The organism is Candidatus Eremiobacteraceae bacterium, from assembly GCA_035710745.1.
GTDB lineage: Bacteria > Vulcanimicrobiota > Vulcanimicrobiia > Eremiobacterales > Eremiobacteraceae > JANWLL01.
Genome location: DASTCX010000004.1, coordinates 115,344 through 230,686, shown reverse-complemented (window position 1 = coordinate 230,686; position 115,343 = coordinate 115,344). Strand labels below are relative to the sequence as shown.

The window sequence follows — 115,343 nt, the reverse complement described above, 5'->3', positions numbered from 1 at the left end:
GCGCGCGCTTGCGATCGTAGACGCATGCTTCGAGCCATCGCATCCCGGACGTTGGCGAGGGTCGCTCATGCGGCGCGGTTGGGTTCGCGATCCGCGCTCGGGATCGCGCATCGATGACGCTTTGGCCGTCGCCTTTCCAGCGCCGAATTCGTACACGGGCGAAGACGTCGTCGAATTGCACGTCCATGGCGGGGCCGGCGTCGTCGGCTCCGTTCTTCTAGCGCTCTACACGAGCGGTGCACGCGCCGCAGAAGCGGGCGAGTTCACGCGCCGAGCGTTCGTCAACGGACGACTCGATCTTGCGCAGGCCGAAGCCGTCGCCGATCTCATCGGTGCCGAGAGCCGGCTCGCGGCGAAGGCGGCAGCAATGCGGCTCGAAGGCGCGGTCGGTCGCCGGCTTCGAGAACTGCGCGATCGACTGCTCGCCGTGCTCGTCGAGATCGAAGCGCACGTCGACTATCCGGACGAAGTCGAAGCGCCCGATGCCGCGCGAATCGACTCGACGTTGCGCGCGCAGCGCGCGCTCGTCGGAGAATTGCTCGCCGGCGCCGGGGCCGCGCAGGCGCTGCGCGACGGTCTCGATTGCGTCATCGCGGGTCCGCCGAACGCGGGCAAATCGTCGCTGCTCAACGCGCTGCTCGAAGCGGAACGGGCGATCGTCTCGGACATCCCCGGCACGACCCGCGACGTGATCGAGGACCGCGTCGCAGTCGATGGCGTCGTCTTGCGTTTGCGCGACACGGCCGGCCTGCGCGCGACGATGGACGTCATCGAAGGGCTCGGCGTCGAACGCGCTCGAGCCGCGATCGCAAGAGCGGAGCTCGTGCTTCTCGTCATCGATGGTTCGCGACCGCTCGGGCAAGATGAACGCGCCGCACTGGAAGCGACGAGTGCGCCGCCGCGCATCGTGCTGGCGAACAAGGCGGATCTCGGCGATGCCGGCGCGCGCGAATTGCGGACGTTGCTGGCGAGCTCGCAAGACGCGGACGACGACCTCATCGCCGGCAGCGTGCGCGATGCGGCCTGCGTCGCGCGCGTTCGTGCGGCGATCGCTCGCGTCGGTTGGGGCGGCGGCGTCATCGACGGGAATGCGGCGCTTGTTGCGAGTTTGCGGCAAGCGGAGGCGCTTGCGCGCGCGTCGGCATCGCTCGGACACGCGCTGGAGACGATCGACGGCGGCTATCCGGTCGATCTGCTCGCTGCCGATCTACGTGCTGCCGTCGGCGCCTACGGCGAAGTGACGGGCGAGACGGTGACGGCCGACGTGCTCGACGGCATCTTCTCGCGCTTTTGCGTCGGCAAGTAGCGCATCGAGCATGACGCGCCGCGCGCTCGCGCGAACGAGCGCGGGTGCGAAGCGATTTCGGCGTCATCGTCATCGGCGGAGGCCACTCGGGCTGCGAGGCGGCTTTGGCATCCGCGCGTATCGGCGTGCCGACGCTGCTCGTCACCGGCAATCTCGACACCATCGGCCACATGCCGTGCAACCCGTCGATCGGCGGACCCGCGAAAGGGCAGCTCGTCCGCGAAATCGATGCGCTCGGCGGCGAGATGGGCGTCTGCATCGACCACACGTATCTCCACACGCGCTGGCTGAACGAGAGCCGCGGGCCTGCTGTTCGAGCGCTCAGGTCGCAGGCCGATAAGCGTGCGTACTCGGTGCGGATGCGCAGCGCGGTCGAGGCGCAACGCGGTCTGACGGTCATCGAGGACCTGGTTTTCGAGCTGATCGCGGATAGCAGCGGAATAGCCGGCGTTGGTTTGCAGAGCGGGACAAAGATCGCTGCCAGGCAAGTTGTCGTCAATTCCGGGACGTTTATGGGCGGAAAGCTCTTCGCGGGCGAGTCGGTGACACCCGGAGGCCGGCTGGGCGAAGCGCCGACGATCGGTCTTTCCGCGAGCTTGCGGCGCCTCGGCTTTACGACCGGGCGATTGAAGACAGGAACGCCGCCGCGCGCCGATCGGCGTAGCATCGATTGGTCGCGAGTCGAAGAGCAAAAGCCGAGCGCCGTGCCACTCTCCTTCTCCTATCGAACGACGCGCGCGTTCCCCGGTCCGCAGCTGTCGTGCCACATCACGCACACGAATACGCGCACGCACGAGCTAATCCGCGAGAACCTTCATCGCTCGCCGATGTACGGGCTAGGCGTCATCGAGGGCACCGGTCCCCGATATTGTCCGTCCATCGAAGACAAAGTCATGAAGTTCTCGCACAACCCGAGCCATCAGATCTTTCTCGAGCCTGAGGGGTGGGAGACGGAGTCGATTTATGTCGGCGGCTTCTCGACGTCGCTGCCGGCGGAAGTGCAGCTCGACATGTTGCATTCGCTGTCGGGCCTCGAATCGGCGGAGATGTTGCGCGCAGGATATGCCGTCGAGTACGACTTCGTCGACCCGCGCGAGCTGCGCGCGACGCTTGAAACGCGCAGAATTCCAGGCCTTTTCCACGCCGGTCAGGTGAACGGCACGTCGGGCTACGAAGAAGCGGCGGCGCAAGGGATCGTCGCTGGGATGAACGCGGCGCGCCGCGCGCAAGGCAAGGATCCGGTCATCTTCGACCGCTCGACGTCGTATATCGGCACGCTCGTCGACGACCTCATCACGCAGGGCGCGGCGGAGCCGTATCGGATGCTGACCTCGCGCGCCGAGCATCGACTGCTCCTGCGCCACGACAATGCGGACGAGCGATTGACGCCGGTCGGACGTGCCGCCGGGCTCGTTGACGACGAGTCGTACGAGAGGTTTTGTGCGCGGATGGATGCGCTCGGGCGGCGACGCGACCATCTCGCATCGACGCGAGCGACGCGCGATGAGTGCGGGCGCCTTACCGCACAAAACGGCGCGACGTACGCCGATCTGCTCCGGCGACCCGAGATAGAATACCGCGACCTTTTCCCGGGAGATGATGACGCGGACTCGATCGGCGAGCGCGCCGCGATTGAGATCAAGTACGACGGCTATATCAGACGACAGGCCGTCGAGGTCGAGCGGCTCTCGAAGGCGGAGCACGTCGCGATACCGGACGGATTCGACTACGACTCGTGTCGGGGGCTCTCACGCGAAGCGCGCGAGAAGTGGTCGGCGCAACGGCCGTCGACACTCGGACAAGCCGGACGCATACCGGGCATCACGCCGGCCGATACGTCGGTTCTCGCCATATTTATCCACCAGGTGAAATCCGCAAAGCGGAAGGTTCCCGCAGCGGCGCATGACTGAGGCCGAATCAAACCTTCGCGACGGCCTCAAGATCCTCGGATTCGTCGACGAACTTCTTCCTCAGCGGCTACTCGACTTTGCGGGGCTCGTACTCGGGGCGAACGCCGAGACGAATCTGGTTGGTGCATCTTCGATCGTTGACCTCATTGCTACGCACTTACTCGATAGTCTCGCTCCGCTGGCTGGACGATCGATGAGCGGCCAGCTGATCGACATCGGCAGCGGCGCCGGCTTTCCTGCGGTTCCAATTGCGATGGCGTTCGCGTCGGTATCGACCACCATGCTCGAACCGCGGGCTAAGCGAGCTGACTTTCTCACGCGCATCATCGGCCGGCTCTCGCTAAAGGATGCGACCGCTCGCAAGGTGATGGCGGAAACTGCAGGGAGGTCAGATCTGCGCGAGTCGGCGGACATTGTCACCGTTCGCGCCGTTGCCGCGCCCGCGACCGCACTCGAACTTGCAATACCCTTGTTGAAGCGTCGCGGCAAGGTATTGCTTTATGTCGGGCGCCAGCAGGCACCTAATGAGCACGAGCTTGGGATCGCGGATCTGCTTGGCGGCGCACTCGTGGAGGCCAAAGCTGTCGAGGTTCCGTACTTGCAGAGCGTCCGCCACGGCTGGTGGTTTGAGAAGAAGAAGCCTACACCGAGCGACTACCCTCGTCGAGCAAAGGTGCCGTCGAAACAGCCCTTATGAGCATTGAATAGTTCCACGTGGAACGTGTCCCGCATAACGTCCCGCATGACGAAATAGACGCTGCCATTCTTCGGGTTTTGCCCGATGGCGGCGTCTTCGCGGTCGGTGGACGCGTGCGCGATGAGGTGCTCCGTGAACTCGGTCGTCCGAATCTCGACGACGAACCGAATCTCGACTATCTCATCACCGGTCTCTCGGTCGATGCCATCATCGCGGCGTTGAAACCGCTTGGTCCTGCAGACTTCGTCGGCGCATCGTTCGGCGTCATCAAGCTCGCGACGCACGGCGAGATCGTCGATATCGCGCTGCCGAGAAGCGAACGATCGACGGGCACGCATCATCGCGACTTCGATGTGAAGTTCGGGCCGGATATCGCGATCGAAGACGACCTCGCGCGCCGCGATTTTCGGATGAACATGATGGCGCGCGATTTGCGTACCGGCACGATCATCGATCCTTTCGGCGGCCGCGACGACCTCGTGAACGCGCGTCTCGACGCGCTGACGCGGGTCGCGTTCATCGAAGATCCGCTTCGCGTTCTGCGCGGCGCACAGCTCTCCGCGCGCTTCGGCGTGACCGCAACGCCGTCGACGCTCGACGCGATGCGTTCGGCGTCGGATCTGATCCCGACGGTCGCACCTGAACGCGTCGCCGACGAACTGACGAAATTGCTCGTAAAAGCGCCACGTCCGAGCATCGGATTCGAGCTGCTCCGCGAAGTGAGCGCGCTGCACCACATCTTGCCCGAGCTCATGGAAGGCTGGCAGATCGAACAGAACGAGTTCCACGCGCACACGGTATACTACCACAGCCTCGAATGCTGCGATTTCGCCGAACAAGACGCGCGGCCGCGCGATCTCGTGGTGCGGCTCGCCGCGCTGCTCCACGACGTCGGCAAACCGCGCACGAAAGAGGGTCCGCATTTCTACCGGCACGAGCAGGTCGGCGAGGAGATGGCGCGCACAGCGCTCTTGCGGCTGCGATTCGCGAGCGATGACGTCGACCGCGTCTGCCGGCTCATCGCGAACCACATGTATCCGACCGACGACAGCCTCACGGACGCCGCGATCCGGCGCTTCATCAGACGGATCCGTCCGGAGCTCGTCGACGATCAATTCAAGGTGCGCCACGCCGACGTCCGCGCGAGCGGTCTCGCGCCGCGCGATGCCGAGGAGCAGGCGCGCTTCGAGCGCCGCGTACGCGACGAGGTCGAGAGAAGGCCTCCGTTCGGCATCAAGGACCTCGCGATCGGCGGCGCGGACGTGATCGAGGTGATGAAGGAACTCGGGATCGTCGGCCCGGATTTCGCCGGCGATCAACGCGTCGGCAAAGCGCTCGCGCATTGCCTGGAGCAAGTCCTCGACGATCCGAGCCGCAACGAAGCGGCGACGCTGCGCGCGATCGTCCGCGATTACTTCAAGGCGGGTCCCAAATGACTGCGCAGCGACGCGTCATCGCGGTCGCGAATCAGAAAGGCGGCGTCGGCAAGACGACGACCGCAGTGAACTTAAGCGCGGCGCTCGCCGACATGGGCGAACGTGTCCTCCTCGTCGACGTCGACCCGCAGGGCAACGCGACGACCGGCGTCGGCATCGACAAACAGGCGGTCGAGCGCTGCATCTACGATGTGCTGCTCAAGTCGGCGACGATCGATGAGGTCGCGCAGCATACGGCGGTCGAGCGGCTTTGGGTCGCGCCCGCGACCCTCAATCTCGCCGGCGCGGAAGTCGAGCTCGTCGCGGCGCTCTCGCGCGAGCAGCGGTTGCGCGCCGCGCTCGAACCGGTCCGCGAGAAGTTCGACCGCATCGTCATCGACTGCCCGCCGTCGCTCGGCCTCTTGACGCTCAACGGTCTCGCCGCCGCGGATGCCCTCGTCATCCCGATCCAGGCCGAGTACTACGCGCTCGAGGGACTCGGCCAATTGACGCACGTCATCGACCTCGTGCGCACGCACCTCAATCCGGGCATCGCGATCCTCGGCGTCCTCATAACGATGTACGACGGCCGCACGAATCTCGCGGTCCAGGTCGTTGACGAGGTGATACGCTACTTCCCCGGACTCGTCTTCGACACGCGCATCCCGCGCAACGTCCGTCTTTCGGAAGCGCCATCGTTCGGCGCCCCGATCGCGCGGTTCGATCCGAAAAGCAAAGGCGCCGTGGCGTACGCCGCGCTCGCCGAGGAGGTTTCAAAACGGTGAGCAAGCAGCGAGGACTCGGCCGCGGCCTCGGCGCGTTTTTCCCGAACGCCGGCGCAGCGCAGACGCCGCAGGCGAAGACGGCTCCCGACGAGCGGCGCGTCGCGATGCTCGACGTCGAATCGATCGTCGCGAATCCGCACCAGCCGAGGCGCGCTTTCGACGAGACGGAGCTCGACGCGCTTTCGCAATCGATCCGCTCGAACGGCGTGCTGTCGCCGATACTCGTCCGCGCTAGCGGAGCCGAGCGTTACGAGATCATCGCCGGCGAACGGCGCTGGCGCGCGGGCAAGCTCGCCGGATTGCGCCAAATACCCGCGCTCGTCCGCGAAGCCGACGATCCGCAGGCGCTCGAGCTCGCCTTGCTGGAGAATCTTCAACGCGAAGATCTCAATCCGATCGAAGAGGCGAGCGGCTATCGACAGCTGCTCGACGATTACGGATTCACGCAAGACGCGCTCTGCACGCGCCTCGGCAAAGCTCGCCCGACGCTCACGAACGCGCTGCGCCTCCTGTCGCTCCCCGACGCGGTCCAGGCGATGGTGCGTGACGGACGGTTGAGCGCGGGTCACGCCAGGGCGCTCGCCGCGCTCCCTGCGGCTCGAGCGGAGGCGATCGCACGAACGGCGATCGGACAGGGCCTGAGCGTTCGCGAAGTCGAGCGGCTCGCAGCTGCGGCATCGCCTGCAAAGAAGAAAGCCACCGCTCGCGCGCCGGTCAGAGCCTCGCACGCAGAACTATCGCCAGAGCTCGCCGCCGTCGAAACGCGCCTGCGCTTCGCGCTCGCGACGCGCGTCGCGATCAAGCCGCGCGCCGGCGGCGGCACGATCGAGATCGAGTACGTCGGCGACGAGGATCTCACCCGGATCGTCGACGTCATGTGCCCGCAGGATATCTGAGATGAGGACCATGGCACTTGCGGCCGCCGGGTTTATCGCATGCCTTGCGTGCGCCTTCGGAGCAGCGCGAGCAGTGGCTGCCGCGCCGGCGCCGGACCCACGCGCCGTCGATGCGGTAAAGCGCTACGTCACCGCGCTCGAGAAACCCGATGCGGATACGGCCTATCGCCTTTTGACGCCGGCGCAGCAGCACTATTTCGGCAATTCGCGAAACTTCGCTTCGAACTACGCCGCGACGCGCTATCGCATCGTCTCGTTTTCGATCGCGAAAGTGACGATGCGCAGCTCCGCGATCGTCGAGGTCGACGTCGCGCAAACAGCGTCGTTCTACGACATCGCGAACGAGAAGACGTCGACGGCGCAAATCACCGAGCCGTATTTCGCGCTGCGCGCGAACGGCACGTGGGGCGTGAAAGAGATATATGTGCCGTGGAAGTCGTACGCACCAAGCGCGCAGGCGTCGGGCGGCGGCATCACCGTCGTCGTCGACCGTATCGAGTTCTTCGACCGCCGCATCCGCGTGTATTGCACGCTTCGCGATCTCGGCTCCAAGCCCGTACAAGTGTTGCCGCTCTCGCGCAGCACGATGACGATCGCAGGGAAGACGGTCGCGGCGATCAACACCGCGGACTTCCCGCTCAACGACGAGCAGTTCTTCGAGGGCGCCCGCGTGTATCCGATGCACCAGGGAGTCGGGTACATCAATTTCCCGTTGCCGTCGCGGACGGATACGGCCCTTAAGGCGACGATAATCATCGGACCGGTGGTCGCAGACGGGGCGTCACAGCCGGCGTTCGTCACGATCGGTCCGCTCGATCTGCGCTCGTGGTGATCGTGCGCAGAGACGCGTCCCGGAGGATTCGTTTTACGCCTCTACGAAGCCGCACGCGCCCCAAGACGCGCTTTGAAAGGCACATCGATGCAGGCATCGCGGCGCCGCTCCATCATCGTCGCAGTCGTCGGCGTGGCCGCGACTTCCATGGCGCTCGCCGCGTGTGGCGGTCTCGGCGTCAACCTCAAGTCCGGCACGACCAACCCGACGCAGGTCGCGATCACCGCGAGCAGCGGCGTGACCGTCAATCCGTATCCACTCCTCGTCGGCCATACCGTCCTCTTCGTCGCACATCCGTCGGCGGGCAACAGCACCAACTACAACGTCACCGTGCCGGTCAAGTGGGATTCGAGCAATCCGCAATCGGTCGTGCTGCTCGAACCGGATTGCGTCTTCACGCATCCGTACGCGGGCGAGCAGACGGCGACGATCTGCGTCTGGGCGAATACGCTCGGCAAGACGACGGCGAATATCGACGCGATCGCGAGCAACGGCGCGCTCGGCACGATCGGGGTTTCGGTCACGAACTGACCGCGACGCGTTATCATCAGGGCAACTCCGGGCCGGGCGACCGGTCCGTTTGCTTTCAGGAGACCCAAAAGACGTGATCTGCGCTCTAACAACAGCCGCCCTCATCGCCGCCGCGAAGCCCGCGCCGCCGGCGCCCGCGTCCGCTACGCCATCGCTGGCGATCGTTTTCCGCGTCGCTCCGCCCGCTTCTGACGACGAGTCGCTCGCCGCGGCTGACGTCGCGTTGCGAGCGCCGGAAGAGATCGGGGAGCCGATCCGCGCATTGCGCGGCCACCCGCACGCGCACCTGACGTTCGCCATCGAGCCTGCGTACTTGAGCGCACTCGATCGCGCGGCGGCGGGCGACACCGCGCTTTCCGGGTCGCCGAGCGGCGCAGCCGCATCGAGCGCAGCGCAGCCGATCGCGCTGCTCGTGATACTCGCACGTCACCGACCGCTCGAGTCCGCGATCGCGCGATCGCGCGCCGGATCGCAGTATCTGACGTTCGCCACCGCGGCCGCAAACGTCGCGCGAGGCGATCGGTCGGTCGCGTTTTCGGCGCAAGATCTTTCGAACTTCGCCGCGACCGACGCGGCCGTCGTCCTGTCGGAGACCGGCATGCCGCAGCCGGAGTCGTTTTCGCCGCCATCCGCGATCCTTCGAGCGCTCGCGGATGCGGACAAGGCCGTCGCGGATGAACTGCGCGCCGACGTCCGGTCGGGCGCCGTTGAGATCGCGGCGACTCCCGACGACGAACCCGTTCTGCCGCTCATCATCGACGCGGGCGGCACATCGGCCACCGACGCGCGCATCATCAACCTCGCGGCTGGGACCGATGCCGGAAAGGTGACGACCGGCGCGCTGCGCGCGGTGGCCGCATTCGCGCATCCCGCATCGGGTCTCGGCGTCGGGTTCTATTCGCCTTTCGGTGCGTACGATGATGCGACCGGTCCGATCATCAAGAGCGCCGGCGCCGCCTACGCGCTTTTCTCCGATCGGGTCGTGCGCGGTAGCGGCAGCGGTTCGCAAAGCGGTGTGGACGAGGCTGCTGCTTCATCGCTCCATGCGTACGCACTCACAGTCGATCGCAAGGTCACCCTGCCGGTGCTGTTCTGGAGCGAGGACGGAAGCGCGGCGGTTCAGACGGCGATCGGTTCGACCGGTGCGATGTCGCAACAGCTCATCGCCGTCGCGAGTCAAGCGGCGCAACACGCTCGCGGCGCCTCGGCAATCCTTGTCTTGCGGATCGATGCGGAGGGGCCGTGGTCGCAGCGCTCCGACGCGCGATCAGTCGTCGAGCGATTCGTCGGCACGATCGCTGCGGGCAGCGCGGGCGCACCGACGACGCCCGCGCAGTTCCTCCACGCGCATCCGGCGACGGCGAGCGCATACGGTTATCCGGCCGCAGCGGAGTCGGGGTCGCTCGGGCTATGGATGGGCTCGGTCGATCAGGCGTCGCTATGGCGCGCCCTTGCCGCGGCACGTACCGCTGCCGGCGGCGATTCGGCGATCGACAAACCGAAGGTCCGGCCACTGCTCGTCGCCGCGGAGTCGGGCGTCTGGTTCCAGTCGCTCGGCGATCCGATGGGCAGCGTCGTCGCCGGCCGGTTGGCGACATTTCGCGCGCTGATCGCCGGCATATATCGGGCAGTCGATGCGAAGGTGCCCGACAACATCGCTCCCGTCAAGGCCGAGACCGCCGGGCCGTCGCCCACTCCGGTCTCGACCGGGAGCCCCTCGCCGGGGTCCACCTCGCTGCCGATCCCGAAACCGAGCTCACAGCCGTAAGGGGGAGTTTTCCACAAGCCCTGTGGATATGTGGAGAACGCGCGTGCGAAAGGCGGCCGGAACCTGAAGCCCAGCGTGGTTTGCAGCATCGGTAGTACCGACCCCACCGCAGGGGCCGGCCTATTCCTCGACGCGGCGGTCTATTCTAGACTGAGGGCGGTTAGGGGCGTTTACGTCGTCGCGGGGATCACGGCACAGAACAGCAGACGGGTCGGAGGCGTGCTCAAAGCCCCGAGCGCTGCGATCGTATCCCAGCTCGATGTGATCCTGGAACAGGTGCGGCCAGACGCGATCCGCGTCGGCCTCATCCCCGGACGGCAAGCGTGTATCGCGGTCGCCGATCGGCTTCGCCGTTTGAAGAACCGGCCGCCCATCGTCATCGACCCAGTGATGGTCGCGTCGACGGGCGGGCGCCTTCAGAGCACACGCGCTCTCGAGGGTCTGCGCAAACTGCTTCGCGTCGCAGACATCGCGACTCCGAACGCTGCCGAGGCTGCGGCGCTCGCGTCGATGCGTGTCGTCGATGTCGCTGACGCGCAGCGCGCCGGAACGTTTCTGGCGAAGCGATACGGCTGTGCGGTGCTGGTAACAGGAGGCCACCTGCGCACCGGCGCGCGCATCGTCGACGTCCTCGCGCATCGCGACGGCAGCGTCGAGCGGTTCGCCGCGGCGCGACTTCGAGCCGACGCGCGCGGCACGGGGTGCATGCTCGCAGCGTCGCTCTCCGTCGCGCTCGCTCGCGGCGCAGATCTGCCGGACGCCGTCCGGTTCGCGCGGCGTTTCGTCCGTGCGGCTCTGGTTTCGGCGCGACCGCTCGGCCGCGGGCGGCGTCAGTTCGTCGCCGCGGGAGTCGGCCGCGCCGCAGTGTAAACCCAGCCGCGCGTTCATCGAAGGAGAGTTTGCACTTTGGTCGTCCAGCTCCGTGCGACGAAGACGGCGAAGAGGCGCCGCATCATGGCCGGCATGCGCCCGACGGGCCGCATGCACGTCGGCCATCTACTCGGTGCGCTCAATACGTTCATCGCTCTTTCGGAAGGCAACGACTGCTTCTACGAGATCGCCGATCTCCACGCGCTGACGACGAAATTCGAACGCAGCCGCGAGATCGCGGGCGACGTGCGCGAGATGGTCACCGACTGGCTCGCCGCCGGACTCGATCCCGGCAAGTGCACCATCTATCTGCAGTCCCACATCCCCGAGATAAGCGAGCTGGCGGTGCTGCTGTCGATGATCGTGCCCGTGTCGTGGCTCGAGCGGGTGCCGACGTACAAAGATCAGATCAATGCCCTCGGTCCGGAGATCGCGACGCACGGTTTTCTCGGCTATCCGGTGCTGCAGACGGTCGACATCGCCGCCTTCAAAGGCGAAGGCGTACCGGTGGGCCAGGACCAGCTGCCGCATCTCGAACTGTGCCGTGAGATCGTCCGCCGCTTCAATCATCTCTACGGGGCGGTGCTCGTCGAACCAGAAGCGATATTGTCCGAGACGCCGTACGTGCCTGGAACTGACGGCCGCAAGATGAGCAAGTCGTACGACAACGCGCTCATGCTCGCGGACGACGACGCGGCGACGATCGCGAAGGTCAAAGACATGTTCACGGATCCCGAAAAGGTCCGAAAGTCCGACCCCGGCCATCCGGAGACGTGTCCGGTGTTCTTCTTCCAGCAGATCGTCAACGGGCCGAACGCCGAATCGATCGCGCATCGCTGCCGCGCCGGACAGCTCGGATGCGTCGAGAACAAAGGCGATATGGCCGCGCACCTCAACCGCTTTCTCGCCCCGATCCGCGAGCGCCGTCGCGAGATCGAAGCGAGAGCCGGTTATGTCGACGAGATCATCGCCGAGGGGACGAAAAAAGCGCGCTCGATCGCGACCAGGACTCTCGCGGAGGTTCGATCAGCTATGGGTCTCGCATAAGCATCATGCCCACGCTCAAAGTCGGTCGTGCGCTCTTCACGTTCGGTCTGAGGGCACCGGCAAGAGACATCGTGACTGAGCGACGCGAGCTTGAATCGACCAGAGACGTGAAGATCACGATCGTCCGGACAGACGACGGCCTCGAAGTGCGCCGCATTTCACAGCCATCGGTGAGAATGTTGGAGTTCCACGCGTTCGTCGCGAGCTTGTCGGTTCTCATCGCCTACGAAGCGGTACGGCGATTCGGGCCCGACAGCGGACGCACGTTCGGCGTGGAAGTCACTTGCGCCGGCGCGTGCTTCACGTTCTTCGTGTGGTGGCTTAGGAGGATGCTCGTGCAGCCCGACACGATCGTTGTCGATCCGGCCGATCCCAACCGATATAGCTCAAGACGATTCGGAATGGTGCCGATCCGCGATCTGCGTCGACGAGCGTATAGCCGGCTGTAGCGCGAGGCCTACGACGCCTCGGTGTGGGCACGACGTACGAGATCGCGCGCCGCTTCCGGCCATGTCGGATACGTGAAGGTGAAACCGGATTCAAGCAGCCGCGTCGGGAGCACCCAGCGGCTCTTGAGGACGAGCTCGGTTTCGCTTCCCATTAGGAACGCTCCGACCCGAAGCATCGGCTCTGTCGCGGGTAGTCCGATCTTAACTCCCATTGCGTCGCGCAGTGCTCGCATGAAATCGCGGTTGGGCACGGGATTCGGCGAGCTGACATTGATGATGCCGTCGGTGTCCTCGCTAGCGATAAGGAATTCGATCGTGCGCGCAAGGTCGACATCGTGGACCCACGACACCCTCTGCGATCCGCTGCCATTCGCCCCGCCGAGGCCCTTGCGAACCAAGCCGCTCAGCAGCGCGAGGGTACTATGCGTGTAAGGCTCCATGACGATCGCCAACCGGAGGATGATCTTGCGGACACCAGGGGCGGCAGCGTCGACAAATGCGCGCTCCCACGCGGTCGCGACGTCGATGCTGAAGTTCCACTTCGCCGGTGCGCCTGGTTCATCGCCGCCAAGCTCGCCGGTCTTCTCGTCCTGCGGCCGGTCGAGCGCGTGGCGATAGATCGTCGCCGTGCTCGCGTTCATCCAAGTGCGTGGCCGCTTGTTCGCCGCGGCGATGGCTTGGCCGACGAGGCGAGTCGTCGTCGTTCGAGACTCGATGATGATGCGCCGATTCTCCGGCGTGTAGCGGCAGTTGACGCTGCGACCCGCGAGGTTGATGACGACGTCCGCGCCGTCGATTGCCTGCGCCCAATCGCCAAGCGTGCCACCATCCCATACGACCGTGCGCCACCGCGCGTTCCGAGCCGTCGATCGCGCGATAACAGTAACGTCATCGCCGGCCTCATGGAAGTGCTTAGCAAGCACCGTGCCTATAGAACCGGTGCCGCCTGGAATGACGACCTTGAGCCGAGAGCGTCCCATGTCGCCGAGCTTCGCTCGGCCTACTACACGGGCCGCGTGAAAGGCCGTGCGATAGGCCGCACGATCAGGCGCGGCGGTACGAAGCGAGCGCTTTGCGGATCCGCGACAGCGCTTCGCGCAAGTTCTCTTCCGAGTTCGCGTACGACAGGCGGATGAAGCCGCGACCGTTGGGGCCGAACGTCGAACCGCCGAGCACCGCCACGTTGCCTTCGTCGAGGATGTGCGCCGCAAGCCGGATATCGTCAGAGTCGACCGCCGAGAAATTCGGGAAGACGTAGAACGCGCCGCCCGGCAACTTGCACGTGACGCCCGGGATCTGATTGAGCCCTTCGACGAGCAAGTCGCGACGTCGCAAGAACTCGTCGCGCATCGCCTGCACCGGCTTGTCGTCGCCTGTCAGCGCCGCGATGCCGGCGTCCTGCACGAACGTCGCCGTGCACGACACCGTGTTGAGCATGAGCGCGCCGACCGCATCGGCGATGTATTTCGGGAAGACGCCAAAGCCGAGCCGCCAGCCTGTCATCGCCCACGCCTTCGAGAAGCCGTCGATGAGGATCGTCTGATCCGGAATGCCGCCGAGGCCGAAAAACGATGCGAACGGTGCGTCGTAACAGTGCCGGTTGTAGATCTCGTCGGTGATGACCAGCACGTCGTGACGTTTCGCGATCGCGGCGATGCCTGCGATGTCATCGGGCGTCAGGATGCCGCCGGTCGGATTATGCGGGGAATTGATGACGATGGCTTTCGTCCGTGGCGTGATCGCGGTTTCGAGCGCGTCGAGCTCGAGCCGGAAGTTCTTTCGCTCCAGAAGCGGCACCGACACCGGCACTGCGCTGACGTACGTGACGATCGACCGATACGCCGGATACGCGGGATCCGGGATGACGACTTCATCGCCCGGATTGAGCAGCGCCATCAGCGTCAGCGCGATGATCGGCTTCGCCCCCGGACTTACCACGACTTGATCCGCAGTCACGGGCACGCCGCGCGACTTCGTCACGTGCTTGGCGATCGCGTCGCGCAGCTCCATGATGCCGCTCGCGGGCGAGTAGTGCGTGCGGTTATGTTTGATCGAATCGATGCCCGCGTTCTTCACATGCTCGGGTGTGTCGAAGTCGGGTTCGCCGATCTCGAGGTGGATGATGTTGCGGCCCTGCGCTTCGAGCGCGCGGGCGCGCGCCAATACGACGAAGGCGCTCTCCGTACCCAAACGCCGCATCGAATCGGCGAGGGCGAACGTGGTGGTCGGCATCTTTGACGTCGGCTCCTAAAGCGTTTCCGGTGGGATAGTCTCAGGTTTTGGCGCACCTTCCGACGGGTCCTTGGCCACCCGTGACGGCGTGTGCAACGTCGCTCACACGTGCGGCCAAGAGCGTCGATAGGCACAATCAGGACGCGTGGCTTCGGTCGAGCTAAAGCTCGACCGCTACAAGGTCGACCGCTCCATCATCAATCGCGGATATCAGTCGCGGATGCCGGTGCCGTTCGGACCCGACGTCTTGAGATGGAAGTACGCCGTCACGATCGCCTGTGCGACCGGCGCCGCGTTCACCGCGCCGAAGCCGCCGCTCTGATCCATGAAGACGACGACCGCGATCTTCGGATGGTCATACGGCGCGAAGCAGACGAACCACGCGTGATTGCGGCCTTGCGGGTTGTCGACGGTCGGGAAGTTCTCAGCCGTTCCCGTCTTGCCGGCGTAATGGAAGCCCGGAATGTAGACGTTGTACGCGGTGCCGTAAGGGTCTTCGATCGCGCCGAGCATGCCCTCGCGGATGATCTGCAGATTCGATTCCGACACGCCGACATCGCCTTGCGGATGCGGACCGAAGCGCTTGACGATGCGGCCTTGCGGATCGCGCGCATCGGCGACGAGATACGGCGCATATAGCTCGCCGCCGTTCGCGACCGCGCCGACGACTCGGAGCATCTGCACCGGCGACGCTTCGAGATACCCTTGGCCGATCGACATATTTACCGTGTCGCCGGAGTACCAATCGTCCTTGACGACTTGTTTCTTCCACGCCGGCGTCGGCAACGTGCCGCTCGTCTCGCCCGGAATGTCGATGTTCGTCTTCTTGCCGATACCGTACGCCGCGGCGTACTTGTCGAGCCGCGAGATCCCAAGCTCGTTGCCGACCTGGAAGAAGAACACGTCGCACGAACGAGCGATCGCCGGCCGGATCGTCAACGTGCCGTGCCCGCCGCCGCGGTCGTCGTTGAAGATGAAGCCGTTGAGGTCGTACACGCCGCCGCAAAAGCGGGTCGATTCCTCGTCGAGCAGCCCGCTTTGCAGCGCGGCCGAGCTCGTGATGATCTTGAACGTCGACCCGGTCGGATACGCGCCGGATACGGCGCGGTTGAAAAGCGGCAGCAGCGGGTCGTTCAAATAGCCCGAATAACGCTTCCCGCTTATCCCCGCGGCGAAATCATCCGGATCGAAGTTCGGCTGGCTGACGAGTGCAAGCACCGCACCGGTATTCGGATCCTCGACGATCGCCGATCCGCCGACGCGATGGCCGATCTGCCCCTCGAGGGTTTTTATCTGCAGCGCCATTGCCGTTTCCGCCGCGCGCTGCAAGGGCCAGTCGAGCGTGAGGTCGAGATTGTCACCGGGGATAGCCGCGAAATCGCCGACGCTCGCGACCGCCTGCCCCGCCGAGTTGACCTTGATCTGCCTGCCGCCGGGCCTGCCGCGAAGCAGCGAATCGTACGTCATCTCGAGCCCGTCCTCGCCGATCGTGTCGCTCGGCGTGTAGCCTTTGCTCTTGAGCCGGTCGTATTGCGACTGCGAGATCTGCCCCACGTACCCGATCGCGTGACTCGCGAGCGTGCCGTACGGGTACTGCCGAACGGGCACGAGTTCGACGGACATGCCCGGCAAGTCATCGGCTCGCTCGGAAAAGCGGCCGACGGTCGCCGTGTTCAGATCGGCGGCGATCGTCACCGGTCCGAGCGGTATGGCAGCAGCGAGGTCGTCGAAGTTCTTGTAGGTGACGCCGTTCTGATGGAGCAGCCGCTGCCACAGCTGCGCTTCGGGAACCATGAGGATCGACGCCAGTTCGCGCATCTCCGCGTTCGGATCGTGGAGCTGCATCGGTACGACCTCGACGACGAACGACGGTCGGTTGCGCGCGATGACGATGCCGTTGCGGTCGTAGAGCAGACCGCGCGGCGCGGTCACCGGGATCGTCCGGAGCTGGTTGAGGTTTGCGAGATATTCGTAGTAAGCGCCATGTTGCAGCTGCGTGTCGGCGAGGCGCCACACAAGCACGATGAAGATGGCGGCGACCGCCAGGGCGAGCGCGACGATGCGCCGTTTCATCGCCGGCCGGTGCTCCGATGCGAGTACGCGCGAAGCGCGAGCAGGACGACGGTACCGACGGCCGCGTTGAGCAGGATGCTCCACACGAATTCGTGCGAGAGCGGGATGAACAATCCGCGTTCACCATCGATGAACTCGAAGAAGATGTAATTAGCGGCGTAGCGGATCGCCGTCGCGACGGCGAGCGCACTGAGGAAGACGGGCAGCGAATCCGAGAAGAAGCGGTTGGCGAGCAGTCCCGACCCGAATCCGGTCAGCGTCGCTGCGATCGTGTTCGCTCCGCCGCCGCCGAGCGCGTCTTCGAGCACGCCGAGAATGAGTCCGAGCCAACCGCCGGCGACGACGCCACAGCGAAGTCCCGTCCACACGATGAGGACGGTGACAAGGCTGAGATGCGCGCCGCGCAACGTGACGCTATGGAGCAGCGTGGACTGGAGAAGCAACGCGACGAGCCCGAGCACGAGCAGCACGGAAAAGCGCGGGGGGACCGACACCTCGGCGTCGACGGGAGCGCGGCGCGCGCGCGCCGGACCGCCGCGCAGCCGGAGAGAAGAGGAAGCGGAATCGTGCACGCTCACCTCAGCGGGAGCACGAGGACGTGCGTCAGCGAGGCGAAGTCGACGTCGGTGTCGAGGACGGCGCTCTGATAGAGCGCGCTGTCCTTGCGGTCGACCTCGCGGACGCGGCCGATCGAGATGCCGCCTGGATACACCTGGCCCTGGCCGGTGACGACCATGTCGCCGGCGATGACCTTCTTGTCTTGCCCGATGTACTTCATCTTGACGTGAAGCGACGTGCCGACGATGATCCCCCACGAGCGCGAACGCTGCAGGTACGCGGGCACCGAGCTTGTCGGATCGATGATGAGGAGGACGTGGGCTTCGTGCGAGCCCGCATCGATGACGTGCCCGACGAGACCCGCGCCGCCGACGACGACGCAATCGCGCTTGACGCCGTCGCGCCAGCCGCGGTCGATCGTGATCTCTTTACGCGACGCCTCCGGCGCATATCCGACGACGTCCGCTGCGACCGCGTTCGCGCCGTACGTCGAGCGTAAAGCGAGGAGCTTGCGCAAGTCGGCATTTTCGACCGCAGCCGCGTGGAGCGCGTCGTCATCGGCAGAGAGCTGATGGACCTTGTCGCGGAGCTGGGCGTTCTCCGAAGCGACTTTGCCGGCGTTCGAAAGGGCGAAGATCTCGCCCCCTATCGCATTGCCCGCTGCTGTGAGCGCAGCTTCGACCGGAGCGAAGACGGAACTCGTTATCTCATCGGCGATGGATTGCCGTCCGTTACGCGCGGCGTCGATCTCGAGCAGCGTCGCGACGGCGGCGAGGATGATCAGCGTGATGAATACGAAGAGCTTTCTCTCATCCCAGAACGAAGGAATCGCCACCACCTACCGATCATCGACTCGGGCGCCGGATAGAGCGCATCGAAAAGGCGCTGATCGCCGAGGATCGCGCCCGCACCCATCGCCACGCAGAGGAGCGGCGACTCGGCGATGCGCGTCGGGATCGACAAGACGACGCTCAGCGTCGCGGCGAACCCGGCGATCGCCGCACCGCCTCCGGCGAGCACGAGTCCGCGCTCCCCGATATCGCGCACCAATTCCGGGGGCGTCTGCTCGATGACAGCGCGCACCGCATCGACGATCTGACCGACAGGCTCTGCGATCGCGGCGCCGATGTCTTCCTCGCGAACTTGCAGCGTTCCCGGCCTGAGCCTGCGCAGGTCTTGTCCGGGTACGTTCGCCGGCGGACGACCGAGCGGTCTGCCGTAATATCCGTGCGAGATCTTGAGCGCTTCGGCGGTCCGTTCACCGATGAGAAAACCCCGGTTGGAGCGCAAGTACGTGACGATCGCTTCGTCGAGGCGATCGCCGCCAAGCTTGAGCGATCGACCGGTCACGAGGCCGCCGAGCGACAGCACCGCGATCTCCGTCGTGCCGCCGCCGATGTCGACGATCATGCTCGCGCCCGGTTCGAGGATCGGCAGCTCGGCGCCGACCGCCGCCGCGACCGCCTGCGGGATGAAGTAGACGCGGCCCGCACCCGCTCCCATGAGCGCCTCGCGCACGGCTTTGCGCTCGACCTCGGTCGCCGAGCCCGGCACGCCGACCATGACGCGCGGCGGGAAGAGCGGCCGGCCGCGCATCGCACGCTCCATGAGCTGGCGCACGAGCGCTTCGGTATACGCGAAGTTCGACACGACGCCGTTGCGCATCGGGCGGATGACTTGGATGTTGCGCGGCGTCCGGCCGAGCATCTGTTTGGCGCCCTCGCCGACCGTTATGACATCGCCCGTGTCGGAATTCACCGCGACGACGGTCGGCTCGACGAACCGAATACCATGTCCGCGGACGAAGACAGGCGTGTTCGCCGTGCCGAGATCGATGCCGATCTCAGGCGCGACCTTCGCATACAAGCGCTCGTACCATGAAGCCATCGCGTCAGTCGATCTCGTGGCCGAGCTCGCGCGCGGCGGCGTTGACGCGGGCGAGCGGCAGACCCATGACGGTGTAGAAATCGCCGTCGACGCGCTCGACGAGTAGCGCGCCTTTGCCTTGGATCCCATACGCGCCGGCTTTGTCGCGCGGCTCGCCGGTCGCGACGTATCGAGCGATCATCGCCTCGTCGAGCGCGGCGAACTTGACGCGTGACGACTCGACACCTGAAACGCTCTTCCCGCTCGCCCTGTCGACGAGCGTGAATCCGGTGTGGACGACGTGCCACCTGCCCGAGAGCGTGCGGAGCATGCGCTTCGCGTCTGCATCGTCGCGCGGCTTCGCGAGTCCCGTGCCGTCGACGTCGACGACCGTGTCTGCTGCGACGAGCAACGGGGGGCCGCCCGTAGCGGCTCCGGCGGCTTTGCCGAGCGCGTGACGCAGCGCGAGATCTGCGAGGCCGTCGGAAGCCATATCCTCGCGCTCTTCGTACGAGCTTCGGACGACGACGACTCGAAGACCGAGGCTTTCGAGAAGCTGGAGGCGCCGGGGCGACGCCGACGCGAGCGTCACCTCGCTCACGCGCTCACTCATACATGCGCCCGCCGACCATCACGAACCCGGCAGGGTGCCGGTTCGCGGGGTCGTGGTGCGTCCAATGGATGACCGGGCCGCTCGGGTCGACCTCGAGCACGCCCTTGACGACGACGTCGTCGCCTCTTTTCACGGGCGCTTGCGCGCCGACCGTGATGTTGTCCGCGACCAGGATGTCCTGTTCGGCCGCGCCTGAAGAGATGCGGATGTCGAAGTGCTCGTGCGCGCCGGTCTCCCCCCGCGACGTGTGCCCCACATGGGTCACGATGCCTTCGACGATGACTTCGTCGCCACTTCGGCCGCTTTGTATGTCGTCGAGCGCATTGGCATTGTCCGGGCGAACGCCCGAACCGCACGCGCCGGCGACGATCGCGACGGCGAATGCGATCGCTCGCAGCTGCAAGCGCATCACGCGTCCTCCGTGACGTCGAGGTCGAGCACGCGATCGAGCGATTCGCGCCGCGCTATGAGCCGCGCAGTTCCGCTCGCAGCGAGCACGACGGCGGGCCGGACGAAGCGGTTGTAGTTGCTCGCCATCGCGTACGTGTACGCGCCGGTGTCGGCGACGGCGAGCAGTTCGCCTTCGCGCGGATCCGGCAGCTCGACATCGGGGAAGAGCCGATCGGTCTCGCAGTGACGGCCGAAGATCGTGAACGTGCCTGTGGGCGGATCGGACGTTCTGCCGACGATCGAGACGCCGTAACGCGCGCCGTACAGTGCAGGCCGTGGATTGTCGCTCATGCCGCCGTCGACGATCACCGCATCGCGCCCGTCCGGCAGTCGCTTGCGGACGCCGATTCGATAGAGCGTCGTGCCCGCAGAAGCGACAAGCGAGCGTCCGGGTTCGACGTATAGACGCGGGCGGCAAAGCGGATAGTCGGCGAGGCGACGGTCGAGCGCGGCGAAAAGCGCATCCGCCCATGCCTCGGGCGTCGGCTCGGCGCTGCCGTCAGCGTCTCCGATCGCGAGACCGCCGCCGACGTCGACGATTTCGAACTGCACGCCGGTTTGGCGGTGCGCGATTTCGGAAAAATGGAACATGGCGTCGATCGCATCCGCGTAGGCCTGCAGATCGCGGATCTGAGAACCGAGATGGCAATGGATGCCCGACAAGCGCAATTCTTTTCGAGCCAGCGTCGCACGCACGGCGTCGATAGCCTGCGTGTCCGCGAGCGAGAAGCCGAACTTCGAAGCGGGCGCTGCGGTCTGGACGAATTCGTGCGTGCGCGCTGCGATCGAGGGATTAAGACGCAGAAGGACATCGACTCGCCGCGACGTGTCGCGCGCGAGATCGGCGAGCGCCGCGATCTCGCTCTCGTGATCGATGACGACATGACGGACACCGTGATAGACCGCGGCCGCGAGTTCGTCGCGCGTCTTGTAGCAACCATGCACGATGCAGCGGTCGGCCGGAACGCCGCCGCGAAGCGCGGTCTCGAGCTCGCCCAGCGAGCAGACGTCGACGTACAGCCCTTCCTCGTTCGCGAGGCGCGCGATCGCGGCGACGAGCAACGCTTTCCCCGCGTACGTGACGCACGCGTCCCGTCCTTCGCGCTCGAACGCCGCTCGAAAGCGCCGCATGCGTGCGCGAAGCCACACTTCATCGATCGCGAGCAGCGGCGTGCCGAATTCGGCGGCGAGCGTCGAAGCATCACAACCGCCCAACCGTTCGCCCACACGTTCGGAATTGTGGGTCGTCATACGTCCTTGTATAATGTGGGATGAGACTTCAAATGCTTGAGCGCCTCGTGCTCGTGCGAAAGGCCCCGTGAGTCCGATTCCAGACTTCTCGTCGCCGTCCGATTTCCTCAAAGCGCTGAACGCCGGCAGACATCAAGTGCGTGCCGCGGGCAACATCCGCGTGCTGTTGCTCGGCCTGGTCGGGCGCGCCGGCGCCCGCAAGCCGACGCGTCCCGTTGCGACGGGTACGTTCTCATTCCCCGCTTTGGGCACGAACTGAGCCGACGTCACCGATATAGCGAGCGATCCGCGATGTACCCGGCGACGACGTCGGGCACGAGATAGCGTATCGACCTTCCCGCTTTGACGAGCGCGCGGATCTCCGTCGATGACAGGTCCATGAGCGCGACGTCGACGATCTCGAAACGCGCGCGCAATTCCGGAGCGAGATCGCTGAGTATCGGCGCGAGTTCCGCGACGTCGACCCCCTCGCGCCGCGCGACGTAGAACTTCTCGAGCGTCTCCGCGACCTCGTCGAGCCGCCGCCATCGGCTGCGCGCGAGCGAGTCGATCCCGGCGATGAAGCAAAAGCGATCGTGCGGCCGCTTCTCGCGCAGCAGCGCGAGCGTATCCGCCGTGTACGCGGGCGCCGGCTGCTCGAGCGCCGTGCCGTCGAACTCGAAGCGCGTGTTGCGCGCGATCGCGAGCTGCGTCATCTCCTTACGGTCTTCCGCGGACGCGTGGGTCTCACGGTGCGCAGGCGAGCCGACCGGCATGAAGAGCACGGTGTCGAGCGCGGCGACGTCGGCGACGGCTTGGGCGAGGTGGAGATGGCCGATGTGGATCGGATCGAACGTGCCGCCGAGCAGACCTATGCGTTCGCCGCTCACGAGTGCGTGTACGCCCGATCGCCGACGCGTATCGTGTCGCCCGGCCTGGCGCCGAGCCGGTCGAGCTTCTTCCGAGCACCGCTGCGCGCGAGAACGCGATCGAAATACGCGCGCCCGTCGTCGGTCTCGAAGTCGGTCATCGCCGCGAGCCTTTCGATCTTCTCGCCGCTGATGCGGTAGCCATCGGGTTCTTTTTCGACGACGACGGTCGATGACGTCTTGGGTTCGGGCCGCAAGACCGGTCCGCGCGCCCGCTCTTCGGCCGCAGCTCTCGCGCGATCTTCGAGGATCGCTTCGTACGTCGCCGCCATGAGTTCGACGACGCCTTTTCGCGTCGCCGCCGAGATCCCGAACACCGGTTGATCGAGGGCGTCTTTCAGAGCGGCGAGCGTTTCGCGCGCGTCGGGCAAGTCTTGTTTCGAGACCGCGACGATTTTGCGCTTGCCCGCGAGGAGCGGGCTCCATGCCGATAGCTCGCGCTCGGTCGTCGCCAGCTGTGCGAGCGCCTCTTCGGGCATCAGCGCGCCGTCGACGAGGTGGATGAGAACGCGGCACCGCTCGACGTGCTTCAAGAAGCGATCGCCTAGCCCGACACCTTCGCTCGCGCCCTCGATGAGGCCGGGCACGTCGACAAGCACGAAGTTCGCGTCGATATCGACCCGGACGACGCCGAGTTGGGGCTCGAGCGTCGTGAACGGGTAGTCTGCGATCTTCGGCTTCGCAGATGACACCGCAGACAGCAGCGTCGACTTGCCGGCGTTCGGCGCTCCGACGATTCCGGCGTCGGCGAGCAGTTTGAGCTGGAGATCGAGCTTGCGCTCTTCTCCGGGCTCGCCTTTTTGCGCGAAGCGCGGTGTCTGGCGCGTCGAGGTCGCGAAATGCTGATTGCCGAGACCACCTCGTCCGCCGCGCGCGATGCAGACGCGCGCGCCCGCCTCGTCGAGATCTGCGACGAGCTCGTCATTCGAGAACACGAGCGTGCCGCACGGCACAGGGATGTCGATGTCGTCGCCATCCTTGCCGTGGCAGTTCGCGGACGCGCCATTCTCGCCGCGGCCCGCGTCGAAGCTGCGCTTGTGGCGGAATTCTATGAGGGTCGCGAGCTGCGGATCGGCCACGAGGTAGATCGATCCGCCGCGTCCGCCGTCGCCGCCGCTCGGGCCGCCGCGGGGGACGTACTTCTCTCGCCGGAACGCGACGACGCCGTCACCGCCATCACCGGCGTGGACTAATATGGAAGCTTCGTCGACGAACATTGGTGTCTAGCTACGAAATGTGGTATTCCGAGCGAAGCTCGGAAAAGAGATCGGCGCACGAAAAGACCCGCACGGTCATGCGGGCCTGCCGGATCTGACCTCGCTCGCGGACGTCGCCGGTCACGCCTCGACTGGCGCTGGCTCGACCGCGACGACTTGCTTGTCTTTGCCGCGTCGTGCGAACTTGACCGTGCCGCCGACCATCGCGAACAGCGTGTTGTCCTTGCCCATGCCGACGTTGGTGCCGGGGAAGAACCGCGTGCCGCGCTGGCGCAGGATGATATTGCCGGCCGCGACTGTCTCGCCGCCGAACTTCTTTAGGCCGAGCCGCTTCGAGTTCGAGTCCCGGCCGTTGCGCGACGAGCCGAGGCCCTTCTTGTGGGCGAAGCGCTGAAGATCGATTCTCATAAGGAAGGACACGATGTGAAACCCCAAGTCTGTGGGATGCGGGACGCATGTGAGTGCGCCGAGCGGTCGTAAAACGCCAACCGAGTATAGCAAAAGGCGGGACCGGGGTCAATTGACGCTGGCGCTTTGCCCACACTCGCACCGCTGTAGTTCGGCGCGAAATCGTGCGAATAGCGGGGCCGTGACCCCTTGCCTCACGGCTTACTTTGTGGTACAAAGTGAGCAGACCGAGAACTTTGTGAGGCAAAGTAAACGATGGCAGTGCGTCTCGTATGCATAACCGCGATCCTCATAGTCGCATGGATGTCGTGGGGTATCCTCGCCCAGGTCCTCGACAGTCGTACTCGACAAGCAGATTCCGAGCAGCAGACAGACCTCGGTGCCCTATGGGGTCCACAGCAGACGCAAAGCGCTCCGACCTTCACGGCCGCCGAAGGAAAGCGATTCGAGACGCTCCCGATCGACGCTACCGACATCAGCACGGACTTGGACCTCGAGCAGCGCCGAAAAGGTCTGCTTTGGCATAACACCTATCAAGTCGACTTCTCAGGTGATTACTCGGTCGTCGCTCCGGCGTCCGCTCGGAGCATAACGCTCGCGTTTCCGTTCCCTTCGCCCAATGCAATCTACGACGATGTCCGCGTCGTCGTCGATGGTCGCCTCGCAGCATTCACGACGACCACGGCGGCCGTCACGGCGGCGATCCGAGTCCGAGGCGATCAGCCCTTGACGGTGACGGTCGCCTATCGGTCGCGAGGCATCGGCAAGTGGGCTTATCAGTTCGGTGCGGGGATCGACGCGATCAAGAATTTCTCTTTGGCGATGACGACCAATTTCGATGCGATCGACTTCCCGTCGCAGTCGCTAGCCCCCACCCTCGAGACCAAAACCGCCAACGGGTGGCGCCTGAACTGGCGATATCAGGATCTGGTCTCGGGGTGGGGCATCGGCATGCAGATGCCCGAGCCCCTGCAGCCGGGTCCGGTCGCAGAACGGCTCTCGGCGTGGGCGCCGCTCTCACTCTTGTTCTACTTCTTCGTGATGATGATCTTGTGCACGACCAAGCGCATCGATCTGCATCCGATGCACTATTTCTTCCTCGCGGCGTCCTTCTTCGCGTTCCACCTGCTCTTCGCGTACACGGTCGACCGGATACCGCTCGGATGGGCATTCGCGCTCTGCGCGGCCGTTTCGATGTTCTTGACGATCACGTACCTGCGGATCGTCGTCGGCATGCGGTTCGCAGCGGTCGAAGCCGGGCTCGCCCAGTTCTTCTATCTCGTTCTGTTCTCGCTTGCGCTGTTCAACCCGGGGTACAGCGGGCTCGCGATCACGATCGGCTGCATCATCACGCTCTTCGCGACGATGCAGATGACGGCGCGGATCGACTGGAACCAGGTGTTCAGCAACGGCGGCGCCCGCCGAAGTCCAAATGCGTCGCCGGTTGCCTCAGGTCCGCAGTAGTCCACCCTGACCGACGGATCGAGCAACGTCCTACCGTCCATCCGCGTTTACGATTTGTTCAGGTAGTGCTACTATCATGGGGCCTATGAATCGAATCGCGCTTTTTGCCCTCGCGTCGGCGCTTGCCGTTTCCGGTTTGGCGTCGCCGGCACTAGCCTCAAAGCTCCCGCCGGCGCCGAAACACATCGTCATCGTCTTCGAGGAAAACCGCGATTACAACACGATCGTCAACGACAAGCGGCTCGCGGAGATGCAGGCGCTTCTCGGGCGCGGCACGCTTTTCACCGATTCCCACGCAGTCACGCACCCGAGCCTGCCGAACTACTTCGCGATCTTCACCGGGCAGACGAACACCGACGGCGATCACTGTTCCGACAAAGCCGACGCGGTGGGCGACCTGCCGGTCAACGCGGGGCTCAAAGCGCTCATGCCGACGATCGCGAGCGAGCTCATCGCTGCGCATCACACATTCGTCGGCTACTCGGAGGGACTGCCGAACGCCGGCTACGTCGGATGCTTCGGCCGCGGCGGACCGATCTTCGGCGCATACTACAAGCGCCACTCGCCGTGGGCGTTCTTCACGAAGGCGGGCCACCCAAGCCAGATCATCGCCGACACGCATGGGTATCTGCTCGACGACAGCCTTAATCAACCGTTCTCTGCATTTCCGAATCCCGATCACTATGCCGACCTCCCGACCCTGGCGATGGTGACGCCCAACGTGAGCGACGACATGCACGGCACGGGCCTCGGCGGGAGTTCGGAACGTCTCGCGATGGACGCCGACCAGTGGCTCGGCGTCAACATCCTGCCCCTCGTCGACTGGGCGGCCGACCCGAAGAACTCGACGCTCGTCATCTTGACCTGGGATGAGGGCGGGCATCACGCGCACGGCGACGCGAACCACATCCCTACGCTTTTTTTCGGCGCGATGACGAAGCAAGGCATCGATGCCGAGCACATCACGCACTACGACCTGCTCGCGACGATCGAACGATTCTACGGTTTGCCGCCGATGACGGCGAACGATAAGGCGGCGACGACGATCGCGGATTGCTGGCGTTGAAAAATCGCGAAAAACACTAGGAAAAGTGAACAAAATAGGGGCGCTGCACACCAGCGCCCCCTGCATCTTTACGGTTGACGAAATAACCTTACAGGTTACTTCTTTTTCTTTGCGGTCTTCTTCGCTGTCTTCTTCTTCGCGGCCATGATGTGAACGTCACCTCCCCACTGGTTTTCCGGGGCGCACGGGGCGTTACTGGACGCCTCTTTCTTCTTCCCGTCGTTTGCGGAGGACCGCCGGGTTTCGCGCGCTTCCGGGAGTACGGAGACTCCGAAAGGTCTACGAGCGGGAACCTTCTTTCCGTGAAGGATTCCCCCTTCTCAATTCATCGGCCGCTGTTTTTCAAACTTGAGCGCCGTCATCGGCTTGATCGATGCCGCGCATCGATAGCGACGTCGCGATGCGACGCATCGATCGCGCGCGACGACCGTTCGACGACGTCAAATGCGGCAGGAACCGCGCGCCGACAAACCTGATTACGAAGCATCATGCAGGCCCCCAGGCGCGTCGTCGTGACAGGACTCGGCGCCGTCACCCCGCTCGGCATCACCGTCGAAGAATTCTGGTCCAATGTCGCGGCTGGGCGCAGCGGCGTGGGACCGATCACGCTTTTCGACGCGAGCTCGCTGCCGACGAGATTCGCGGCCGAAGTGAAGGGCTTCGATCCGACGGCGCTCATCAACAAAAAAGACGCCCGCAAAATGGATCGCTTCACGCAGTTCGCTTTCGTCGCGGCGCAGCAGGCGCTCGTCGATTCGAAGCTCGAGATCACCGACGCGAACCGCGACGACATCGGCTGTATCATGGGCTCGGGCATCGGCGGCATCATCACGCTCGAATCCCAGCATAAAGTTCTGCTCGAACAAGGCGCCGACCGTCTGTCGCCGTTCTTCATCCCGATGATGATCGGGAACATGGCGCCGGGCATGATATCGATCGCGCTCAATATCCACGGGCCGACCATGACGACCGTGTCCGCTTGCGCGTCGTCGAACAACGCCATCGGCGACGCGTTCCGCGCCGTGCGGATGGGCGAAGCCGAAGCGATGATCTGCGGCGGGTCGGAGGCGCCGATCAGCCCGATCGCGGTCGGCGGTTTCTGCGCGATGCGCGCGCTCTCGACGCGCAACGACGATCCTGCGACGGCGAGCCGCCCGTTCGACGCCGAGCGCGACGGCTTCGTCATCTGCGAAGGCGGCGGCGCGCTCGTCCTCGAGGAGCGGACCGCGGCGATGAAGCGCGGCGCGCGGATCTACGCGGAGATGATCGGCTACGGCCAGTCGTCCGATGCCTACCATATGGTCGCGCCCGATCCGGACGCGCGCGGCGTCAAGCTCGCGATGATCCGCGGACTGCGCGACGCCGGCATCAAGCCCGACGAGGTCGGCTACATCAACGCGCACGCGACGTCGACCGGTCTCGGCGACGCGTCGGAGACCCAGGCGATCAAAGCCGTCTTCGGCGAGGGTGCGCAGAAACTGCCCGTGAGCGCGAACAAGTCGATGTTCGGTCATGCGCTTGGAGCGGCCGGTGCGCTCGAGGGCATCTGCACGGTACTCACCCTCGAACGCGGCATCATCCCGCCGACGATCAACTACCACACATTCGACCCCCAGTGCGACCTCGATTGCGTGCCGAACGTCGCGCGCAAGGCCGACGTCGACGTGGCGATCTCGAATTCGTTCGGCTTCGGCGGCCACAACGCCGTGCTCGTCTTCAAACGGCACGTTGACGCATAATCTTTCGCGGCGCCGGACGCTTCGATCGTTCGGCAAGCGCGCCGGCCTGCGCGAAGCGGCCAAAGGCGCCTGCGAACTGCTCGACATCGCGCTCACTCACGACTCGTACGCGCACGAACGCGCAAGGCCGGGAGCGGCGGCGATCTCGAACGAGCGGCTCGAATTCCTCGGCGACGCCGTGCTCGGGCACGTGGTCGCGCGCGATCTCTACGAGCGATTTCCAACCGAGCCGGAGGGCTCGCTCTCGCGCCGGCGCGCATCGCTCGTATCACGTGAAGCGCTCGCGCAAACCGCGCGCAGGCTCGACGTCGGTCCGCTGCTCTTGCTCGGAAAGGGCGAGGCGGCGGCGGGCGGCGAACGGCGGCCGAGGGTCCTCGCTGGGGTCTTCGAAGCGCTCGTCGGCGCCGTCTATCTCAGCGAGGGATTCGTCGCGGCCGAAGCTTTCGTCACGCGCGAGCATCTGGCGTACGCCCAAACGCCGGATGGGTCGGACCCGAAGACGGAGCTGCAAGAGTACGCACAGGCGCGTTTCAAACACGCGCCGGTGTACGCCGTGACCGGCGAAGCCGGACCCGCGCACGCGAAAGCGTTCACCGTCGAGGTCACGGTCGGCGGCAAGGTGATGGGAACCGGCACGGGAGCGACGAAGAAACAGGCGCAAGCGCGAGCCGCGGCGCAGGCCTTGAGTATGATCCCGAAGCGGATCCGGCGGCGACGGGGAACCGAGCTATCTACCTAAAGAGCATCGACCTCTTCGGCTTCAAGACGTTCGCCGAGCGGACGCGCCTGGTCTTCGAACCGGGCATCGCGGCGATCGTCGGCCCCAACGGCTCGGGCAAATCGAACTTCGTCGACGCCGCGCGCTGGGTGCTTGGCGAGCAGAGCGCCAAGCAGCTGCGCGGCGCCCGCATGGACGAGGTCATCTTCGCGGGGAACACGCACCGCCGGCCGCTCGGCATGGCCGAGGTGACGCTCACCTTCGACAACGCCGACGGCACGCTGCCGATGCCGTTCGCGGAGATCGCGGTCACGCGCCGCTGCTACCGGACGGGCGAGAGCGAGTACTTCCTCAACCGCACGCAGGTCAGGCTGCGCGACATCATGGACCTGCTGCTCGGCACCGGCCTCGGTCCGGATGCATCGGCGATCGTCTCGCAAGGTCAGATCGACTCGATCCTCTCGGCGAAGCCCGCCGAGCGGCGCGAGCTTTTCGAAGAGGCCGCGGGCACGAGCAAGTATCAGGCGCGCAAGCGCGAGGCGCAGCGTCGCCTCGAACAGACCGAAGCGAATGCACTGCGCGTCAACGACGTCCTCGCCGAGATCGAGCAGCAAGTGCCGGCCATCGAATCGCAGGTCCGGCGCGCGAAGCGATATCGTAAGGCGACGCAGCTGCTCCGCGACCTCGAGATCCTTTCTTACGTCCGAAAGACGGCCGCGCGCCGCGAAGAGCGCGCGAAGCTGACGGACATCCTCGCATCGGACGATGAGCGTCAAGCCGGTGAGAAGGCGCAGCGAGAACGCATCCAGACCGAACTCAACGAGACGCGCTACGAAGAGTATCAAGCGACGGTGGCGCTCGACGAGCGGACGGCGGCGTACTCCGAGACCGCCGCGCTCGTCCAATCGGCCGCGACCTCGCATGCGGCAGCGCAAGCCCGGGCCGAGGACGCGGAGCGCCGCTGTCTCGACCACGCGCGCGACGCCCGCGGCGCCGAGCTCGCGGTGCAGACCGCGACGCAGCGGATCGAAACGCTCGTCCGAGAGCTGGCCGCATCGCGCCAACGGCGCGACGACGCGCTCGCCGACGCCGAACGAGCCGCAGCTGCCGAACGTACGGGCTCCCAAGGGTGGGAGGCAGCGTATTCGGCGCTTCGCGCCGTCGAAGATCGGCGTGCCGCCGCGGCCGCCGACGCCGCGGAAAGCGACACCGCTTCGCAGGCTGCCGCCGCTCACTGCGAACGGCTCGTCGAAAACGTATCGCATCTCGACGGCGAGGCGCGGGCAGCCGACGCACATCGCGACAGCATCGCAAGCCGGACGTCGGAGCTGCGCGCGACGACCGACGAGCTCGGGCGCAGCATCGAGGCGCTGAGCAAGGGCGCCGTCGACGCCGCCGCACTGCGTGATGCGCGGGGAGTCGAGGTCGACAAAGAGCGCGCGTCGGTCGAAGCAGCGCGCGCGAAAGTCGTCGAGCTGAGCGCACGGCTCGCCGCACACAAAGAGTTCGAGGAAGCGGGCGCCGGCGTGCCGCCGGGCGTTCGCGCCGTCACCGCCGTGAGCGAGTCGACGCTGCACGGAGCCATCGGTACGATCGCCGACTTGATCGAGGTAGATGCGGCGTACGCGGCGGCGATCGACGTCGCGCTCGGCAGCAAAGCGCACGATGTTTTGACGAAGACGTCGGCCGACGCGAGGGCCGCGATCGACTATCTGAAGAGCAAGCGCGCCGGGCGCGCGACGTTCAGGCCGCTCGACCTCGCGCGACAGCGGCCGCTGCCGCTCGCGCCCGACGCATCGAAGGCGTCGGGGTTCGTCGGCAAAGCGATCGATCTCGTGCGTTGCCGCGCCGACGTCCGCGACGCGATAGACCACGCGCTCGGCGACGTCGTCATCGTGCGCACGCTCCCCGACGCGCTCGCGCTCGCGCAAAGCGCGCCCGACACCGCGGTCGTCACGCTCGACGGCGAGATCGTCCGCGGAGCCGCCATCACCGGCGGAACGGGGGATGGCGAAACAGGCCCGCTCGCGCGTCGCGTGTTGGCCGAAGAACTGCGCCGCGAGCGCGACGCCGCCGGCTCTCTCGTCGATGAAGCGGAAAAGCGGTTGGCCGCGGCGCGTGCGGCTGTGGCGCTGGCTGCCGCAGACGTCGAACGCGCAGCCGCCGCCCGCGTCGATGCCGAGCTGCAGCGCAGGGACGTGCGAAGCGCGCTCGATCACGCCGCCGAAGAGTCGGCCGAGATCGAAGCATGCCGTAACTCGCTCGCGAGCGCGATGGTCAAGGCGAAAGCCGATCTCGACGCGGCGCGAGCAGAGGCCAAGCGCTACGACGAGCGCTCTCGCGTCGCGCGAGAAGCGGCTGCGAAGCTCGAGTCGGATCGCGCCCGCGCCGCCGCCGATGCGGACAAGCTGCAATCGGCGCTCTCCGGCCTCCGCGATGCGCATCGCACGGCCGCCGCCGAAGCGGCCGCGCTCGTCGAGCGAGTCGCTCAGGCGGGCGACGACGTCGAGTCGGCTCGTGCCGATCTCGCCGCAAGCAAGATCGCACAAGAAGAGCGAGCTGCGGCGCTCGAGGGCGCGCGAGCCGAGCGCGATTCCATGCGCACCGATGCCGCAGACCTCTCGCGAAAGAAAGTCGAAGCCGAAGGTCAGCTGCAAGAAGTAGAAGCCCAGGTCCAAGCGCTGCGCGCGAAGCGCGACGAGCTCGGCGCACGGGCGAGGGCGGCCTCCGAAGCGGCCGACGCGGCACAGGCCCGCGAACGAGAACGTTCGCTCGAGGAGCAGAGGCATCGCATCCGCCTCGCGGAGATCGACGCGGAGCTGTCGCTCCTCCAAGAGACGTTCGCCCAGAATCCGGCGACCGACCAAGAGTGCACGGCCGTCGGGGAGCGGCACAAGAATTTCGAAGGCGAAGCCGATACGGAGATCCGCCGGCTGCGTGATGAAGTCGGGCGCCTCGGCAACGTCAACCTGAACGCTCTCGAAGACCAAGCCGCGCTGCTCGAGCGTCGCGAATTCCTCCGCGGCCAGCTCGCGGATCTGGAGAAGGCGCGCGAGAGCATCCTTTCGGTCATCGCCGAGATCGACGCCGAGTCGCTGCGCCAGTTCAACGAGACGTTCGACAAGGTCGCGGTCGCGTTTTCGGAGACGTTCGCGCGGCTGTTCACCGGCGGCGTCGGCAAGATCTGGCTCGCGGATTCGCTCGATCCCACCGAAGCGGGGATCGAGATCGCCGTGCAGCCGCCGGGCAAGAAGATGCAAAGCCTCAATCTGTTGTCGGGCGGCGAGCGTGCGATGACGGCGGTCGCGCTCATCTTCGCGATACTGCAAGTGCGGCCGAGCCCGTTCTACATCTTCGACGAGATCGACGCGGCGCTCGACGAGGCGAACATCGGCCGCTTCGGATCGCTGCTCCGCGAGCTCGCCGACCGCGCGCAGACGATTATCATCACGCACAACAAAGCGACGATGACGCTCGCGGACCGCATCTACGGCGTCACGATGGGCGAGCCGGGCGTCTCGAACATCCTGTCGCTCGCGCTGGAGCAGGCGAGCGCCTGACGTGCCCGTTTCCGCCGCACTGCTCTCCCTGTCGGACCGGCAGGGCCTTGACAAGCTCGCGGCCGCTCTTCGTTCGCGCGGCTTCAGGCTCGTCGCGACGAGCGGTACCGCTGCTGCGATCCGCGCCCTCGGCATCGAGTGCGATGACGTAGGCGATCTCACCGGATTTCCGCCGCTGCTCGGCGGTCGCGTCAAGACGCTCCACCCGAACGTCTTCGCCGGCATCCTCGCGTCGCGCGCAGACGAGTCGCACGTCGCGGAGCTCGAACGCTACGAGTTGCCCGCATTCTCCGTCGTCGCGGTGACGCTCTATCCGTTCGAACGCGTCGTCGCCGGCGGCGCGTCTGAGGCGGACGCGGTCGAGAACATCGACATCGGCGGCGTGACCCTGTTGCGTGCCGCGGCGAAGAACTACGCCGACGTCACCGTCCTTTCGGATCCGCGGCAGTACGACGACTTCATATCCGCGCTCGAAAGCGGCGGAGCGTCGACGGCCGCACGGCGCGCGCTTGCTGCTGCGGCTTTCGCGCGCTGCGAAGAGTACGACGCAGCGATAGCCCGATTCTTCGCTCCGTCCGACAGCGCGACGAACGAGCCCCCGGCGACGCTACGGCTATCGCTGCCGCGCGAGCTCGCGCTCCGCTACGGCGAAAATCCGTGGGCGCGAGCGGCATTCTACCTCGGCGCCGGCGCGCCGGCGCATCCCAAACAGCTGTCAGGCAAGACGCTTTCGTACAACAACCTGCTCGACGTCGACTCGTGTCTGCGGCTGCTCGCGCCGGTCGACGAACCTGGCGGATTTCCGGCGTCGGCTCGCAGCAATCGCAGGGTCCAGGCGGCGATCGTCAAGCACACCGTGCCGTGCGGCTATGCCGCGCGAGAGTCTTCGGCCGCGGCGCTCGACGCCGCGCTCGGGGCGGATCCGATATCCGCGTTCGGCGGCATCGTTGCGTGCTCGGGGCGCATAGACAAAGCGGCTGCGGAGCTGCTCCGCGCGAGATTCTTGGAGGTCGTCGCGGCACCCGGTTACGACGACGACGCACGCGCGCTCTTGGCCGCGAAGAAAAATCTGCGCCTGCTGGAGTTCGAAGCGCAGCTTCCCGCAGCGCTCCTGCGCTCGCCGAAGATACGCTCCGCGCTCGGCGGCGTGCTTTTCGAGTATCCGGATCCCGATGCGCCGCCGGACGTGTGGAAGGTCGTCACGCCGACCTCGCCCGAGCAGGCGCAATGGCGCGATCTGCTATTCGCGTTCGGTGCGGTGCGTCAGATCAAGTCGAACGCGGCGGTCGTCGTCAAGGACGAAGTGACGCTCGGCGTCTGCGGCGGTCAAACGAATCGGGTCGCGGCGGTCGAGCTCGCGTGCAAGCGAGCCGGCGACGCCGTGCGAGGCGCCGTCTTAGCGACAGACGGATTCTTTCCGTTCGCGGACGGGATCGAAGCGGCAGCCGCGGTAGGTATCGGCGCGGTCGTCGCGCCAAGCGGATCTATCCGCGACTCAGAGGTCGTCGCGGCAGCGGAACGTCTCGGCGTGCCGCTCGTGTTCGCGTCGCGGCGGTACTTCTTACACTAGAACAGATTGTGCCGCGGCATCCACACGAGCAAGACATACGCGAGACCGGCGGTCGCTGCTAGCGCCGCGAACCAAAAGCCAAGCGCGAGCATCTTAGATACTCGCGCGATGTGCTCGAGGTCTGCCTCGAACTCTCGCATCCTCCTTGATTGTGTTGTCGCGGGGAGTTTACCGCCGGACGTCCGCTTATTGGCGGTAATTATGGCATCAACGAGCATTTTTCGCCGCGTCTTCTAGGCTGCGCACTTGCGAATGTTCTAGAACGAACCGGATGTCGCCGTCGACCACTCGCTCTGCCACAGTTCCATCGACGCGTACCCAGGAGCCGGCTGCGACGCGAACATCACGCGAAAGCCGGACGTCGAATCCGACGTCGACCGCATCCGCAGCGCAGCAGCTGACGACTCGCCGCGATACGGTCGCGAGCGCATCGCGCGACGCGGGCGTCCACGTTCCGGTGACTGCGATCGTGCTGCCGAGCACCGCGCTCGGCGCAGAATCTAATCGATCGAGCGCCTCGAATAGATCGCCGCGCAAAGAAGTCGGTGCCGGACGCGTGCTGACCGTCCCCGGCGCCGGCGGCGGCGATGTCGGCAGACAAAGCGCTGCGCACACACCGCAGACGGCGAAGGCCAAGGATCGACCCCGATGCGCCGCGCCGGATAGGCCCCGAAGCGCGCACCATGCGAGCACCGATCCAGTGAGCAGCGTGGCCCACGCCGGCATCGAGGTGAGGACTTCACTCGCTCCGATCGTCGCACTTGCGACTGAAGCACCGGCGGCGAACGCTACGACCGAGCGCGCGTCGCTCACATCGCGCACAGAGCACCGACCGCGCAGCCGGCCGCGCCTGCAAGAGCTGCGAGCGCACAGCGGCGCGGGCCGAAGACACGCGCGAGCGTGACGAGTTGGCGGATGTCGATCGTCTGCGCTGCGAGGACGAATGCGATCTGCGACGGCGATCGATGGACGAGCACGCGCGCGATCACCGCGTCCGCCGTCGAGCAGGGCGACATGAGCGCACCGCCGGCGGCGGCGATCACGGGCGTCGACAACACGGCGTTATGACCGAAGACCATCAAGCCGACGGTCGCGATCGACGCGGACACCGCGAGCGCGACGAGCGCAGACGCAATGCGACCGCACGCCACTTCCGAAGCAGCATCGTGACGCGAGTGCTTCGCGTCTCGGTCTTCGGCGCGAGCGCCGCGAATGTCGAGACGCCACATCACAGCTGTCAGCGCCGCTGCGATGAAAGCGCCCGCTAGCCGCGCGAAGAGAAGATGCTCTCCGAGCGCACTGTACGTGCCCAGCAGCGCGGCGGGTCCGGCAGCGCAGCTCCACACGAGAACGAAGCCGGCGATCGCGGGCGCCTCGCGCGCGAACGCCGAGGCATAGCCGGCGCTCGCGCAGTCGCATCCGGGAGCGACCAGCGCGGCGATCACCATGATGCGTCTCCAGCGTTGCGATAACAGCTCTTGGATGGTTGCGAAAAGCGCGCCGAGCGTGACGTACGGAAGCGATGCGAGAACGATCGACGACCACCACGCGAGCGCGGTGCCGATACGTCCGACGGCGTCGCTAGCATCGACGTGAGATGCGCCCGGCAAAAGCGTGCCGGCGATGGCGGGTGCGGCCACGACGAGCGGAAAAGTAGTCGTTCGGAACGTCATTCGCGTCGCGGCCGGGCACAGCCCGGCCTTTTGAAACGGCATTGAAAAACTTTTCTGCTCCGCGCGGAACCTTCGATATCCTCCCCCCGGGCTCGAAGCGCTGGCAAGCCCTCGAGCGCCGGATCGACGATGTCTGCTCCCGCTTCGGCTACGGCGAGATCCGGACGCCGATGTTCGAGAGCACGGAGGTTTTCGTCCGCACGCTCGGCGAGACGACCGACGTCGTCGACAAAGAGATGTACACGTTCGTAGACCGCGGTGGAAGGAGCCTCACCTTGCGGCCCGAGTTGACGGCCCCCGCGGTGCGTGCGGTGCTCGAACACGATCTGCTGCGCACGCCGCCGGTGAAGCTCTACTACCGCGGCGCCTTCTTCCGCTACGAGCGTCCGCAGAAGGGCCGCTTCAGGCAAGCGCATCAGTTCGGCGTCGAGTGCTTCGGCGTCGAAGGGCCGGAGGCGGATGCGGAGGTCATCGCGCTCGCGTTGGAAATCATCCGCGCAAGCGGCATCGCCGAGGTGACGCTCGAGGTCAACTCGATGGGCTGCCCGACGTGTCGCGCCGATTACCGCAACGCGCTCGTCGCCTATCTCGATGCCCACCGCGACGCGCTGTCGGAGACGAGCCGCGACCGGCTCGCCCGCAACCCGTTGCGCATCCTCGATTCGAAAGATCCATCCGACAAGATGCTGGTCGCCGCCGGGCCGAAGATCGGCGACTACCTTTGCGATGCGTGCCGAGCGCACTTCGACGGCGTCCTCGCGCTTCTCGATGCCATGCACATCGCGTGGCGGCGAAACCCGCTCATCGTGCGAGGCTTCGACTATTACACGCGAACGGTTTTCGAGTTCAGCTCGGAGGCGCTCGGATCGCAAAACGCGATCTGCGGCGGCGGACGCTACGACGGGCTCGTCGAATCGATGGGCGGACCGCCGACGCCGGGCGTGGGATTCGGCATGGGCATGGACCGGCTGCTCATCGTCGCGCAGTCAAGCGAACGGGCGACCGACGGGCTTGCGTCGCGCAGCGGCATCGACGTCGCCTTCATCGCGCTCGACCCGGACTCGACGCTGCTGCTCGTGCCGCCGATGTACGCGCTCCGCAAGCGCGGCGTCGCCGTCGACATGGACTACACGCGACGCAAGTTGGAAAAGCAGCTGCGAGCGGCGGGCGATGCCGGCGCTCGCTTCGCGGCAATCGTCGGCGAAGATGAGCGAAAAGCAGGCGACGCGACCGTACAAGATCTTTCGACGCGCGAACGCGAACGCGTGAAGCTCGTCGATCTCGAAGCCGCGCTGTTGGGCCGGCTCGGAAAGTAAGCAGAGATGGAGCTCGACGCGAAAGTCTTGCGAGCGATCGTCGACGTCATGCAGCGATTCGGACTCGACCGCGTCCGCATCCGGCGCAACGGCGTCGATGTCGACGCGCGGATGTCCGCGCGCAGCGCACCGCTCGCCGCGCAACCGGCGCCTGCCGCGTCGAAGACGCGTGCTGCAGCGCGCGCGCCGGAAGCGCCGGCGAACGTCCGCAAAGTTCTCGCGCCGCTCGTCGGCGTGTTCTATCGCTCGCCCGCGCCGGGAGTGAAACCGTTCGTCGCGGTCGGCGACGCGGTGACCGGAGGGCAGGTCCTCTGCATCCTGGAAGCCATGAAATTGATGAACGAGATCGTCAGCGAGTTCGACGGCACGATCGCGAAGATCTGCGTCGAAGATGGTGCGCTCGTCTCGCTCGGCCAGGAACTCTTTTGGATCGAAGCCTGAACGCTCGCGACCGCTGGGTATCCGATCTTCTCGCACGGATGCGCGGCCGGCGCATAGCCGTCGTCGGCGATCTCATGCTCGACGAGTGGCTGTGGGGTCGCGTATCGCGCATCTCTCCGGAGGCTCCTGTACCGGTCGTCGAGGTCGACGACCACTCGTATACGCTCGGCGGCGCGGGAAACGTCGCGAACAATCTCGCCGCACTTGGCGCGAAGGTACGTACCATCGGCATCGTCGGTGACGATGAAGCCGGCGAGCGCGTCTTGGACATGCTTGCGCGCTTGCACGCCGATACGAGCGGCGTACAGCGGGTCGCGCGGCGTCCGACGACCCAGAAGACGCGCATCGTCGCGCACCACCAGCAGGTCGTCCGTGCCGATCGCGAGTCGACGGCACCCGTAAACGGCGCGCTTGCAGGGCGCCTGCGCAATTCGTTGCTCGAGCTCGACGGCGATGTCGACGGCATAATCATCTCGGACTACGGCAAGGGTCTCATCGGCTTGCCCGTCACCCAAGCCCTGCGCTCGTTCTCTCACCGTCCGGTCATCGCGGGCGACCCGAAGCCGCAGAACCTCGATGCGTTTGCTTCCATAGATTGCATCGCGCCGAACGCCGTCGAGGCCGCCGCCGCGGCCGGCCTGACGATCGCGTCCGATCGCGATCTCTCGCGCGCGGCCGCTGCGCTCATCAAACGGACCGGTTGCAAATACGTCCTCATCACCCGAGGTGAGCACGGCATGACGCTGTTCTCGAAGTCCGCGCGCGCGTTCACCGTGCCGGCGGTAGCGAGGCAAGTCTACGACGTAAGCGGTGCCGGCGACACCGTCATCTCGACCCTAACGCTCGCGCTCGCCGTCGGAGCGCCCATCGAACGAGCGGTCTCGCTCGCGACCCTCGCTGCCGGCGTCGTCGTGGAGAAGCTCGGCACGGCGACAGCGACGCCCGCGGAGATCGTCCGCTTCGCAGAACACGAAGGCGTCGCGAAGCCGGTGGCGTTCCCGCCGGCGCAAAAACGGCGGCCAGCCAAAGCGACGGCGCGACGTGCGCGCGGCTGATAAAGTGTTGACGCGCGAGGCGCTCGCGGAAGCCGTCGCGCAGCGGCGTGCGACGCACAGCCCTGTGGTCTTCACCAACGGCGTGTTCGACCTGCTTCATATCGGGCACGTGCGCTATCTCGAGTTCGCGCGCGGCCTCGGCAAGATGCTCGTCGTGGGCGTCAACTCCGACGAATCGGTCCGCTCGCTCGGCAAGGAAAAGGGAAGGCCGATAGTACCGGCTGCGGAGCGTGCGGAAGTCGTCGCGGCGCTCGCGAGCGTCGACTTCGTGTGCATCTTCGACGAGCAGCGGCCCGATGCGACGATACGCGCGCTTCGTCCGGACATTCACGTCAAGAGCACGCAATACAAACTTGAAGATCTGCCCGAAGCAGGTGCGGTCGCCGAAGTCGGCGCCAAGATCGTGCTCGCACCGCATCTGCCCGCGTCGTCGACGACCGATATCGTGCGACGGATCCGCGAGGGCGCATCTCCGTGAACTCACCGCGGCTCGTCGTCACGACGAACGGCCCCGGCGAGCTCATGGGGTGGGCCCGTCCGTTCTTGCGCGCCGTCTATCGGAAGGCGCCCGGCGCGCGCGTGACGGTCGTCTTCGTGCCATGCCCGTATGCCACCGGCCGCGAAGCGGAGATCACGTCGTCGATGTTCCCCTCAGCGGACGTCGTCGATCCGAAAGGTTACGGGCGCTTCCTGCTCCGCAAAGCGGTAAAAGGTATGGAACGCGGTAGCGGCGCGCTCCAATACCTTGGCGGCGACCTTTTCCACGCGACGACGATCGCGCGTCGCCTCGGCGTGAAGCCGATGACGTACAAATTCACGCGCCGCAGCTATTGCCAGTCGTTCGAGCGCTTCTTCGCGCTCGACGAGCGGAACGCCGCAGAACTTCGACGCGCCGGCGCGCCGCCCGATCGCGTGAAGATCGTGGGAAACCTCGTTCCGGATGCGGTGCTCGGCTCGTTGTCCGCGCCGCCCGACGATCGACCCGGCGATGGCGTCTGCATACTGCCCGGCAGCAGGCCGATGGAGATCAGACACGCGCTCCCGTTCTTCATCGCCGTCGCGCGCAGGATCCGCAAACGAAAGCCGGGCGTCCCCGTCACGTTCGTCCTCTCGCCGTTCAACGGCGACGACGAGCTGCGGGCGGCGCTCGAAGCTCGGCCGGATCCGCGTATGGGCGGCATGGGCGCCGCGATCGCCAGCGACGGGAGATCGGTCGAAGCTGACGGAGAGCGATTCATGCTCGATCGGTCTGGCGACTACAAAGCGCTGTCTGCGGCGCGGCTCGTCGTGACGATTCCCGGCACGAAGTGCATCGAATGCGCGGTGCTCGCGCGTCCGATGCTCGTCGCCGTACCGCTCAATCGCGCCGACCTCATCGTCATGAACGGCGTCGCCGGATATCTCCACCTCGTGCCGCTCGTCGGTCCGCCGCTGAAGACGATGATCGTGCGCGCGGCGGAACGCCGTTTCCGGTTCGTAAGCCAGCCGAACATCGACGCCGATCGCGAAATCGTGCCGGAGATGCGCGGCATCCTCAAACCCGACGACGTCGCCGCGAAGGCATCCTTGATGTACGATGACGAGGCCGGCCTCTCGACGGCACGCGAGGCGCTCGGCCACATCTACGCGCGCGACGCCGGCGCGTCGGATCGGATGGCCGCGGAGGCGCTCGCCGTCGCGTCGGATGAACGGCTCGAGGTCGCCCTCTGACATGTCCGACGCCTCGGTCGTCATCGCCACGCGAAATCGCGCGGGCCTGCTCCGCGGGTGCCTAGAACGTCTGAGGGCTCAATCCGCCGCAGGCCGTTTCGACGTCGTCGTCGTCGACAACGGATCGACGGACGAAACGCCGGCCGTCATCGCGGCCGCCGCGAACGCCGGCTTGGCGATCCACCGGATCCACGTCGCCGAACCGAATCGCGGCAAGGCTCGCAATGCGGGCATCGCGTCGGCGAGCGGTGCGGTGATCTTGTTCTGCGACGACGACACGCTGCCGCCGCGCGGCTGGGTCGAGGCACATCTGGCGGCGCGCGCCGCAGACCCGAAAAGCGTCGTATCGGGCCCGATCGTCAACGTCGAAAGCGACGCCGATCTCCCGCCGCCATCGGCGAAGAACTTCTCGCGTGCGTTTTTCTGCACGTGCAACGTCAGCGTCGCGCGCGCCGAACTCGACGCGGTCGGCGGTTTCGACGAGCGCTATGACCTGTACGGCTGGGAGGACACCGATCTCGGCGTGCGCCTCAAAGAGCGTAGCGCGCGGCGCGTCTGGTCGTGGGAGGCCCACATCTACCACGTGAAACCCGCTGCAGCGCAACCGCTCGACGCGCGCATCGCGCTCGCGACCGAGAAGGGAACGATGGCTGCGCGCTTCGTCCGTAAGTCGCCGACGCTGCCCGTGCGCCTTGCGACGGGCGCCTATGCGATCAATTTCGCGCGCGCGGCGCTTCTCGAGGCACCGCCGCTTCGCCGCTGGTACGCGCGCCTTGCAGCAGATCCGAACTCCGCTCGCTCGCCGCTCGGGCGCTTCGCGGCCGAAGCGCTCGTCGACGCGGCATATCTCGACGCGATGCGGATCGCGCTTCGCCGCGATGCCTGACGGGCACCGCTTCCTTCTCATCCGGCTCGACGGCATCGGCGACGCGCTCGTCTGCGTGCCCGCGCTCGAAGCGCTGCGCACCACGTTTCCCGGGGCGACGTTCGGCGCGGTCTGCTCGCCGCGCAACGCCGCGCTGTTCTCGCGCGAACGAGTCGCTCGCGTCCACGTCCTCGGACGAGACGATGATGCATCCGAGCGCCGACGATTGGCTGCCGAACTGCGCGAACAGGGCTACACCGACGCGCTCGTCGCGACGGAAGAGCCTATAGGATATACTCTCGGTTCGATGTCTCGCGCCCACAAACGCGCCGGCTTTTGGCATCGCCTTGAGAAGCCGTTCAAGTCGGTCTGGCAATTCGCGCACTTGACGGATGCCGTCTATCGGCCGGCGGCGTGGGTCGAGCAACCTGAGCACGAGGTGAACGCGATCCATCGACTCGCGCAGCGACTCGGCGCCGCCGCCGCGCCATCTATAGATCCGGCAGAGCTGCGGCGGTGGCTCGACGTCGAGACCGGCGCATCGACGCCCACAGCCGGAGCGCTCGCCTTACAAGTCGCGCGCAAGTGGTTCGAACGGGGATGGGATGCGCGCGCTCTCGCCCGCATGACGGTCGCCGCGCTCGATGCATCGCCGTTTCAGCGCTGCGTGCTGCTCGCCGGACCCGATGACGCGGGGTCCGTACGCGCGGTTATGGAAGCCATTCCCGCGCAAAGACGCGACGCCGGCACGATCACTGCGGCCGAGACGGCGACGCTGCGCCGGTGGTTGGGGGCGATCGGCTCGGCCGGCGCATTGCTCACGCCGGATACGGGCGCCGCTCACGCCGCAGGCATGCTCGGAGTTCCCGTGGTCGATGTCTTCGGACCGGTCCGGTTTCCGCAACTCTCGCGGCAGTGGCGTCCGTGGGCCGCGACCGCACGCTGCCTCGTGCAGCCGGAGAACGCGACGGCGACCGCAGCGCAAGAGTTCGGCGTCATCGTCGGCAGCGCGCTCGCCGATCTCGTCGCGCCTCGTGGGGTCGTGTCCTGACGCCGAACGTCGTCGCGATCTGCTCCGGCGGCGGGATCGGCGACCTTCTCGCCGCGACGCCTGCCATTCACGCATTGTCGCGCCATTTCGGCGTGCCGCTATCGGTCGTCACGACGCCGTACGCAGCGCCGATACTCCAGGACCGGCCCGACGTGCGCGACGTCATCGCGGACGACGGATCTATGAGCGCCGGCGATCTCAGCGCCGCGCTCGCATCGCGATCCTTCACTCATGCGGTCGTTTTCTGGTCGACCGCGCGCATCGCAAGCGCCCTGCGGCGAGCGCGTATCCCGATACGCGTCGGACAGGCTCGGCGTCTCTATTCGTGGTCCTACACGAAACGGGTCACGGTGAGAAGCGAAAACGGCGATGTGACGAGCCACTGGACGGACGTCCAAATGGACTACGCTCGCGCGCTGGGAGCGACGCCGGACCTCGGCGATTTCACGATCGATATCCGACCGCGCCCGGCCGATGCGGCACGCGCCGACGCGGTCCTCTCCGCCGCTTCGATCGCCGCACCGTTCGCCGTCCTGCACGCCGCCCGCGGACTCGATCTCGACCGCGTCGCGTGGCCGACCGAGCGATTCGCGGCGCTCGGCGACGCGATCGCGGGCGAATTCGATTTTTCGATCGTCCTCACGGGCAGCGCGGCTGACGAACCGACGATCTCGCGGATCTCGGCGACGATGCGCGCCCAGCACGCGCTCGTCGCAGGAAAGACCGACCTGATGGCGCTCGCCGCGTTGCTCGGACGCGCGGCTCTCGTCGTCGCGCTCGATTCCGGGCCGATGCATATCGCCGCCGCGCTCGGCACGCCGACGGTAGGCATTTTCGCGCTGCGGACGGATCTGCCGGATCGATGGGCGCCGCTCGGCCCGCGCGTCGCGATCGTGCGGCCGTCGTATCCATGCCCGCCGTGGCACCGCAAAGAGAACTGTCCTGACTTCGCGTGCTACGCGGCGCTGTCGCCGGCCGCCGTCGTCGAAGCAGCTCGCGCTATCGTTCCGAAAGCGTCGAGTGCGGCGAGCGCGGGGTCGGCACGCGCATGAGCACGCACGAGAAAACGCCCGTGTTGACGATCCAGTTATGCACGTATAATCGCAAAGCGTTGCTCGGGCGTGTGATGGACGCGCTTTTCGATCAGGACCTCGATCCGGACGACTACGAGATCGTTCTCGTCGACGACGGCTCGACCGACGGATCGTACGAATCGGTCATATCGAAGCTGCAGCCGCCGTGTTCGCTCCACGTCGTCCGGCAGCGAAACGCCGGCTTGGCGCGCGGGCGAAACACCGGCATCGCGCGCGCGCGCGGCGAGTACATCTTGTTCATGGACGACGACGTCCTTGCGACGCGCGGATTGCTCTCCGCCCACGTGCGCTTCCATCGCGAGCATCCGCGTTCGATCTGCAGGGCGGGCGTCATCAATGTCGACGATTTCGATCACCTTCCTCCAGCAAGATATTCGTGGCGCAACTATTCCGGCGCGTATTTCTGGACGACGAACGTCTCGCTGCCGCTCGCGCTCGTGAAAGAGGCGGGCGGATTCGACGAGCGCTTCCGCGAGTACGGCTGGGAAGATCTCGAACTCGGCTTTCGCCTGCGTACGATGGGCGTTCCGTCGATGCTGGCCCGCGATGCGATCGTCTACCACTTCAAGCCGCCGGTGCCGCGCGCGAACGTACCGAGCATGGTGCGACAAGCGCGCGCGCAGGGCCGCACGGCCGTGCAATTCCTGAGGAAGCATCCGCACTGGCGCGTCGCGCTCGCGACCGGTCAGGTGGCGCCAATCCGCTTTTGGAGCGGCGTCGCCCGCGCCGCGGGCTGGCCGCGTGTTCTCGAGCGTCTCTCGGGTGCCGCCGGCGACGCGCCGGCAAACGTCCCTCCGGCGGTCCAACGCTGGGCCGCGCACCGGCTCGCGCGGGCGGCGTATTTCGAAGAGATCGCGGCTTCGGACGGTTCGCGATGAAGCGCATCGTCATCATCAGGACGGATCGCGTCGGCGACCTCGTCTTGTCGACGCCGGCCATCGCCTCGCTGCGCAGGTCGTGGCCCGAAGCGAAGATCGAGGCGATCGTCACGGACTACACGGAGCCGGTTCTCCGTCATAGTCCCGACGTCGATTGCGTGCACGTCCTGCGTAAATCGGCGACGATCTCGGCCGCGCGCACCCTAGCGCATGAGATCGGCGCCGGTGCGGATCTCGTCGTCGCCTTGGCGCCGAGAACCCCGGACTACCGCCTCGCCGCATGGACGCGTGCTCCGCGACGCATCGGCTACGTCTATCGTCGCAGATATTTCTCGCGTCTTGCCGCGTGGTGGCTGTTGACGGATCATTGCATCTCGGAAGCGGACCCCGACCTCGCCGACCGGTATCCCGATATACCTGTCGCGCATGAGGTCCATCAAGTGCTCGCGCTCGTCGCGCTCGCGGGCGGCGGCGTCACGACCGATCGGCTCGTGCTGCGGCTCGGCGACGACGACCGCGCGTTCGCGCGCAACGCCGTCGCGGGAGGAGCGATCGCGCTCAATCTCGCGCCGCGTTGGTTTCAGCCGAATTTCGGTTTCGAGGCGACGGTGAAGCTCCTACGGCGCCTCGCGTCGCTGCGGAGGGACGTGCTGGTGACCTACGGAAATGACGTGCCCGATGCGGCGGCGCGGCTTCGCGGCGCCGTTTCCGCTCCCAACATCACGTGGCTCGACGGGTTGCCGCTGCTCCGATGGGCCGCGGCGCTCGAACGGTGTTCGGTCGTCGTCACCGTCGACACCGGCGCGACGCACGTGGCGAGCGCGGTCGGCGTACCGGTCGTCGCGGTCTTCGAGCGCCAGTACTTCCGGCTCAGCTCGCAGGAGTGGGCGCCTTGGCAAGTGCCGAGCGTCGCGCTCTGCAAGCAGCCTGCTGGAGCTTCGGCCGATCCGCTCATCGACGACATCACGACGGCCGCGCAGCGGCTCGCCGAGGAGAAAACGCCGGACGCGGATGCGCGACCGGCTCTCTGAAGACATCGATAATATATTATGGAACTTTCGGTCGTCGTGCCGACCTACAACCGGATCGACACGCTGCGCGTCGTTCTGCCGTCGCTGCTCGACCAGACGGTCGACCCGGAAGCGTACGAGATCATCATCGCCGATTCGCGAAGCGATGACGGAACGGATGAGTTCGTCCGCTCGACGATCGCATCGGCTGTTGGCGAACGGCTTCGCTACGTGCCCGGTCCTTACACAGGGCGCGCGGCTGCCCGCAACGCAGGCATCGCGGCGGCCCGGGCGCCGGTCGTGCTCTTCACCGATGCGGACATCATCGCGTCGCGCGATCTCATCGAACGTCACGTGCTCGGTCACGCGGCAAGCGGCGAGCGCGTGGCTGTGGTCGGTTGCGAACTGCAGGTGAAATCCCTGGAAGACTACAGACAGCAGCGTGACGACCCGGCGACGCGCAGGCCGCTCCATCCGGCGACGCGGAGCAAGCTTTCGTGGCTCTATTTCCTCACCGGCAACGCGTCGGTGCGGCGCGACGACCTGCAAGCGGTCGGCGGATTCGACGAATCGTTCACCGGATACGGTCACGAAGACCTCGAACTCGGCTACCGGCTCGAGAAGAGCGGCGTCGAGATCCGCTACGACCCAGCCGCCGTCAACTATCACTGGCATCCGGTCGGTTACAGCGAGCAGATCGGGCGCATGGAACTCGCCGGCGTCTCGACCGTGCGCTTTTATCGCAAGCACCCCGACTTCGCTGTGAAGGCGAACCTCGGGATGACGCGGATCTCGCTCGCGCTCCACTCGCTGCTCGCCGCCGCGAGGCCCGTTCGGGAAGCGATCGAACGAGCCGGCGCGTCCGTCGAGATGCCGAAGAAGAACACGTGGCCGTACGTGGCGCGGCAGATCGCATATCAATATCACTACGTCACCGGGGTGAAGCGCGCGCTGCGCGAGCCCGTAGGAGCATCGGAGCGTTGACGACTTTCGCGCGCGCCACGTGCGGCGAGCTCACCGCCGACCGCGTCGGCGGACAAGCGGACATCCGCGGCTGGGTGAACAGCACGCGCGATCACGGCGGCCTCATCTTCGTCGACGTGCGCGACCGTTTCGGCATCACGCAGACGGTGTTCGATCCTTCGTCGTCGCCCGCGGCCGCCGAGACGGCTTCGAAGCTCCGGTCCGAGGACGTGATCGCGGTCCGCGGCGTCGTCCGCCGCCGGCCCGCGGGCACTGAGAACAAAGCGCTCTCGACCGGCGAGATCGAGATCGCCGGATCCGACGTCGACGTGCTCAACCGGTCGCTCACGCCGCCGTTCCCGATCCATGGCGACGAGGATATCGACGAACATCTTCGCATGAAGTATCGCTTCCTCGATCTGCGCCGGCCGAAGCTGCAGCGCAACATCGCGCTTCGCCACCGTGCGCTCAAAGCGGTCCGCGACTACCTCGACGCGCGCGGCTTCCTCGAGATCGAGACGCCGATGCTCATCAAGCAGACGCCCGAGGGCGCACGCGACTTCCTCGTGCCGAGCCGCTTGCATCCGGGGACGTTCTATGCGCTGCCGCAATCGCCGCAGCTGTTCAAGCAGATCTTGATGGTCGCCGGCTTTCACCGGTATTTCCAGATAGCGCGCTGCTTCCGGGATGAGGCGTCGCGCGCCGATCGTCAGCCGGAGTTCACGCAGATCGACATCGAGATGACGTTCCCGACGCAAGAGGACGTCATCGAGCTCACCGAGGGCATGTTCGCGCGCATGTTCGGCGAGGCGCTCGGCATCGAGGTGGCGACGCCGTTCCCCAGGCTGACGTTCGGCGAGTCGATGGACCGATTCGGCGTCGACAAGCCGGATCTGCGCTTCGGCATGGAGCTCGCCGACTACGGACTTGCGTTCGAGAACACCGAGTTCAAGATCTTCGCGAGCGCGCTCGCCGAGGGCAAGCGCATCATCGGCATCGTCGACGAGGGCGGTGCGTCACGCTCGCGGCGCGAGTTCGACGCGCTCGTCGCGGCCGCGCAAGAACTTGGGGCGAAAGGCCTCGCGTGGATCGCATTCGGATCGGACGGCGTGAAGACATCGCTCCCGAAGACGGCGCTCACCGACTCAGCGCTGGCAGCGATCCGCCGCATCGGCGGTGCGAAAGACGGCGATGCGGTACTGCTCGTCGCCGATGCGCCGTCGACCGCGCTCGCCATCGCGGGCCAGCTTCGTCTGCACGTCGCGACGGCGAAAGGGCTTCGCGATCCAGAGCGCTTCGAATTCTGCTGGGTGCTCGATTTCCCGCTCTTCGAACGTGACGCAGAGACGGGCGCTCTCGGCCCGATGCACCATCCGTTCACGGCGCCCGCGCCCGGGTATGAGTCCCTCGCCGGCGATCCGCTCCTGCTGCGCGCGCAACACTACGACGTCGTGCTCAACGGCTCCGAGCTAGGAAGCGGATCGATCCGTATCCACGACCCCGAGATTCAGCGCAAAGTCTTCCGCCTGCTCGGCTACACCGACGAGCAAGTCGAGGCGCGCTTCGGCTTCCTGCTCGAGGCGCTCTCGTATGGCGCGCCGCCGCACGGCGGCATCGCGCCCGGTGTCGATCGGATAATCCAGATGATGGTGGGCGCCGATTCGATCCGCGAGGTGATCGCCTTCCCGAAGAACCAGCGATTCCAAGACGTCATGATCGACGCGCCGTCGACGGTCGAGCCCGAGCTCTTGCGCGAGCTGCGCATCAAAGTGGAGCCGCCCCGATGAAGAGCATCCCACTCGTCCGCGACGCCGACGTCTCCGACGATCGCGTCAAAGAGGCGTATCGCGATTTCAAAGAGTCGATGCGCGTCTCGTTCGTCGACTCGATGTTCCAGGCGTATGCCGCGACGCCGAAGTTCCTCGATTACGCGTGGCGGCGGCTGCGTCCGAGCATGCTGTCGGCGCCGTTCGTCGAGCAGGGGCGCCGTGTCGCCGACATCGCCGACGACGGCGTCGCGAGTTGGCCCGTCTCCGACCATGCCGCCGAGCTCCACGCTCGCAACTACGGCGACGCGGATCTTCGCAAGCTCCGCGACATCGTCGAGATCTTCCATGGCCTGCTGCCGAAACTCGCGATCGTATCGCAGGCGCTGCGCGTCGCGCTCGGCGGCGAACCGATCGGCGGCGGCGGTGTCTCGCAACCGCCGCAGCATGACGACCGCGATCGGCTCGTGAGGGATTTTCGCGGCTTGCAAGTGCCGATGGCGGACGATCGCGAGGCGCCGCTTCGCGTTCGCAACGCTTTCGACGAGATGCAGCGCGTGGCCGGTCTCTCGTTCGTGAGCACTGCGCATCGCGCGCTCGGCGCATACCCCGACTGGCTCGACGTCGTCTGGTCGGATGTAAAGCCGATGCTGGCCGACGTCCGGCGACGCGACCTGTGCAACAAGGTCGATGCTGCCGCGCAAGAGGCGGCGCAGCACTTGCCGTACCCGTTGAACATGCCCGAGGGCGAGTTCGACGCCATGAAGTCGGTCAACGACGCATTTTGTTCGATCTTGCCGGGCCTCATCGTCGACATCGCGGTCGCCCGCCGCGGCCTCGGCCCCGAACCCACCACCTAGCGGCATTCATACAAAAGACCAGGGAGCGGTCGAGATTTATCTCGACCGCCGCGGCCTTACCCGATGTGCAAAATGTAGTAGGCCGAGCGAAGCTCGGCTTGTTCCGAAGAAGCGAGCGTCAAAAACTTTGAAGCAGGTTTAGGCGATTTGAGGTGAGAGATGCTTGGTCGGATAATCGGAGCGTTGCTGCTCTTCGCCTGGCCGACGTATGTGGCGGTAGAAGAAGTGATAGCAGCCAGGAACGGATCGTCAGACAGCCCATGGTACTACGCTTGGATATTGCCTTACGTCGCGGCTTCGATCGCATGGATCGCGGAACCTAAGCGGTTTCCACTGGTGTCCCAACTGTTCGTCGTGCTCACCGCTCTTTTTACAATCTTCATCGTCCTCTTCCAACCGTCACCGTGATAAACTTGAAGCGGTCAGTCTTTTGTGTTAGACCGCGGCGGTCGAGATAAATCTCGACCGCTCCCCAGGATCCATTCTAGCGAATTAGCGCGTGGGCAAGTCTTGGGGTGGGGCGATGATGTAGACCGCGCCGTGGGAGCCGTGCTGCCAGACGTGCGCGAACTGGGCGCGCTTGTACACGCGGCGGATCGTCCCGGGGTCTCCGTCCGGTTCGTTGACGATAACATCTCCCGTCGGCGTGAATCCGCGCACGACGAGGAGATGACCGTCTGTGGTTCCATACGGAGTTCCATCGAGCTCACCCGTCGCGACCTTGATGCTCGCGATCACCGGGATGCCGCGCTTGACGAGCCGTTCGACATCCGCGAGCGATGAGAATCGTTCGATATAACCGGCGAGCCCATGCTCCGATGCGTATGCGACGTTGAACGGCCAATTGCCGCAGCCGTCGTAAACGGGGTCGTACGTCCCCTTCGCCGCCGTCGGCACATCGACGACCCACTGCGGTTTGTCGAGCTTGTGCGCCCAATAGCCCATGACCATCGCGACGCTCGTCGGCGAACACCACGAGCCGCCGCCGCCGCCGTATGCGCCGCCTTGCTTTCCGACGCGCTGCGTCAGCTGCGGCACGTCGATATCGGTGCCCCACGCGCCGACGTCCGCCGTCATCGCATCGCTTTGCGAAGCCTGCGCGCCGCTGTCGGTCGTCACCGCGAGCATGTGGAGCGCCGGCATCGTGCCTGCAGACGAAGGATGAAGGTCCGCCCGCAATTGGACGGCCGTCGCGGGATGCGTCAGATTCAACGTGTCGGTATCGACTTCGCCGTCGGCATCCGACTGCTTGTCGATCGAATGACGATGGCCGTCGTCGAGCGCCGAGCTCCAGTGGCCCATCTCGTACCAGCGCGTCCACCGATCGCCGACGCGGGCGCGCATCTGCACGCTGATCCACGCGTCGCCGCTCGTGCTCACGTTCCACGACGCGATCGCCGACGAGAAGCCGCCCGCGACTTCGTGGACAGCCGTCGTGAACGCCGGCTTGTCCGTGTTCGCCGCGACGATCCAGAGTGCGGCGTAGACCAATGCGATCAGATCTCCCATTCCCATGCATTCCAGAAGTCGGTGATGAAGGGTGACGGCTTGAAGTTCTTGACGTCCGAGTTCTCCGCGACGACATTGATATCCCAATAGACGACGACGTACGGCGCCTCGTCGATGAGGATCTTCGAGGCTTGATCGTAGTCGCGCTTGCGCACGGCGAAATCGTAGTGCACCTGCGCGTCGCTTAGCAGCGCATCGACCTTATGGTTGCAGTAGAAATCCGTGTTCGCGCCGTGCGGCGGCCAGTAGTCGCAGCCGATAAGGCCGAGGAAGTCGGGATCGGTTCCGTCCGTGTTGACGATCCACGCCATGTCGTACCTGTCGCCGTAAAGCGGGCCGTCGGGCGCGAAGAGCACCGACGTCGCGTAGTTCTTGATCGTCACGTCGATGCCGACGTCGTGCAACTCCGCGGCGACGATCTGCTCGGCCATCTGGTTCGGAAGATTCTCCGTCGCGGTCGACATCGAGAGCGAGAGCCGTACGCCGCCGCGCGCTCGGATGCCGCCCGGACCGGCTTTCCATCCGTCGGCGTCAAGCGAAGCACGCGCAGCAGCGGGATCGTACGCCAGCGGCTTGAGATCGCTCGCCGCCCACGACATCGGCGGGATGACCGTCGAGCCGCGCTGGCCGAGGCCGTGATAGACGTCTTGGATGATCTTGTCGAAGTCGATCGAGGTCGCGATCGCGCGACGCACTGTGACATCGGCGAGGATGGGGTTGTGCAGGTTGAAGTCGAGATGCCGGTAGTTCGCCGTCAACTGTTTGACGACGCGGATCCCGCCGATCGAATCCAACTGGCCGATGAGATTCTTCGAAACGCCGTCGAGCACGTCGATCTCGTGCGTCTTCAATTCGCTGACGTCGGTCAGCGAGTTGGGGATGATGCGGATATCGACCTCGTTCACTTTCGGTTCGCCCCGCCAGTACAGGGGATTCGGCGAGAAGATGAGATCGGAGCCGTGGACCCACTGCTTGAGGATGTACGGTCCGTCGCCGACCGGGTTCGAGTCGTACGGCAGGCGGTCGATGCGCGGATAACGCGCGAGCAGGTGCGCGGGCAGCGGCGGAAACGAGCCTTCCGAGAAGAGGAAGACCGAAGGACCGTACGGCTTTTTCAAGACCATCGTCACCTGATGCGGATTGTCCGCGATCATCGTCTTGATGCCGTCGTAACCGGCAGTCGTCACGACCGGGTTGTTGCCGTCGACGATCGCGTGCCACGTGAAGATGACATCGTCAGCCGTGACCGGTCGTCCGTCCGACCACCGCGCCTTCGGCTGGAGCTTGAACGTGATGCGCAGGCCGTCTTTGCTGATGAGCCCGTTCTGCTGCGTCGGGAACGTCGTTGCGAGCGCCGGCACGGCGTTGCCGCGCTCGTCGTAGCGGAACATCGGCTCGAAAAGCAGTGCGGTCATGTCGTCTGCGGCTGCCTGATTCGAGAAAAGGCGAAGCAGCGAGTTCGGCTCCTGATTCGCGACGATGCGGAGCACGCCGTGTTCGGTCCACGGGTTGACGCTTTGCGAAGACGTGCTCGTCGTCGTGCCGACCTTCGAACAGCCGGCGGCCGCGACGACCGCGCAAAACGCCACGATGGCGAGACCGGTGCGCGCTCTCACGCCGCCGCCTTCGCGATCGCGCGCCATAACTTGTCGGCGCCGAAACGGACGACGTCGTCGGCCGGAAGCCCGGTCTCGCGCTCGGCGTTCTCGATCGCGGCGCGCGCTTCGCTCTCATCGAGTTTGTGCGTATTGAGCGCGACGGCGACGCAGCGTGCCGGCTTGATCGGCGCGACCCACGACTCGTGCATCGCCGCGAGCGTCTTCAGATCGGGGATCGGCACGTCGAACTCCTCGATGCGGCTGCGCGCGGCATCGTGGCACAGGACGAAACAATCTGGCGCGCAGCCGTACAGCAAGCCGAGCGTGACCGGCGCGTAAGCCGGATGGAGAATGCTCCCTTGACCTTCGACGAGCGTGATATCGGTGTTCTGATCGACGGAAAGAACGAGACGCTCGGCCGCACCGGCGACAAAATCGGAGATGACGCGATCGACCGCGATGCCCTTGCCGGCGATGAGAATGCCGGTCTGGCCGGTCGCGACGAACTCGGCGCGTGCGCCCGCGGCGCGGCCGGCGCGCTCGAGTTCGAGCATGACGGTCATCTTGCCGATCGCGCAGTCGCTGCCGACGGCGAGCACGACGGTCTGCGGCACGCGATACGCTTCGCCCGAGAACAGCGGGATGCCGTCAGGAACCTCCCGGACATCCCAGAGCTTAGCGCCGCTCGCTTTCGCTCGCGCGACGAATTCCTCGTCATCGTTGAGGAACTCGTGCAAACCGCTGACGATCTCGACGCCCGCATCGATCGCGTCGAGGATCTGGACGCGAAAGGCGGGTGGCACGACGCCGCCCGCGGTGGCGACGCCGAGGAGCAGCGACGTCGGCCCCAGCGCGAGCGCCTCGCGCGCGGTAGCGACGATCGGCGACGAGCGGCCGAGGTGCGGAACGACATCGATCGCGTTCTTCCCGGCGTACGTCGAATCGATGATGGCGACGATCTCGTCGCGTCCGTACTGCATGACGCCGTGCGCAGTCTTCGCATGCCTGTCGGTGAGATAACCGTCCGTGAGGATGGCATAGCGCCGCTTGGCCTGCATCATGCGGCGGTCTACGCCGAGGCGCGGAGCGCCACCCCCAGCCCAGGAGCATCGGGTAGACGCATCTGCGCGCCGTCGAAAACGACGCCGTCATACGGATCGTCGGTGACGAGCAACGGTCCATCGAGGTCGGCGTAATCGACGAGCGGTGTCAGGTGAGCGCCGGCCGTCGCGAGGATCGACGACTCGATCATACAGCCGATCATGATCTTCATGCCGAGCGCGCGAGCGATGTGCGTCATCGCGACCGCTTCGCGCATGCCGCCGCACTTGACGAGTTTGATGACGATCCCGTCGACGCACCCGGCGAGCGGCGCGATGTCCGCCGGAATACGGCAGCTCTCGTCCGCCATGATCGGGATTCTCGACCGCTCGCGCACGAAGCGCAGCCGCTCGGGCGCGCCTGCGCGCACGGGCTGCTCGCAGAATTCGACCTCGAAGCGCGCGAGCTCGTTGAGCAATCGCACCGCCTGCTCCGGCTCCCAGCCCTCGTTCGCATCGATCCTGATACGCCCGCGATAGACCGAGCGCAGCGCCTCGAGCGTCTCGATCTCGTTGCCCGCGCCCACCTTGACCTTGAGGATCGGCATATGCGCCGCTTCCTTCGTCTTCGCGACCATCGTGTCGATGTCGGCGATACCGACCGTGAAAGACGTCTCTTTGGCGGCGCTTGGATCGAGCCCGAGGAGCCGGCAGACGGGTACTCCGAGCCGTTTGCCGGCGAGGTCGTGGAGAGCGATGTCGAGCGCGCACATCGCGCCGCGTTCCTCGCCGCCGAGCCGCCCGAGCGCGACGTCGAATTCGAAAAGATCGACGTCGCGGAAGTCGGCGGCCAGCAGCTGACGCGTCACAAGCCCAGGACTCTCCTCGTATCGGCCGGACGGCGCGCACTCGCCGAGCCCCGTCAACTCGCCGTCGTCGAGCTCGAGCAGCACCGATTCGGCGACGTCCTCCGACGATCGCGCGATCGTGAACGTGTGGCGGAGGTGCAACAGCAAGGGCGAGCAACGCAGAACCGGCGCGCCGCTTGGAAACGCTCGTGCCATGACGCTGGCTTCCACGCTCGCCGCCGCTAGCATCCTCACGCGTCCTTGTTCTGCCGCGCTTCGCAGTACAACGCCCAGATTTGCGCGAGCGCGGTAGGGACTCTCGCGACTTGTCGAACCCACACATGCCGCGGCGCTTCGTGTCGTCGCTTGGAGGATGTCATGCGATCAACCACTCGCTGTTTCGCGCTTTTCGCAGTGGCAACGGTCTTCGGAGCGCTGCTGAGCGCGACGCCGGCGAATGCCGGCTCGACCGGAAGTCTCACCGGCACGATCAAGGATGACAAAGGCGCTCCGGTCGCGGGTGCGCACGTGTCGGCGGCGGCGGCGACCGGGAGTTACAAAACCGTCACCGACGCGAAGGGGTTCTTCTCGATCGTCAACATCTCGCCGGACACATACACGGTGACGGTGACGGCGGCGGGATTCAGCTCGGCTGTTCTCGCGGGCGAGAACGTGTTCCAAGACCAGACGCTCGACATCGCGGTCGTGTTGCAGCCGGAAGCGAAAGTGCTCGGCCACATCACGACGACGGCGAAGACGAACCTCGTCCAGCCGAACCTCACGTCGGACACGTACAACGTGACGGCCGCGCAGATGAACGTCGAGCTCGGTGACACGACGCATCACACGCTGTACGACGTCCTCTGGCGCACGCCCGGCGTGACGAGCGGCCCGACAAGCAACTCGCCGATCATCCGCGGCGGCACGACGACCGAAGTCGGCTGGGAGTTCGAGGAGATCCCGATCGTCGACCGGACGGTCGGCTTCTACGTGACCGAACTGAGCACGACGGGACTTCAAAACGTCGAGGTGACGACGGGCGGACTCTCTGCGGAGCAAGGCGGCTCGAACGGCGGCATCGTCAACATGGTCGTCAAGCAGGGCACGTATCCGTCGTTCGGCGACGCGACCTTTTCGACCGGCGGCCCGGCTTACGCGCACGACCTTGAGGCGGAATATGGCGGCGCGACGCCCGACAACAAGTGGTCGTGGTTCTTCGCCGGCTCGTACACGAACGACGATCAGATTTACGGGAAGAACGGCGCCACAAACGGCCAGTTTTTCATGGAAAACCTCGAAGCGTTCGACTTCGTCAATACCAAAGACAATATCGTCAACGTCCACCATCACTGGGGCGAGAACAATCAGAACGACCTCCAATACGTCGCTGAGGAAGGCATAGGCATCTTCCGCTCGAGCTACGGTGGCGTTCAGGGTCAACAGCTGGCGCTCAACGGCGTCTTGCCTGGCTCGAACCCGAAGTGCGTCAACCTCTTCGGCGGCGACCCCTGCGCGTCGCTCGTGCTCAAGAACAATGCCGACGCGTGGTATCACTGGTACGATATCCAAAAGCTGTCGTTCAGCCACACGATCAACGACCACTCGTACTACCGGGCGCGCGTCGCGCAATCTCGTAACGGTTATTTCTTCGACGAAGAATGGGCCCAGAATCTCGGCGAGCCGTCGTTTTTCGGGCCAAATTTCACCGGACCAGGTGAATATGACGTGTTCGCTTTGTGGTGTTACGGCTGCTACTACCAAGATCGCCATACGCTGCAGACTTTCTGGAACTACGACTATGCCAACCAGCTGGGCGAGCATAACTTGCTGAAAATCGGGACCGGCTACGAATACGATCTCAATTTCCGGAAAGTATCCGATTGCAGCATTTTCTGCGGCAGCCCGGGATTCTCAGGCGAATGGCCGGATTTCTCGCGGGTAACGCTCGCCCCGACCCACGTCTACAGCGCCTACGCGAGCGATCACATCACCGGCGGCAAATGGGTGGTGGAGCCTGGGGTGCGCTGGGATCTCGAGCGTTATTCGATCTCGCCGGTGCTCGCCCAGAACGCGCAGCCAGCTTTCGGTACGAACTATCCGTTCACCGAATCGTTCGTGAGTCCACGCTTTGCCCTCACGTACCAGGCCGGCGACGCCGACGTGTTGCGCGGTTCGTACGCGCACATGGGCCAATTCATCGGCACCGCTTACGCGGAGAATTTCAGCGACTACGCGTTCTTCGGGAGTGGACCGGTCTTTCACCAATACAAGCCATCGACTGCGAAGAGCTACGATCTCTCGTGGGAGCACAGCTTTCCTAACGGTGTCTCGATGCGCCTCACGCCGTATTGGCATGTCAATAACGACTATATCGTCGAGTTTACGGATGCCAAGGGTGTGACCAGTTTTACCAACGGTGCTTCGACGAAGACGCACGGTCTCGAGCTCGCGCTGCACCGCGATGTGCCGCAGGGCCTATCCGCGTTCTTCTCGTTCACGTTCGACAACACGCTCAGCAATGTTCTTGCAGCGGCCGGTCCGTACTTCGGCGGCCGTAGTACCCAGTTTCTGGCAAACATCGAGGCGAATAACTTCTTGCCGGCGACGTACGCAGCGCCATATTCGTCCGACCTGGGTCTCGACTGGAAGCGTGGCGGCTGGGAGATCGATTCGAACACGCTGTGGTCTACCGGCTATCCGTACGGCGACGGAAACCTGTTCTACGACCTCGATCCAAACACCGGAAAGCCGGTGATCATGACCGGAAACACCTGCACGCACACCAACAACGCAGGTCTGGTCTGTCTCGACCCTCGAGAGCTGCACTCGTTCGCCCAATCGCTCCGCGGGCCGGCATGGTACAATGAGAACATATCGATCTCACACGCCTTTGGCGGCGGACGGATCGGCTTGACAATCACGAATCTCTTCAACGACGTGACGAACCCCGTGCCCAAGTCGAACTTCAATTACCTGAACAAGGATGGCAACGGAAACTGGACGCCGAGCGGCGTGTGCGCTCGCGCAGGGCTTGTGCCGTGCAACGAGAGCGGCGATGTCTTCTACGACAACTATTTGCCGGCGCCGAACGGCGTCTACTATCCGGCAGTCGGCTACTACATGGAGCAGTCGCTCACGCCACGTCAGACCACACTATGGTGGAAGATCAGCATGTAGCGGATCAGTGGTGCAAGTGCACTGAGATATGCGGCGCTTGGAAGTGCACGGGCGGCATTTTGAGCGCGGGTCCGCTCGGTACGCGGAGGGGTTGAGCGGCTCCAGCAAGCGGCGCCTTTTCGCCGCTCGTGCTTGATCCGGCCGCGCCGACGATGCCGGTCGCTGAAACCTGGGGCTGCGAGTTGCCGGCGGCCGGCGGTGGAGCGCCTCCGCCGCCGCTCGAGCCCGAGCAGCCGGCGACGACGGCGCAGATCACGACGATACCAAATAGATGATGACGCATGATGATCTCCTGACAACGCGGCGTATGTAAGTACGGATATATATGTGATGGATAGATGCGCGTTGTCAAGACTTGTCTTCGCTCAAAGCACGTGGTACTCTAGGTCCAACCCTGGGGTGTGCGCCGGCCTGTTGTCGGTGATTGAACCAACACAGTCACCAACGGGAGCCGGGCCTCCGAGCCGCCTTGTGCAAGCCCTCCTCGAGAGGGAAGCCTAAACAGCGGCAGGGCAGGCACCCACCTGCGTAAGCGGGTTCAAATCTCGGGCAGGCAGCGGCTCTTCGGGGATAGATGAAGGCCCGGCACTTAAGTGCCGGGCCTATCATGTTCGGTTCATGCATGTCGCATTCATATTATATGCTCGCGGTACGCAGCCGATCCAAACAATCCGCAACAACCTTGTCCTCATCGGCCCCCGACGTCTCCACCGTGACGAACCCGATGAACCCGCGACGACGCAGCGTGCGAGCCGCGCCTGCGTCGACTTCAGCGCCGCGCGCGATCGCGACGACGATCTCGTCGAGCAGCGCATCGCCGTCCTCCGACGGCGAGAGCACCGCGGTCAGGTCTTGCGCCAAGCGCAACCACGCGGAGTCGCACTCCTTCAACGCGCGCTTGCAATCCGGCAGGGACGACACGAGTGATCCCGGGCGCGACTCAAGCGCGAGAGTGATGTTTTTCTCTTTCGCCGCGTGCGAGATCGTCTTGAGGCCGCGGATCAGCTCGCGCCATGCGATGCCCGGTGAGCCGTTCGACGAACCGCTCGAGATCCGCAGGAGCGGCGCGCCGAGCGCGACGGCATTGCCGATCCACGTCTCGATGAGCGAGGCCTGAGCGTCGACGTCCGCATCGCCCCCGATTTCGCCGTCGAATGCGACGCCCGCGACGGTTAGGCCGCGATCGACGCACAGCTTGCGGAGCTGCGCGAGGTAGTCCCAGTCGGTCCGCGGAAAGTGCGCGCTCGCGAAGTCGACGCCGTCAAGCGCTCGTCGAGCGCACCGGTCGACCCACTCGAGCTGCGTGAGATCGCCTGATTGAATCGCGCGCGCATACGACCGAGAGCTGCAGCAGATCTTCATCGGTGGCCCGCCGCTTTCTTCGGGCCGCCGGTCAACCCTGCCCGAGCGAGAGCACCTCAGCGATGAGCCGCATCGTGTGCGTCGGCGAGACGTTCGTCGATCTGCTCGGCGAGCCGGAACTCGCGGACATCGGCGCAAGCGAGTTTTTCCAACGCGCGGCGGGCGGCGCGGTCTCGAACGTCGCGATCGGCATCGCGCGGCTCGGCGGCGACGTCGCGTTCGTCGGCGCCGTCGGACGCGACCCGTTCGGCAAGTTCCTCGTCCGCACGCTCGCTCATGAGAACGTCGGCGTCGACGGCGTACGTAGCGTCGACACCGCCACCTCGCTCATCTTCGTCGCGCGCGGACGCGACGGCGCGCGCGATTTTTATCCCGTGAGCTGTCCGGGCGCGGACGTCCGCTTATCCCCCGACGACCTCGACGGCGTCGCATTGCGCAAAGCGAGGTGCGTCCACTTCGGCGGCGTGACGCTCGCAGCCGAGCCGGGGCGAAGCGCCTGCCTTGCGGCCGCTGCGATCGGGCGCGAGCACGGACTCGTGACTTTCGATCCGAATCCACGACCTGCGATCTTCGCCAGCGTCGCGCAGATGCGAGCCGTGCTCGTTGAAGCGTGCGAAGCGGCGCACCTCGTCAAGTGTTCGGAAGAAGACCTCGATGCGCTCGGCATCGCCGGTCACGATCCGGCGACGCTCCTAACAGGAGGCGTCAGAGCCGCGGTCGTCACGCTCGGTTCGAACGGTTGCCGCTGGGCGACTGTCGGCGGCGCGACCGGAGAGGTGCGCGCCCCTCGTGTCGACGCCGTCGACACGACCGGTGCAGGCGATGCGTTTATGGCGGCGCTCGTCTGGCGCCTGTGCGAGCACCATAAGAGCGACATCGGCTCAGAGTCGATCGCGGAAGCGGCGGTGTGGGCGACGGCGGCCGGCGCGCTCGCGTGCACGCGCATCGGCGCGATCGACGGTTTGCCGCGCGCCGACGAAGTCGAAGCGATGACGGGCGCGTCGCATGGATGATGACCCGCGCACCCCGATGCTGCTTTTCGTTTGCATGGGCAACATCTGCCGCAGTCCGATGGCCGAGGCGATCGCGATCGATGAGGCCAGACGCGATCGCGTCAAGGCCCGAGTGTCTAGCGCCGGCATGTCGGCGCTCGAAGGTCACGAAGCGACCGAGCTGACGCGTGAAGCGCTCGCGAACATCGGGCTCGCGATCGACGATCACCGCGCCCGCCAATTGACGCGCGAGCTCGTCATCGATGCTGCGCTCGTCGTCACGGCGACGAACCGTCAGCGCACCGACCTCCGCCATTTCTTCCGGGCGGACCAAGCCAAGATCGTGAGCTTCGACGACGTCACCGGTCTCGGCGACTTGACCGACCCCTACGGATCGGGTCCGGACGCGTTCGCGCGAACGGCGTCCTTGTTGAAGCAAGGAATGCCGGCGATATTTTCGGCCTTACGCGAGAGAACCTGAGAGACGGTGCAAGGTCGGCCTGCGCGCCGACGGGAACCTAGCCGTTGAACATGGCCGGAAAACAATTCAAAATCGCATTGGGCGCAGACCACGCCGGTTTCGTGTACAAGACGCGGATCGGCGAACGCCTGCGGCAATTGGGGCACGAAGTCGTCGACTTCGGAACGTACTCGACCGAACCGGTCGACTACCCGCTCGTCGGCTTCAAGGTCGGCGAAGCGGTCGGGTCGGGCGAGTTCGAACGCGGCGTGCTCGTCTGCGGCTCGAGCCTTGGCATTTGCATGGCGGCCAACAAGGTGCGCGGCGTCCGCGCGGCGTCGATCGTCGAACCGTATTCCGCAAAACTGTCGCGCCAGCACAACGATTGCAACGTCGCCTGCTTCTCCGAACGCCTCACCGGCTGGGATATGGTCGAAGAGTGCCTCGATGTCTGGCTCAACACGGAGGCTGAGGGCGGCAGGCACGCGCGACGGGTGAAAGAGATCGACGATTACGGCGTCGAGACGGCGGAGAGCACGCGATGACCGCTCGAACGCTCGAACAATCCGCGCTCGCGTCGCAAGACCCCGAGATCTTCGACGCCATCCGCAACGAGGAAGAGCGCCAACGCAAGAACCTCGAGCTCATCGCGTCGGAGAACTACGTGAGCGCGGCGGTCCGCGAAGCGGCGGCGAGCGTCCTCACGAACAAGTACGCCGAAGGCTACCCGCACAAGCGCTATTATGGCGGCTGCGAGTTCGTCGACGTGGCAGAAGAGATCGCCGTCGAGCGGCTCAAGCGGCTCTTCGGTGTCGAGTACGCGAACGTCCAGCCGCACTCGGGCGCGCAAGCGAACATGGCGGTCTACTTCTCCGCCTTGTCGCCCGGCGACACGATCCTCGGCACCGCGCTCGACCATGGCGGCCATCTGACGCACGGCAGCAAGGTCAACTTCAGCGGCAAGCTGTACAACGTCGTGCCGTATCGCGTCAACGAGAAGACCGAGCGCTTCGACTACGACGAGATCCGCGCGATAGCGCGCGAGGCCAAGCCGAAGATGATCGTCGCCGGCTGGAGCGCGTACTCGCGCACCGTCGACTGGGCGGCGTTCGCGTCGATCGCCCGCGAGGTCGGTGCGCTGTTCATGGTCGACGTCGCCCACGTCGCGGGGCTCATCGTCGCCGGCCTGTACCCGTCGCCCGTCGGCCACGCCGACTACGTCACGACGACGACGCACAAGACGTTGCGCGGTCCGCGCGGCGGCGCCGTGATGAGCAACGGCGAGCTCGGCAAGGGGATCTCGAAGACGACGTTCCCCGGCATCCAGGGCGGACCGCTCATGCACATCATCGCAGCGAAAGCCGTGGCGTTCGGCGAAGCGCTGCGTCCGGACTTCAAGGCGTATGCGGCACAAGTCATCGCGAACGCGCGCGCGCTCGCGGCCGGGCTGCAGTCGCACGGTTTGCGCATCGTCACGGGCGGGACCGACAACCATCTCATGCTCGTCGACGTGTCGGTCCGCGGGCTCAACGGCAAAGAAGTCGAGGGATATCTCGACGAGATCGGCATCACCGTCAACAAGAACACGATCCCGTTCGACAAGAATCCGCCCGCGGTCTCGAGCGGCATCCGAATCGGAACGCCGGCGATCACGACTCGCGGCATGAAAGAATCCGACATGGCCGAGATCGCCGACATCATGGGCGAAGCAATGGGCGACGTCCACAAGCGATCGGCCGTCGAACGCCTGCGCGACCGCGTCTACGATCTCACCGGCCGCTTCGGCGTTCCCTGACAGATGACGATGGGCGACTCGAATATCGCCGGCATGACCGTCGTCGACCATCCGCTCGTGCACGACAAGCTCGGGCGGCTGCGTGACGCAGCGACGAAGAGCAAAGAATTCCGCGAGTTGTGCACCGAGCTCGCGATGCTCGTCGCGTATCCTGCGACGCTCGATCTCGAGACGACCGCCACGCAGGTCGCATCGCCGATCGACTGGGCATCGTCTCGCGAGCTCGTCCGCGTGCCGTTGCTCGTGCCGATCTTGCGCGCAGGACTGGGCCTCGTGCCCGGCTTCCAGGCGCTGATGCCGCAAGCGATGGTCGCGCACGTAGGCGTCTATCGCGATCCCGATACGCTCAAGGCGGTGCCCTACTATTCGAACCTGCCCGACGACCTGCGTGGGCGACGCGCCTTCGTGCTCGACCCGATGCTCGCCACCGGCGGGTCGGCGATCGCCACCGTCGATCTTCTCATCGAACGCGGCGCCGTCGTCGAAGATCTGCGCTTCATCTGTATCATCGCCGCGCCCGAGGGCGCGACCGCTTTGCACGAAGCCCATCCGCAGCTGCGATCGTTCGCGTGCGCGATCGATCGCCACCTCAACCAGCACGGCTACATCGTCCCAGGCCTCGGCGACGCCGGCGACCGGCTTTTCGGTCGCGGCGCTGGACGATCGCCACAGACGCGTACGGGGGCGCTGCGATGATGTCGCCGGCGATCCCGTCGGTCGATCGTCCGTCGTGGGACGAGTACTTCATGAACATCGCGAAAGCGGTGGCATCGCGCTCGACATGCTCGCGTCGCAGCGTCGGCGCGGTCGTCGTCAGAGACAAGCGCATTCTTGCGACCGGCTATAACGGCGCACCCGCGGGCCTGCGCCACTGCGATCACACCGGCGATGCCGACATGCGCGACGGCCACTGCGCGCGGTCGACGCACGCCGAGCAGAACGCGATCGTCCAAGCAGCGCGCCACGGCACGATGATCGACGGTGCGACCGTCTACTGCACCGCACAGCCATGTCTCACGTGCGCGAAGCTGCTCGTCAACGCGGGCGTCAAGCGCGTCGTCTACGACGGCGAATATCCTGACGAGCTGGCGGTCGCGATCCTCGACGAGGCGGGGATCGCGCTTGACCGGTTCGGTGAAACGCGCGGCACGACCCGATGACGACGGCCCTCCATCCGCCTGCCGGCCTCGTCGACATCAACATCTGGTGGCTGTGCGCCGTCACGTTCGTTCTCGCTGCCGTGGCGTGCGCGCTCGTCACGCCGCTCGTCCGCAGGATGGCGTTCGCGGTCGGCGTCTTCGATGAGCCCGATGGCGAGCGACGCGTCCACGCGCAGCCGACGCCGCGGCTCGGCGGCATCGCGATCTACGTCGGCTTCATGCTCTCGCTTTTCACCGTCCTCAACCTCGCGCTCACCCACACGTCGCAAGTCAGGCAGTATCTCAGCTACGGCGACCTCGCCCACATCATCGGATTGCTCTTCGGCGGCACGCTGATGATGGGCGTCGGGCTGTGGGATGACATCATGACGATGTCGCCGCGGCGCAAGTTCGTCGCGCAGCTCGTCGTATCGGCGATCGTCGTCGTGCTCTACGGCTTCACCATCGTCGACGTCAAGCTACCGTCGTTCGGCTACCTCGATCTCGCGTGGTTCGCCATACCCTTCTCGCTCTTCTGGTACATGGGCATGGTGAACGCGATCAACTTCCTCGACGGGCTCGACGGGCTCGTCGCCGGCGTGTCGCTCATCGCGGCGATCACCCTCGTCGTCGTCTCGCTCTGGCACAACGAGTATCTGGTCGCGGTGACCATGTGCGCGCTCGCGGGCGCGATGGCCGGCTTCCTTCCTTATAATTACCATCCGGCGCGCATCTTCATGGGGGACGGCGGCTCGCTGTTCATCGGCTTCGTGCTCGCGAGCGCGGCCGTCATGGGTACCGAGAAGAAGGCCGTCGCCATTTCGCTCATCATCCCGCTGCTCGTCCTCGCGCTGCCGATCGCGGACACCGCCGCTGCCATCTTCAGGCGCATGCGTCGCAAGGCGCCGCTGTTCTCGGCCGACCGCGGCCACGTCCACCACCAGCTGCTCGACCTCGGCCTCTCGCAGCGCCAGGCGGTTAACCTCATCTATGTCGTGTGCGGGATGCTCGGCATCATCGCGCTCGTGCTCTCGCGGCCGGGGGGCCCGCATCTCTTTTGAGCGATAAGCTTCGCGTCGCCGCGGTCTTCGGCACGCGTCCGGATGCCGTGAAGATGGCGCCGGTCGTCCATGCCCTGGCGGCGGACGACCGTTTTGAGTGCATCACGATCGCGACGGCGCAGCATCGCGAGATGCTCGACGAAGTGCTCCGCCTCTTCGAGGTCAAGCCGGTGTACGATCTCGAGGTGATGACCGAGGGTCAGACGCTGACGGATGTGACGACGCGCGTGCTCGAACGGATGTCGAGCGTGCTGCGCGACGCCAAGCCGGACGTCGTGCTCGTCCATGGCGACACGACGACGTCGACCGCCGCGGCGCTGGCAAGCTACTATAGGAAGGTCCCGGTCGGGCACGTCGAGGCGGGACTGCGGACCGACACGATCTACGAGCCGTTCCCCGAGGAGATGAACCGCCGGCTGACCGGTGTGATCGCGCGACATCATTTCGCGCCGACGCCGCTCGCGAGACAGAATCTGCTGCGCGAAGGCAAGGACCCCAAATCGATCGTCGTCACAGGGAATACGGTCATCGACGCGTTCCTTTGGGTGCACTCGCGCCTGCGGGCCGAAGACAAGTTCGAGACCGCCGTCGCCGGCAAGACGTCGCCCACGCGTCTCATCTTCGTCGAAGCGCATCGACGCGAGAACCTCGGTGCGCCGATGGAATCGATCTGCCGCGCGCTCGCCGACGTCGTGCGCCGTCACGAAGACGTGTCGATCGTATGGCCCGTCCATCCGAATCCCGAAGTCGTCGAAGTCGTCCGCCGAGTGCTCGACGGAACGCCGCGCGTGCGACTCATCCCGCCGATGGAGTACCGAAAGCTCGTCGGTGCTATCGGAAGCGCCGCGATCGTCGCTACCGACTCGGGCGGCTTGCAAGAAGAAGCGCCGTGCCTCGGCAAACCGGTGCTCGTGCTGCGGCGCGTGACCGAGCGGCCGGAAGGCGTCGCGGCGGGTACGCTCGAGCTCGTCGGAACCGATGAGTCGACGATCGTCGCCGCGCTCGACCGATTGCTCGACGATGATGCCGCATATCAGAGGATGGCGCGCGCCGCGAATCCGTACGGCGACGGCAAGGCGAGCGAGCGCATCACCGCCTCGCTGCTCGCATCGTACCGCGGTGGAATCGCGCCGACCGAGTTCGATCCGACGTTGCCGCCGACTTTGCCGTCATCCGCGAGATCCGCGAAACCGAAGCGTTGAAGGAGCAGACGCCGCTGTCGCTCGGCCAACTCGCGGGAGCGGGAACGGGCATCATCGGATCGATCGCGTCCGGACTCATCCTCGGCTATCTCGCCGCGCGCTATCTGCATTGGACTTGGGCGCTGCCGGTCGGCATCGTCATGGGCTTCGTCACAGGTGTCGTGTCGATGTACCAACGGCTCTCGAAGCTCACCTGAGCCCTCGCGAACGCGCGTTCGAGAGATGAAGGTCGCCCCGAAAGGGCGCACGAATGCGCGGGATTCGATGGAGTATATCCGCCCGTATCAGGCCGCGATAGCGACGTACAGCCTGGTGCCGGCGGCCGTCGTCGCGCTCGCGCTCGCTGCTGTTTGGCACGCGCCGCTGCCGGCCGCGTCGCTGGTCGCCGGCGTCCTCATCGGACTCGCCTCGCTTTTCCACATCGCTGGAAGCTTCGACCGCTTGTTGAAAGCCGGCAAGGGGTACGTGCCGTTTTTGTCGATCGAGGGCGTGCTTCGGGTGCTCCTCGCGGGTGCGGCGCCGTTCCTCATCGTCGGCAAGGGCCCATGGCTCGGCTACTTCACATACCTTGCTGGATTTGTCGCACCATTAGCAGTAGCGATTTTGGTGTATCGTCAACAAGTAGTGTACGCACGCCGCGACGCGACGTAAAGGGACATGATGCACGAGACGATCGGCGAACATCCGCTCTGGCATATCTCTTTTCTGCCGGCGCCGTTCAACACGGTGCACGCGGATACGGTCGTCATCACGTGGATCGGCATGGCGATCGTGCTCGTCGCCGTCGCGCTGCTCGCCGCCACGCATCCCGTCACGAAGCTCTCGAAACGCTACTCGTTCATGGAGCTCATCGTCAGCGGCATCGGAAGCCAAGTCGAGACGATCTTAGGCAAGAACGGGTTGCCGTTCGTGCCGTTCATCATCTCGCTCTTCATGTTCATCTTCGTGCTCAACGAGATCGGGCTCTTCCCGTTCGTCGGCACGTCGCCGACGGCTGACCTGAACACGACCGCGGCGCTCGCGATCTTCGTCATCGTGCTCATCCAGATCATCGGCATCGCGCGCAAAGGTCTCGGCTACTTCGGCCACCTGCTCGTCAAACCGGTTTGGCCGCTCGGGATCCTCATGCTGCCGATCATGATCATCGACGAGCTCGCGCGTCCCGTGACGCTCGCGATGCGGCTGTTCGGCAACATCTTCGCGGGCGAAGTGCTGCTCGTCGTGGTCGGCGCGGTCATCCTCGCGAACGTCTCGATCGGCTTCCTGCCGATCTCGAAGCTGGCCAATGCCGCGCCCGTCCTCATCTATGCTTTCAATATGATCATCGGACTCATCCAAGCAGTCGTGTTCACGTTATTGACGACGGCATACCTCATCACGCCGCTTTCAGACGAAGCGCACTAAGGGAGCAAACATGGAAAACGCCATTCTCGTCGCGTCCGTCATCATCGCCTTCGCGCTGATGGTCGGTTTCGCGGCGTTCGGCTCGGCGATCGGCGACGGCATCATCGGCAGCAAGGCCGTCGAGTCGATCGCGCGCCAGCCCGAAGCGCGGCCGAACATCTTTTTCTTCTACTTCCTCGGCTTCGGCATCCTGGAAGCGTTCCCGATCATCGCGATCGCGCTCGCTTTCTTCTTGCTCATCGGCGGTGGCGGTCTCGGAGTCATGGCGCTCCTTAAGCCCGTCCTCGCGAAGTAGAGGCAAGCGGACAAACCCCATGCTGCTCTCGATCGACGGCACGTTTCTCATCCAGATCCTGAACTTCGTCGCGTTCTGGATGCTGTTGAACTGGCTGTTCATCGCGCCGACGCGGCGCGCGATCGAAGCGCGCCAACGCGCCATCGCCAAGCTGCACGCCGACGCAGATGCAGCTCGCGCTCGGGCGAGAGCTCTCGAGGCAGAGGCCACGGGCTTGCTCGATGCCGCTCGCCGTCGCACGGACGAGATCATGCGTGAAGGTTCCGCGAAGGCGGCCGCATCGGCGAAAGAGATCGAGCGTTTGGCGGCTGAGGAAGCGGCGGCGACCGTCGCCCTCGCGCAAGCGAAAGTGGCGACCGAACGGGCGGACGCCGCGGCGAAGCAGGGCGTGTTCGTCCACGAGCTCGCGCGCTCGATGGCACAGCGGGCGCTCGGCGCCGAAAGCGTGGTCTGAGCGTGGATACGTCGGTCCTGCGCGACCCCGTCTTCATCGCGAAGATCGTCGACTTCGTCATCTTCGTGATCGCGCTCGTCGTCGTGTGGAACAAAGCCGTCGCCGGGCAGCTTGAAAGCCAACAAGAAAAGCAGAACCAGGAGGTCGAGAGCGCGCAGCACGCGCTCGTCGAGTCCGAAGCCGCTATCGAGAACGCGCGCGCCGCTTTGGATATGGCCGAATCGGACTCGAAGCGCATGGTCGAGTTCGGCGCGGCGCAGGCGCAGCGTCTTGTGGCGGACACGAAGGTCGAGGCCGAAGCGCACGCGACGCGCGTCTTGGCCCACGCGAACGGCGAGCTCGACCGCGAGCGTTACCGGGTCCGCCGCGAATTGCTGGAAGACACGGTGGAGCGGGCGCACGAGCACGCGCGAAAGATCGTCGCAGACGAGCTCGATCCTTCGCGACAGCGCGCCCTCGTCGAGCAGCTCCTGTCTGATCTCGAGAAGTCACGTGCTTAAAGAGACGATCGCGCGCCGGTACACCGCAGCCCTCTTCGCACTGGCGAAAGAGGCCGGATCGGCCGACGCCACCGCGCAGGAGCTCGACTCGTTTGTCGGCGCGCTCGACAAGGAGCCGTCGGCGCGCGAGTTTTACGCATCCCCGGTCGTCGACCGCGCCGAAAAGGTCGAGCTGCTGCGCCAGTCGCTCGCGAGCCGCATCAGCGAACTGACCTTCAACTTCATCGTGCTGCTCGTCCGCAAACGGCGCGAGAACCTCATCGACACGATCGCGCGTCAAATGCACGAGATGCTCGACGCGGACGCAGGCGACACGGTCGCGAGCATCGCGACTCCGAAAGCATTGCACCCGGACGAGCTCGCGGAACTCGCGCGCCGCCTGTCGCACGTCTACAAGCGGAAGATCATCCCGCAAGGCCGCGTCGATGAGAGCATGCTCGGCGGCGTCGTCGTCCAGATGGGCGACACGTACGTCGATGCGAGCGTCGCCGGAAAGCTGGAAGAGATCCGCCGCCACCTGCTGTCGGGCGTCGAAGCCGCGACGGCCACGTCGCCCAACGGAAAGACGAGCGCCTAGGCGCTAACGGAGACGAAATGATCAACGCCGACGAGATCGCCGGAATACTCAAGCAGCAGATCATGAGCGCGCGGGTCGAGGTGCGCGAGGACGAGGTCGGGACCGTAATCGAGGTCTCGGACTCGGTCGCGCGGGTCTACGGCCTGCGCGTCGTCCAGATGAACGAACTCGTCCAGTTCCCGAACGGTCTCTTCGGCATCGCATTCAACTTGGAAGAAGACAACGTCGGTGTCGTCGTCATGGGCCCGGACAACGACATCAGAGAGGGCGCGACGGTCCGCCGCACCGGCCGCATCATCTCGGTGCCGGTCGGCGACGGCGTCGTCGGCCGCGTCGTCAACCCGCTCGGCCAGCCGCTCGACGATGCAGGGCCGGTGCAGACGACGCGCACGAGACCCATCGAGACGCAAGCGCCGACGGTCGTCGAGCGCCAGCCGGTGCACGAACCGCTGCAGACCGGCATCAAGGCGATCGACGGCCTCGTGCCGATCGGCCGCGGCCAGCGCGAGCTCATCATCGGCGACCGTCAGACCGGCAAGACCGCGATAGCGATCGACGCGATCCTCAACCAGCATGGCAAGGAAGTCGTCTGCATCTACGTCGCGATCGGGCAGAAGGCGTCGACTGTCGCGCAACTGCACAAGATCCTCACCGACGCCGGCGCGATGTCGTACACGACGATCGTCGCCGCCAACTCGGGCGATCCGGCCAGCTTGCGCTATATCGCGCCGTATGCCGGCTGCGCCATGGGCCAAGAGCTCATGTACGCCGGCAAGCACGTGCTCATCATCTACGATGACCTCTCGAAGCACGCGCAAGCGTATCGCGAGATCTCGCTCGTCTTGCGCCGCCCGCCGGGCCGCGAGGCTTACCCCGGCGACATCTTCTACTTGCACTCGCGCCTGCTCGAGCGAGCGGCGAAGCTGTCGGACGGGCTCGGCGCCGGATCGATGACCGCGCTTCCCGTCATCGAGACGCAGCAGGGCGACGTGTCCGCGTACATCCCGACGAACCTCATCTCGATCACGGATGGGCAGATCTATCTCGAGACCGGATTGTTCTTCAACGGCATCCGGCCGGCCATCGACGTCGGCTTATCCGTGTCGCGCGTCGGCGGCAACGCGCAGACGAAGGCGATGAAGTCGGTCGCGGGTCAGCTCCGGCTCGAGCTGTCGCAGTATCGCGATCTCGCGGCGTTCTCGAAGCTCGCGTCCGATCTCGACAAGGCGACGCAAGCGCAGCTGTCGCGCGGCGAGAAGATCACGGAGACGCTCAAGCAGCCGCAGTTCGAGCCGCTCGACCTCGATCGCCAGGTCATCCAGATCTACGTCGCCGTCAACGACTACCTCGCCGACATCCCGACCGAGCGCATCCACGAGTTCCACACACGCTTCTACGAGTACCTAAAGACGGCGATGCCGGACGTGCCGTCGGACATCGCGACATCGAAGACGGTCTCGGATGCGGTGAAGGCGAAGCTCAACGACGCCATCGTCGACTTCAAGAAGCGGTTCGGGAAAGCCGCATAACGGATGCCGACGCTTCGCCAGCTCCGCGACCGGGTCAAGTCGCTGAAAAACACGCAGCAGATCACGCGCGCCATGAAGATGGTCGCCGGTGCGCGCATCCGCCGTGCGGAGCTTGCGATGAAGGCGGCGCGTCCTTACGCGACCGCGATCGGGGAGATGAACCGGGAGCTTGCGTCCAGCGGCGGCGGGTCGCACCCGCTGCTGTCGGACAGGGCTCCCGACAAACGCGCGATCTTGCTCATGACCGCGGACAAGGGCCTGTGCGGCGCGTTCAACTCGAACCTCGTGCGTGCGGCGCTCCAAGTCACGTCGCAGTCGCCGTCGCCATCGTCGCTCTATCTCGTCGGCATCAAAGGGCGCGTCATGCTGCGCAAGACGCAGCATCCCGTCGTCCAGGCGTGGCCGCTGCAGGGCAAGCCGTTCGTCGAACTCGCCGCGGAGATCGCGAGCGCGGTGACCGGCGACTTCCTCGCGGGCAAAATCGATCAGGTGACGCTCGTCTCGAGCCGCTTCGTGTCGACGATCGTCCAACGCGCGACGCCGATGCGATTGCTGCCGATCCAGCGCGATCCGGGCGCACCGGCGAAGTCGGCTTCGACGAACAGCTTCGAGTTCGAGCCGGATCCGGGTGCGGTGCTCGCCGCGCTTCTTCCGAAGTACGTCGAGTTCACGATCTTCCAAGCGCTGCTCGAGACGCAAGCCTCAGAGTTCGCGGCGAAGCTTCTGGCGATGAGCAACGCGACGGACAACGCCGGCAAGCTCATCGACGACCTGACGCTCGTCATGAACAAGACGCGCCAAGCCGCGATCACGAAGGAGATCCTCGAGATCGTCGGCGGCGCCGAAGCCCTCAAAGGATAAAGGAAACTAAAACACATGGCCGCCACCGGAAAAGTCGTCCAGGTCCTCGGCAACGTCGTCGACGTCGAGTTCAGCGCCGAAACGCTGCCGCGAATCTATACCGCGCTGCTGACGACGATCAACGATCGCGAGCTGACACTCGAGGTGCAGGGCGAGCTCGGCAACAACCAGGTCCGCTGCCTCGCGATGGGCGGCACGGAAGGTATGGTCCGCGGCGCCGACGTCACAGACACGGGCGCGCCGATCACCGTGCCGGTCGGCGAAGCGACGCTCGGGCGCATCTTCAACGTCCTCGGCAAGGCCATCGACTCCGACAAGCCGGTCGCGGCGAGCGCGAATCATCCCATCCACCGCGAAGCGCCCAAAGTCGACGAGCAAGATCCGACGACGGTCATGTTCGAGACGGGCATCAAGGTCGTCGATCTCATGGCGCCTTACGTCCGCGGCGGCAAGGTCGGACTCTTCGGCGGCGCCGGCGTCGGCAAGACCGTCCTTATCCAAGAGCTCATCCGCAACATCGCCGCCGAGCACGGGGGCTACTCGGTCTTCACCGGCATCGGCGAACGGACGCGTGAAGGCAACGATCTGTGGCTCGAGATGAAGCACTCCGGCGTCCTCGAGAAGACCGCGCTCGTCTTCGGCCAGATGGACGAGCCGCCGGGCGTGCGCCTGCGCGTCGGCCTTACGGGCGTGACGCTTGCGGAATACTTCCGCGACGAGCAGGGCAAAGACGTGCTGCTCTTCATCGATAACATCTTCCGGTTCATGCAGGCTGGCTCCGAAGTGTCGGCGCTCCTCGGCCGCATGCCGTCGGCTGTCGGTTACCAGCCGACGCTGGCGTCCGAGATGGGCGCGCTCGAAGAGCGGATCACGTCGACGCGAAAGGGCTCGATCACGTCCGTCCAGGCTGTATACGTACCGGCCGACGACCTCACCGATCCGGCGGTTGCTACGACCTTCGCCCACCTCGACGCGACGACCGTGCTCTCGCGCTCGATCTCCGACAAGGGCATCTATCCGGCGGTCGATCCGCTCGCGTCGACATCGCGTCTGCTCGAACCGCGCTTCGTCGGCGAAGAACACTACCAGGTCGCACGCCGCGTCCAAGAGACGCTCCAGCGCTACAAAGATCTGCAGGACATCATCGCGATCCTCGGCGTCGAGGAGCTATCGGAAGACGACAAGGTCATCGTCGGTCGTGCGCGGCGCATCCAGCGCTTCTTGAGCCAACCGTTCCACGTCGCCGAAGCCTTCACGGGCCGCCCCGGCAAGTACGTGCCGCTCAAGGAGACGATCGCGGCCTTCAAAGAGCTCGTCGAAGGCAAGCTGGACGATCTCCCCGAGCAGGCGTTCTACATGTGCGGCAATATCGACGAAGCGAAAGCGAACGCCGAGAAGATGTCGGCGGCCGTCTAGCAGATGCCAGCCACATTCGCGCTCGCCGTCATCACGCCGGCCGAGGTGAAGTTCGAAGGAACGGCCGAGATCGTCATCGCGCCCGGCGCCGCCGGCGACATCGGTGCGCTCGCAAACCATGCGCCGATGCTGACGACGCTCCGCATCGGCGTGCTCCGCGCTACGGTCGAGGGCTCCCGGCGGATCGAGTACGCGATCAACGCCGGCTTCATGCAAGTGCTTCCCGACAAAGTGCTCGTCCTCACCGACGTCGCGCTTTCGTCGAGCGAGATCGACGTCGAAAAGACCCGCGCCGAGTTGCACCGCGCCGAAGAATCGGTCGCGGCCAAGCGCGGCGGCGACGACAAAGCCGAGCGCGCAGCGGTCACGTGGGCGAACGCCAAGCTCGAAGCCGCGCACCGGCCGGTGGCCTGAGATGGACGCACTCGACGGCCTGCGCACGAGGCTCGTCATCGAAGGCGGCCGCCGGCTCGAAGGCGTTGTCGACGTACCGGGTGCGAAGAACGCCGCGCTCCCGATCATGGCCGCTGCGATCCTCGCTGAAGGCGAGGTCGTGCTTCACAGCGTTCCACGCATCACCGACGTCGATGTCATGGCTGCGCTGCTCGAGAGTCTCGGCGCGCGCGTGCGCGAACAGGCGGGTGGGACGCTGCTCATCGACACGAGCGCGGTCACCTCGCACCCCGCTCCATACGCGCTCGTCAGCAAGCTCAACGCGTCGTTCGACGTCGCGGGGCCGCTCCTCGCGCGCTTCGGCCGCGCGGAAGTGCCGCAGCCTGGCGGCTGCGTCCTCGGACCGCGCGCTATCGACTTGCATCTGCGCGGATTCGAGCTGCTCGGCGCGACCGTCGCGCTCGAACACGGATCGATCGTCGCATCGGCGGCGAAACTCACCGGCACGACCGTGGCGCTCGCCAAACCGAGCGTCGGGGCGACGAAGAACATCATGCTCGCCGCGACGCGAGCGCGCGGCACGACGACGATCGAGAACGCGGCACAAGAACCGGAGGTCGCCGATCTCGCGGGCTTCATCAACGCGATGGGAGGACGCGTCGCAGGCGCCGGGTCGCCGACCATCACGGTCGAGGGCGTCACAAAGCTCCACGGGTGCGAGTACACGATCATCCCCGACCGGCTCGTCGCCGGCACGTACCTGCTCGGCGCCGCGATCACGGCAGGCGACGTCACCGTCCGCGGCATCGATCCGTCGATGCTCGACGCGCTCACCGAAAAGCTCGCCGCATGCGGGTGCCGCGTCGCAGCCGAGGGAGTCGCCCTGCGCGTCGTCGGCGTCCCCGAATGGCGCCCGGCCGACGTAGTCACCGCTCCGTACCCCGGTTTTCCGACCGATCTGCAGCCGCCGTTCGTCGCTTACATGAGTTTGGCGAAGGGAACGGCTCTCGTTGAAGAAACCATCTTCGATGCGCGGTTCGTCTACGTGTCCGAACTCGCACGTATGGGAGCCGACGTCAAGGTATCCGGGAGGAGCGCGGTCGTCCAAGGCGTCGAGCGCCTGCAGGATGCAGTCGTCGAAGCACCGGACATCAGGGCAGGCGGCGCGCTCGTGCTCGCCGCGTTGGCAGCCGAAGGAACGTCCGAAGTCGGTGGACTCGAGTACATCGACCGCGGTTACGAGTTCTTCGAAGAGCGGCTGGCGTCGCTCGGCGCGTCGATAGCGCGTACGAGCGTCGTCTCACCGGTCACGCCGCGCATCGACATCGGCCTCACGGCGCAGTTGCCGAAGGTCGTCACTCCTTATCGGTCGGCGTGACCTCAAGGACGAATCATCTTGGAAATCGGCATCGATCTCGGCACGGCGAACGTCTTGGTCTACGTGCGCGGCAAAGGCATCGTGCTTCGCGAGCCGTCGGTCGTCGCGCGCGACACGAGGTCAGGCAAGACGCTTGCGGTCGGTGAAGAAGCGCGCATGATGCTCGGCAAGACGCCGAGCAGCATCCAGGCGATCCGTCCGCTTCGCGACGGCGTCATCGCAGACTTCGAAGTCACCGAGGCGATGCTCAACTACTTCATCAAGAAGGTGACGCGCAACAACGGCTTCTTCTCGTTCTTGCGTCCGAAGCCGGCGGTCACGATCTGCGTGCCCGCCGAGATCACGTCGGTCGAAGAGCGCGCCGTGCGCGACGCCGCGAAACTCGCGGGCGCGAAGAGCGTCGACATCATCGAGGAGCCGATGGCGGCCGCGATCGGCGCCGGCCTGCCGATCGACGGTCCGAGCGGGAACATGGTCGTCGACATAGGCGGCGGCACGACGGACGTCGCCGTCATCTCGCTCGGCGGCATCGTCGTCAGCCAATCGCTGCGCGTCGCCGGCAATAAGCTCGACGAAGCGATAGCGAGACATATCCGGCGTGTCTACAACCTCATGATCGGCGAACGGACCGCCGAGGACATCAAGGTGACGATCGGATCGGCCTACCGCCTCGATCAAGAATTGACGATGGACATCCGCGGCCGCGATCTCATCAACGGCCTGCCGAAGACGGTCGCGATCACCTCTGAGGAAGTGCGCGAGGCGATGGCTGAGCCCGTCGGATCGATCATCGACGCGGTCAAGAGCGTTCTCGAGAAGACGCCGCCCGAACTCGCCGCCGACATCATCGATCGCGGCATCATCCTGACCGGCGGCGGTGCGCTGCTTCGCGGGCTCGATTCGCTGCTCAGCGAAGTGACCGGCATCCCGGTCATCGTAGCGGAAGATCCGATGTCGTGCGTCGCCATCGGCACGGGCCAACGCGTCCGCTTCTAAGCGAAAGAATGGAGCGGTCGACCTTTACGGTCGACCGCCGCGATCTTCCGATCAATACGTCGAGGACTAAGCTGTGACGGCGCGGATGCCACGCGCGATGAGGTCACGCGCGGCGACGAGGCGTTTGCGCGTCTGCGATACGATGCGCCGCCCGCCGGCGCCGGCGCGGTTGCGCAAGACGATCGCGACGGAGAACGGCGCGAGCGCAATCGATGCGACACCGATTGCGATGAGGAGCGCGATCAGAAACGTGCGCTGTCTCATGTGGATGTGTACGCCTTTGGCGGACCGCGCCCAAGCCCCTCGCGTCTATCGGCCGAGCGAGGTGTGTTTTCGATGAGAATCGTGCGCGTCGCAGGGACGCCTGACGCCTTGCTCTTGAATGAAACGGCACGCTGCATCGCCGACGGGGGCACGATCATCTTTCCGACGGACACGGTCTACGGCATCGGCTGCGCGGCCGAAAACGATCGCGCGGTCGAGTCGATTTTCGCCGCGAAACGGCGTCCGGCCGAAAAGCCGCTCGCCGTCCACCTCGCATTGCCGGACCTCGCCGATCGCTACGCGCGAAAGATCTCGCCGGCGGCGAATGCGCTCATCGGGAAGTTCTGGCCGGGACCGTTGACGATCATCGTCGAGCGAAAAGATGGCGTGTGCGAAGCTGCCGGACGCGGCGGCGCGACGATCGCGCTTCGCTGCCCGGACGACGATGTATGTCGCGCGATCTTGACGGCGACCGGTCCGCTCGCGGCGACATCCGCTAACATCAGCCGAGCGCCCGCTTACGACGGCGGCGACGACCTCAGCGCGTTGCCCGAGGCGGCGCTTGCCATCATCGCAGGTCGGACAAAACGGCGGCGAGAAAGCACGGTGCTCGATTGCTCCGCAGATACCGTGCGCCTGGTCCGACAGGGCGCGCTCGAAGCTGCCGATGTCGCAAAAGCGATCGCCGGCATCGCCCCATTCGCGCGATGAACTCGCGCGGCCAACCGTTAATATAGGCGTACGCATGCATCTTCGTCGCCTCGCGATCCTCATATGTCTGTTAGCCGCGTGCCGCCTCGCCGCGGTTCCAGCGGCTTCTGCGACGCCGACGCCCCAGCCGAAAAGCGCTCCTAAGACCGGCGCCGCTCCTGTATCGGTCCCGACGGCACCGCCGTCGTCGACCGCGACGTGCGACAAACAGATGACGTTCGGTGAAGTGACGCTCTGCTCGAACGAGTTCAACTTCAACTTCAAGACCGGCGACGTGCAGTTCCCGTTGCCGCTCCATGGCCGCACGTCGGACGGAACGTATCAAGCGGACCGCGGCTACGGCAATCTCCACAGCCAGATCATGAACCTCATCGGCCATGTCATCGTCCATCGCGCTGCGACGCACGACAAACAAGGCAAGCCGGTCGAGGCGATGACGCTCACCGCCGATCAGACGCACATCGAGAGCAAGGCGAAGTTCTACCGCGCATCGGGTAACGTCAAGATCGTCCAGGGCAACATGACGATGACGGCGCCGCTCATCGTCGACGACGAGACGCACCGGTCGATAAGGGCATCCGGCGGCGTCAAGATCGTCCGCGGCGATCAGACGATGACCGCGCCGCAGATAACGCTCGACGAGAACACCCACGTCGCGGATCTGAGCGGCGGCGTGCATGCGGAGCAGCCGCCGAGCCGCACGTTCGATGCGGCCGAGGTCTTTTACAACACCCAGACCCAAGATTTCAAGGCCGTCGGCTCCGTCCGGATGCAATTCCCGGCCAATCAGCCCGGGCCGGCCGGCTCGCCGCGTCCATCGCCGACGCCGCGCGGCGGCGTGAAGCCGCGCGCGAGCGCTGCACCATCGGCTGGCGCGACACCATCGGCGAATTCGGCATCATCTTCGAACTCGCCGCCGAGTCCGGCTCCGCCGGCATCCGCGGCGCCGTCGCCGACCGCATCGCGCAAGCCGTAGTGACGTTCGTCACACGAACCCCGACCGAGGGACTGTAAGCCGCCTCCGTTCCGATGGTATATGTGTACGGTCGTACCGCGCTCGGCGGCGCGGCGCCTCATGCTTCGTGCGGTTCGGAGACCCATGCGTTGATCGACTTCATCGACAAGAAATTCACGGACTTGCTGCTCGAGAAGGGGCTTATCACGCCCGAGCAGCTGACGCAAGCCATCGAGCGCGCCGAGCAGAACCGCGAGCCGCTCGACAAAGTGCTCGTCGACCTTCGTGCCGCTCCCAAAGACGAGATCATGTGGGCGCGCGCCGAGGAGATCGGCAAGATCTACGTCGACCTGACGAATCGCAAGATCGATCAAGAGATCGCGGACATCGTCCCCGAGGCGGTCGCCCGCCGCCACAAGCTCATCTGCATCGGCCGGGTCGACAAGAAGGTCACCCTCGCGATGGCCGACCCGACGGACATCTTCGCGCTCGATGACGTCCGCATGCGCACCGGCTATACGCCCGAACCGGTCCTCTCATTCATCGACGACGTCGAGCACGCGCTCGACAACATATACGCGGGCGATAGCCAGTGGCAGTCGATCGTCGGCGACGCGGAAGACGAGATCAACGTCGTCAAAGATCAAGAGGAGATCCCGGACGAGGTCATCGTCGACGCTCCGGTCGTCCGCCTCGCCGATCTCATCATCACGCAAGCGATCGCGCAGAAGGCCTCGGACATCCACATCGAGCCGTTCGAACGCGAGGTCGTCGTCCGCTATCGCATCGACGGCGTGCTCCGCACCGTGATGAACCCGCCGAAAGCGATCCAGCCGGCGCTCATCTCGCGCTTCAAGATCATGGCGAACTTGAACATCGCCGAGCGGCGCATACCGCAGGACGGCCGCATCCAGATCAACATCAAGCGCGACCGCTACGACTTGCGCGTCTCGGTCCTGCCCTGCCTCTACGGCGAGTCGGTCGTCATGCGTATCCTCGACCGCAAGAGCGTCATGGTCGACCTCGACCGGCTAGGCTTCCATCCCGACCTGCTTGCGACGTGGAAGAAGCTCATCGCTTTGCCGAATGGCGTTCTGCTCGTCACCGGACCGACCGGCTCGGGTAAATCGACAACCCTCTACGCATCGCTGAACGCGATCAACGACGCCGAGACGAAGATCGTGACGATCGAAGACCCGGTCGAATACAATATCCACGGCATCAATCAGGTCCAGGTGCATCCCAAGGTGGGCCTGACGTTCGCAGCCGGCCTGCGTTCGTTCTTGCGCCAAGACCCCGACGTCATGATGGTCGGTGAGATCCGCGACCAAGAGACGGCGCTCATCGCCGTGCAGTCGGCCCTCACCGGTCACCTCGTCCTGTCGACGCTGCACACGAACGACTCGGTCGCGTCGATCACGCGCCTCATCGACATGGGCACCGAACCGTTCTTGCTCGCGTCATCGGTGCAAGGCATCATGGCGCAGCGCCTCGTGCGCACGGTCTGCAGCCAGTGCAAGCGTTCGGTGAAAGTCATCCCGGCGATCGCCGCGAAGTTCAAGGAATACAACATCCCGGTCGACAGCCTCAAGCTCCAGCGCGGCGAGGGATGCGATCTTTGCGCCGGCTCCGGATATAAGGGGCGCGCCGGCATCCACGAGCTCTTCGCGATGACCGACGAGATGCGCCGCCTCATACTCGAACGCGCGCCTTCGTCAGAGCTCAAGAAGCAGGCCCTTTCGCAGGGCCTTCGCACGCTTTATCACGACGGCCTCATCAAGGTCGCGCAGGGCATCACGACGCTCGAAGAAGTCCTCCGCGTCGCCGTCGACTAAGCCGCGTTCAGTCCAATAGGGTGAATGGAGCGGTCGACCTTCATGGTCGACCGCCGCGGCCTACCAACAGAAAGCTCGTCTCCGGTCGAGCCAAAGCTCGACCGCTACAGATCCGTAGGGTAAGTCCGTTTCGCTAGGTCTTGGTGTCGTTGTCGCCGGGGTCGTAGAACTTGCGGCCAGCGAGTTCGTCGGGAAGATGCTGCTGTTCGACGCGCGAGCCTTCGAAGTCGTGGGCATACTTATAGTTCTCGCCGTAACCGAGGCGGCGCATCAGGCCGGTCACAGAATTTCGGAGGTGTAAGGGTACGGGCAATGTCCCCGTCTGTTCGATAGCTTCTGAGGCAGCCGAGTAGGCGCGCAAGGTCGAGTTGCTCTTCGGAGCGAGCGCGAGGTAGAGGGTCGCCTCGGCGAGCGGGAACATCGCTTCCGGCATACCGATCGTATGCGCGGCGTTGTGCGCTGCGACGACGACGGACATCGCTCGGGGATCGGCGAGGCCGACGTCCTCAGAGGCTGAGATGACGAGCCGCCGTGCGACGAACATCGGATCTTCGCCGGCTTCGAGCATGCGCGCGAGCCAATAGATCGCGGCGTCCGGATCGCTGCCGCGGATCGACTTGATGAAGGCCGAGATGACGTCGTAGTGCTCGTCGCCGGCGCGGTCGTAGCGCAGCGCGCGGCGCTGCATCGCCTCTTCGACGTCGCTCCGCTCGATAACCGCCGGTGCCGCTCGCGCGCTCGCGATCTCCGTCGCGAGCTCGAGCGTGTTCAGCGCGACGCGCGCGTCGCCGTCTGCGAGCGCGATGAGGCTCGATCGCGCATCAGGGGTGAGCGTCGCCAGACCGCCAAGTCCGCGATCTTTATCGATGAGCGCGCGGTCGACGACGACTCCGAGATCGCTCTCGCTCAACGATTCGAGCACGTACGTCCTGCTCCGCGAGAGCAGCGCGCTATTCACTTCGAATGACGGGTTTTCGGTCGTCGCGCCGATGAGCGTCACATCGCCCCGCTCGACGTGCGGCAGCACCGCGTCTTGCTGCGCTTTGTTGAAGCGATGGATCTCGTCGATGAACAGGATCGTGTGGCGCCCGCCATTGCGGCGCGCGAGCGACGCGTCGGATATAGCACGCCGCAGATCCGCGACGCCGGCGGTGACCGCGGAAAGCGCGACGAATCGCGCTTTCGCCGTTCGGGCGATCAAGCGCGCGAGCGTCGTCTTACCGGTTCCCGGCGGGCCCCAGAGGATCATCGAGGGGACCTTGCCCGTCTCGATCGCGGCGCGCAAGCCCGCGCCCTCGCCGACGATGTGGCGCTGGCCGACGAACTCCTCGAGCGTCCGCGGCCGCATGCGCGCGGCGAGCGGCGCATCGGGCGGCAGGGCGTCGATGGCGTCCGGCCGTTCGACCGGCCCGAACAGCGACGGTCTATCCTCCATACGGCCGACTTCGCCGCGCGAAGATGTCATCTTGCAGCTGTCGAATCAGCGCAGCATGACGCGCATCTACCTCGATAACGCGGCGACGACCGCCGTTCGCCCGGAAGTGCTCGATGCGATGCTTCCGTTCCTCAGGCAGAGCTACGCGAATCCCTCAAGCCCGCATTCGAGCGGGCAGGCAGTTCGCCGCGCGATCGATGAGGCGCGCGAGAAGACCGCCGCGGCGATCGGCGCCAAACCGACGGAGATCGTGTTCACAGGCGGCGGCTCGGAGGCGGACAATCTCGCGATCTTCGGCATCATGGATGCGCGCGCGGAAAGAGGGCGCGGGTTCATCACCTGTGCTATCGAGCATCATGCCGTGCTCCACGCGGCGGACGCGTTGCGGCGGCGCGGCGACGACGTCACGATCCTACCAGTCGATGCCGAAGGCAAGGTCGAACCGCAAAAGCTGCGCGACGCCCTCGACGACAAGACCGTGCTCGTCAGCATCATGCATGCGAACAACGAGGTCGGCACCATCCAAGACGTGCGCGAGCTCGCATCGATCGCACACGAACGCGGTGCGCTCTTCCATACCGATGCGATCCAAACCGCAGGTCACGTGAAGATCGACGTCGCCGAGCTCGGCGTCGACGCGCTGTCCCTGTCGGCGCACAAATTCGAGGGACCGAAAGGCGTCGGTGCGCTCTACGTCAAGCGTGGCACGCGGGTGCGGCCGCGCGTCGTCGGCGGCGGGCAGGAGTTCGGCAAGCGGGCCGGCACCGAGAACGTGGCGGGCATCGTCGCGCTCGCGACGGCGCTCGGGTTCGCCGTGCGTGAGATAGATGTCGAAGCTCCGAGGATATCCGCGCTTCGCGATCGTTTCGTCGACGCGATTTGCGGGAAGATCGATGCGACGGCGCTCAACGGCTCGCGCTCGCCTCGCTTACCGAACAACGCGAGCATCCGCTTTGACGGCACCGATGCGAGCGGCGTCATGATAGCACTCGATCTCGCAGGCATCGAAGTGTCGACGGGAAGCGCGTGCACGTCGGGTTCGCTCGAGGCTTCGCACGTCTTGACCGCGATCGGATTGCCGGCCGAAAAAGCGCGCGGCACCGTGCGCTTCTCGCTCGGGCGGACGACGACCGACGGCGAGATCGATGCGGTGATCGATGCGTTGCCGGCGATCGTCGAGAAGTTGCGCGGCATCGCGACATCGACGTTCGCGCAGCCGCTGCGGGCGCGCTGAAGGAAGGCTCCCGCTTTCCCACCACAGAAGGGGCCTCGTCCCTCGGTGCGACGAGGACGAGGAGGCCAAGCAGACCGTGAGCTCTCAAGATTTCCTGTGGATCGCGATCGGCGTCGCATCGCTGGCGGCCGCAGGCGGCATCGCGTTCGCGTGCATCAGGCTCGGCCTCACGCTCCGGCGGCTCGAAACGACGCTCGACGGCGTCGACCGCCAACTCGCCGGGGCAGAGCAGCCGCTCCAGAAGACGCTGACACATGTGAGCGGCGTCGCCGAGAGCATCGAAGACATCGTGGACAAGCTCGATAAGGTCGCCAATGCGGCGACCGCCGCGGCCGGCGCGGTCGCCAAGACCGCCGACGCCGCACAAGCCGCGGTCACCCCGACGCTCGCGAACCTCGTCAGCGTCGTCGCGGGCGTGTCGCAGGGAGCGAAGACATTTTTCCGATCTCGCGGACGCAACGGTTCGCACGACGAGGGCTAGGAGGGCTACCAGTGGATAAAGGCGACCGTGATTCAGGGTTTGGATTTTTCTCGGGACTGCTGATCGGCGGCATCGTCGGCGCGGCGCTCGCGATCGTCCTCGCACCGGGAACCGGTGAAGAGACCCGCGACTACATCCGCGGCCGGGCGCACGAGGCGAAGAATCGCGCTGTCGATCTCGCGTACGACGTCCGCGACCGCGCGGCGACAGTTGCCGACGATCTCCGCGCGCAGGCCGACCAGCTGTCGCAGATGGGGCGCGAAGCGTACGACAGCATGCGGTCGAAGATGAACGACGCTGTCGACGCCGGCCGTAAAGCCGCGCAATCGAAGATCGACGATATGCGAGAGCAGTAGGCGGTGGATATCAAAGTCGACGTACGGCAGACGGATGGGGCACGCGGCGTGAGCGTCGTCGACCTCAACGGCGAGATCGACGTCTATACGTCGCCGAAGGTCAAAGAGACGATCACCGACCTCATCGACAAGGGCCACTACGCGCTCGTCATCAACCTCGAGAACGTGCGCTACATCGACTCGACGGGGCTCGGCGTCCTCATCGGCGGGCTCAAGCGCGTCCGCGAGCACAGCGGCACCGTGCATCTCGTGTGCACGAACCCGCAGATCAAGAAGATATTCGACATCACCGGCCTCGCGAAGATATTCGGCATCTTCGACTCGGAGCAGGCGGCGTGCGCCAGCCTTTGAGCCCGGAGAGCGGGGCGAACAAGACGCGCCGCGTCGAACTTCACATCCCGGCCGAGCCGGAGTGGGTCGGCGTCGCGCGTCTCACCGCGGCCGGCATCGCGAGCCGGCTCGATTTCTCGATCGAGGATCTCGAAGACCTCAAGCTCGCCGTCGCCGAGGCCTGCAATTGCTGCATCCAAAACGGCGGCGACGGCGACCTCAGCATGGCGTGCGAACTTCAAAGCGATCGCATCGCGATCGCAGTCGAGCGTCGCGGCGCGCTGGCGAAGCCCGGCGCGCGACCGCCCGCTTCGGGCGACGACGCGGAGCTAGGAGGGCTCGGCGTGTTCCTCATCCGTGCGCTCATGGACGACGTCGTATACTCGTCCGACCAGACCGGGACCAGGCTGACGCTCATCAAACGCCTCGGGAAGTGAACCTCTCGATGTCCTCACGCGTGCGGACGGACGGAGCGGAAGAGCGGTTCGACCGGGATCAGACACGGGAATGGTTCTCCCAGTACGCCGCCTCGAGCGACCCGGAGATCCGCGAAGAGCTCGTCGTCGCGCACCTCAACCTCGTGCGCTACCTCGCCGTCCGCTTCGCCAACCGCGGCGAATCGATCGACGATCTCATCCAGGTCGGCACGGTCGGCCTCATCAAGGCGATCGATCGCTTCGACAACGAGCGCGGCGTCGAGTTCACGACGTACGCGACCCCGACCATCATCGGCGAGATCAAGCGTCACTTCCGCGACAAAGGCTGGGCTGTGAAGGTGCCGCGCCGCCTCCAGGAGCTCAACCTCGCCGTCAATCGCGCGGTCGAGACGCTCGCGCTCGAGCTCGGGAGATCCGTGACCGTTTCCGACCTCGCGACTCGCCTCGAGGCGAGCGTTGAAGAGATCATCGAGAGCCAGGAACTCGGTCAGGCATACAACGTGCTTTCGCTCGACACCGAGCTCGCTGCCGAAGGCGAAGCGCGTTCGGCGACGCTGCTCGACTACGTCGGAGCGCATGACGAAGCGCTCGAGCTGTTCGAGAACAAGGCGAATCTCGAAGCGGCGATCCACGTGCTCGACCCGCGCGAGCGAGTCATCGTCTATCTGCGGTTCTACGAGAACCTCTCGCAGACCGAGATCGCGAAGCGGCTCAACGTGTCGCAGATGCACGTGTCGCGCCTGCAAGCGCGCGCGCTCGCGAAGCTCAAGCAATCCCTCAAGGTCGACGAGGGGTAGAAGGCAGAACCCCCGGGACGCCATGACTTCAGCGGAGCTGCGGCGGTCTTTCGTCGACTTTTTCGTCGGCAAAGGTCACAAGCAACTGCCCGGCGCGAGCCTCATACCGGATGCGATGTCGACGACGTTGTTCACGATCGCCGGCATGGAGCCGTTCGTGCCCGTGTTCTTGGGCGAGGAACCCGCTCCGAGCCCGCGCGTCGTCACCGTGCAGCGATGCCTGCGCGTCGCCGGCGGCAAGAACGACATCGAGAACGTCGGACGCAGCGGGCGTCACGGCACATTCCTCGAGATGCTCGGTAATTTCTCGTTCGGCGATTACTACAAGCGCGAAGCGATCGCGTTCGCGTGGGAGTACCTGACGAAGACCCTCGCGCTTCCCGTCGAGCGGCTCTACGCGACGGTGTACGTCGACGACGATGAAGCCGCGGAGATCTGGCGGCGCGACATCGGCCTGGCGCCCGAACGGATCTCGCGGCTGCGCGAAGACAACTTCTGGGATATGGGCCCGACCGGCCCCTGCGGACCTTGCTCCGAGATCTTCTACGACCTCGGGCCGCAAGTCGGGTGCGGGAAGCCGACCTGCGGGGTCGGTTGTCCGGATTGCGACCGCTACATCGAGTTCTGGAACCTCGTCTTCCAGCAGTACGACCGCGACTCGAGCGGCACGCTCCACCCGCTGCCGAAGAAGTGCATCGACACCGGCCTCGGCTTCGAGCGAACCTGCATGATCATCGCCGGCAAGACGTCGATCTTCGACACCGATCTCTATCAGGACATCATCGTGAGCCTTCCGGCGGGTGGCGCAAGCGCGGTCGCCGAGTCCGAACGTGCCGTCCATCGGCGCATCGTCGCTGATCACGCGCGCGCCGTCGTCAATCTCATCGCAGACGGCGTGACGCCGAGCAACACCGATCGCGGCTACGTCCTGCGGTTCCTCATCCGCCGGGCCGTCCGCAGCGGCAAGGTCCTAGGCTATCCGAACGCATTTCTCGCCGGCGTCGTACCCGCGGTCGTGAAATCGCTCGCGAGCGGTTATCCGGAGATCGCCGCCGCGGCGACCGAGATCGCGGCGAAGGTTCGCTTGGAAGAGACGCTTTTCGAGGCGACGATCCAACGCGGCCAGGCGATACTCGCCGAGAAGATCGAGCAGCTGAAGGGCTCGCATACCGCCGTCCCCGGCTCGGTCGTCTTCCTGTTGCACGACACGTACGGATTTCCGCCCGAGCTCACCGCCGAAATCGCAAGCGAAGCAGGCCTTCAAACCGACATGGCCGGCTATCGCGACGAGATGCGCGCGCAACGCGAACGCGCACGCCGAGACGCTATGAGCAAGCGCGCCGAAGTCCGCGTCGACGCCGGCGCTTCCGGCGACGTCGCCCCGTCGGTCTTCGTGGGGTACGAGACGCTCGAAGCGCAGGCGGCGGTGTTGTGGCTCGGCGACGCGCGAGGCGCCGCGGTCGATTCGCTCGACGCCGGCGTCGAAGGTCTCGTCGTCCTCGACCGCACGCCTTTCTATGCCGAGCGCGGCGGCCAGATGGGAGATCGCGGCGTGCTCGCGACGTCCGGCGCGACCTTCGACGTGCAAGACGCTCGCTACGAGGACAAATCGCATCGGCGCGTCGTGCACGTCGGCAAGGTGCGGGCCGGTTCGCTCAAGACCGGCGACCGCGTCGACGCGATCGTCGACCCGGTATGGCGTCGGGAGATCAGGCGCCACCATTCCGTGACGCATCTCTTGCAGCGCGCGCTCAAAGACGTCGCAGGCGAGGGTGTCGCGCAACGCGGCAGCGCCGTCTTCGCAGACCGGACGCGCTTCGACTTCGATTCGCCGGTCGGACAACTCGCGAAGGAACAGCGCGCTGAGGTCTCATCGCGAGTCAACGATCTCATCCGGTCGGACTATCACGTCGAAGTCGAGGAGATGCCGTTTGCGGAAGCGGTCACGCGCGGCGTCGTCTATATGAAGGGCGAGCGCTACGGCGACATCGTCCGCGTCGTCCGCTTCGGTCCGAGCGTAGAGCTGTGCGGCGGCACGCACGTCGGATCGACGGGAGAGATCGGCCACTTCATCCTCTTGTCGGAATCGGCGATCGGGGCGGGCATCCGTCGCGTCGAGGGCCTCGCCTCCGAATCGGCCGATGCATACGACGCGCGCATCCGCGATGCGGCGGAGGAAGCCGGGTCGGTCCTGACGGCGACCATCGAACAGCTGCCCGAAGCCGTCGCAAGGCTCGCGCGCGAGCGGCGCGATCTCGAGAAAAAGCTTGCCGCTCTTCAAAGCCAGATCACGGCCGGACGGGCGAGCGAGTACATCGCAGGCGCAAAAGATGCGGACGGCGTCGGCTACATCGCGCTGCGCACACTCGGCGACGAAGGCGTCGACGGTCGAGAGCTGGCGAATTCGATCCGATCGAAGTGGCCGAGCGGCGTCATCGTCATCGCATCGGCGAACGACGGCAAGGTCTCGCTCGTCGTCAGCTCGAGCGACGACGTCGCCGGCAAGGGTGCGACGGCGAAGTCGATCTTCGCAGCGCTCGCTCCCCATATCGACGGCAAAGGCGGCGGCAACGCGACGCTCGCCCAGGGCGGCGGCCGGAACGCTGATGGGATCGACGCCGCACTCGATTCGGTACCTGCCGCGATCAGCAAGGCGCTCCGTGGCTGACGGCCGTCGCCGCGGTTTCGAAGTCGCACTCGTCATCGCGGCGATCGCCGTCTCGATAGCACCCGCGTCGGGCGCTCCCGACCAGACCTCGCCGGCGCCGTTGCCGTCGGCGAGCGGTCTCGGCGTGACCCGTCCGATCGATCGCTACCGCGCCGCGCTTGCGGCGCTGCCGCCGCTCAAAGACATGGTGTTCCAATACAGCGAGAGCCGGACGGGTCCGACGCGGACGCTCGTCGAGCTTCATCGCGTCTACCGCCGCGTCGACGGCGCCGAACGCAACGAGACGATCGCCGTCAACGGCGCAACGGTCGTCCCGGCGATCGTGCACTACTCGACGAGGCCGGTCTGGCCGTACGACGTCCGTGCATTCGCCGTGAGTTCCGACGAATACGACCTCATGCCCATCGGGCCGAGGCTCGTCAACGGGAAACGAGCATACGGGATCTCCGCGGTTAGGACCACAACGGGCGACTTCTCCGTCACCGCGGTCTTTCTCGACGAGACGGCGTGGCTGCCGCTCCGAGAGACCTACTCGGTCACCGGCAGCGGTTGCACCGGCACGGGTTCGATCGACTTCGGCCGAGCGGGGGGCACGTGGCTGCCGACGTCGACCCAGGTGAGTTGCACGGTCGGCGACGGCGGCGCGACGTTCAAAGAGTCGATCGCCTTTTCCGGCTTCACGTTCCCGCCGTCCTTGCCGCCCGACATCTTCGCAAGCCAACCGCCAGAGGGCCCATGAAACAGTTGCTGCTTTCGGGCACGAGAACGCGGTTCTGGATCGTTTTTGCATTGGCGGTCGGGGCGTACTTCGTATCGTCCGGATTTGCTGCCCCTACTGCGTACAATAATTACTCACTGCTTGCCGACGCGATGATCCACGGACACGTTTGGATTGATCGCCCCAGCCCCGCGATCGACGCCGTGACGTTCCAAGGTAGCTACTTTATCGTCGAGGCTCCGCTACCAGCGATCCTGATGATCCCGCTTGCGCTCTTCTTTGGCACGATGGCCAATCAGACGCTGGCGTGTGTGATTTGCGGTGGCTTTGCTGTCGCGGCGGCGGACCTCATGTTTTCCAGAATGCAAATGCCTACAAGCATTCAAACGTGGCTCGTCGTTGCTTTGGCTTTGGGCACTGATCTGTGGTGGTGCTCGGCGTTCGGCGCCGTTTGGATGTTCGCCCACGTTGCGACGGTGATGTTCCTAATGCTGGCGCTGGGCGAGTGGTACGGGGAGCGACGCAATTGGCTCGTGGGTTTCCTGCTAGGGTGCGCGGTGCTTTGTCGGTTCCCGGTCATCCTCTCTGTGCCTGTCTTTCTCTTATGGGAGATGCGCTCGCTAAACCGGCAGTACCTCAAGAACGCCGCGTACATCCTCGCGGGTCTTGCGCCCGCCGTAGTTTTCGAAATTATCTATAACTACGCACGCTGGCATGTGCCAACCGACTTGGGCTTCATGATCTTTTACCACGAAGATCAAAATATGGGATCACCTATTGGATCACCATTTTCAATAGATCACATCCCGTTCAACCTTTACAGTTGGCTCTTTCTCGCACCGCAGTTCTACGTCCAAATGCCCTGGGTTCGGCCCACGGGGTTTGGCGTCGCCCTGACATTCACGAGCCCAGAGCTCGCGATCGCCTTTTCCGCAAAACTCAACCGGGAGACAATTCTGTTATGGAGCGCCACACTGCTGGTTGCGATTCCGGCTCTACTTTACTTCACTAACGGCTTTGAGCAGTTTGGCATGCGCCATACTCTCGACTTCACACCGTTCTTGTTCTGTTTGATCGCACGCGGGCTCCAGCAAAGACCGTCGGGGACGTCCTTTGTGCTCGTCATTGCGGCCTGTTTGGCAAACGCGTATGGCGTCTGGTATTCCTGGGCCTACCATGCATTCTCAGTCGTGCCTCAACTATGACCGATGGTGCACACGATTTAGGCGGCGGTTCGCGTAACAGTTAGTGACAGATAGCGAAACGAATCGATACTTGACACCCGGAACAGTCGGAACTAGAATGTGGACGAGCAGGGGCCTGATCGGATGTCAACTCTGCCGGTATTTGGGCGTTTACGCCCTCGTGGCATAGGACGTTTGGCGCAGTACCAAAGCCCGTCAACGCATCAGGCAGCTATCCAGTGTGAACATCCAAGTCGATGAGAGGCATTGTTTTATGAGCTCTATCAATAGCTGGAAACGAGCGCTTCAGGTAGCGGCCCTCGGTGCCGTAGTTCTGCTGAGCGCCTGTCAATCTAGTGGCTTGCCGGCGACAACTCCCCCACCACCAAGCGGTCGGACCGTGGACCACGCATTGCTTCCACCCGGTTTCGCCGCGGGCACACCATCTGCGCACGGAACGCCGCTACCGTCTTACGCCCACCTGGTCAAACATCCCGGATGGTTCTCGCCGCGCTGGGCGACTATGTATCTATACATCGCCGATCAGTCGCTCAATCAAATTGATATCTTTCCGTTGATGAAGCCAAACCAGCCTCAAGCCGGCGCGATCACCGCGGGAATCGATGGGCCTTACGGCTTGTGGTATGAGAGACAGACGCAGTCGCTGTACGTGGCTAATCAAAACAATAGCACTGTAACAATGTACTCGCACGGATCAATCACGCCAAAACGCACCTATTCTGAGGGACTTAGTCGCCCGCTTTATCCTATTGTCGATAACAATGGGGTGTTGTACGTCGGCAACGCAAACAATGGAACGGTAGTGGAATACTCGCCGGGAAGCATACACGTGCACCAAACATTGCAGACACCCGGAATTGAAGCCGACGGCCTTGCCTTGGACAAGCACGAGAACCTCTACGTCGCCTTCCGGCGAGACAACGGGGCCGGCGATGCGGGCATCGAGGAGTTTCCGCCGGGATCAACTCAGGGCAAAGTCCTAGGCATGTCGCTAGACGAACCACAGGGTGTGATCGTCACCGACGACGGCACGATAGTCGCCACCGAGAGCGGGTCAACAAACCGTATCGATGTCTTTCCAGCGGGTTCGTCCACCCCTTCGCTTGAGGTGCCGATGCCTCAGGGAAGCGTCGCGACCGAGCTTGCCATTGACTGCAGGGTCAAGCTACTTTATGTGTCGGGCTTGTATAGCGGCGCGGTCTTTAAAATCAAGTACCCGCTCCCCGGCGAGAGCCTAATCGAGCAAGACCAAGTCTCGGCCACAATACAAGGAACGACCGTGACCGACAACGATAACAATTAACATCAGCGAGGGCGAGACCAATCGCGGGCTCCGATTGAAAGGTCGGAGCTCGCGTTTCTTGTCCGGTTAGAACACGATCATCCTTACGTGCTCGGCCAGCCGAACGCGCCGAGGCTTGAGCGCATATCTTTAAGAACGCGTGAAGCGGTGATTAAGGCGTCGATCGTCGATATTGCCTCGTCCGTCCCACCGCTAGCGCGTCAAAAGGGCAAGCGACGCGGCGACGTAGAACGCGCCCACGGAATGACCGACCCGCAGACTGCGCGGCCGTCGAAGGTGCTCGTCGTCGACGACGAAGTCGCCATCCTTCAGACGCTGCGGTACAACCTCGAGAAGAACGGCTACGTCGTCTGCGTCGCAGGCGACGGACGCCAAGCGCTGAGCGTCGTCGAGATCGAAAAGCCAGATCTCATCCTTCTCGATATCATGCTGCCGTCGCTGGACGGCATCGAAGTCTGCCGCGAGATCCGCCGGCGATCGAACGTGCCGATCCTCATGCTCACAGCCAAAGGCCAAGAGATCGACAAAGTGCTCGGCCTTGAGATCGGCGCGGACGACTACATCACGAAGCCGTTCTCCATCCACGAAGTCATCGCACGCATCCGCGCACACTTGCGCCGCGCGAACGCCGCGATCCATCACGAACATCCGCCCGTCCTCTCCGGCGGCGACGTCAAGCTCGACGTCGGAAGCCAGAGCGTCACGAAGCGAGGCGCCGCGATCGATCTCGCGCCGAAAGAGTTCGGCGTGCTCCAGGTGCTGCTCGAGAACAAAGGCCGCGTCGTCACGCGGCAGGCGTTGCTCGATCGCGTCTGGGGATTCGATTTCTACGGTGACCAGCAGACCGTGAACGTCCACATCCGGTGGCTGCGCGAGAAGATCGAAGACGATCCGAACGACCCGAAGTGGATCCACACGATCCGCAGCCGGGGGTACGTCTTCCGCGACTGAAACAGTGGACTACGTCATCTTGACCATCGGCGCGTTCCTGGCGGCGGCGGGCCTCGCGGCGCTCGTGGCCGCGCGTCGCTCGCCGCTCGCGAAACAAGAGGCGGCGCCGGCCGTCGAGTCGCCGCGACCGCCGAGCGAATCGTCGCGCCGCATGGCCGCACTGCTCGAAGCGTTGCCGGCCGGCGTCATCATCGTCGCGCCGGACGGCCGCATCGCCGCGGTCAACGCGTCGGCCGCATCGATGTTCGGCATCGCGCCCGAGCGCGCGATCGGACGCGCGCTCATCGAGAGCGTCCGGTCGTACGAGCTCGACCGGCGAGTCACCGCGGCGCTCGCCGACGGGATCGAGGAATCGTCCGAGCTGACATTCATCGCGGCGACGGAAAGGCGGCTGCACGTCTCGACGCGCGCCGTCAACCGGGGCGACGGGAAACGCGAAGCGCTCGTCGTCGCAGTCGACCGTACGCGCGTGATCGAGCTCGAGACGATGCGCCGCGATTTCGTGTCGAACGTCTCGCACGAGCTTCGCAGCCCGCTCACCGCCATCAAGATCATGACCGAAACGCTGCAAGACGGCGCGGATCCGGCCGCATCGAAGGAGTTCCTCGAGAACATCGCGCGCGAGACGGATCGCATGATCGCGCTCGTCGAAGATCTGCTCGACCTCGCGCGGCTCGAGAGCGGGCGGCTCGACCTCCGTTTCGATTCGGTCGACCTTTCGGCGCTCGTGCGCGACGCGGTGCGCAGCCAATCGACCAGGGCGTCGAAGCTCGGGATCAGGCTCGACGCGGTGACGCCGTCCGACGGCACCGCGATCGCGGGCGACCGCGATATGCTGACGCAAGTCGTCGTCAACCTGCTCGACAACGCGCTGCGCAACACTCCCGCCGGTGGCGCGGTCACGGCTCGCGTCTCCTCGAATGGTTCGGGCGTCGCCGTCGACGTGGAGGACACCGGGATCGGCATCGCATCGGACGCGCTCCCCCACGTCTTCGAACGCTTCTACGTCGTCGACCGGTCGCGAGCGAAATCGAAGGGCGGCACCGGGCTCGGCCTTGCGATCGTCAAGCACATCGTGGAGGCGCACGGTGGATCCGTCGAAGCGCAAAGCGAGCTCGGCCGCGGATCGCTGTTCAGGTGCTCGTTCGGGCCTGCCGCGAGGCGCTAGGTTTACAAAGCGCGCTCGAACGCATATAATGACGAAGTATTTTTGACGGAGGTCGTACGGCTTCGTGGGTCGTGAGAATTTTCATAGGATACTGAACGAGACGCAGCAAGACGTCTTGCGCATGGGCAGTCTCGTCGAGGAGGCCATCAACCGCGCGGTCGACGCGCTCGGGCGGTCGGATATCGCATTGGCCGACGACATCCTCCGTTTCGACGACATCATCGACGACCTCAATGTCCGCATCGAGACGAACTGCCTCAACCTGCTCGCGCTCCAGCAGCCGATGGCTTCCGACCTCCGCACGATCGCCGCGATGCTCGACATCGTCATCGACCTCGAGCGCATCGGCGACCACGCATGCGACATCGCGCAGATAACGAAGTCGCTCGCCGAAGAGCCGCCGCTCAAACCGCTCATCGACATCCCTCGGATGGCAGCGAAGGCGCGCGAGATGCTTCGCGAGTCGCTCGACGCGTTCGCGAACCACGACGCCGCGATAGCGCACCTCGTGCCGCAAAAGGACGACGAAGTCGACCGCCTCTACCGCGCCGTCTTCAAAGAGCTCATCGAGTTCATGGCGCACGACCCGAAGGCGATCAGCCGCGGTAGCAATCTCATCTTGGTCGCGCTCTACCTCGAACGCATCGCCGACCACGCCACGAACATCTGCGAGCGCGTCGTCTATATGGTCGAAGGCGTCCCGAAAAAACTGAAGCGCTCCGTCGTGGAGATAAATCGAGCCGTCGCGCACTCGGACACTTTACTTAATCCTTCTTAAGTAAACCTTAATCTTGGGTTGATACGGGACCGATAGGCTTGGTCTCAGTGCCGTGGTCTCGGGCCGCGCCCGCTACCTCATGCCGTCCCAACAGGAGTGAACGTTGAAAAGCATCCACCGGGCTGCAGCCGTCGCGCTCGCATGCGCAGTGCTCGGGACCGGGTCCCTCGCGCTTGCCGACACCCAGATCGTCGGCGCCGGGTCGACCTTCGACAACCCGTTCTTCTCGCGCGCTTTCTTCCAATATAAGAGCGACCACCCGGACATCACGGTAAACTACCAGTCGATCGGGTCCGGCGGCGGCATCCAGCAGTTCACCGCCCGCACGGTCGACTTCGGAGCCAGCGACGTGCCGCTCAACCCGACCGAGATGAAGGCCGCCAAAGACGCGAATGGCGCCGTCGTCGAATTCCCGGTCACCCTCGGTGGGGTCGCGATCGCCTACAACGTGACCGGCGCACCCGCCCACCTGCACCTCTCGTCGAGCGTCCTCGCGAGCATTTTCCTCGGGAAGATCAGCGTCTGGAACGATCCGGCGATCACGTCGCTCAACCCGGGCGCGAACATCCCGAACCTGCCGATCATCGTCGTTCACCGTGCGGATTCGAGCGGAACGACGTACATCTTCACCGACTACCTGAGCCGCATCAGCTCGCAATGGAAGAGCCAGATCGGCACGTCGAAGTCCGTGAGTTGGCCCGCACCATCCTCGGTCGGCATGAAGGGCAACGAAGGCGTCGCCGGTCAGATCCAAAACACGCCGGGCTCGATCGGTTATATCGAGCTCGCGTACGCGCTCGAGAACGACATCCCTTACGCGGCGCTGCAGAACCAGGACGGCAAGTTCGTCGTTCCGACGCTCGACAGCGTCCGCGCCGCCGCGGCGCAAAAGCCGAACGTCAACTCGGACGACTTCTCGATCGTGAATCAGCCCGGCGCCGACAGCTATCCGATCTGCGGCTATTCGTGGGTCATGCTCTGGCGCAACCAGGGAGATCCCGACCGTGGCAAGCAGCTCGTCGACCTCTTCAAGTGGGTCGTGACGTCGGGACAAGCGTACGCGGTGAACGTCAAGTACGTCGCGTTACCCGACAACGTCCAAGCGCTGGCGGAAAAAGCGCTCGCGACGATCCATTCTTGACGAACTGACTCCCGGAGGCGGGGCGGCCTCGGGCGAGAAAACTGGGTCCCGCAACGCCTCGACTCTTCCGGACGAAGTCGCAGTCGCCGAGCGAGCTCGGCAGAGAAATTGATGTCGCAAGACAGCGCCGATCTCGTTTCGTTCAGGATGGCACGCCGCGTCGAGACGAGCGAGCGCGCGGGGTCGCACCTCGCCGACCGCATCTTCTCCGGACTGCTCCTCGGCTCGGCGTGGATCATCCTGATCGTCGTGTGCGGTCTGCTCGCGGTGCTCGTGAAAGCGTCGTGGCCGGCCGTGACGACGATCGGATTCAAGGCGGCGACGCTCGCATGGAGCCCGAGCGACAATCAGTACGGCGTCCTCTCCTTTGCGTTCGGCACCGTCGTCACGTCGATCATCGCGCTCGCGCTTGCCGGTCCGATGGGGATCGCCGTCGCGCTCTTCCTATCCGAGCTCGCGCCTAAACGTCTGGCCGGGCCTGTATCGATGCTCGTCGAGTTGCTCGCAGCCGTGCCGAGCGTCGTTTACGGCCTATGGGGACTTTTCGTGCTCGCGCCGGTCATGCGCACCGTCATCCAGCCGGCCCTCGGGAAGTGGCTCGGTTTCCTTCCGTTATTCCAAGGGCCGCCGCTCGGGATCGGCATGCTCACTGGCGGCGTCCTCCTTTCTATCATGATCCTGCCGACGGTCGCGGCGATCGCGCGCGACGTCTTCGCGGCGGTGCCGAACGATCAGCGTGAAGCAATGCTCGCGCTCGGCGCGACGCGCTGGGAGATGTTGACGAAGGCGGTGCTCCCCTACGCGCGTCAGGGCGTCATCGGCGCTCTCGTGCTCGCGCTCGGCCGAGCGATGGGCGAGGCGATGGCGGTCGTCATGGTCATCGGCAACACGCCCGCGGTCAGCGCCTCGCTCTTCAGGCCTGCATACACGATGGCGAGCGTGCTGGCGAACGAGTTCACCGAAGCGACCGGCCAGACGTATGTGGCGATGCTCATCGAGATCGGCCTGCTGCTGTTCGGCATGAGCATCGTCGTCAACGTCATCGCTCGAGCGCTCGTGTGGAGCGTGTCGCCGAAAGGCACGCGCGTCGTATGAACAGACTCGCCGTCCGTAACGCGTGGAGCGCGTTCATGATCTTCGTCGCGGCGGCGTGCGCCGGCATCGCCGCGCTCCTGCTCGCGATCATCGTCTTGTACGTGCTGAGCAAAGGAGCGGGAGCGCTTCGTCCGACCTTCTTCACGCAGATCCCGCGGCCCGTCGGCATCCCCGGCGGCGGCGTTGCGAACGCGATCCTCGGCTCCGTGGAGATCATCGCACTAGCATCCCTTGCGGCCGTGCCGATAGGGACCGCAGCCGGCGTCTATCTCGCGCTTTTCGGTCGCGGCCGCGTCGCCGCGAGCGTGCGCTTCCTCAGCGACGTGCTCACGGGCGTACCGTCGATCGCGATCGGCGTCTTCGCGTATGCGCTCGTCGTCCTGCCCGCGCGCCAGTTCTCCGCCGTCTCCGCATCGGTCGCGCTCGGCATCATCATGCTGCCGATCATCGTGCGCACGACGGAAGAAGCGGTACGGCTCGTGCCGCATACGATCCGCGAAGGTGCGCTCGCGCTCGGCATCCCGGCATGGAAGGCGACCCTGCTCGTCACGGTTCCGGTCGCGCGGCCGGGCATCATCACGGGCGTGCTGCTCGCGATCGCGCGTGTCGCCGGGGAATCGGCGCCGCTGCTCTTCACCGCATTCGGCAATCCGCAGTGGAGCGTCGGCCTCACGCACCCGATCGCCGCTCTCCCGCTCGTCATCTTCCAATACGCGATCTCGCCGTACAAGGATTGGCAGCAGACCGCGTGGGGCGGCGCGCTCGTCCTCATCGCGCTCGTCTTCGCGCTCAACCTCGCCGCGCGCGTCGCGTTCCGGAGCCGCCTTGCTCGATAAGACGGCGACGAAGCGATGAAGCAAGAACTGCGGACGGATCGCCTCAGCGCGTTCTACGGCAGCCACTGCGCGATCCACGACGTCACGATGACGTTCCGCCCGAAGTCGATCACCGCGCTCATCGGTCCGTCGGGATGCGGCAAGTCGACCCTGTTGCGCTGCCTGAACCGCATGCACGAAGTCATCGCGAACACATCGGTCAAAGGCCATGTGATGCTCGACGGGTCGAACGTCTACGACCCGGGCGTCGACACGACGAGTCTGCGGCGGCGGGTCGGCATGGTCTTCCAAAGGCCGAACCCGTTCCCGACGATGTCGATCGCCGACAACGTGCTCGCGGGCGTGCGGCTGGCGGGCGGCGTCTCCGATCGCGGCGCGCTCGCCGAGATAGCCGAGCGCAGCCTCCGCCGCGCCGCGTTGTGGGATGAGGTGAAAGACATCCTCCACCGCCCGGGCACCTCGCTTTCCGGCGGCCAGCAGCAACGTCTCTGCATCGCGCGCGCGCTCGCCGTCGAACCGGAAGTCCTACTCATGGACGAGCCCGCGTCGGCGCTCGATCCGATCTCGACGATGAAGATCGAGGATCTCATGCGCGAGATCAAAACCGACTTCACCATCGTCATCGTCACGCACAACATGCAGCAAGCGGCGCGCGTCTCCGACTTCACAGGCTTCATGCTCGCCGGCGAAGCCGCACCCGGCGAACTGATCGAGTTCGACGTCTCCTCGAAGATATTCACGACGCCCCAGGACAAACGCACGGAAGATTACATCACCGGCCGTTTCGGCTAGGAGATACGTCATGAAGGCAGCTCGGATAGCCGCCCTTGGGTTCCTCGTCGTTCTCGCAGCGTGCACCGGTCAGCCGAGCGGTCAGAACGGCTCGCCGGCGACCACCGGGGCATCGATGACGCTCGTCGGCGCGGGGTCGACGTTCGTGTATCCGTTCTTCTCGCGCGCTTTCGACGCATATCAAAAAGCGAATCCGGGCGTGACCATCAACTATCAATCGATCGGGTCCGGCGGCGGCATCCAACAGTTCACCGCGCACACGGTCGACTTCGGCGCGACCGACGTTCCGATGAGCGCGAAGGACCTGTCCGCCCTGGAAGGCGGTCGTAAGTCGATCGTCGAGATCCCGGTCGCGCTCGGCGGCGTCGCCATCGCGTACGACGTTCCCGGCGTCTCGTCCGGTCTCGTCCTCTCGCCGGACGTGCTCGCGTCGATCTATCTCGGCACGGTGAAGACGTGGAACGATCCCCGCATCGCTAAGCTCAACCCGTCCGCGAAGCTTCCGAGCCTGCCGATCCTCGTCGTCCATCGGGCCGACGCGAGCGGTACGACGTACATCTTCACCGACTACTTGAGCGCGGTGAGCGCCGGGTGGAAGACGAGCGTCGGGAAGTCGAAGACGATATCGTGGCCGACGGCAGCGTCGTCGGTCGGCATGAAAGGCAACGAAGGCGTCGCAGGCCAGATCAAAAACACGCCCGGCGCGATCGGCTACGTCGAGCTCGCCTACGCGCTCGAGACGCAGATGACGTATGCTTCGATCGTCAACGCAAGCGGCGCAGCGGTCGCGCCGTCGATCGCGTCGGTCCGCGCTGCCGCCACGACGAAGCCCGCGGTCGACTCTTCCGACTTCTCGATCGTCAACGCATCGGGCAAAGGCGCGTATCCGATCGCCGGCTACACGTGGGCGCTGCTCTACAAGCACTACCCGGACCCGGCGAAACAAGGCGCGCTGTGCTCGCTCTTCCACTGGATCGAGACCGACGGCCAAAAACTCGCGACGGGAATCGACTACGTCGACATTCCGACGGCGGTGAGCGAACGCGCGAATACCGCCATCGGCCCCTGCACGACATTGTAGACCGACAAGGGGCGGCGAGCGAACGGGGCAAAGCCGCCCGCGATGCCATCCGTCTCGGAGCGTCTGTTCGCCGCGTGCTGCAAACTTTGCGCCGCGATCGTCGCCCTGATGCCCATCGTCGTCATCGGCTTGCTCGTGTGGGCAGCAATAACGTTGACGTTCGAATCGAACGGACGGGTCGAATTCTCCGGCTGGATCGCGGTCGCGGCGTCGACGATCGTCGTGAGCATCGTCGCCGCATCGGTCGGCAGCGCGCTTGGGGCGGGCGCGGCGTTCGCTGCTGAAGAGCTCGCCTCGACTTCGGTGCGCCGGACGATCGAAGGCGCGATCGGCTTCTTCGGCGCTATCCCGTCGGTCGCGTTCGGCTGGCTCGCTGCGACGATCATCGTACCGGCGGCAGCGGCGCATCCGATCGGCTTCGTGACTCCCTACGCCGTGGCGGCCGCCATCCTCGCGGTGATGACGGCGCCGACCGCATGCGCGCTCGTCATGCGAGGCCTTCGACGCGTGCCCAATTCCGTCCGATTCGCGTCAGCCGCCGCCGGTGCGACGAAACTGCAGACGGCGACGCTCGTCGTCGTTCCGGCTCTTCGCCGGCGGATCGCCATCGCCGGACTGGCGGCGTTCGCTCGCTCGATCGGAGAGGCGACCGCGATGCAGGTGCTCTTCGTCGCGCTCTCACATGCGGGCGTCCGCGCGGTGCCGACTGCTGCCGCGACCGTCTTCTCGAGGCTCGCGCTCGGGCCGCCCGCCGCTGATCCATCCTATTATGTAGCGGCGCTCGTCTTGCTCTGCATCGCAGCGGCCTGCGTGCTCGCCGTCGGACGCGAAGTAGGCGGACCCCAATGGGCATGAGCGCCGCACGTGCGAGGCGAGATAGGAGCGGACGCGCATTCGCATCCCTCGTCCAAGGCATCGCGATATGGCTGAGCGGCACGCTCGCCGTCGCGCTCGCCGCCGCGTTCATCGCCGTTCTCGCCGTCGAGGGCTGGCAAGGATTGAAAGCCGCATCGGCCTCGCCCGTCGGCTTCGACCTCACGCGCTCGCTCATCGGAAGCGGGTACATCCTCGGCATCGCGCTGCCGCTCGTCATCGTGCCTGCATTTCTCGCCGCCGCCGCCGGCTACGACGTGGAACTCGGCGGGCCGACGACGCGCTGGTTGACGACATCGCTGCGCGTCGGACCGATGACGCCCGCGATCGCGATCGGCGCGGCGGCGCTTTGGTTCGGCGTCCGCGGCGGACAGATGCCGACGTTTTCGGGGCAAGGCATCGTGATCGCAGCCATCGCGCTCGCCGCGCTGAACCTCCCGATGCTGACGCGGCGGATCCTCGCAGGGGTGCGGGAGGTTCCGGACCGCTTCAGGCTTGCGGCGATCGCCGCCGGAGCCGCTCCGCACACAGCGTTCCTCAACGTCATCATGCCGCGAGCCGTACCGACGATCGCCGGAGCTTTGCTCGCCACCGCCGGCAGGATGTTCGGCGAGACGACGATCGTCGTGACAGTCCTCAACTATGCAGGGACGCCGCTGGCTCCGGTCACGCTCGATCTCTGGCGCCGCTTGACGGCGCCGGAAACAGGCCCTGGCGCCGGCGCGCCGGTCGCGACCGAGACGTTGCTTCTCGTGACGATCATCGTCGCGTTCCGTTTTGCCGCACGGTTGCTGCAGGGCCGGCGTAGAAGCGGAGCGGCGAGATGACGCCCGACCACCCCACAAGCGTCGAGACCAAGCTCGAAGTCCGCGATCTGCACGTCTGGTTCGACAAGCGCCACGCGGTACGCGGCATCAGCCTCGACGTCGCCGATCGCAAGACCGTCGCTCTCATCGGCGCGACCGGGTCGGGGCGCTCGGCTATCTTGCGCGCCCTCAACCGTCTTCACGATCTCGATCCGTCGGCACGCGTTGAAGGCAGCGTGAAGATCGACGGCGCGGAGGTTCTCGGGTCGACGACCGACGTGCCGGCGCTCCGCCGCCGGATGGGGATGATATTCGGCGAGCCCGCGACCCTGCCGCTGACGGCGTACGAGAATGTTGTCTTCGGCTTGCGCGCCAAAGGCGTGAGCGAAGAGCGCACGCTCGACGGGGCGGCCGAACGCGCGCTCCGACAAGTGATGCTCTGGGACTCGCTGCAGAAGCAGCTCCACGAGGACGCGCTCTCGCTGCCGCTCGATTGGCAGCAGCGGATCTGCATCGCGCGCGCGCTCGCAGTCGGTCCTGAGGTTCTCCTCTTCGACGATCCGGCTGCGAAACTCGACCCGGTCGCCTCGCAGCAGCTGGACGATGTCATCTTCCGGCTGCGTCGCGACTTCACGATCCTCATCGCGACGAACGACTTGCACCAAGCGGCGCGCTTGTCGGATCTTACCTTCTACATGGTGAACGGCGAGATCGCCGAATCCGGCGAGACGCTCGCCATCTTCAACCGTCCGACAGATTCGCGGACGGAAGACTTTCTCGCAGGGAGGGCTTGGTCGTGAAGACGGAGCCGGCACCGTCGCGGCTCGGGCCGATGCGCGACGACGGGATGCGTTACTACGATTCGGCGCTCGACGTCGTCGGCAACACGCCGCTCGTAAAGCTGCGCCGCGTCACCGATGGCGCAAGCTGTCTCGTGCTCGCGAAGGTCGAGTACGTCAATCCGGCAGGCTCGGTGAAAGACAGGCCCGCGCTCGAGATGGTCCGCGAGGCTGAAGAGCGGGGTCAGCTCAAACCGGGCGGCACGATCGTCGAGGCCACCTCGGGCAACACGGGCACGGGCCTTGCGATGGTGGCCGCGATCAAAGGCTACCGCTGCATCCTCGTCATGCCCGACAAAGTGAGCGAGGAGAAGATCCGCTTGCTGCGCGCCTACGGCGCCGAAGTCGTCATCACGCCGACGAAGGTCCCGGCGAGCAGCCCCGAGTCGTATTACGGCGTTTCGGCAAAACTCGCGAGCGAGATCCCCGGTGCGTTTCAGCCGAACCAGTTCGCGAATCCCACCAACCCCGCAGCGCACGAGAAGACCACAGGCCCTGAGATCTGGGAGCAGACCGCCGGCAAGATCACGCACTACGTGAGCGGCATCGGGACCGGTGGAACGATCTCCGGCGTCGCGCACTACTTGCGGAAGCGCAAGCCCGATATCATCGTCGTCGGCGCAGATCCGGAGGGTTCGATCTATTCGGGCGATACGGCGAAATCGTACAAGGTCGAAGGGATCGGCGAAGACTTCTTGCCCGCGACCGTCGATCTGAAGGCCATCGATCGGATCGAGCGCGTTTCGGACAAGGACTCGTTCTTGATGGCGCGCCGCATCTGCCGCGAGGAAGGTCTGCTCGTCGGCGGATCGTCGGGTACGGCATGCGTCGCGGCGATGCGCGTCGCGCGGGAACTACCGTCCGATGCCGTCATGGTCGTGCTGCTCCCCGACAACGGCCGTGGCTATATGTCGAAGATCTTCAACGACGAGTGGATGCGTGCCAACGGATTCCTCGGAGAAGGCGGCCACCGGGCGACCGTCGGCCAAGTGCTGCGGACGAAAGGCGCCGTGCCGACGATGATCACCGTCGCGCCGACCGACGCCGTCAAGCGGGCGGTCGAGCTCATGCGCGAGTTCCAGATATCGCAGATACCCGTCGTCGACGGCGGCGAACTCGTCGGCAGCGTCAACGAAGTGGCGGTCATGCAGCTCATCTACGACCGCTCCGACATCGTCCATGCCGAGGTCCGCGAAGTCATGGGCCAGCCGTTCCCGGTTCTCGGGGACGACGCCGAAGTCGAACAGGCGTACAAGGCGCTCTCGCTCGGCCACTCGGCCGTCGTCGTCGCAGCGGGCGGCACGCCCGTCGGCGTTCTCACGAAGATGGACATCATCACCTACCTCTCCGGAAATTAGGCTGCGCAAATGGATTTCGCGACCAAGGCTATCCACGTCGGACAAGAAGCCGAGCCCATCACCGGCGCGACGATCGTGCCGATCTTCCAGACCTCGACGTACACTCAAGCGGCGCCCGGCGTCCACAAAGGCTTCGACTACTCGCGGACGATCAACCCGACCCGCGTCGCGCTTGAAGCCTGCCTCGCGTCGCTCGAGAACGCGCGCTTCGGGTCGAGCTTCGCGAGCGGCATGGCCGCGACGTCCGCCGTCATGAATCTGTTGTCGTCGGGCGACCATGCGGTCGTCACCGACGATCTCTACGGCGGCACGTTCAGGCTCTTCGATAAGGTCTTCGCGCGCTACGGCCTGACGTTCACGTACGTCGACGCGTCCGATCCGCTCAACATCCAACGAGCCATGCAGCCGTCGACACGGATGGTCTGGCTCGAGTCGCCGACGAACCCGCTGCTCAAGCTGGCCGACATCGCGGAGATCGCGGCGATCGCCCGCGCGCACGGCGCGCTCACGGCGGTCGACAACACGTTCGCGACGCCCTATCTTCAAAATCCGCTCGACCTCGGCGCCGATATCGTCGTCCACTCGACGACGAAATATATCGGCGGCCATTCGGACGCCGTCGGCGGATTCGCCGCCTGCAACGACAAGGCGATCCACGACGTCATCAAGTTCCACCAGAACGCGGTCGGCGGAGTGCCGGGCCCGTTCGATTGCTTCCTGACGCTGCGCGGTGCCAAGACCTTGGCGATCCGGATGCGCGAGCACGAGCACAACGCGCGTGCGCTCGTCGCTTACCTCGACGGCCACGAAGACGTCGAGCGGCTGTACTATCCTGGGCTCGTGTCGCACCCCCAGCACGATCTTGCCAAGCGCCAGATGCGCGGCTTCGGCGGAATGGTCTCGTTCGTGCTGCGCGGCGGATCCCAGCGCGCCCATGCGTTCGCTTCGAAGACGAAGGTGTTCTCGCTCGCTGAAAGCCTCGGCGGCGTCGAGTCGCTCATCTGCCATCCCGCGAGCATGACGCACGGCTCGATTCCGAAAGAGGTCCGCGACGAGCGCGGCGTCACCGAAGGGTTGTTGCGGCTATCGGTCGGCATCGAATCGCAGGCGGATATAATCGGCGACGTCGAACAGGCGATCAACGCGTCGCGAACCCTCGCCGCTATCTGACGCGATCTATAGGGGAGCGGTCGAGATTTATCTCGACCGCCGCGGCCCTTCTCCGTACGTATTTGTAGTAGGCCGAGCGAAGCTCGGCTGGGAGCGGTCGAGATTTATCTCGACCGCCGCGGCCATGCCATACAGAACGCCGCCCCGCGAGGATGTCGCTCTCGCGGGCACGCGGCGAATCGGGAAATATTTACCTGTTCGCCGCTGTCTTCGATGGCTTTCGCCATCTCAGAACGCCCGCTTAGAGCGACATCCACGCGTGGCGGCTACGCGCCAACCGAGCCTCATGATACGCGCTGTATGTCTTTGAGTAGGATCGGACCTCGCGAACCGGCGAGCTTAGGCGAACGAGTTCAAATTGCGCACCGCGCTCGCGCATCAGGCGTCGAAAACGAGAGACTTTCTTCTTGCCCCATAAGCCGACGTAATGTTGGTCCGCGGTGCCATCGTAAAGAAGTGCGTGGCCGCCGAATTCCGATGCCAGCTCCGCGTAGCTAAAGAAGCGGAGGATGAACGGCTCGAGGCCGTCGCAAAAGGTCTTGCCTTCCAACGTGTATTCATAAAGCTTGTGTGAGGCCGTCAGAGCGATCGGCCGATCGCGCGCGCTTCGCGGGCGACCGCGTCGGCGATCTTCTCGAGGTTGGTGTCGTCGATGTGGCGCGCGAAGCCGGCGACCCAGACGACGGCAGCCAATCTGCCATCCTGTGCGACGACGGCTGAGGCCGCTGCACGCATGCCGTCGACGTACTCGTCGACGTCGAGCGCCGCACCGCGCCGCTCCGCTTCGTCCACAGCGCGTGAGTAAGCGCTCCGGTCGATGACCGACTGCGGTGTGAATCGAGGAAGCTCGGTATGCGCGATGAATCGAGCGCGCCGCCGCGGTTCCCAAGCTGCCAAAACCGCCTTGCCGACGGCGCCCGCGAGCAGCGGGATCGAGGATCCAACCGGCGCCGAGACCGCCATCGCCGGGCGGCCATGCACGAGATCGAGGATCGTCACGCTGTCAGTGCCGACGAGGCCGAGGAATGTGGTCTGCTCCGTCTCGGCCGCAAGCCGCTCGAGGTGGGGCCGCGCCGCCGAGCGGACGTCTTGACGCGCGACCGAGCGCATAGCCAGAGCGGTCAGTCCGCGACCGATCCGGTAGCGCTTGGCGCCGTCCGCAGCTTCGATCGCGCCGACGTCGTGGAGCGTCGTCACGAGTCCGTAGACGGTGCTCTTGCCCATGGCTAGACGGCGCGCTAGCTCGGAAACGCCGAGCGGCTCCTGCGATTCGCTCAGGATATCGAGCAGCCGGAATGCCTTGAGCACGGCGGGCACGGAAGCGTTCGCCCGAGTGCGCCGGCCGTTCTCCAGCGTGAACATGCCGCAAGCCTTGGAGGGCGCGGAAAAGGTAGCCTGCTTGCCCGGCCCGGCACGTGGAATAACCGGCTGCTCATATGCTTTGCCGGAGTCTTGCCACGCGTGATGACGGTACCGGACTGTCGTGCAGAATTGCGGCAAGGGCGCTCTCGGTGCCGTCGCCAAGGTGAGGCCGCTGGCCGGCGATCGCGCCGGCTGCCGCGTATGATGGAGGGTCTTTTTCGAGTGCGATTCGAGGCTGAGGCGAAGCGGGCGCTCGACACGGCGACCGCGCGAGGCGCGGACTATGCGGACGTCCGATTCGGGGCGGTGCACGACGAACACGTCGAGGTCCGCAACGGCGTCGTGTCCGGCTTTGCGGACAGCGAGAGCTTCGGTTTCTCCGTCAGAGTTTTGCGCGGCGGGGCATGGGGCTTCGCATCGAGCGCCGACATCAGCGATGCCGAGATCGACCGCGTCGCGGCGAAAGCCGTCGAAGTCGCCGACGCGAGCGCCAAGGTGAAGGGCCGCGGCATTTCGCTCGCGCCCGCCGGGAAGTTCGTCGACACGTACCGCACGCCGTTCGAGATAGATCCAGCGACGGTGCCGCTCGAGGATCGCGTCCGCTACCTCCTCGACGTCGAAAAGGAAGTTCGCGCAGCGAAAGGCGTGACCGTCGGCAAAGCCTCGATCGACGTGTGGCGCAACGACAAGACGTTCGCGAGCACCGAGGGCAGCCTGATCGAGCAGACGATCCTCCAATGCGGAAGCGCCGTCCACGCGCTCGCCGTCGGCAACGGCGACGCGCAAGATCGCACCTTCCCCGGCACCTGCGGCCTTTACCAGACCGGCGGCTACGAGATCGTCCGCAAAGCGAAGCTGCTCGAAAACGCCCGCCGTATCGGCGAAGAAGCGGTCGCGCTGCTCACCGCAGACCAATGTCCGACGGGCGACATGGACGTCGTGCTCTCGAGCGACCAAGTATCGCTTCAGATCCACGAGTCGATCGGCCACGCGCTCGAGCTCGACCGCGTCATGGGCTGGGAGGCGAACTTCTCCGGAACATCGTTCGCGACGCTCGACAAGCTCGGCACCTTCCGCTACGGCAACGACCTCGTCAACGTCGTCTGCGACATGACGTGTCCGCTCGCGCTCGCGACGCACGGCTACGACGATGAAGGCACGCCGGCGCGGTCGGTGGATCTCATCCGTCACGGCGTCCTCGTCGGCTACATGGCCGGCCGCGACACGGCGCACGTCGCGAACGTGCCGGTCGGCGGCGTCGTCCGCTCCGAGTACTGGGGCCGCTTGCCGATGATCCGCATCGGGAACGTCAACCTCGAGCCCGGAAACGTTCCCGAAGAGCAGCTGATCGGCGACGTCCGCAGCGGCATCTATATGGAAAGCAATCGCTCGTGGTCGATCGACGACAAGCGGCTCAACTTCCAGTTCGGCTGCGAGATCGGATACGAGATCAAGGACGGCAAGAAGACGCGCATGCTGAAGAACCCGACGTACGCGGGGATGACGCCGGCGTTCTGGGGCGCGTGCGACGCGATCGGCGACGCGAAGAGCTGGGTCGCCTGGGGCACGCCGAACTGCGGCAAAGGCGAGCCGATGCAGACGGCGCGGTCGTCGCAGGGCTCGTCGCCGGCTCGCTTCCGCGGTATCCAAGTCGGAGTCGGATATGGCGATTGACACCACGTCCGGTCCGGACGCGATCGCGAGCGTCTTGTCCGGCGTCATCGCGGCATCGAACGTCGACGAGACCGAAGTCATCTTCAGCCGCTCCGAGGCCGCGCTGACGCGTTATACGCGCAACGAGATCCACGAGAACGTCATCGAAGGCGATGCGTCGCTGAGCATCCGAGCGGTGGTGGGCAAACGCGTCGGCGTCGCATCGACGAGCCGTCTGGACGACCGCGCGATCGCCGATACGCTCGCGCGCGCGGCGTCGATCGCCCGCCTGTCGCCCGAGGATCCGATGTTCCCCGGCCTGCCCGAAGGCGGGCCGGAGCCTCGAACGCTCGCCGGCGCATACGATGCCGCGACGGCCTCGGCTTCACCGGACGATCGAGCGGCCGCCGTCGGCCGGATCGCGGCGACGATGCAGCATCATCAGCTCCACGCCGCCGGGTTCGTCGCGAGTCGCTGCGACGCCATCGCGATCGCGAACTCGAAAGGAACTCGCCGGTACTTCGAATCGACCGACGCATCGGTCAACATCAAAGCGATCGGCGACGACTCGTCAGGTTACGCCGAGGGCTTCGCGCGCTCGCTCGAACAGCTCGACTTCGACGCGCTCGCCGCGATCGCTGCGAAGAAAGTGCTCGACGGCCGCGATCCCGAACCGCTCGGCCCAGGCGCCTACACGGTCATCCTCGAGCCGCCGGCGTTTCGCGAGTTCCTCGGTTACCTTTCGTGGGCCGGCTTCGGCGCGCAATCGCTCGACGACGGTTCGTCGTTCCTCGCCGGCCGTATCGGCGACCATGTGATGGGGAAGAACGTCACCATCCGCGACGATTTCGCCCATCCGCTCAGCCCGGGCATTCCGATCGACTTCGAAGGCATGGCCCGGACGAGCGTGCCGATCATCGAGGCGGGCGTCGCAAAAGGGGTCGTCTACGACTCGTACTACGCGCACAAGCTCGGACACGCGAACACCGGGCACGCGCTGCCCGCGCCCAACTCGATCGGACCGCTGCCGCTCAACATCATCGTCGAGCCCGGGTCGTATAGCACCGCCGAGCTCGTCCGCAGCGTCGAACACGGCGTGCTCGTATCGCGCACGTGGTACATCAGGCTCGTCGATCAGAAGAAGATGCTCATAACCGGGATGACGCGCGACGGCGTGTTCCTCATCGAGCACGGCGTCATCACGCGCGGCTTGAAGAACATGCGTTTCAACGAATCGATCATCGAAGCGCTTGGGCGATGCGAGCTGGCCAGCGAGCTGGTCCGATCCGAGAACATGGTATTGCCGGCAGTCCGCATCGACGGCTTTCACTTCACGAGCGCGACGACGTTCTGATCCGCGTCGCGTCATATGGCGCGGCAAAAAATCATCCGAAATCGTTTAAGCTCTAGATATCTGGGTACGCAGATTCTTGACCGTCCCAGGTAAATCGTTGGGGAAGCAAACGATTTCTGATGCGTATTTCTGCGTTCTGCGCTACGTCATTCGTCATTCTCGCCATGGTGGCGAGCGGCTGCTCGCATGTTAGCGGCGTAGTCCCGACCTCGGTTCGTGAGCCGCAGATGAACGCGCTGCGCGGCAAGACGGTTCCGACTCACGTCCTCACGTGGCTCATCCTCGATGCGCCAGGCGGCCCGAGCCTCGATCCGACGAAAGTGGTCGCGTGGGTCGACTACACGATGACGAAGCAATCGACATCGCAGATCGCCCACGCCCTCGGCATGAAGACGATCTTGTACACCGATCCTAACCGGACCGGCCAAGGCGATCTCATGCACACGAACGACGAGGCGACATACGCGCACGACTGCAGCGGCAAACGCATCCAAGTGATCGGCAAGAACAAGCAGCTCATGAACGTCTACTCGTCGCACCTGTGGAACCTGTGGCCGAAAGCCGTCAACACGATGATCGGTTGGGACGGCGGCGGCGTCTACGACTACATCTTCGAAGACACGGCCGACTCGGTCGTGGGAGTGAAGTTGAGCGCGATGCCGTGCAACTTCGATCAGACGCGCTGGACGAACGAGACGAACGACCTCGACAGCAACCTCGGATATCCGATCATCTACAACGGACTCGCCCACGTGCCACCCGGAACCGCGAGCCCGGCGCCGGCGATCGGGCTGAATCCGACGGCGAACGGCGGGATGGGCGAGGACTGCTACGTCGGGCGGACGCCGACCGGATACCACTTCGCGCCGAATTGGTTGGCGATGGAGAACACCGAGCTGAGGATGCAGGCCCAAGGCAGGGTGTTCGTCTGTCACGGCGACGCGTACGTGCAAGCATCGTCGAACGACGCGCTGCGCACGTACTTCTACGCTTCGTTCCTGCTTTCGTACGACGTCGCGAGCTCGGTCGTGAACACGGAGTTCCTGACGCCGTCTCAAGTGACCATCATGCCCGAGACGCTGCTCGTGCCAAAGCAGCCGCTCGTGCCGACGCCGTCGAGCATAGACTCGCTCGCGCAGCCCGGCGGCGTGTACGGCAGGGAATATGCGGCCTGCTATCTTGCCGGCGCATCGATCGGTCCGTGCGCCGTCGCGGTGAATCCTAACAGCCCGAAGTCGGGTCCGGCGCTGCCGTTCCCTTGGCCCGGCAAGTACACGCACACGATGACGATGAACGGCGCGGGCGCCTACGACGGTGGAACGATAGGAACGAAGGGATCTGCGCCGCCCGCGAACATGACCGGCGGAACGGCCGTCATCGCGTTTCCTTAGGGAGTCGGAGTAGGAACCGGTTTTCGCGGCTCGCCCGTCGGCAGATAGACGGGGTGCCCGGCGCCGATCTGGAGCGCCGCCGCGACCGCGAGCGCGTCATCGTTGAGGTGCGATGATCTCGCGTCGGTGGGGCAGCTGAGGTCGGGGCTGCGCTGGCCGCGCCACCAGACGAACGTCGACGTGCCGAAGGAAGCGCTCTTCATGCACGGCGCGACTTGAAGTTTCGAAAGCGGCATGCCGAGCATCGCATCTGCGAAGAACTTCGAAGCGATCGCTTTGTCGATCGTCGCGGTGGCGCGCCGCGCGCCCCATACGAACTCGGCGTCGCCTGACCGCTGCAGTACGATCCGATAACCTTGCGCGTTCGTCGACCCGGTGTTGAGGATGACCGCCGCATCCTTCGGAACCGGAAGGTACGGCACGGGTGCGGCCGCCGAGGCCATGGATGCCGCAGCGATCAACGCCGCCGTCGCGAGAAATGCCGTCTTCATATAGGTGAGAACGCTCCTCGCCCGCGCATTCGTTGCGCGCGCAAGAGGCGTTTTTCGCGAGCGCGGGAAAACCTCGCGTCCCTGGCCGAAGTGGCGAAACTGGCAGACGCGCAAGTTTCAGGTACTTGTGTCCGAAAGGACGTGCAGGTTCGAGTCCTGTCTTCGGCAAGAAACGCGTCCCTTTCACCATGCCCCGCGCTGATTTACACGAGGAGTCCGCATGTCTTCCACCCTTGACCGGTCGGCAGTCCAGTCCGAGAAGAACGTCTGGCAGATGGCTCAGGCGCAGCTCGACGACGTCGCGAAGCTCATCGGCCTCGACGCGTCCGTCCATGCGTATCTGCGCGTTCCGAAGCGCGTGCTCAGCGTATCGGTCCCGTGCGAGATGGACGATCACACGCTGCGTGTCTTCGAGGGCTATCGCGTTCAGCACAATATGTCGCGCGGACCGGCGAAGGGCGGCATCCGGTTCCACCCGGACGTGTCGCTCGATGAAGTGAAAGCGCTCGCCATGTGGATGACGTGGAAGTGCTCGCTCGTCAACATCCCGTTCGGCGGCGCGAAGGGCGGCGTCATCTGCGATCCCAAGTCGATGTCGATGCGCGAGCTCGAGAACATGACGCGCCGCTATACGAGCGAGATCTCGATCATCATCGGACCCGAGAAAGACATCCCTGCGCCCGACGTCTATACGACGCCGCAGATCATGGCGTGGATCATGGACACGTATTCCATGCAAAAGGGTTACTCGATACCGGGTGTCGTCACGGGCAAACCGATCGCGATCGGCGGTTCGCTCGGCCGTGACAAGGCGACGGCGAGAGGATGTCTCGTCGTAGCCAACGAGGCGATGGCGGAGATCGGGCGCAACATCAACGGAGCGACCGCTTCGATCCAGGGCTTTGGCAATGCCGGCATGCACGCGGCCGAACTCTTCGCCGAAGCCGGCTACAAGATCGTCGCCGTCTCCGACAGCCGCGGCGGCGTCGCCAATCCGAAGGGGCTCGACGTCGGCAAGCTCGTCGCGTTCAAGCAAGAGACCGGCAGCGTGTCGGGTTTTTCCGGCGGCGACAAGATGTCGAACAAGGACGTTCTCGAGGTCGAGTGCGACGTGCTCGTGCCTGCGGCGCTCGAGAAAGTCATCACCGCGGAGAACGCGCCACGCATCCGCGCGAAGATCATCGCCGAAGCGGCGAACGGGCCGACGCTTCCCGAAGCCGACGACATCCTCTTCGACCGCGGCATCATGGTGCTGCCCGACATCCTCGCGAACGCCGGCGGCGTGACGGTCTCGTACTTCGAGTGGGTGCAAGACCTGCAAGAAGACTTCTGGGATGAGGACAAAGTCAACGAGCGCCTCAAACGCAAGATGACCAAAGCGTTTCGCGAGACGCTCGAGCAGTCGAAAAAGCACAAGGTCCACATGCGGCGCGCCGCCTACGTCGTCGCGGTCAGCCGCGTCGCGGAAGCGACGAAGCTGCGCGGCGTCTATCCGTAAGCGCTAAAAGCGGCGAGCGTCTCTTCGTAGACCGCGAGGTCGGTCTCGGAGAAGAGCACGAACGTGACGCGCTCGAGATCCGAGCCGCTTCGCAGATGCACGACGGCCGCGTCGATCGCTATCGGCGCGGCTTGCCATATCGGGTAGCCGTACGCACCGGTGCCAAGGGATGGAAACGAGATCGACTTCGCGCCAAGCGACCCGGCGAGTTTCAGACTCGTCTCGTACGCGGACCGCAGCAGCCGCGCATCGGACGCAGCGCCGCGATAGATCGGCGCGACCGCGTGGATGACGTGACGTGCGGGAAGCGCGCCGGCGCCGGTCGCGACCGCGCCGCCCGTCGGGCATCCGCCGATCGTTCGACACTCGGCCATGATGGACGGGCCGCCCGCTCGGTGGATCGCGCCGTCGACGCCGCCGCCGCCTAACAAAGCGCTGTTCGCCGCGTTGACGATCGCATCGGCTGCGATCTTCGTGATGTCCCCGCGAACGAGCACGAGTTCGGCGCGACCGATCCGCATATCCGGCCCATTCGACCCGAGTAGGGAAACACATCGGGCGGCGGCAAACTCTCACGCCCCCTGAAACGGAGGACCTGATCTTGGCCAGCAATCCAAGCATCGGCGTCGTCGGCGTGGGCCGGATGGGCGCGAATATCGCTCGCCGGTTGAAAGACGTCGGCTACCCGATCGCAGCGGTCTACGATATCCAGCCGGACTTGGCGCGCTCGATCGCGGCCGAGCTCGGTGCTCAGGCGTCTCCGACGCTCGCCGGCGTCACATCGGCATCGGATGTCGTCATCACGGTCGTGACCGACGACGCGGCGATGCGCCGCATCTACGCGCAAAGCGGCGATAGCCTTCTGCAAAGTGCCGGCGGCAAGTTCTTCATCAACTGCGCGACGATCACGCCGGACGTGCACGTCGAGGTCGAAAAGCTCGTCGAGGCCGCGGGCGGACGAAGCCTCGAGGCATGTATGGCGAGCTCGATCCCACAAGCTCGCGACGGTACGCTCTACCTCATGATTGGCGGTCGCAAGGATGCGTTCGAACAGGCGCGTCCGATGCTCGAGCGCATGAGCAAGTCGCTTAGCTACGTTGGCGCCAGCGGTGAAGCGGCGAAGGTGAAAGCGCTCGTCAACATGGTCATGAACATCAACACCGCAGGTCTCGCCGAAGGCCTTGGACTCGGCGATGCGCTCGGGCTCGATCTCGACATGCTGCGCGAGATATTCGCGCAGACCGGCGCGAACTCGCGCGTGCTCGAGACGGACGGCGCCGACATGCAGAACAGGGAACACGATTGCTATTTCTCGGCGGCGCACGCCGCGAAGGACTCGGGCATCGCGCTTGAGCTCGCGCGGTCGGCCGGTCTCGACCTGCCGCTCGCCGCCGCCACGAAGGGCCAGTTCGATGCGATGATCGGCCAAGGGCTCGGCGAGCTCGACAAGTCCGGCGTCGCAGAACTGACGTTCAAATCCAGGCACGCTCCGACGCTCGCGCGCGCCTGATCGCACCCCGCTGCACGCTGATCGAAAGGATCGACCACAATGGCAACCACAACCGAAAAACAAGTCGTCCCGTTCATCCCGTCGAGCGCGATGGGCCCGCTCGGCATCGCGCATCTCCCGCGACTGTGGACGAAGCTGTCGCTCGGCAACGCCGGGGTTCTCGCCGAAGGCTGGGACTATTGCGGCCAAGGCTTCGACGACATGACGATCGGCGATCTCGGACTCGATAAGCAGAAGCTGCTCGACTTCGTCAAGAACAGCAAGCCGACGTACGTGCAATTCGAAGAGTACGTCAAGACCAACGGCAACACCGACGCCGCTACCGTCAAGAAGCATAACGACGCGGTGTTCGGATACAACCACGGCGATGACACATGCAAAGGGATCCGCGGAGCGACCGGACTGAAGGGTGAGGGAGTCAAGGACGCCGTCACGCTCAACATGCTCGAAGATCTGCACGAGCTGCACACCCAGCTGAGCCGCTAGACGCTCACACTTCCAAGAAGGCCGCCACCTCCGTCGCGAACGCATCGAACGCGGTGCGATGGAGGTTGTGGCCCTCGTTCGGAAACTCCGCGACTCGCACGTTCGCGCCGCCGCGTGCCTTCAGGTGCGCGACGTCATTGCTCGACATGACCGAGTCATCGGGTCCGGCCGCGAAGACGAGCAGCGGCTTCGGATAATCGACGAGCGCATCGAGCAGGTTCCAACCGCCTTCGTCGACGCGGTTCTCCGACCCGAGGCGTGCGATCGGCTCGGCCGTCATGTGCTCGACGGCGTGGAGTTTGCCTTCGACGTCGGTCGGATGCCAGCCGGCGAGCGCCGAACGTATCGAGAGTTCACGCGCGGCTTTGGGAAGTGCGAAAAGCGCCTGCGCATCGTCGAGGTAGTCGGCGTTCCACGTTCCCGCGAGCACGCGCAACACCGGGTCGATGGCGACGACGCGCCGAGCTTCGTCGCGTTTGCCCGCGAGGATCACGACCGCTCCGCCCCACGAATGTCCGACGAGCGCGAACACATCCGGGCCGAGCGATCGCGCGACTGCGTCGAGATCCGCGACATGCGTGTCGAGCGTCATCGGGCCGCGCGTGCTCGCGGCGTCACCATGCCCGCGCTGATCGTACGCCGCTATCCGGCAACGTCCGTCGAGGCGCTCCGCTAACCTGACCCACGCTTTTCGCGAACTCGTCATGCCGTGGACGCAAAGCACTATGGGTCCGCGCTCGCCCCATACCTCGAGGATAGTGCGCGCGCCGTCGTCGAGATCGATTTCAGTCGTGGCCATAGCCGCGCCGATTCTCGCGGCGACCGTCGCTGTCCCGCGTCGCAGCGAAGGTTTGGCGGGTTGCGTCTTGGGGCAGTCCGAATGAGCCGCGATGGATTTTGCCGCCGACGTACGGTCGGGTTTGAGCGCGCCGCAAAAGCGCCTTTTGCCGAAGTACCTATACGACGACCTCGGGTCGGCGCTCTTCGACGCTATCACGGCGCTGCCGGAATACTATCTGACCAACGCCGAGGCGGAGATCCTCCGGAACCACGCCGGCGAGATCATCGACGCGGTCGGCTATCCCGTCGAACTCATCGAGCTCGGCAGCGGCAGCGCGGTGAAGACGCGTCTCCTCATCGACGCCGCGTTCGTGCGCCAGCCGACTTTGCGGTTTTGCCCCATCGACATATCGAGCGCCGCTCTCGATGCCAGCGCGAAGGCGCTGCGCCGGGAATATCCGCGCATCGTCGTCGACGGCATCAACGCCGAATATCTCAGCGGCATCGCACGCCTCTCGCGCAACGGGGCGCGTTGCCGGCTCGCGCTTTTCCTCGGGTCGAACATCGGCAATTTCGAGCCCGACGAGGCGCGCGCGACGCTCTCCGCACTGCGGTCGGTGCTCGATCCCGGCGACGGGTTTCTCCTCGGCGCCGACCTGAAAAAAGACGCCCGAACGCTCGAAGCCGCGTACGACGACCCGACCGGCGTCACCGCGGCGTTCAGCCGCAACCTGCTCGGCAGGATCAATCGCGAGCTCGGCGGCCACTTCGACCTATCGACGTTCCAGCACACCGCGCGCTACAACCCCGCGGCGTCGCGGATCGAGATCCGCTTGGTCAGCACGGTTGAACAGGATGTGGCCATCGACCGCATCGGCATGGTCGCGCACTTCGAAGCCGGCGAGCCGATCTACACCGAGTCGTCATATAAGTTCGACGACGCTTCGATCTCGTCGTTGGCAGTGGCTGCGGGTTTCGCGGTGACGGGCCGCTGGACCGACGCATCCGAACGCTTCGCGGACTATCTGCTGACGGCTCGTACCTGAAAAAGTCGAGGTGGCCTAGGGCGGCTTCGCGAAAACGTCCGGACTCTTGAGGGGGGACGTTTCATATGCGGAACCATGGCCTTCGACTTCTTGCGACCGCGGGTGCGTTGAGCATCGCGGCGCTTTCGCTTTTCTGCAGCGCATCCGCGTCGACGACGCAGGGCGTCGTGTACAATTTCAGCGGCGGCACCGACGGGGGCAACGCGGCGACGACGGTCGCGTTCGATCCGCAAGGGCGCGCGTACGTCACCACGGTTCAAGGCGGGTTCGACGGTTGCGGCACCATCGACCGCCTGATCCCGAAGCAGGGCTTGTGGACCGAGGAGCTCGTGTGGACGTTCACGTGCGGCGCCGACGGGAAGAATCCGCACGGCGGCGTGACGTTTGATTCCGCCGGAAACTTCTTCGGCACGACCGTCGCGGGTGGCGCGGGCGGCATATGCGTGGGCGACGGCTGCGGCGTCATCTTCAAGAAGGGCGCGCACAACGCGTTCAAGGTGATCTACAACTTCACCGGCAACAAGGACGGCTTCGGTCCGGGCAATCCCGTCGCCATTGATTCGCACGACAATCTCTACGGCGACGCCCCGGACGGCGGTGCGCACGGCATAGGGGTCGTCTACCAGCTGTCGTTCCACCGGACGCAGTGGCAGTTCAAGGTGCTGCACGCATTCACCGGCGGCAACGACGGCGGGATCGGATCGCTCGGCCCGCTGCTCATCGACTCCGCCGGCGACATCTTCGGCGTCGCCGAGATCGGCGGTATGCACCAAGCTGGCACCGCTTTCAAGCTCGTGCCGGGGCCGAACAATACGTTCAGCTTCAGCGTCATCTACCAGTTCAAAGGCACGCCCGATGCCGGATCTCCGTACGGCGGCCTCATCGCCGATGCGCAAGGCGATCTTTTCGGCACGACATACTTCGGCGGAACGTCGGGTAACGGCGCGGTCTACGAATTGATGCCGAGATCGACCGGGAGGTACGCGGAGCGCGTCCTCTACAGCTTCACCGGCGGCAGCGACGGCGGCAATCCGACGTCGACGCTGGTGTTCGACGCTGCCGGCGACCTCTTCGGCACGACCGACGCGGGCGGCGGCTCGTGCGGCTGCGGCGTCATCTTCAAGCTCGACCACATGACCGGCATGGAGAGTGTCGTCCACACGTTCGGCTCGACGCGCAACGACGGTCAATCGCCGCTGTACGGGCTGACGCCCGACGCGAACGGCAACCTCTTCACTTCGACGGTCGGCGGCGGCACGTTCGGACAAGGCGTCATCTTCGGTGTGAC

General features: G+C 65.3%; 117 protein-coding genes, 1 tRNA gene and 1 other RNA gene (2 of these 119 cut by a window edge). 91 read left to right on the top strand and 28 right to left on the bottom strand.

The features are described 5' to 3' along the window. The 12 genes from mnmE to VFO25_02130 all read left to right on the top strand — a co-directional run. A protein-coding gene (gene mnmE, locus VFO25_02185; GenBank protein HET9341710.1) for a tRNA uridine-5-carboxymethylaminomethyl(34) synthesis GTPase MnmE crosses the window boundary here: on the top strand, positions 1–1,306 show its 3' portion. Its footprint begins 77 nt before the window's first position; 1,306 of the gene's 1,383 nt are visible here — the last part of the coding sequence; its start codon lies beyond the left edge, outside the window; it ends in the stop codon at positions 1,304–1,306. A gap of 44 nt (positions 1,307–1,350) precedes the next feature. Then, positions 1,351–3,216, top strand: a complete 1,866-nt coding sequence (mnmG, locus tag VFO25_02180; protein HET9341709.1) for a tRNA uridine-5-carboxymethylaminomethyl(34) synthesis enzyme MnmG — start codon at positions 1,351–1,353, stop codon at positions 3,214–3,216. Continuing rightward, complete coding sequence (rsmG, locus tag VFO25_02175) at positions 3,209–3,913, top strand: 16S rRNA (guanine(527)-N(7))-methyltransferase RsmG (protein ID HET9341708.1); 705 nt, start codon at positions 3,209–3,211, stop codon at positions 3,911–3,913. Before mnmG ends, rsmG begins: the two co-directional genes overlap by 8 nt. A gap of 17 nt (positions 3,914–3,930) precedes the next feature. Next, entirely contained in the window at positions 3,931–5,349 is a 1,419-nt protein-coding gene (locus VFO25_02170; protein HET9341707.1) for an HD domain-containing protein, read from the top strand. Then, entirely contained in the window at positions 5,346–6,113 is a 768-nt protein-coding gene (locus VFO25_02165; GenBank protein HET9341706.1) for an AAA family ATPase, read from the top strand. The genes VFO25_02170 and VFO25_02165 overlap by 4 nt, the downstream gene beginning before the upstream one ends. Beyond that, positions 6,110–7,009 (top strand): ParB/RepB/Spo0J family partition protein, encoded by a 900-nt coding sequence (locus VFO25_02160; protein ID HET9341705.1) that lies wholly within the window; start codon positions 6,110–6,112, stop codon positions 7,007–7,009. The genes VFO25_02165 and VFO25_02160 overlap by 4 nt, the downstream gene beginning before the upstream one ends. A gap of 10 nt (positions 7,010–7,019) precedes the next feature. Beyond that, positions 7,020–7,841 (top strand): hypothetical protein, encoded by an 822-nt coding sequence (locus tag VFO25_02155; GenBank protein HET9341704.1) that lies wholly within the window; start codon positions 7,020–7,022, stop codon positions 7,839–7,841. 87 nt (positions 7,842–7,928) lie between these two features. Further along, positions 7,929–8,372, top strand: coding sequence for a hypothetical protein (locus VFO25_02150; GenBank protein ID HET9341703.1), 444 nt, complete (start codon positions 7,929–7,931; stop codon positions 8,370–8,372). Between the two features lie 73 nt (positions 8,373–8,445). After that, positions 8,446–10,140, top strand: a complete 1,695-nt coding sequence (locus VFO25_02145) for a hypothetical protein (GenBank protein HET9341702.1) — start codon at positions 8,446–8,448, stop codon at positions 10,138–10,140. A gap of 75 nt (positions 10,141–10,215) precedes the next feature. Further along, on the top strand, positions 10,216–11,010 hold the full coding sequence (locus tag VFO25_02140) for a hydroxymethylpyrimidine/phosphomethylpyrimidine kinase (GenBank protein ID HET9341701.1): 795 nt from the start codon (positions 10,216–10,218) through the stop codon (positions 11,008–11,010). A gap of 36 nt (positions 11,011–11,046) precedes the next feature. Continuing rightward, the gene (gene trpS / locus VFO25_02135; protein ID HET9341700.1) at positions 11,047–12,057 is read left to right on the top strand and encodes a tryptophan--tRNA ligase; all 1,011 of its coding nucleotides are present in this window, start codon (positions 11,047–11,049) and stop codon (positions 12,055–12,057) included. Positions 12,058–12,164: 107 nt separating this feature from the next. Beyond that, positions 12,165–12,506 (top strand): hypothetical protein, encoded by a 342-nt coding sequence (locus tag VFO25_02130; GenBank protein ID HET9341699.1) that lies wholly within the window; start codon positions 12,165–12,167, stop codon positions 12,504–12,506. An 8-nt stretch (positions 12,507–12,514) separates the two neighbouring features. On the opposite strand, the gene VFO25_02125 is transcribed toward VFO25_02130, so the two are convergent. The 9 genes from VFO25_02125 to lysA all read right to left on the bottom strand — a co-directional run bounded on the left by VFO25_02125 (position 12,515) and on the right by lysA (position 21,549). Next, positions 12,515–13,486, bottom strand: a complete 972-nt coding sequence (locus VFO25_02125; protein ID HET9341698.1) for a TIGR01777 family oxidoreductase — start codon at positions 13,484–13,486, stop codon at positions 12,515–12,517. A 64-nt stretch (positions 13,487–13,550) separates the two neighbouring features. Further along, entirely contained in the window at positions 13,551–14,738 is a 1,188-nt protein-coding gene (locus VFO25_02120) for a pyridoxal phosphate-dependent aminotransferase (protein HET9341697.1), read from the bottom strand. A gap of 210 nt (positions 14,739–14,948) precedes the next feature. Then, complete coding sequence (gene mrdA / locus VFO25_02115) at positions 14,949–16,811, bottom strand: penicillin-binding protein 2 (GenBank protein ID HET9341696.1); 1,863 nt, start codon at positions 16,809–16,811, stop codon at positions 14,949–14,951. Next, positions 16,808–17,383 carry a rod shape-determining protein MreD gene (gene mreD / locus VFO25_02110; GenBank protein HET9341695.1) on the bottom strand — a complete coding sequence of 192 codons (576 nt, stop codon included), beginning with the start codon at positions 17,381–17,383 and terminating at the stop codon, positions 16,808–16,810. Before mreD ends, mrdA begins: the two co-directional genes overlap by 4 nt. Positions 17,384–17,385: 2 nt before the next feature. Beyond that, positions 17,386–18,204: a rod shape-determining protein MreC gene (mreC, locus tag VFO25_02105; GenBank protein ID HET9341694.1), complete on the bottom strand. Its 819-nt coding sequence runs from the start codon at positions 18,202–18,204 to the stop codon at positions 17,386–17,388. Beyond that, complete coding sequence (locus VFO25_02100; GenBank protein HET9341693.1) at positions 18,150–19,256, bottom strand: rod shape-determining protein; 1,107 nt, start codon at positions 19,254–19,256, stop codon at positions 18,150–18,152. The genes mreC and VFO25_02100 overlap by 55 nt, the downstream gene beginning before the upstream one ends. 4 nt (positions 19,257–19,260) lie before the next feature. Further along, entirely contained in the window at positions 19,261–19,848 is a 588-nt protein-coding gene (locus tag VFO25_02095) for a Maf family protein (protein ID HET9341692.1), read from the bottom strand. Then, positions 19,841–20,257, bottom strand: coding sequence for a DUF3465 domain-containing protein (locus tag VFO25_02090; GenBank protein HET9341691.1), 417 nt, complete (start codon positions 20,255–20,257; stop codon positions 19,841–19,843). Before VFO25_02090 ends, VFO25_02095 begins: the two co-directional genes overlap by 8 nt. Further along, positions 20,257–21,549: a diaminopimelate decarboxylase gene (gene lysA / locus VFO25_02085; protein HET9341690.1), complete on the bottom strand. Its 1,293-nt coding sequence runs from the start codon at positions 21,547–21,549 to the stop codon at positions 20,257–20,259. The genes VFO25_02090 and lysA overlap by 1 nt, the downstream gene beginning before the upstream one ends. Positions 21,550–21,616: 67 nt before the next feature. Here lysA and VFO25_02080 point away from each other — a divergent pair, with 67 nt between their 5' ends. After that, a complete protein-coding gene (locus VFO25_02080) occupies positions 21,617–21,808 on the top strand; it encodes a hypothetical protein (protein HET9341689.1) in 192 nt (63 codons plus the stop codon). A 7-nt stretch (positions 21,809–21,815) separates the two neighbouring features. On the opposite strand, the gene nadD is transcribed toward VFO25_02080, so the two are convergent. The 3 genes from nadD to rpmA form a co-directional block, all read right to left on the bottom strand. Then, positions 21,816–22,418, bottom strand: a complete 603-nt coding sequence (gene nadD, locus VFO25_02075; protein ID HET9341688.1) for a nicotinate-nucleotide adenylyltransferase — start codon at positions 22,416–22,418, stop codon at positions 21,816–21,818. Beyond that, the gene (gene obgE, locus VFO25_02070; GenBank protein ID HET9341687.1) at positions 22,415–23,674 is read right to left on the bottom strand and encodes a GTPase ObgE; all 1,260 of its coding nucleotides are present in this window, start codon (positions 23,672–23,674) and stop codon (positions 22,415–22,417) included. Before obgE ends, nadD begins: the two co-directional genes overlap by 4 nt. Positions 23,675–23,794: 120 nt before the next feature. Next, entirely contained in the window at positions 23,795–24,082 is a 288-nt protein-coding gene (rpmA, locus tag VFO25_02065) for a 50S ribosomal protein L27 (protein ID HET9341686.1), read from the bottom strand. Between the two features lie 255 nt (positions 24,083–24,337). Here rpmA and VFO25_02060 point away from each other — a divergent pair, with 255 nt between their 5' ends. The 6 genes from VFO25_02060 (at position 24,338) to purH (ending at position 34,199) form a co-directional block, all read left to right on the top strand. Then, positions 24,338–25,546, top strand: a complete 1,209-nt coding sequence (locus VFO25_02060) for an inner membrane CreD family protein (GenBank protein HET9341685.1) — start codon at positions 24,338–24,340, stop codon at positions 25,544–25,546. An 85-nt stretch (positions 25,547–25,631) separates the two neighbouring features. Continuing rightward, a complete protein-coding gene (locus VFO25_02055; GenBank protein HET9341684.1) occupies positions 25,632–26,612 on the top strand; it encodes an alkaline phosphatase family protein in 981 nt (326 codons plus the stop codon). 488 nt (positions 26,613–27,100) lie between these two features. Next, positions 27,101–28,351: a beta-ketoacyl-ACP synthase II gene (gene fabF, locus VFO25_02050; protein ID HET9341683.1), complete on the top strand. Its 1,251-nt coding sequence runs from the start codon at positions 27,101–27,103 to the stop codon at positions 28,349–28,351. Continuing rightward, the gene (rnc, locus tag VFO25_02045; GenBank protein ID HET9341682.1) at positions 28,341–29,090 is read left to right on the top strand and encodes a ribonuclease III; all 750 of its coding nucleotides are present in this window, start codon (positions 28,341–28,343) and stop codon (positions 29,088–29,090) included. Before fabF ends, rnc begins: the two co-directional genes overlap by 11 nt. Further along, the gene (smc, locus tag VFO25_02040) at positions 29,081–32,629 is read left to right on the top strand and encodes a chromosome segregation protein SMC (GenBank protein HET9341681.1); all 3,549 of its coding nucleotides are present in this window, start codon (positions 29,081–29,083) and stop codon (positions 32,627–32,629) included. Before rnc ends, smc begins: the two co-directional genes overlap by 10 nt. A gap of 1 nt (position 32,630) precedes the next feature. Continuing rightward, positions 32,631–34,199: a bifunctional phosphoribosylaminoimidazolecarboxamide formyltransferase/IMP cyclohydrolase gene (purH, locus tag VFO25_02035; protein ID HET9341680.1), complete on the top strand. Its 1,569-nt coding sequence runs from the start codon at positions 32,631–32,633 to the stop codon at positions 34,197–34,199. Here purH and VFO25_02030 read toward each other — a convergent pair. From VFO25_02030 to VFO25_02020, 3 genes are all read right to left on the bottom strand, one after another. After that, entirely contained in the window at positions 34,196–34,339 is a 144-nt protein-coding gene (locus tag VFO25_02030) for a hypothetical protein (GenBank protein ID HET9341679.1), read from the bottom strand. The genes purH and VFO25_02030 overlap by 4 nt on opposite strands. Before the next feature lie 67 nt (positions 34,340–34,406). Further along, positions 34,407–35,012: a hypothetical protein gene (locus tag VFO25_02025; GenBank protein HET9341678.1), complete on the bottom strand. Its 606-nt coding sequence runs from the start codon at positions 35,010–35,012 to the stop codon at positions 34,407–34,409. Next, positions 35,009–35,914, bottom strand: a complete 906-nt coding sequence (locus VFO25_02020; GenBank protein ID HET9341677.1) for a hypothetical protein — start codon at positions 35,912–35,914, stop codon at positions 35,009–35,011. The genes VFO25_02025 and VFO25_02020 overlap by 4 nt, the downstream gene beginning before the upstream one ends. Here VFO25_02020 and hisS point away from each other — a divergent pair. The 14 genes from hisS to VFO25_01950 all read left to right on the top strand — a co-directional run bounded on the left by hisS (position 35,914) and on the right by VFO25_01950 (position 49,289). Beyond that, complete coding sequence (gene hisS, locus VFO25_02015) at positions 35,914–37,188, top strand: histidine--tRNA ligase (GenBank protein ID HET9341676.1); 1,275 nt, start codon at positions 35,914–35,916, stop codon at positions 37,186–37,188. The two genes, VFO25_02020 and hisS, sit on opposite strands and share 1 nt — an antisense overlap. 6 nt (positions 37,189–37,194) lie before the next feature. Further along, positions 37,195–37,629, top strand: coding sequence for an acetyl-CoA carboxylase biotin carboxyl carrier protein (gene accB, locus VFO25_02010; protein HET9341675.1), 435 nt, complete (start codon positions 37,195–37,197; stop codon positions 37,627–37,629). Then, entirely contained in the window at positions 37,614–38,684 is a 1,071-nt protein-coding gene (locus VFO25_02005; protein HET9341674.1) for a PfkB family carbohydrate kinase, read from the top strand. The genes accB and VFO25_02005 overlap by 16 nt, the downstream gene beginning before the upstream one ends. Further along, positions 38,671–39,162 (top strand): adenylyltransferase/cytidyltransferase family protein, encoded by a 492-nt coding sequence (locus VFO25_02000; protein ID HET9341673.1) that lies wholly within the window; start codon positions 38,671–38,673, stop codon positions 39,160–39,162. Before VFO25_02005 ends, VFO25_02000 begins: the two co-directional genes overlap by 14 nt. Beyond that, positions 39,159–40,394 carry a hypothetical protein gene (locus tag VFO25_01995; GenBank protein HET9341672.1) on the top strand — a complete coding sequence of 412 codons (1,236 nt, stop codon included), beginning with the start codon at positions 39,159–39,161 and terminating at the stop codon, positions 40,392–40,394. The genes VFO25_02000 and VFO25_01995 overlap by 4 nt, the downstream gene beginning before the upstream one ends. Before the next feature lies 1 nt (position 40,395). Continuing rightward, positions 40,396–41,280 carry a glycosyltransferase gene (locus VFO25_01990; GenBank protein ID HET9341671.1) on the top strand — a complete coding sequence of 295 codons (885 nt, stop codon included), beginning with the start codon at positions 40,396–40,398 and terminating at the stop codon, positions 41,278–41,280. Continuing rightward, positions 41,273–42,310, top strand: a complete 1,038-nt coding sequence (locus tag VFO25_01985; protein HET9341670.1) for a glycosyltransferase family 9 protein — start codon at positions 41,273–41,275, stop codon at positions 42,308–42,310. Before VFO25_01990 ends, VFO25_01985 begins: the two co-directional genes overlap by 8 nt. Before the next feature lie 92 nt (positions 42,311–42,402). Continuing rightward, positions 42,403–43,362, top strand: a complete 960-nt coding sequence (locus VFO25_01980) for a glycosyltransferase family 9 protein (protein HET9341669.1) — start codon at positions 42,403–42,405, stop codon at positions 43,360–43,362. Then, positions 43,359–44,282: a glycosyltransferase gene (locus VFO25_01975; GenBank protein HET9341668.1), complete on the top strand. Its 924-nt coding sequence runs from the start codon at positions 43,359–43,361 to the stop codon at positions 44,280–44,282. Before VFO25_01980 ends, VFO25_01975 begins: the two co-directional genes overlap by 4 nt. Then, complete coding sequence (locus tag VFO25_01970) at positions 44,279–45,313, top strand: glycosyltransferase family 9 protein (protein HET9341667.1); 1,035 nt, start codon at positions 44,279–44,281, stop codon at positions 45,311–45,313. Before VFO25_01975 ends, VFO25_01970 begins: the two co-directional genes overlap by 4 nt. 18 nt (positions 45,314–45,331) lie before the next feature. Beyond that, a complete protein-coding gene (locus tag VFO25_01965; protein HET9341666.1) occupies positions 45,332–46,276 on the top strand; it encodes a glycosyltransferase in 945 nt (314 codons plus the stop codon). Beyond that, the gene (aspS, locus tag VFO25_01960; GenBank protein ID HET9341665.1) at positions 46,273–48,042 is read left to right on the top strand and encodes an aspartate--tRNA ligase; all 1,770 of its coding nucleotides are present in this window, start codon (positions 46,273–46,275) and stop codon (positions 48,040–48,042) included. Before VFO25_01965 ends, aspS begins: the two co-directional genes overlap by 4 nt. Continuing rightward, on the top strand, positions 48,039–48,881 hold the full coding sequence (locus VFO25_01955; protein ID HET9341664.1) for a halocarboxylic acid dehydrogenase DehI family protein: 843 nt from the start codon (positions 48,039–48,041) through the stop codon (positions 48,879–48,881). Before aspS ends, VFO25_01955 begins: the two co-directional genes overlap by 4 nt. Before the next feature lie 159 nt (positions 48,882–49,040). Further along, positions 49,041–49,289, top strand: coding sequence for a hypothetical protein (locus VFO25_01950; GenBank protein ID HET9341663.1), 249 nt, complete (start codon positions 49,041–49,043; stop codon positions 49,287–49,289). Between the two features lie 84 nt (positions 49,290–49,373). On the opposite strand, the gene VFO25_01945 is transcribed toward VFO25_01950, so the two are convergent. From VFO25_01945 to VFO25_01930, 4 genes are read right to left on the bottom strand one after another with little or no spacing between them, the layout of a single operon-like run. Further along, on the bottom strand, positions 49,374–50,390 hold the full coding sequence (locus VFO25_01945; GenBank protein HET9341662.1) for a peptidase C39 family protein: 1,017 nt from the start codon (positions 50,388–50,390) through the stop codon (positions 49,374–49,376). Further along, a complete protein-coding gene (locus tag VFO25_01940; protein ID HET9341661.1) occupies positions 50,378–52,006 on the bottom strand; it encodes a peptide ABC transporter substrate-binding protein in 1,629 nt (542 codons plus the stop codon). The genes VFO25_01945 and VFO25_01940 overlap by 13 nt, the downstream gene beginning before the upstream one ends. Then, complete coding sequence (locus tag VFO25_01935; GenBank protein ID HET9341660.1) at positions 52,003–53,049, bottom strand: DUF1611 domain-containing protein; 1,047 nt, start codon at positions 53,047–53,049, stop codon at positions 52,003–52,005. The genes VFO25_01940 and VFO25_01935 overlap by 4 nt, the downstream gene beginning before the upstream one ends. 8 nt (positions 53,050–53,057) lie before the next feature. Next, on the bottom strand, positions 53,058–54,125 hold the full coding sequence (locus tag VFO25_01930; protein HET9341659.1) for a dipeptide epimerase: 1,068 nt from the start codon (positions 54,123–54,125) through the stop codon (positions 53,058–53,060). Positions 54,126–54,254: 129 nt separating this feature from the next. On the opposite strand from VFO25_01930, the gene VFO25_01925 reads away from it, so the two are divergent. Then, entirely contained in the window at positions 54,255–57,053 is a 2,799-nt protein-coding gene (locus tag VFO25_01925) for a TonB-dependent receptor (GenBank protein HET9341658.1), read from the top strand. A 4-nt stretch (positions 57,054–57,057) separates the two neighbouring features. Here the strand turns inward: VFO25_01925 and VFO25_01920 are convergent, their stop codons facing one another. After that, on the bottom strand, positions 57,058–57,405 hold the full coding sequence (locus VFO25_01920; protein HET9341657.1) for a hypothetical protein: 348 nt from the start codon (positions 57,403–57,405) through the stop codon (positions 57,058–57,060). Positions 57,406–57,441: 36 nt separating this feature from the next. Between VFO25_01920 and ssrS the strand changes: the two genes are divergently transcribed. Continuing rightward, positions 57,442–57,628, top strand: a non-coding RNA gene (gene ssrS / locus VFO25_01915) — 6S RNA. 61 nt (positions 57,629–57,689) lie between these two features. Here the strand turns inward: ssrS and VFO25_01910 are convergent. Beyond that, positions 57,690–58,415 carry a TIM barrel protein gene (locus VFO25_01910; protein ID HET9341656.1) on the bottom strand — a complete coding sequence of 242 codons (726 nt, stop codon included), beginning with the start codon at positions 58,413–58,415 and terminating at the stop codon, positions 57,690–57,692. A 62-nt stretch (positions 58,416–58,477) separates the two neighbouring features. On the opposite strand from VFO25_01910, the gene VFO25_01905 reads away from it, so the two are divergent. From VFO25_01905 to VFO25_01805, 21 genes are read left to right on the top strand one after another with little or no spacing between them, the layout of a single operon-like run. Further along, positions 58,478–59,428: a carbohydrate kinase gene (locus VFO25_01905; GenBank protein HET9341655.1), complete on the top strand. Its 951-nt coding sequence runs from the start codon at positions 58,478–58,480 to the stop codon at positions 59,426–59,428. Next, a complete protein-coding gene (locus VFO25_01900; protein HET9341654.1) occupies positions 59,421–59,888 on the top strand; it encodes a hypothetical protein in 468 nt (155 codons plus the stop codon). The genes VFO25_01905 and VFO25_01900 overlap by 8 nt, the downstream gene beginning before the upstream one ends. Positions 59,889–59,938: 50 nt before the next feature. Beyond that, positions 59,939–60,412 (top strand): ribose 5-phosphate isomerase B, encoded by a 474-nt coding sequence (rpiB, locus tag VFO25_01895; protein ID HET9341653.1) that lies wholly within the window; start codon positions 59,939–59,941, stop codon positions 60,410–60,412. Then, positions 60,409–61,662, top strand: a complete 1,254-nt coding sequence (gene glyA / locus VFO25_01890) for a serine hydroxymethyltransferase (GenBank protein HET9341652.1) — start codon at positions 60,409–60,411, stop codon at positions 61,660–61,662. The genes rpiB and glyA overlap by 4 nt, the downstream gene beginning before the upstream one ends. 33 nt (positions 61,663–61,695) lie before the next feature. Beyond that, the gene (gene upp / locus VFO25_01885; protein HET9341651.1) at positions 61,696–62,358 is read left to right on the top strand and encodes a uracil phosphoribosyltransferase; all 663 of its coding nucleotides are present in this window, start codon (positions 61,696–61,698) and stop codon (positions 62,356–62,358) included. Further along, positions 62,355–62,822 (top strand): cytidine/deoxycytidylate deaminase family protein, encoded by a 468-nt coding sequence (locus VFO25_01880; GenBank protein ID HET9341650.1) that lies wholly within the window; start codon positions 62,355–62,357, stop codon positions 62,820–62,822. Before upp ends, VFO25_01880 begins: the two co-directional genes overlap by 4 nt. Further along, on the top strand, positions 62,819–63,862 hold the full coding sequence (locus VFO25_01875) for an MraY family glycosyltransferase (GenBank protein ID HET9341649.1): 1,044 nt from the start codon (positions 62,819–62,821) through the stop codon (positions 63,860–63,862). The genes VFO25_01880 and VFO25_01875 overlap by 4 nt, the downstream gene beginning before the upstream one ends. Continuing rightward, the gene (gene wecB, locus VFO25_01870; protein ID HET9341648.1) at positions 63,859–65,064 is read left to right on the top strand and encodes a UDP-N-acetylglucosamine 2-epimerase (non-hydrolyzing); all 1,206 of its coding nucleotides are present in this window, start codon (positions 63,859–63,861) and stop codon (positions 65,062–65,064) included. Before VFO25_01875 ends, wecB begins: the two co-directional genes overlap by 4 nt. Then, the gene (locus VFO25_01865) at positions 65,061–65,261 is read left to right on the top strand and encodes a hypothetical protein (protein HET9341647.1); all 201 of its coding nucleotides are present in this window, start codon (positions 65,061–65,063) and stop codon (positions 65,259–65,261) included. Before wecB ends, VFO25_01865 begins: the two co-directional genes overlap by 4 nt. Before the next feature lie 25 nt (positions 65,262–65,286). Then, a complete protein-coding gene (locus VFO25_01860; GenBank protein ID HET9341646.1) occupies positions 65,287–65,715 on the top strand; it encodes a hypothetical protein in 429 nt (142 codons plus the stop codon). A gap of 6 nt (positions 65,716–65,721) precedes the next feature. Then, positions 65,722–66,468 (top strand): F0F1 ATP synthase subunit A, encoded by a 747-nt coding sequence (atpB, locus tag VFO25_01855; protein HET9341645.1) that lies wholly within the window; start codon positions 65,722–65,724, stop codon positions 66,466–66,468. Positions 66,469–66,478: 10 nt separating this feature from the next. After that, the gene (gene atpE / locus VFO25_01850; GenBank protein ID HET9341644.1) at positions 66,479–66,763 is read left to right on the top strand and encodes an ATP synthase F0 subunit C; all 285 of its coding nucleotides are present in this window, start codon (positions 66,479–66,481) and stop codon (positions 66,761–66,763) included. Between the two features lie 19 nt (positions 66,764–66,782). Further along, the gene (locus VFO25_01845) at positions 66,783–67,217 is read left to right on the top strand and encodes a hypothetical protein (protein HET9341643.1); all 435 of its coding nucleotides are present in this window, start codon (positions 66,783–66,785) and stop codon (positions 67,215–67,217) included. Between the two features lie 2 nt (positions 67,218–67,219). Continuing rightward, positions 67,220–67,717, top strand: coding sequence for a hypothetical protein (locus tag VFO25_01840; GenBank protein ID HET9341642.1), 498 nt, complete (start codon positions 67,220–67,222; stop codon positions 67,715–67,717). After that, positions 67,710–68,294, top strand: coding sequence for an ATP synthase F1 subunit delta (atpH, locus tag VFO25_01835; protein HET9341641.1), 585 nt, complete (start codon positions 67,710–67,712; stop codon positions 68,292–68,294). The genes VFO25_01840 and atpH overlap by 8 nt, the downstream gene beginning before the upstream one ends. A 17-nt stretch (positions 68,295–68,311) precedes the next feature. Then, positions 68,312–69,823 (top strand): F0F1 ATP synthase subunit alpha, encoded by a 1,512-nt coding sequence (gene atpA / locus VFO25_01830; GenBank protein HET9341640.1) that lies wholly within the window; start codon positions 68,312–68,314, stop codon positions 69,821–69,823. Positions 69,824–69,826: 3 nt separating this feature from the next. After that, positions 69,827–70,684 carry an ATP synthase F1 subunit gamma gene (gene atpG, locus VFO25_01825; GenBank protein HET9341639.1) on the top strand — a complete coding sequence of 286 codons (858 nt, stop codon included), beginning with the start codon at positions 69,827–69,829 and terminating at the stop codon, positions 70,682–70,684. Between the two features lie 15 nt (positions 70,685–70,699). After that, on the top strand, positions 70,700–72,100 hold the full coding sequence (gene atpD, locus VFO25_01820) for a F0F1 ATP synthase subunit beta (GenBank protein HET9341638.1): 1,401 nt from the start codon (positions 70,700–70,702) through the stop codon (positions 72,098–72,100). Positions 72,101–72,103: 3 nt separating this feature from the next. Then, the gene (gene atpC, locus VFO25_01815) at positions 72,104–72,514 is read left to right on the top strand and encodes an ATP synthase F1 subunit epsilon (GenBank protein HET9341637.1); all 411 of its coding nucleotides are present in this window, start codon (positions 72,104–72,106) and stop codon (positions 72,512–72,514) included. Position 72,515: 1 nt separating this feature from the next. Then, complete coding sequence (gene murA, locus VFO25_01810; protein ID HET9341636.1) at positions 72,516–73,871, top strand: UDP-N-acetylglucosamine 1-carboxyvinyltransferase; 1,356 nt, start codon at positions 72,516–72,518, stop codon at positions 73,869–73,871. A gap of 18 nt (positions 73,872–73,889) precedes the next feature. Further along, complete coding sequence (locus VFO25_01805; GenBank protein ID HET9341635.1) at positions 73,890–74,867, top strand: rod shape-determining protein; 978 nt, start codon at positions 73,890–73,892, stop codon at positions 74,865–74,867. Positions 74,868–74,933: 66 nt separating this feature from the next. Here VFO25_01805 and VFO25_01800 read toward each other — a convergent pair whose 3' ends face one another. Further along, complete coding sequence (locus VFO25_01800; protein HET9341634.1) at positions 74,934–75,131, bottom strand: hypothetical protein; 198 nt, start codon at positions 75,129–75,131, stop codon at positions 74,934–74,936. A gap of 72 nt (positions 75,132–75,203) precedes the next feature. Here VFO25_01800 and VFO25_01795 point away from each other — a divergent pair, with 72 nt between their 5' ends. The 3 genes from VFO25_01795 to VFO25_01785 all read left to right on the top strand — a co-directional run bounded on the left by VFO25_01795 (position 75,204) and on the right by VFO25_01785 (position 78,632). Next, positions 75,204–75,842, top strand: a complete 639-nt coding sequence (locus VFO25_01795; protein ID HET9341633.1) for an L-threonylcarbamoyladenylate synthase — start codon at positions 75,204–75,206, stop codon at positions 75,840–75,842. A 34-nt stretch (positions 75,843–75,876) separates the two neighbouring features. Next, on the top strand, positions 75,877–76,818 hold the full coding sequence (gene lptC, locus VFO25_01790; protein ID HET9341632.1) for an LPS export ABC transporter periplasmic protein LptC: 942 nt from the start codon (positions 75,877–75,879) through the stop codon (positions 76,816–76,818). Between the two features lie 128 nt (positions 76,819–76,946). After that, on the top strand, positions 76,947–78,632 hold the full coding sequence (locus VFO25_01785) for an ATPase, T2SS/T4P/T4SS family (protein HET9341631.1): 1,686 nt from the start codon (positions 76,947–76,949) through the stop codon (positions 78,630–78,632). Between the two features lie 133 nt (positions 78,633–78,765). Here the strand turns inward: VFO25_01785 and VFO25_01780 are convergent, their stop codons facing one another. Next, positions 78,766–80,067, bottom strand: a complete 1,302-nt coding sequence (locus VFO25_01780) for a replication-associated recombination protein A (protein HET9341630.1) — start codon at positions 80,065–80,067, stop codon at positions 78,766–78,768. Positions 80,068–80,122: 55 nt separating this feature from the next. Here VFO25_01780 and VFO25_01775 point away from each other — a divergent pair, with 55 nt between their 5' ends. The 23 genes from VFO25_01775 (at position 80,123) to VFO25_01665 (ending at position 102,484) form a co-directional block, all read left to right on the top strand. Further along, the gene (locus VFO25_01775; protein ID HET9341629.1) at positions 80,123–81,301 is read left to right on the top strand and encodes a cysteine desulfurase family protein; all 1,179 of its coding nucleotides are present in this window, start codon (positions 80,123–80,125) and stop codon (positions 81,299–81,301) included. A 76-nt stretch (positions 81,302–81,377) separates the two neighbouring features. Continuing rightward, positions 81,378–81,782 (top strand): hypothetical protein, encoded by a 405-nt coding sequence (locus tag VFO25_01770; GenBank protein ID HET9341628.1) that lies wholly within the window; start codon positions 81,378–81,380, stop codon positions 81,780–81,782. 11 nt (positions 81,783–81,793) lie between these two features. Then, positions 81,794–82,138 (top strand): YtxH domain-containing protein, encoded by a 345-nt coding sequence (locus VFO25_01765; protein HET9341627.1) that lies wholly within the window; start codon positions 81,794–81,796, stop codon positions 82,136–82,138. Positions 82,139–82,141: 3 nt separating this feature from the next. Then, complete coding sequence (locus VFO25_01760) at positions 82,142–82,489, top strand: STAS domain-containing protein (GenBank protein HET9341626.1); 348 nt, start codon at positions 82,142–82,144, stop codon at positions 82,487–82,489. Beyond that, entirely contained in the window at positions 82,474–82,905 is a 432-nt protein-coding gene (locus VFO25_01755) for an ATP-binding protein (protein ID HET9341625.1), read from the top strand. The genes VFO25_01760 and VFO25_01755 overlap by 16 nt, the downstream gene beginning before the upstream one ends. 8 nt (positions 82,906–82,913) lie before the next feature. Continuing rightward, entirely contained in the window at positions 82,914–83,702 is a 789-nt protein-coding gene (locus tag VFO25_01750; GenBank protein ID HET9341624.1) for a SigB/SigF/SigG family RNA polymerase sigma factor, read from the top strand. Positions 83,703–83,724: 22 nt separating this feature from the next. Further along, complete coding sequence (gene alaS / locus VFO25_01745) at positions 83,725–86,370, top strand: alanine--tRNA ligase (protein HET9341623.1); 2,646 nt, start codon at positions 83,725–83,727, stop codon at positions 86,368–86,370. Next, a complete protein-coding gene (locus VFO25_01740) occupies positions 86,363–87,109 on the top strand; it encodes a hypothetical protein (protein ID HET9341622.1) in 747 nt (248 codons plus the stop codon). The genes alaS and VFO25_01740 overlap by 8 nt, the downstream gene beginning before the upstream one ends. After that, positions 87,106–88,293 (top strand): hypothetical protein, encoded by a 1,188-nt coding sequence (locus VFO25_01735; protein ID HET9341621.1) that lies wholly within the window; start codon positions 87,106–87,108, stop codon positions 88,291–88,293. The genes VFO25_01740 and VFO25_01735 overlap by 4 nt, the downstream gene beginning before the upstream one ends. Before the next feature lie 379 nt (positions 88,294–88,672). Beyond that, the gene (locus VFO25_01730) at positions 88,673–89,596 is read left to right on the top strand and encodes a hypothetical protein (GenBank protein HET9341620.1); all 924 of its coding nucleotides are present in this window, start codon (positions 88,673–88,675) and stop codon (positions 89,594–89,596) included. 243 nt (positions 89,597–89,839) lie between these two features. Next, positions 89,840–90,547 carry a response regulator transcription factor gene (locus VFO25_01725; GenBank protein HET9341619.1) on the top strand — a complete coding sequence of 236 codons (708 nt, stop codon included), beginning with the start codon at positions 89,840–89,842 and terminating at the stop codon, positions 90,545–90,547. A 4-nt stretch (positions 90,548–90,551) separates the two neighbouring features. Further along, on the top strand, positions 90,552–91,715 hold the full coding sequence (locus VFO25_01720; GenBank protein HET9341618.1) for an ATP-binding protein: 1,164 nt from the start codon (positions 90,552–90,554) through the stop codon (positions 91,713–91,715). A gap of 64 nt (positions 91,716–91,779) precedes the next feature. Further along, positions 91,780–92,493 carry a phosphate signaling complex protein PhoU gene (gene phoU / locus VFO25_01715; GenBank protein ID HET9341617.1) on the top strand — a complete coding sequence of 238 codons (714 nt, stop codon included), beginning with the start codon at positions 91,780–91,782 and terminating at the stop codon, positions 92,491–92,493. A 103-nt stretch (positions 92,494–92,596) separates the two neighbouring features. Further along, positions 92,597–93,634, top strand: a complete 1,038-nt coding sequence (gene pstS / locus VFO25_01710) for a phosphate ABC transporter substrate-binding protein PstS (GenBank protein HET9341616.1) — start codon at positions 92,597–92,599, stop codon at positions 93,632–93,634. A 111-nt stretch (positions 93,635–93,745) separates the two neighbouring features. Then, positions 93,746–94,729 (top strand): phosphate ABC transporter permease subunit PstC, encoded by a 984-nt coding sequence (gene pstC / locus VFO25_01705; GenBank protein ID HET9341615.1) that lies wholly within the window; start codon positions 93,746–93,748, stop codon positions 94,727–94,729. Continuing rightward, on the top strand, positions 94,726–95,565 hold the full coding sequence (gene pstA / locus VFO25_01700; protein ID HET9341614.1) for a phosphate ABC transporter permease PstA: 840 nt from the start codon (positions 94,726–94,728) through the stop codon (positions 95,563–95,565). The genes pstC and pstA overlap by 4 nt, the downstream gene beginning before the upstream one ends. Before the next feature lie 15 nt (positions 95,566–95,580). Beyond that, positions 95,581–96,357, top strand: a complete 777-nt coding sequence (gene pstB / locus VFO25_01695) for a phosphate ABC transporter ATP-binding protein PstB (protein ID HET9341613.1) — start codon at positions 95,581–95,583, stop codon at positions 96,355–96,357. Between the two features lie 10 nt (positions 96,358–96,367). Further along, positions 96,368–97,438, top strand: coding sequence for a phosphate ABC transporter substrate-binding protein PstS (pstS, locus tag VFO25_01690; GenBank protein HET9341612.1), 1,071 nt, complete (start codon positions 96,368–96,370; stop codon positions 97,436–97,438). A gap of 42 nt (positions 97,439–97,480) precedes the next feature. Further along, entirely contained in the window at positions 97,481–98,293 is an 813-nt protein-coding gene (locus VFO25_01685) for a hypothetical protein (protein HET9341611.1), read from the top strand. Further along, a complete protein-coding gene (locus VFO25_01680) occupies positions 98,290–99,138 on the top strand; it encodes an ABC transporter permease subunit (GenBank protein HET9341610.1) in 849 nt (282 codons plus the stop codon). Before VFO25_01685 ends, VFO25_01680 begins: the two co-directional genes overlap by 4 nt. Continuing rightward, positions 99,135–99,917 carry an ATP-binding cassette domain-containing protein gene (locus tag VFO25_01675; GenBank protein HET9341609.1) on the top strand — a complete coding sequence of 261 codons (783 nt, stop codon included), beginning with the start codon at positions 99,135–99,137 and terminating at the stop codon, positions 99,915–99,917. Before VFO25_01680 ends, VFO25_01675 begins: the two co-directional genes overlap by 4 nt. After that, entirely contained in the window at positions 99,914–101,314 is a 1,401-nt protein-coding gene (locus VFO25_01670; protein ID HET9341608.1) for a cystathionine beta-synthase, read from the top strand. Before VFO25_01675 ends, VFO25_01670 begins: the two co-directional genes overlap by 4 nt. Before the next feature lie 9 nt (positions 101,315–101,323). After that, positions 101,324–102,484 (top strand): cystathionine gamma-synthase, encoded by a 1,161-nt coding sequence (locus VFO25_01665; protein ID HET9341607.1) that lies wholly within the window; start codon positions 101,324–101,326, stop codon positions 102,482–102,484. 241 nt (positions 102,485–102,725) lie between these two features. On the opposite strand, the gene VFO25_01660 is transcribed toward VFO25_01665, so the two are convergent. Beyond that, complete coding sequence (locus tag VFO25_01660) at positions 102,726–103,034, bottom strand: hypothetical protein (GenBank protein HET9341606.1); 309 nt, start codon at positions 103,032–103,034, stop codon at positions 102,726–102,728. 29 nt (positions 103,035–103,063) lie between these two features. Then, on the bottom strand, positions 103,064–103,846 hold the full coding sequence (locus VFO25_01655) for an IclR family transcriptional regulator (GenBank protein HET9341605.1): 783 nt from the start codon (positions 103,844–103,846) through the stop codon (positions 103,064–103,066). A 222-nt stretch (positions 103,847–104,068) separates the two neighbouring features. Between VFO25_01655 and VFO25_01650 the strand changes: the two genes are divergently transcribed. The 3 genes from VFO25_01650 (at position 104,069) to VFO25_01640 (ending at position 108,244) form a co-directional block, all read left to right on the top strand. Then, entirely contained in the window at positions 104,069–105,520 is a 1,452-nt protein-coding gene (locus tag VFO25_01650) for a TldD/PmbA family protein (GenBank protein ID HET9341604.1), read from the top strand. Next, positions 105,510–106,853 (top strand): TldD/PmbA family protein, encoded by a 1,344-nt coding sequence (locus VFO25_01645; protein HET9341603.1) that lies wholly within the window; start codon positions 105,510–105,512, stop codon positions 106,851–106,853. Before VFO25_01650 ends, VFO25_01645 begins: the two co-directional genes overlap by 11 nt. 227 nt (positions 106,854–107,080) lie before the next feature. Beyond that, positions 107,081–108,244, top strand: a complete 1,164-nt coding sequence (locus VFO25_01640) for a hypothetical protein (protein ID HET9341602.1) — start codon at positions 107,081–107,083, stop codon at positions 108,242–108,244. On the opposite strand, the gene VFO25_01635 is transcribed toward VFO25_01640, so the two are convergent. Next, positions 108,241–108,735, bottom strand: coding sequence for a hypothetical protein (locus tag VFO25_01635; GenBank protein HET9341601.1), 495 nt, complete (start codon positions 108,733–108,735; stop codon positions 108,241–108,243). The genes VFO25_01640 and VFO25_01635 overlap by 4 nt on opposite strands. Positions 108,736–108,819: 84 nt before the next feature. Here VFO25_01635 and VFO25_01630 point away from each other — a divergent pair. Together VFO25_01630 and VFO25_01625 are read left to right on the top strand one after the other, a co-directional pair. Beyond that, positions 108,820–108,903: transfer RNA gene (locus VFO25_01630), tRNA-Leu, on the top strand. 52 nt (positions 108,904–108,955) lie between these two features. Beyond that, positions 108,956–110,233 carry a Glu/Leu/Phe/Val dehydrogenase gene (locus VFO25_01625; GenBank protein ID HET9341600.1) on the top strand — a complete coding sequence of 426 codons (1,278 nt, stop codon included), beginning with the start codon at positions 108,956–108,958 and terminating at the stop codon, positions 110,231–110,233. Here the strand turns inward: VFO25_01625 and VFO25_01620 are convergent. Further along, positions 110,224–110,754, bottom strand: coding sequence for an O-acetyl-ADP-ribose deacetylase (locus tag VFO25_01620; protein ID HET9341599.1), 531 nt, complete (start codon positions 110,752–110,754; stop codon positions 110,224–110,226). The two genes, VFO25_01625 and VFO25_01620, sit on opposite strands and share 10 nt — an antisense overlap. 80 nt (positions 110,755–110,834) lie before the next feature. Between VFO25_01620 and VFO25_01615 the strand changes: the two genes are divergently transcribed. Both VFO25_01615 and VFO25_01610 read left to right on the top strand, forming a co-directional pair. Continuing rightward, complete coding sequence (locus VFO25_01615) at positions 110,835–111,743, top strand: NAD(P)-dependent oxidoreductase (GenBank protein HET9341598.1); 909 nt, start codon at positions 110,835–110,837, stop codon at positions 111,741–111,743. A gap of 39 nt (positions 111,744–111,782) precedes the next feature. Then, on the top strand, positions 111,783–112,229 hold the full coding sequence (locus tag VFO25_01610) for a hypothetical protein (GenBank protein HET9341597.1): 447 nt from the start codon (positions 111,783–111,785) through the stop codon (positions 112,227–112,229). A gap of 4 nt (positions 112,230–112,233) precedes the next feature. Here VFO25_01610 and VFO25_01605 read toward each other — a convergent pair whose 3' ends face one another. Then, positions 112,234–113,028: an alpha/beta hydrolase gene (locus VFO25_01605; GenBank protein ID HET9341596.1), complete on the bottom strand. Its 795-nt coding sequence runs from the start codon at positions 113,026–113,028 to the stop codon at positions 112,234–112,236. Positions 113,029–113,119: 91 nt separating this feature from the next. Between VFO25_01605 and egtD the strand changes: the two genes are divergently transcribed. Next, the gene (gene egtD / locus VFO25_01600) at positions 113,120–114,055 is read left to right on the top strand and encodes an L-histidine N(alpha)-methyltransferase (GenBank protein HET9341595.1); all 936 of its coding nucleotides are present in this window, start codon (positions 113,120–113,122) and stop codon (positions 114,053–114,055) included. 65 nt (positions 114,056–114,120) lie between these two features. After that, on the top strand, positions 114,121–115,343 hold the 5' portion of the coding sequence (locus tag VFO25_01595; protein ID HET9341594.1) for a choice-of-anchor tandem repeat GloVer-containing protein. It continues 43 nt past the right edge of the window; only the first 1,223 of its 1,266 coding nucleotides appear in the window; it begins with the start codon at positions 114,121–114,123; its stop codon lies off the right edge, out of view.

Excerpts from the sequence above, each read along its gene's own strand:
- rsmG (HET9341708.1), top strand. The coding sequence starts at position 3,209 with ATGACTGAGGCCGAATCAAACCTTCGCGACGGCCTCAAGATCCTCGGA.
- VFO25_02165 (HET9341706.1), top strand. The coding sequence starts at position 5,346 with ATGACTGCGCAGCGACGCGTCATCGCGGTCGCGAATCAGAAAGGCGGC.
- VFO25_02155 (HET9341704.1), top strand. The coding sequence starts at position 7,020 with ATGGCACTTGCGGCCGCCGGGTTTATCGCATGCCTTGCGTGCGCCTTC.
- VFO25_02150 (HET9341703.1), top strand. The coding sequence starts at position 7,929 with ATGCAGGCATCGCGGCGCCGCTCCATCATCGTCGCAGTCGTCGGCGTG.
- VFO25_02125 (HET9341698.1), bottom strand. The coding sequence starts at position 13,486 with ATGGGACGCTCTCGGCTCAAGGTCGTCATTCCAGGCGGCACCGGTTCT.
- VFO25_02120 (HET9341697.1), bottom strand. The coding sequence starts at position 14,738 with ATGCCGACCACCACGTTCGCCCTCGCCGATTCGATGCGGCGTTTGGGT.
- mrdA (HET9341696.1), bottom strand. The coding sequence starts at position 16,811 with ATGAAACGGCGCATCGTCGCGCTCGCCCTGGCGGTCGCCGCCATCTTC.
- VFO25_02100 (HET9341693.1), bottom strand. The coding sequence starts at position 19,256 with ATGGCTTCATGGTACGAGCGCTTGTATGCGAAGGTCGCGCCTGAGATC.
- VFO25_02095 (HET9341692.1), bottom strand. The coding sequence starts at position 19,848 with ATGAGTGAGCGCGTGAGCGAGGTGACGCTCGCGTCGGCGTCGCCCCGG.
- VFO25_02090 (HET9341691.1), bottom strand. The coding sequence starts at position 20,257 with ATGCGCTTGCAGCTGCGAGCGATCGCATTCGCCGTCGCGATCGTCGCC.
- lysA (HET9341690.1), bottom strand. The coding sequence starts at position 21,549 with ATGACGACCCACAATTCCGAACGTGTGGGCGAACGGTTGGGCGGTTGT.
- obgE (HET9341687.1), bottom strand. The coding sequence starts at position 23,674 with ATGTTCGTCGACGAAGCTTCCATATTAGTCCACGCCGGTGATGGCGGT.
- rpmA (HET9341686.1), bottom strand. The coding sequence starts at position 24,082 with ATGAGAATCGATCTTCAGCGCTTCGCCCACAAGAAGGGCCTCGGCTCG.
- VFO25_02060 (HET9341685.1), top strand. The coding sequence starts at position 24,338 with ATGGCAGTGCGTCTCGTATGCATAACCGCGATCCTCATAGTCGCATGG.
- VFO25_02055 (HET9341684.1), top strand. The coding sequence starts at position 25,632 with ATGAATCGAATCGCGCTTTTTGCCCTCGCGTCGGCGCTTGCCGTTTCC.
- fabF (HET9341683.1), top strand. The coding sequence starts at position 27,101 with ATGCAGGCCCCCAGGCGCGTCGTCGTGACAGGACTCGGCGCCGTCACC.
- VFO25_02030 (HET9341679.1), bottom strand. The coding sequence starts at position 34,339 with ATGCGAGAGTTCGAGGCAGACCTCGAGCACATCGCGCGAGTATCTAAG.
- VFO25_02020 (HET9341677.1), bottom strand. The coding sequence starts at position 35,914 with ATGCCGTTTCAAAAGGCCGGGCTGTGCCCGGCCGCGACGCGAATGACG.
- accB (HET9341675.1), top strand. The coding sequence starts at position 37,195 with ATGGAGCTCGACGCGAAAGTCTTGCGAGCGATCGTCGACGTCATGCAG.
- VFO25_01990 (HET9341671.1), top strand. The coding sequence starts at position 40,396 with ATGTCCGACGCCTCGGTCGTCATCGCCACGCGAAATCGCGCGGGCCTG.
- VFO25_01985 (HET9341670.1), top strand. The coding sequence starts at position 41,273 with ATGCCTGACGGGCACCGCTTCCTTCTCATCCGGCTCGACGGCATCGGC.
- VFO25_01975 (HET9341668.1), top strand. The coding sequence starts at position 43,359 with ATGAGCACGCACGAGAAAACGCCCGTGTTGACGATCCAGTTATGCACG.
- VFO25_01970 (HET9341667.1), top strand. The coding sequence starts at position 44,279 with ATGAAGCGCATCGTCATCATCAGGACGGATCGCGTCGGCGACCTCGTC.
- VFO25_01965 (HET9341666.1), top strand. The coding sequence starts at position 45,332 with ATGGAACTTTCGGTCGTCGTGCCGACCTACAACCGGATCGACACGCTG.
- VFO25_01955 (HET9341664.1), top strand. The coding sequence starts at position 48,039 with ATGAAGAGCATCCCACTCGTCCGCGACGCCGACGTCTCCGACGATCGC.
- VFO25_01950 (HET9341663.1), top strand. The coding sequence starts at position 49,041 with ATGCTTGGTCGGATAATCGGAGCGTTGCTGCTCTTCGCCTGGCCGACG.
- VFO25_01945 (HET9341662.1), bottom strand. The coding sequence starts at position 50,390 with ATGGGAGATCTGATCGCATTGGTCTACGCCGCACTCTGGATCGTCGCG.
- VFO25_01935 (HET9341660.1), bottom strand. The coding sequence starts at position 53,049 with ATGATGCAGGCCAAGCGGCGCTATGCCATCCTCACGGACGGTTATCTC.
- VFO25_01930 (HET9341659.1), bottom strand. The coding sequence starts at position 54,125 with ATGCTAGCGGCGGCGAGCGTGGAAGCCAGCGTCATGGCACGAGCGTTT.
- VFO25_01925 (HET9341658.1), top strand. The coding sequence starts at position 54,255 with ATGCGATCAACCACTCGCTGTTTCGCGCTTTTCGCAGTGGCAACGGTC.
- VFO25_01910 (HET9341656.1), bottom strand. The coding sequence starts at position 58,415 with ATGAAGATCTGCTGCAGCTCTCGGTCGTATGCGCGCGCGATTCAATCA.
- VFO25_01905 (HET9341655.1), top strand. The coding sequence starts at position 58,478 with ATGAGCCGCATCGTGTGCGTCGGCGAGACGTTCGTCGATCTGCTCGGC.
- VFO25_01900 (HET9341654.1), top strand. The coding sequence starts at position 59,421 with ATGGATGATGACCCGCGCACCCCGATGCTGCTTTTCGTTTGCATGGGC.
- rpiB (HET9341653.1), top strand. The coding sequence starts at position 59,939 with ATGGCCGGAAAACAATTCAAAATCGCATTGGGCGCAGACCACGCCGGT.
- glyA (HET9341652.1), top strand. The coding sequence starts at position 60,409 with ATGACCGCTCGAACGCTCGAACAATCCGCGCTCGCGTCGCAAGACCCC.
- upp (HET9341651.1), top strand. The coding sequence starts at position 61,696 with ATGACCGTCGTCGACCATCCGCTCGTGCACGACAAGCTCGGGCGGCTG.
- VFO25_01880 (HET9341650.1), top strand. The coding sequence starts at position 62,355 with ATGATGTCGCCGGCGATCCCGTCGGTCGATCGTCCGTCGTGGGACGAG.
- VFO25_01875 (HET9341649.1), top strand. The coding sequence starts at position 62,819 with ATGACGACGGCCCTCCATCCGCCTGCCGGCCTCGTCGACATCAACATC.
- VFO25_01860 (HET9341646.1), top strand. The coding sequence starts at position 65,287 with ATGAAGGTCGCCCCGAAAGGGCGCACGAATGCGCGGGATTCGATGGAG.
- atpB (HET9341645.1), top strand. The coding sequence starts at position 65,722 with ATGATGCACGAGACGATCGGCGAACATCCGCTCTGGCATATCTCTTTT.
- atpE (HET9341644.1), top strand. The coding sequence starts at position 66,479 with ATGGAAAACGCCATTCTCGTCGCGTCCGTCATCATCGCCTTCGCGCTG.
- VFO25_01845 (HET9341643.1), top strand. The coding sequence starts at position 66,783 with ATGCTGCTCTCGATCGACGGCACGTTTCTCATCCAGATCCTGAACTTC.
- atpA (HET9341640.1), top strand. The coding sequence starts at position 68,312 with ATGATCAACGCCGACGAGATCGCCGGAATACTCAAGCAGCAGATCATG.
- atpG (HET9341639.1), top strand. The coding sequence starts at position 69,827 with ATGCCGACGCTTCGCCAGCTCCGCGACCGGGTCAAGTCGCTGAAAAAC.
- atpD (HET9341638.1), top strand. The coding sequence starts at position 70,700 with ATGGCCGCCACCGGAAAAGTCGTCCAGGTCCTCGGCAACGTCGTCGAC.
- atpC (HET9341637.1), top strand. The coding sequence starts at position 72,104 with ATGCCAGCCACATTCGCGCTCGCCGTCATCACGCCGGCCGAGGTGAAG.
- murA (HET9341636.1), top strand. The coding sequence starts at position 72,516 with ATGGACGCACTCGACGGCCTGCGCACGAGGCTCGTCATCGAAGGCGGC.
- VFO25_01800 (HET9341634.1), bottom strand. The coding sequence starts at position 75,131 with ATGAGACAGCGCACGTTTCTGATCGCGCTCCTCATCGCAATCGGTGTC.
- VFO25_01795 (HET9341633.1), top strand. The coding sequence starts at position 75,204 with ATGAGAATCGTGCGCGTCGCAGGGACGCCTGACGCCTTGCTCTTGAAT.
- lptC (HET9341632.1), top strand. The coding sequence starts at position 75,877 with ATGCATCTTCGTCGCCTCGCGATCCTCATATGTCTGTTAGCCGCGTGC.
- VFO25_01780 (HET9341630.1), bottom strand. The coding sequence starts at position 80,067 with ATGGAGGATAGACCGTCGCTGTTCGGGCCGGTCGAACGGCCGGACGCC.
- VFO25_01775 (HET9341629.1), top strand. The coding sequence starts at position 80,123 with ATGACGCGCATCTACCTCGATAACGCGGCGACGACCGCCGTTCGCCCG.
- VFO25_01750 (HET9341624.1), top strand. The coding sequence starts at position 82,914 with ATGTCCTCACGCGTGCGGACGGACGGAGCGGAAGAGCGGTTCGACCGG.
- alaS (HET9341623.1), top strand. The coding sequence starts at position 83,725 with ATGACTTCAGCGGAGCTGCGGCGGTCTTTCGTCGACTTTTTCGTCGGC.
- VFO25_01735 (HET9341621.1), top strand. The coding sequence starts at position 87,106 with ATGAAACAGTTGCTGCTTTCGGGCACGAGAACGCGGTTCTGGATCGTT.
- VFO25_01725 (HET9341619.1), top strand. The coding sequence starts at position 89,840 with ATGACCGACCCGCAGACTGCGCGGCCGTCGAAGGTGCTCGTCGTCGAC.
- pstC (HET9341615.1), top strand. The coding sequence starts at position 93,746 with ATGTCGCAAGACAGCGCCGATCTCGTTTCGTTCAGGATGGCACGCCGC.
- pstA (HET9341614.1), top strand. The coding sequence starts at position 94,726 with ATGAACAGACTCGCCGTCCGTAACGCGTGGAGCGCGTTCATGATCTTC.
- pstB (HET9341613.1), top strand. The coding sequence starts at position 95,581 with ATGAAGCAAGAACTGCGGACGGATCGCCTCAGCGCGTTCTACGGCAGC.
- pstS (HET9341612.1), top strand. The coding sequence starts at position 96,368 with ATGAAGGCAGCTCGGATAGCCGCCCTTGGGTTCCTCGTCGTTCTCGCA.
- VFO25_01685 (HET9341611.1), top strand. The coding sequence starts at position 97,481 with ATGCCATCCGTCTCGGAGCGTCTGTTCGCCGCGTGCTGCAAACTTTGC.
- VFO25_01680 (HET9341610.1), top strand. The coding sequence starts at position 98,290 with ATGAGCGCCGCACGTGCGAGGCGAGATAGGAGCGGACGCGCATTCGCA.
- VFO25_01675 (HET9341609.1), top strand. The coding sequence starts at position 99,135 with ATGACGCCCGACCACCCCACAAGCGTCGAGACCAAGCTCGAAGTCCGC.
- VFO25_01665 (HET9341607.1), top strand. The coding sequence starts at position 101,324 with ATGGATTTCGCGACCAAGGCTATCCACGTCGGACAAGAAGCCGAGCCC.
- VFO25_01655 (HET9341605.1), bottom strand. The coding sequence starts at position 103,846 with ATGTTCACGCTGGAGAACGGCCGGCGCACTCGGGCGAACGCTTCCGTG.
- VFO25_01645 (HET9341603.1), top strand. The coding sequence starts at position 105,510 with ATGGCGATTGACACCACGTCCGGTCCGGACGCGATCGCGAGCGTCTTG.
- VFO25_01640 (HET9341602.1), top strand. The coding sequence starts at position 107,081 with ATGAACGCGCTGCGCGGCAAGACGGTTCCGACTCACGTCCTCACGTGG.
- VFO25_01635 (HET9341601.1), bottom strand. The coding sequence starts at position 108,735 with ATGAAGACGGCATTTCTCGCGACGGCGGCGTTGATCGCTGCGGCATCC.
- VFO25_01625 (HET9341600.1), top strand. The coding sequence starts at position 108,956 with ATGTCTTCCACCCTTGACCGGTCGGCAGTCCAGTCCGAGAAGAACGTC.
- VFO25_01620 (HET9341599.1), bottom strand. The coding sequence starts at position 110,754 with ATGCGGATCGGTCGCGCCGAACTCGTGCTCGTTCGCGGGGACATCACG.
- VFO25_01610 (HET9341597.1), top strand. The coding sequence starts at position 111,783 with ATGGCAACCACAACCGAAAAACAAGTCGTCCCGTTCATCCCGTCGAGC.
- VFO25_01605 (HET9341596.1), bottom strand. The coding sequence starts at position 113,028 with ATGGCCACGACTGAAATCGATCTCGACGACGGCGCGCGCACTATCCTC.
- egtD (HET9341595.1), top strand. The coding sequence starts at position 113,120 with ATGGATTTTGCCGCCGACGTACGGTCGGGTTTGAGCGCGCCGCAAAAG.